The organism is Knoellia sinensis KCTC 19936, from assembly GCF_000768705.1.
Taxonomy (GTDB): Bacteria; Actinomycetota; Actinomycetes; order Actinomycetales; family Dermatophilaceae; genus Knoellia; species Knoellia sinensis.
In genome coordinates, this window is the sequence record NZ_AVPJ01000009.1 from 1 (window position 1) to 112,411 (window position 112,411).

At 68.9% G+C, this 112,411-nt stretch carries 124 protein-coding genes and 2 tRNA genes (1 of these 126 cut by a window edge); 96 read left to right on the forward strand and 30 right to left on the reverse strand.

Going from position 1 to position 112,411, the window contains the following annotated elements:
* Together N802_RS20485 and N802_RS12140 are read left to right on the forward strand one after the other, a co-directional pair.
* Positions 1-764 (forward strand): HNH endonuclease signature motif containing protein (locus tag N802_RS20485; protein ID WP_245613925.1); only part of this gene is annotated, 764 nt, incomplete at its 5' end.
* An 18-nt stretch (positions 765-782) separates the two neighbouring features.
* Positions 783-1,172, forward strand: a complete 390-nt coding sequence (locus N802_RS12140; RefSeq protein WP_035916623.1) for a cupin domain-containing protein — start codon at positions 783-785, stop codon at positions 1,170-1,172.
* Here N802_RS12140 and N802_RS12145 read toward each other — a convergent pair.
* The gene (locus N802_RS12145) at positions 1,141-2,055 is read right to left on the reverse strand and encodes a hypothetical protein (RefSeq protein WP_035916625.1); all 915 of its coding nucleotides are present in this window, start codon (positions 2,053-2,055) and stop codon (positions 1,141-1,143) included. The genes N802_RS12140 and N802_RS12145 overlap by 32 nt on opposite strands.
* 129 nt (positions 2,056-2,184) lie before the next feature.
* On the opposite strand from N802_RS12145, the gene N802_RS12150 reads away from it, so the two are divergent.
* From N802_RS12150 to N802_RS12170, 5 genes are all read left to right on the forward strand, one after another.
* Positions 2,185-3,021, forward strand: a complete 837-nt coding sequence (locus N802_RS12150; protein WP_052109893.1) for an SGNH/GDSL hydrolase family protein — start codon at positions 2,185-2,187, stop codon at positions 3,019-3,021.
* Between the two features lie 38 nt (positions 3,022-3,059).
* Complete coding sequence (locus tag N802_RS12155) at positions 3,060-3,323, forward strand: globin family protein (RefSeq protein WP_211254406.1); 264 nt, start codon at positions 3,060-3,062, stop codon at positions 3,321-3,323.
* Between the two features lie 4 nt (positions 3,324-3,327).
* Positions 3,328-4,101: a fumarylacetoacetate hydrolase family protein gene (locus N802_RS12160; protein WP_035916630.1), complete on the forward strand. Its 774-nt coding sequence runs from the start codon at positions 3,328-3,330 to the stop codon at positions 4,099-4,101.
* Between the two features lie 132 nt (positions 4,102-4,233).
* Positions 4,234-4,587, forward strand: coding sequence for a YciI family protein (locus tag N802_RS12165; protein ID WP_035916631.1), 354 nt, complete (start codon positions 4,234-4,236; stop codon positions 4,585-4,587).
* On the forward strand, positions 4,584-5,840 hold the full coding sequence (locus N802_RS12170) for an RNA polymerase sigma factor (RefSeq protein WP_035916633.1): 1,257 nt from the start codon (positions 4,584-4,586) through the stop codon (positions 5,838-5,840). Before N802_RS12165 ends, N802_RS12170 begins: the two co-directional genes overlap by 4 nt.
* Here the strand turns inward: N802_RS12170 and N802_RS12175 are convergent.
* Entirely contained in the window at positions 5,812-6,024 is a 213-nt protein-coding gene (locus tag N802_RS12175) for a dodecin (RefSeq protein WP_035916635.1), read from the reverse strand. The two genes, N802_RS12170 and N802_RS12175, sit on opposite strands and share 29 nt — an antisense overlap.
* 77 nt (positions 6,025-6,101) lie before the next feature.
* Between N802_RS12175 and gltX the strand changes: the two genes are divergently transcribed.
* The 3 genes from gltX (at position 6,102) to N802_RS12190 (ending at position 8,003) form a co-directional block, all read left to right on the forward strand.
* Positions 6,102-7,643: a glutamate--tRNA ligase gene (gene gltX / locus N802_RS12180; protein ID WP_035916639.1), complete on the forward strand. Its 1,542-nt coding sequence runs from the start codon at positions 6,102-6,104 to the stop codon at positions 7,641-7,643.
* A gap of 116 nt (positions 7,644-7,759) precedes the next feature.
* Positions 7,760-7,831 (forward strand) — tRNA-Gln (locus N802_RS12185).
* A gap of 99 nt (positions 7,832-7,930) precedes the next feature.
* A tRNA-Glu gene (locus N802_RS12190) sits at positions 7,931-8,003 on the forward strand.
* A 71-nt stretch (positions 8,004-8,074) separates the two neighbouring features.
* On the opposite strand, the gene N802_RS12195 is transcribed toward N802_RS12190, so the two are convergent.
* Positions 8,075-8,818 (reverse strand): IclR family transcriptional regulator, encoded by a 744-nt coding sequence (locus N802_RS12195; protein WP_035916641.1) that lies wholly within the window; start codon positions 8,816-8,818, stop codon positions 8,075-8,077.
* A gap of 134 nt (positions 8,819-8,952) precedes the next feature.
* Between N802_RS12195 and leuC the strand changes: the two genes are divergently transcribed.
* The 3 genes from leuC (at position 8,953) to N802_RS12210 (ending at position 12,041) form a co-directional block, all read left to right on the forward strand.
* Positions 8,953-10,383 carry a 3-isopropylmalate dehydratase large subunit gene (leuC, locus tag N802_RS12200; protein WP_035916857.1) on the forward strand — a complete coding sequence of 477 codons (1,431 nt, stop codon included), beginning with the start codon at positions 8,953-8,955 and terminating at the stop codon, positions 10,381-10,383.
* A 1-nt stretch (position 10,384) separates the two neighbouring features.
* Complete coding sequence (leuD, locus tag N802_RS12205; protein ID WP_035916642.1) at positions 10,385-10,972, forward strand: 3-isopropylmalate dehydratase small subunit; 588 nt, start codon at positions 10,385-10,387, stop codon at positions 10,970-10,972.
* A gap of 394 nt (positions 10,973-11,366) precedes the next feature.
* Positions 11,367-12,041 (forward strand): HU family DNA-binding protein, encoded by a 675-nt coding sequence (locus N802_RS12210; protein ID WP_035916644.1) that lies wholly within the window; start codon positions 11,367-11,369, stop codon positions 12,039-12,041.
* Between the two features lie 90 nt (positions 12,042-12,131).
* Here N802_RS12210 and N802_RS12215 read toward each other — a convergent pair whose 3' ends face one another.
* A complete protein-coding gene (locus tag N802_RS12215) occupies positions 12,132-12,341 on the reverse strand; it encodes a hypothetical protein (protein WP_035916648.1) in 210 nt (69 codons plus the stop codon).
* A gap of 9 nt (positions 12,342-12,350) precedes the next feature.
* Positions 12,351-12,974 (reverse strand): 2-phospho-L-lactate guanylyltransferase, encoded by a 624-nt coding sequence (gene cofC / locus N802_RS12220; protein ID WP_169743433.1) that lies wholly within the window; start codon positions 12,972-12,974, stop codon positions 12,351-12,353.
* On the opposite strand from cofC, the gene N802_RS12225 reads away from it, so the two are divergent.
* Positions 12,973-13,893 (forward strand): lysophospholipid acyltransferase family protein, encoded by a 921-nt coding sequence (locus N802_RS12225; protein WP_342666761.1) that lies wholly within the window; start codon positions 12,973-12,975, stop codon positions 13,891-13,893. The two genes, cofC and N802_RS12225, sit on opposite strands and share 2 nt — an antisense overlap.
* Positions 13,890-14,888 carry an NAD(P)H-dependent glycerol-3-phosphate dehydrogenase gene (locus N802_RS12230; protein ID WP_035916650.1) on the forward strand — a complete coding sequence of 333 codons (999 nt, stop codon included), beginning with the start codon at positions 13,890-13,892 and terminating at the stop codon, positions 14,886-14,888. The genes N802_RS12225 and N802_RS12230 overlap by 4 nt, the downstream gene beginning before the upstream one ends.
* Here the strand turns inward: N802_RS12230 and N802_RS12235 are convergent.
* A complete protein-coding gene (locus tag N802_RS12235) occupies positions 14,885-15,961 on the reverse strand; it encodes a trans-sulfuration enzyme family protein (protein ID WP_035916652.1) in 1,077 nt (358 codons plus the stop codon). The two genes, N802_RS12230 and N802_RS12235, sit on opposite strands and share 4 nt — an antisense overlap.
* A gap of 50 nt (positions 15,962-16,011) precedes the next feature.
* Between N802_RS12235 and N802_RS12240 the strand changes: the two genes are divergently transcribed.
* Positions 16,012-17,133, forward strand: coding sequence for a D-alanine--D-alanine ligase family protein (locus N802_RS12240; protein ID WP_035916655.1), 1,122 nt, complete (start codon positions 16,012-16,014; stop codon positions 17,131-17,133).
* A gap of 19 nt (positions 17,134-17,152) precedes the next feature.
* Here the strand turns inward: N802_RS12240 and N802_RS12245 are convergent, their stop codons facing one another.
* Positions 17,153-17,605: a DUF3515 family protein gene (locus tag N802_RS12245; protein ID WP_245613926.1), complete on the reverse strand. Its 453-nt coding sequence runs from the start codon at positions 17,603-17,605 to the stop codon at positions 17,153-17,155.
* A gap of 2 nt (positions 17,606-17,607) precedes the next feature.
* Positions 17,608-17,841 (reverse strand): Lrp/AsnC ligand binding domain-containing protein, encoded by a 234-nt coding sequence (locus N802_RS12250; protein WP_035916658.1) that lies wholly within the window; start codon positions 17,839-17,841, stop codon positions 17,608-17,610.
* A 130-nt stretch (positions 17,842-17,971) separates the two neighbouring features.
* On the opposite strand from N802_RS12250, the gene thiL reads away from it, so the two are divergent.
* Positions 17,972-18,976 carry a thiamine-phosphate kinase gene (gene thiL / locus N802_RS12255; RefSeq protein WP_245613927.1) on the forward strand — a complete coding sequence of 335 codons (1,005 nt, stop codon included), beginning with the start codon at positions 17,972-17,974 and terminating at the stop codon, positions 18,974-18,976.
* Between the two features lie 175 nt (positions 18,977-19,151).
* Here the strand turns inward: thiL and rpmB are convergent, their stop codons facing one another.
* Positions 19,152-19,346: a 50S ribosomal protein L28 gene (rpmB, locus tag N802_RS12260; RefSeq protein WP_009778186.1), complete on the reverse strand. Its 195-nt coding sequence runs from the start codon at positions 19,344-19,346 to the stop codon at positions 19,152-19,154.
* 170 nt (positions 19,347-19,516) lie between these two features.
* Between rpmB and N802_RS12265 the strand changes: the two genes are divergently transcribed.
* The 9 genes from N802_RS12265 to mutM all read left to right on the forward strand — a co-directional run bounded on the left by N802_RS12265 (position 19,517) and on the right by mutM (position 27,776).
* On the forward strand, positions 19,517-21,229 hold the full coding sequence (locus N802_RS12265; protein ID WP_035916662.1) for a DAK2 domain-containing protein: 1,713 nt from the start codon (positions 19,517-19,519) through the stop codon (positions 21,227-21,229).
* Positions 21,230-21,233: 4 nt separating this feature from the next.
* On the forward strand, positions 21,234-23,429 hold the full coding sequence (locus tag N802_RS12270) for an ATP-dependent DNA helicase RecG (RefSeq protein WP_035916663.1): 2,196 nt from the start codon (positions 21,234-21,236) through the stop codon (positions 23,427-23,429).
* 1 nt (position 23,430) lies between these two features.
* Positions 23,431-23,988, forward strand: a complete 558-nt coding sequence (rsmD, locus tag N802_RS12275) for a 16S rRNA (guanine(966)-N(2))-methyltransferase RsmD (protein WP_035916664.1) — start codon at positions 23,431-23,433, stop codon at positions 23,986-23,988.
* A gap of 17 nt (positions 23,989-24,005) precedes the next feature.
* Positions 24,006-24,644 carry a hemerythrin domain-containing protein gene (locus N802_RS12280; RefSeq protein ID WP_035916665.1) on the forward strand — a complete coding sequence of 213 codons (639 nt, stop codon included), beginning with the start codon at positions 24,006-24,008 and terminating at the stop codon, positions 24,642-24,644.
* A 48-nt stretch (positions 24,645-24,692) separates the two neighbouring features.
* A complete protein-coding gene (gene coaD, locus N802_RS12285) occupies positions 24,693-25,181 on the forward strand; it encodes a pantetheine-phosphate adenylyltransferase (RefSeq protein WP_035916666.1) in 489 nt (162 codons plus the stop codon).
* 103 nt (positions 25,182-25,284) lie between these two features.
* Positions 25,285-25,866 (forward strand): YceD family protein, encoded by a 582-nt coding sequence (locus N802_RS12290; RefSeq protein WP_035916669.1) that lies wholly within the window; start codon positions 25,285-25,287, stop codon positions 25,864-25,866.
* Between the two features lies 1 nt (position 25,867).
* Positions 25,868-26,062, forward strand: coding sequence for a 50S ribosomal protein L32 (gene rpmF, locus N802_RS12295; protein WP_035916671.1), 195 nt, complete (start codon positions 25,868-25,870; stop codon positions 26,060-26,062).
* A 10-nt stretch (positions 26,063-26,072) separates the two neighbouring features.
* Positions 26,073-26,846 carry a ribonuclease III gene (gene rnc / locus N802_RS12300; protein ID WP_035916673.1) on the forward strand — a complete coding sequence of 258 codons (774 nt, stop codon included), beginning with the start codon at positions 26,073-26,075 and terminating at the stop codon, positions 26,844-26,846.
* 15 nt (positions 26,847-26,861) lie between these two features.
* Positions 26,862-27,776 (forward strand): bifunctional DNA-formamidopyrimidine glycosylase/DNA-(apurinic or apyrimidinic site) lyase, encoded by a 915-nt coding sequence (gene mutM / locus N802_RS12305; RefSeq protein ID WP_052109895.1) that lies wholly within the window; start codon positions 26,862-26,864, stop codon positions 27,774-27,776.
* On the opposite strand, the gene acnA is transcribed toward mutM, so the two are convergent.
* The 4 genes from acnA to N802_RS12325 all read right to left on the reverse strand — a co-directional run bounded on the left by acnA (position 27,701) and on the right by N802_RS12325 (position 33,535).
* Positions 27,701-30,361 (reverse strand): aconitate hydratase AcnA, encoded by a 2,661-nt coding sequence (gene acnA, locus N802_RS12310; RefSeq protein ID WP_052109896.1) that lies wholly within the window; start codon positions 30,359-30,361, stop codon positions 27,701-27,703. The genes mutM and acnA overlap by 76 nt on opposite strands.
* A 6-nt stretch (positions 30,362-30,367) precedes the next feature.
* On the reverse strand, positions 30,368-31,033 hold the full coding sequence (locus N802_RS12315) for a GntR family transcriptional regulator (protein WP_035916675.1): 666 nt from the start codon (positions 31,031-31,033) through the stop codon (positions 30,368-30,370).
* Positions 31,034-31,130: 97 nt separating this feature from the next.
* Entirely contained in the window at positions 31,131-31,568 is a 438-nt protein-coding gene (locus tag N802_RS12320) for a DUF1801 domain-containing protein (RefSeq protein WP_052109897.1), read from the reverse strand.
* The gene (locus N802_RS12325; protein WP_035916676.1) at positions 31,565-33,535 is read right to left on the reverse strand and encodes an acyltransferase family protein; all 1,971 of its coding nucleotides are present in this window, start codon (positions 33,533-33,535) and stop codon (positions 31,565-31,567) included. Before N802_RS12325 ends, N802_RS12320 begins: the two co-directional genes overlap by 4 nt.
* A gap of 75 nt (positions 33,536-33,610) precedes the next feature.
* On the opposite strand from N802_RS12325, the gene N802_RS12330 reads away from it, so the two are divergent.
* The 3 genes from N802_RS12330 (at position 33,611) to smc (ending at position 38,047) form a co-directional block, all read left to right on the forward strand.
* Positions 33,611-33,934: an acylphosphatase gene (locus N802_RS12330; protein ID WP_052109898.1), complete on the forward strand. Its 324-nt coding sequence runs from the start codon at positions 33,611-33,613 to the stop codon at positions 33,932-33,934.
* A 90-nt stretch (positions 33,935-34,024) separates the two neighbouring features.
* Complete coding sequence (locus N802_RS12335) at positions 34,025-34,312, forward strand: chorismate mutase (protein ID WP_035916677.1); 288 nt, start codon at positions 34,025-34,027, stop codon at positions 34,310-34,312.
* Positions 34,313-34,465: 153 nt separating this feature from the next.
* Positions 34,466-38,047 carry a chromosome segregation protein SMC gene (smc, locus tag N802_RS12340; protein WP_035916680.1) on the forward strand — a complete coding sequence of 1,194 codons (3,582 nt, stop codon included), beginning with the start codon at positions 34,466-34,468 and terminating at the stop codon, positions 38,045-38,047.
* A gap of 33 nt (positions 38,048-38,080) precedes the next feature.
* On the opposite strand, the gene lepB (N802_RS12345) is transcribed toward smc, so the two are convergent.
* Positions 38,081-38,791, reverse strand: a complete 711-nt coding sequence (gene lepB / locus N802_RS12345) for a signal peptidase I (protein ID WP_245613928.1) — start codon at positions 38,789-38,791, stop codon at positions 38,081-38,083.
* A gap of 97 nt (positions 38,792-38,888) precedes the next feature.
* Between lepB (N802_RS12345) and N802_RS12350 the strand changes: the two genes are divergently transcribed.
* From N802_RS12350 to N802_RS12375, 6 genes are read left to right on the forward strand one after another with little or no spacing between them, the layout of a single operon-like run.
* Entirely contained in the window at positions 38,889-39,128 is a 240-nt protein-coding gene (locus N802_RS12350; RefSeq protein WP_052109899.1) for a hypothetical protein, read from the forward strand.
* Entirely contained in the window at positions 39,128-41,089 is a 1,962-nt protein-coding gene (locus tag N802_RS12355) for a M13 family metallopeptidase (protein WP_035916681.1), read from the forward strand. Before N802_RS12350 ends, N802_RS12355 begins: the two co-directional genes overlap by 1 nt.
* 22 nt (positions 41,090-41,111) lie before the next feature.
* Positions 41,112-42,317, forward strand: a complete 1,206-nt coding sequence (gene ftsY, locus N802_RS12360) for a signal recognition particle-docking protein FtsY (RefSeq protein WP_035916683.1) — start codon at positions 41,112-41,114, stop codon at positions 42,315-42,317.
* Between the two features lie 11 nt (positions 42,318-42,328).
* Positions 42,329-42,985: a maleylpyruvate isomerase N-terminal domain-containing protein gene (locus tag N802_RS12365; RefSeq protein ID WP_035916684.1), complete on the forward strand. Its 657-nt coding sequence runs from the start codon at positions 42,329-42,331 to the stop codon at positions 42,983-42,985.
* A gap of 45 nt (positions 42,986-43,030) precedes the next feature.
* Positions 43,031-43,507 (forward strand): hypothetical protein, encoded by a 477-nt coding sequence (locus N802_RS12370; protein WP_035916686.1) that lies wholly within the window; start codon positions 43,031-43,033, stop codon positions 43,505-43,507.
* On the forward strand, positions 43,504-44,430 hold the full coding sequence (locus tag N802_RS12375; protein ID WP_035916883.1) for an HTTM domain-containing protein: 927 nt from the start codon (positions 43,504-43,506) through the stop codon (positions 44,428-44,430). The genes N802_RS12370 and N802_RS12375 overlap by 4 nt, the downstream gene beginning before the upstream one ends.
* Here N802_RS12375 and N802_RS12380 read toward each other — a convergent pair.
* Entirely contained in the window at positions 44,363-44,755 is a 393-nt protein-coding gene (locus N802_RS12380) for a thiol-disulfide oxidoreductase DCC family protein (RefSeq protein ID WP_035916687.1), read from the reverse strand. The two genes, N802_RS12375 and N802_RS12380, sit on opposite strands and share 68 nt — an antisense overlap.
* Before the next feature lie 139 nt (positions 44,756-44,894).
* Between N802_RS12380 and N802_RS12385 the strand changes: the two genes are divergently transcribed.
* From N802_RS12385 to N802_RS12420, 8 genes are all read left to right on the forward strand, one after another.
* Complete coding sequence (locus N802_RS12385; protein ID WP_035916689.1) at positions 44,895-46,331, forward strand: ammonium transporter; 1,437 nt, start codon at positions 44,895-44,897, stop codon at positions 46,329-46,331.
* A complete protein-coding gene (locus N802_RS12390; RefSeq protein WP_035916690.1) occupies positions 46,328-46,666 on the forward strand; it encodes a P-II family nitrogen regulator in 339 nt (112 codons plus the stop codon). The genes N802_RS12385 and N802_RS12390 overlap by 4 nt, the downstream gene beginning before the upstream one ends.
* A gap of 410 nt (positions 46,667-47,076) precedes the next feature.
* The gene (locus tag N802_RS12395; RefSeq protein WP_052109901.1) at positions 47,077-49,446 is read left to right on the forward strand and encodes a [protein-PII] uridylyltransferase; all 2,370 of its coding nucleotides are present in this window, start codon (positions 47,077-47,079) and stop codon (positions 49,444-49,446) included.
* 1,533 nt (positions 49,447-50,979) lie between these two features.
* Complete coding sequence (locus N802_RS12400; protein WP_035916693.1) at positions 50,980-51,273, forward strand: hypothetical protein; 294 nt, start codon at positions 50,980-50,982, stop codon at positions 51,271-51,273.
* A 47-nt stretch (positions 51,274-51,320) separates the two neighbouring features.
* Positions 51,321-52,919: a signal recognition particle protein gene (ffh, locus tag N802_RS12405; RefSeq protein WP_035916695.1), complete on the forward strand. Its 1,599-nt coding sequence runs from the start codon at positions 51,321-51,323 to the stop codon at positions 52,917-52,919.
* Positions 52,916-53,746, forward strand: a complete 831-nt coding sequence (locus tag N802_RS12410; RefSeq protein ID WP_035916697.1) for an alpha/beta fold hydrolase — start codon at positions 52,916-52,918, stop codon at positions 53,744-53,746. The genes ffh and N802_RS12410 overlap by 4 nt, the downstream gene beginning before the upstream one ends.
* 108 nt (positions 53,747-53,854) lie before the next feature.
* Complete coding sequence (locus N802_RS12415) at positions 53,855-54,277, forward strand: SRPBCC domain-containing protein (protein WP_035916698.1); 423 nt, start codon at positions 53,855-53,857, stop codon at positions 54,275-54,277.
* Positions 54,278-54,314: 37 nt separating this feature from the next.
* Positions 54,315-55,403 (forward strand): amidohydrolase family protein, encoded by a 1,089-nt coding sequence (locus N802_RS12420; protein WP_035916884.1) that lies wholly within the window; start codon positions 54,315-54,317, stop codon positions 55,401-55,403.
* 13 nt (positions 55,404-55,416) lie between these two features.
* Here the strand turns inward: N802_RS12420 and N802_RS12425 are convergent, their stop codons facing one another.
* A complete protein-coding gene (locus N802_RS12425; RefSeq protein WP_035916700.1) occupies positions 55,417-56,340 on the reverse strand; it encodes a sulfite exporter TauE/SafE family protein in 924 nt (307 codons plus the stop codon).
* 163 nt (positions 56,341-56,503) lie between these two features.
* On the opposite strand from N802_RS12425, the gene N802_RS12430 reads away from it, so the two are divergent.
* From N802_RS12430 to N802_RS12440, 3 genes are read left to right on the forward strand one after another with little or no spacing between them, the layout of a single operon-like run.
* The gene (locus tag N802_RS12430; RefSeq protein WP_035916886.1) at positions 56,504-56,971 is read left to right on the forward strand and encodes an RrF2 family transcriptional regulator; all 468 of its coding nucleotides are present in this window, start codon (positions 56,504-56,506) and stop codon (positions 56,969-56,971) included.
* Positions 56,968-58,527 (forward strand): SDR family NAD(P)-dependent oxidoreductase, encoded by a 1,560-nt coding sequence (locus tag N802_RS12435; protein WP_052109902.1) that lies wholly within the window; start codon positions 56,968-56,970, stop codon positions 58,525-58,527. The genes N802_RS12430 and N802_RS12435 overlap by 4 nt, the downstream gene beginning before the upstream one ends.
* A gap of 14 nt (positions 58,528-58,541) precedes the next feature.
* On the forward strand, positions 58,542-59,522 hold the full coding sequence (locus tag N802_RS12440; RefSeq protein WP_035916702.1) for a phosphotransferase enzyme family protein: 981 nt from the start codon (positions 58,542-58,544) through the stop codon (positions 59,520-59,522).
* On the opposite strand, the gene N802_RS12445 is transcribed toward N802_RS12440, so the two are convergent.
* Positions 59,468-60,031 carry a hypothetical protein gene (locus tag N802_RS12445; RefSeq protein ID WP_035916706.1) on the reverse strand — a complete coding sequence of 188 codons (564 nt, stop codon included), beginning with the start codon at positions 60,029-60,031 and terminating at the stop codon, positions 59,468-59,470. The genes N802_RS12440 and N802_RS12445 overlap by 55 nt on opposite strands.
* Positions 60,032-60,092: 61 nt before the next feature.
* Between N802_RS12445 and rpsP the strand changes: the two genes are divergently transcribed.
* The 6 genes from rpsP (at position 60,093) to N802_RS12480 (ending at position 64,247) form a co-directional block, all read left to right on the forward strand.
* On the forward strand, positions 60,093-60,878 hold the full coding sequence (rpsP, locus tag N802_RS21055; protein ID WP_342666762.1) for a 30S ribosomal protein S16: 786 nt from the start codon (positions 60,093-60,095) through the stop codon (positions 60,876-60,878).
* 2 nt (positions 60,879-60,880) lie between these two features.
* Positions 60,881-61,123 (forward strand): RNA-binding protein, encoded by a 243-nt coding sequence (locus N802_RS12460; protein WP_035906116.1) that lies wholly within the window; start codon positions 60,881-60,883, stop codon positions 61,121-61,123.
* A gap of 84 nt (positions 61,124-61,207) precedes the next feature.
* Entirely contained in the window at positions 61,208-61,759 is a 552-nt protein-coding gene (gene rimM / locus N802_RS12465; protein WP_035916707.1) for a ribosome maturation factor RimM, read from the forward strand.
* A gap of 10 nt (positions 61,760-61,769) precedes the next feature.
* Entirely contained in the window at positions 61,770-62,969 is a 1,200-nt protein-coding gene (gene trmD / locus N802_RS12470) for a tRNA (guanosine(37)-N1)-methyltransferase TrmD (RefSeq protein WP_035916708.1), read from the forward strand.
* Positions 62,970-62,994: 25 nt separating this feature from the next.
* On the forward strand, positions 62,995-63,594 hold the full coding sequence (locus N802_RS12475) for a hypothetical protein (RefSeq protein WP_156971390.1): 600 nt from the start codon (positions 62,995-62,997) through the stop codon (positions 63,592-63,594).
* Positions 63,595-63,638: 44 nt separating this feature from the next.
* Entirely contained in the window at positions 63,639-64,247 is a 609-nt protein-coding gene (locus N802_RS12480) for a hypothetical protein (RefSeq protein ID WP_035916712.1), read from the forward strand.
* Here the strand turns inward: N802_RS12480 and N802_RS12485 are convergent.
* On the reverse strand, positions 64,244-64,936 hold the full coding sequence (locus N802_RS12485; protein ID WP_035916714.1) for an ABC transporter permease: 693 nt from the start codon (positions 64,934-64,936) through the stop codon (positions 64,244-64,246). The genes N802_RS12480 and N802_RS12485 overlap by 4 nt on opposite strands.
* Positions 64,937-65,065: 129 nt before the next feature.
* Between N802_RS12485 and N802_RS12490 the strand changes: the two genes are divergently transcribed.
* The 12 genes from N802_RS12490 to N802_RS19510 all read left to right on the forward strand — a co-directional run bounded on the left by N802_RS12490 (position 65,066) and on the right by N802_RS19510 (position 74,366).
* Entirely contained in the window at positions 65,066-65,497 is a 432-nt protein-coding gene (locus N802_RS12490) for a hypothetical protein (RefSeq protein WP_035916715.1), read from the forward strand.
* On the forward strand, positions 65,490-65,651 hold the full coding sequence (locus N802_RS20245; protein ID WP_156971391.1) for a hypothetical protein: 162 nt from the start codon (positions 65,490-65,492) through the stop codon (positions 65,649-65,651). The genes N802_RS12490 and N802_RS20245 overlap by 8 nt, the downstream gene beginning before the upstream one ends.
* A 216-nt stretch (positions 65,652-65,867) precedes the next feature.
* On the forward strand, positions 65,868-66,224 hold the full coding sequence (gene rplS / locus N802_RS12495; RefSeq protein ID WP_035916893.1) for a 50S ribosomal protein L19: 357 nt from the start codon (positions 65,868-65,870) through the stop codon (positions 66,222-66,224).
* 59 nt (positions 66,225-66,283) lie between these two features.
* Positions 66,284-66,964, forward strand: coding sequence for a signal peptidase I (gene lepB / locus N802_RS12500; protein WP_035916717.1), 681 nt, complete (start codon positions 66,284-66,286; stop codon positions 66,962-66,964).
* 17 nt (positions 66,965-66,981) lie between these two features.
* Positions 66,982-67,854, forward strand: a complete 873-nt coding sequence (gene lepB / locus N802_RS12505) for a signal peptidase I (protein WP_035916718.1) — start codon at positions 66,982-66,984, stop codon at positions 67,852-67,854.
* A gap of 61 nt (positions 67,855-67,915) precedes the next feature.
* Positions 67,916-68,716: a ribonuclease HII gene (locus N802_RS12510; protein WP_052109904.1), complete on the forward strand. Its 801-nt coding sequence runs from the start codon at positions 67,916-67,918 to the stop codon at positions 68,714-68,716.
* Positions 68,713-69,027 carry a DUF2469 domain-containing protein gene (locus N802_RS12515; protein ID WP_035916721.1) on the forward strand — a complete coding sequence of 105 codons (315 nt, stop codon included), beginning with the start codon at positions 68,713-68,715 and terminating at the stop codon, positions 69,025-69,027. Before N802_RS12510 ends, N802_RS12515 begins: the two co-directional genes overlap by 4 nt.
* 120 nt (positions 69,028-69,147) lie before the next feature.
* The gene (locus N802_RS12520) at positions 69,148-69,507 is read left to right on the forward strand and encodes a YraN family protein (RefSeq protein ID WP_035916723.1); all 360 of its coding nucleotides are present in this window, start codon (positions 69,148-69,150) and stop codon (positions 69,505-69,507) included.
* The gene (locus N802_RS12525) at positions 69,504-71,048 is read left to right on the forward strand and encodes a YifB family Mg chelatase-like AAA ATPase (protein WP_084072180.1); all 1,545 of its coding nucleotides are present in this window, start codon (positions 69,504-69,506) and stop codon (positions 71,046-71,048) included. The genes N802_RS12520 and N802_RS12525 overlap by 4 nt, the downstream gene beginning before the upstream one ends.
* On the forward strand, positions 71,045-72,226 hold the full coding sequence (dprA, locus tag N802_RS12530; RefSeq protein ID WP_052109905.1) for a DNA-processing protein DprA: 1,182 nt from the start codon (positions 71,045-71,047) through the stop codon (positions 72,224-72,226). Before N802_RS12525 ends, dprA begins: the two co-directional genes overlap by 4 nt.
* Before the next feature lie 36 nt (positions 72,227-72,262).
* Entirely contained in the window at positions 72,263-73,174 is a 912-nt protein-coding gene (locus tag N802_RS12535) for a tyrosine recombinase XerC (protein WP_245613929.1), read from the forward strand.
* Entirely contained in the window at positions 73,167-74,366 is a 1,200-nt protein-coding gene (locus tag N802_RS19510; RefSeq protein ID WP_156971393.1) for a DUF3152 domain-containing protein, read from the forward strand. The genes N802_RS12535 and N802_RS19510 overlap by 8 nt, the downstream gene beginning before the upstream one ends.
* A 24-nt stretch (positions 74,367-74,390) precedes the next feature.
* Here the strand turns inward: N802_RS19510 and N802_RS12550 are convergent, their stop codons facing one another.
* Complete coding sequence (locus N802_RS12550; RefSeq protein WP_084072182.1) at positions 74,391-74,966, reverse strand: murein hydrolase activator EnvC family protein; 576 nt, start codon at positions 74,964-74,966, stop codon at positions 74,391-74,393.
* Positions 74,967-75,072: 106 nt separating this feature from the next.
* Positions 75,073-76,233 carry a pyridoxal phosphate-dependent aminotransferase gene (locus N802_RS12555; RefSeq protein ID WP_156971394.1) on the reverse strand — a complete coding sequence of 387 codons (1,161 nt, stop codon included), beginning with the start codon at positions 76,231-76,233 and terminating at the stop codon, positions 75,073-75,075.
* 43 nt (positions 76,234-76,276) lie between these two features.
* On the opposite strand from N802_RS12555, the gene N802_RS12560 reads away from it, so the two are divergent.
* Positions 76,277-76,972: a DNA alkylation repair protein gene (locus N802_RS12560; protein ID WP_035916738.1), complete on the forward strand. Its 696-nt coding sequence runs from the start codon at positions 76,277-76,279 to the stop codon at positions 76,970-76,972.
* Between the two features lie 40 nt (positions 76,973-77,012).
* Here N802_RS12560 and N802_RS12565 read toward each other — a convergent pair whose 3' ends face one another.
* Together N802_RS12565 and N802_RS12570 are read right to left on the reverse strand one after the other, a co-directional pair.
* Positions 77,013-77,354, reverse strand: coding sequence for a DUF1232 domain-containing protein (locus tag N802_RS12565; RefSeq protein WP_052109907.1), 342 nt, complete (start codon positions 77,352-77,354; stop codon positions 77,013-77,015).
* A gap of 17 nt (positions 77,355-77,371) precedes the next feature.
* A complete protein-coding gene (locus N802_RS12570) occupies positions 77,372-78,637 on the reverse strand; it encodes an MFS transporter (protein ID WP_035916741.1) in 1,266 nt (421 codons plus the stop codon).
* Positions 78,638-78,916: 279 nt separating this feature from the next.
* Between N802_RS12570 and rpsB the strand changes: the two genes are divergently transcribed.
* Entirely contained in the window at positions 78,917-79,852 is a 936-nt protein-coding gene (rpsB, locus tag N802_RS12575) for a 30S ribosomal protein S2 (protein ID WP_035916743.1), read from the forward strand.
* Between the two features lie 51 nt (positions 79,853-79,903).
* On the forward strand, positions 79,904-80,734 hold the full coding sequence (gene tsf / locus N802_RS12580; protein ID WP_035916747.1) for a translation elongation factor Ts: 831 nt from the start codon (positions 79,904-79,906) through the stop codon (positions 80,732-80,734).
* A 154-nt stretch (positions 80,735-80,888) separates the two neighbouring features.
* Here tsf and N802_RS12585 read toward each other — a convergent pair whose 3' ends face one another.
* On the reverse strand, positions 80,889-81,494 hold the full coding sequence (locus tag N802_RS12585; RefSeq protein WP_052109908.1) for an antibiotic biosynthesis monooxygenase: 606 nt from the start codon (positions 81,492-81,494) through the stop codon (positions 80,889-80,891).
* A gap of 90 nt (positions 81,495-81,584) precedes the next feature.
* Here N802_RS12585 and pyrH point away from each other — a divergent pair, with 90 nt between their 5' ends.
* The 9 genes from pyrH to N802_RS12630 all read left to right on the forward strand — a co-directional run bounded on the left by pyrH (position 81,585) and on the right by N802_RS12630 (position 90,532).
* The gene (gene pyrH / locus N802_RS12590; RefSeq protein ID WP_035916749.1) at positions 81,585-82,337 is read left to right on the forward strand and encodes a UMP kinase; all 753 of its coding nucleotides are present in this window, start codon (positions 81,585-81,587) and stop codon (positions 82,335-82,337) included.
* A 106-nt stretch (positions 82,338-82,443) separates the two neighbouring features.
* Positions 82,444-83,001: a ribosome recycling factor gene (frr, locus tag N802_RS12595; RefSeq protein ID WP_035916752.1), complete on the forward strand. Its 558-nt coding sequence runs from the start codon at positions 82,444-82,446 to the stop codon at positions 82,999-83,001.
* Positions 83,002-83,022: 21 nt separating this feature from the next.
* Positions 83,023-83,901, forward strand: a complete 879-nt coding sequence (locus tag N802_RS12600) for a phosphatidate cytidylyltransferase (protein ID WP_035916755.1) — start codon at positions 83,023-83,025, stop codon at positions 83,899-83,901.
* Between the two features lie 58 nt (positions 83,902-83,959).
* Positions 83,960-85,174, forward strand: coding sequence for a 23S rRNA (adenine(2503)-C(2))-methyltransferase RlmN (gene rlmN / locus N802_RS12605; RefSeq protein WP_035916757.1), 1,215 nt, complete (start codon positions 83,960-83,962; stop codon positions 85,172-85,174).
* Between the two features lie 237 nt (positions 85,175-85,411).
* Positions 85,412-85,825 (forward strand): GNAT family N-acetyltransferase, encoded by a 414-nt coding sequence (locus tag N802_RS12610; RefSeq protein ID WP_245613930.1) that lies wholly within the window; start codon positions 85,412-85,414, stop codon positions 85,823-85,825.
* An 80-nt stretch (positions 85,826-85,905) separates the two neighbouring features.
* Entirely contained in the window at positions 85,906-87,090 is a 1,185-nt protein-coding gene (locus N802_RS12615) for a monooxygenase (RefSeq protein WP_035916761.1), read from the forward strand.
* Positions 87,091-87,217: 127 nt separating this feature from the next.
* Positions 87,218-87,946, forward strand: a complete 729-nt coding sequence (locus N802_RS19515) for a hypothetical protein (protein ID WP_052109909.1) — start codon at positions 87,218-87,220, stop codon at positions 87,944-87,946.
* A gap of 13 nt (positions 87,947-87,959) precedes the next feature.
* Positions 87,960-89,942: a sensor histidine kinase gene (locus N802_RS12625; RefSeq protein ID WP_035916768.1), complete on the forward strand. Its 1,983-nt coding sequence runs from the start codon at positions 87,960-87,962 to the stop codon at positions 89,940-89,942.
* The gene (locus N802_RS12630) at positions 89,939-90,532 is read left to right on the forward strand and encodes a response regulator (protein WP_035916771.1); all 594 of its coding nucleotides are present in this window, start codon (positions 89,939-89,941) and stop codon (positions 90,530-90,532) included. Before N802_RS12625 ends, N802_RS12630 begins: the two co-directional genes overlap by 4 nt.
* A gap of 26 nt (positions 90,533-90,558) precedes the next feature.
* Here the strand turns inward: N802_RS12630 and N802_RS12635 are convergent, their stop codons facing one another.
* The gene (locus N802_RS12635) at positions 90,559-91,665 is read right to left on the reverse strand and encodes an LOG family protein (RefSeq protein WP_084072183.1); all 1,107 of its coding nucleotides are present in this window, start codon (positions 91,663-91,665) and stop codon (positions 90,559-90,561) included.
* Positions 91,666-91,702: 37 nt separating this feature from the next.
* On the opposite strand from N802_RS12635, the gene N802_RS19520 reads away from it, so the two are divergent.
* On the forward strand, positions 91,703-93,442 hold the full coding sequence (locus N802_RS19520) for a phospholipase D-like domain-containing protein (RefSeq protein ID WP_052109910.1): 1,740 nt from the start codon (positions 91,703-91,705) through the stop codon (positions 93,440-93,442).
* Here the strand turns inward: N802_RS19520 and N802_RS12645 are convergent.
* On the reverse strand, positions 93,439-94,170 hold the full coding sequence (locus tag N802_RS12645) for a class I SAM-dependent DNA methyltransferase (RefSeq protein WP_035916772.1): 732 nt from the start codon (positions 94,168-94,170) through the stop codon (positions 93,439-93,441). The two genes, N802_RS19520 and N802_RS12645, sit on opposite strands and share 4 nt — an antisense overlap.
* Before the next feature lie 74 nt (positions 94,171-94,244).
* Between N802_RS12645 and N802_RS12650 the strand changes: the two genes are divergently transcribed.
* From N802_RS12650 to N802_RS12705, 12 genes are all read left to right on the forward strand, one after another.
* On the forward strand, positions 94,245-95,708 hold the full coding sequence (locus N802_RS12650) for an NAD-dependent succinate-semialdehyde dehydrogenase (RefSeq protein WP_035916774.1): 1,464 nt from the start codon (positions 94,245-94,247) through the stop codon (positions 95,706-95,708).
* A gap of 26 nt (positions 95,709-95,734) precedes the next feature.
* Positions 95,735-96,157 carry a hypothetical protein gene (locus N802_RS12655; RefSeq protein ID WP_035916777.1) on the forward strand — a complete coding sequence of 141 codons (423 nt, stop codon included), beginning with the start codon at positions 95,735-95,737 and terminating at the stop codon, positions 96,155-96,157.
* A 48-nt stretch (positions 96,158-96,205) separates the two neighbouring features.
* On the forward strand, positions 96,206-96,697 hold the full coding sequence (locus tag N802_RS12660; RefSeq protein ID WP_035916780.1) for a guanyl-specific ribonuclease: 492 nt from the start codon (positions 96,206-96,208) through the stop codon (positions 96,695-96,697).
* Positions 96,697-97,041 carry a barstar family protein gene (locus N802_RS12665; RefSeq protein ID WP_035916915.1) on the forward strand — a complete coding sequence of 115 codons (345 nt, stop codon included), beginning with the start codon at positions 96,697-96,699 and terminating at the stop codon, positions 97,039-97,041. Before N802_RS12660 ends, N802_RS12665 begins: the two co-directional genes overlap by 1 nt.
* A gap of 50 nt (positions 97,042-97,091) precedes the next feature.
* Positions 97,092-97,682, forward strand: coding sequence for a TIGR03086 family metal-binding protein (locus N802_RS12670; protein WP_035916781.1), 591 nt, complete (start codon positions 97,092-97,094; stop codon positions 97,680-97,682).
* A gap of 22 nt (positions 97,683-97,704) precedes the next feature.
* Positions 97,705-98,217, forward strand: coding sequence for an acyl-CoA thioesterase (locus N802_RS12675; RefSeq protein ID WP_035916783.1), 513 nt, complete (start codon positions 97,705-97,707; stop codon positions 98,215-98,217).
* Complete coding sequence (dxr, locus tag N802_RS12680; protein ID WP_035916786.1) at positions 98,214-99,404, forward strand: 1-deoxy-D-xylulose-5-phosphate reductoisomerase; 1,191 nt, start codon at positions 98,214-98,216, stop codon at positions 99,402-99,404. The genes N802_RS12675 and dxr overlap by 4 nt, the downstream gene beginning before the upstream one ends.
* 54 nt (positions 99,405-99,458) lie before the next feature.
* Positions 99,459-100,823, forward strand: coding sequence for a M50 family metallopeptidase (locus tag N802_RS12685; RefSeq protein WP_035916787.1), 1,365 nt, complete (start codon positions 99,459-99,461; stop codon positions 100,821-100,823).
* Between the two features lie 344 nt (positions 100,824-101,167).
* Positions 101,168-102,328, forward strand: coding sequence for a flavodoxin-dependent (E)-4-hydroxy-3-methylbut-2-enyl-diphosphate synthase (gene ispG / locus N802_RS12690; protein WP_035916788.1), 1,161 nt, complete (start codon positions 101,168-101,170; stop codon positions 102,326-102,328).
* A gap of 90 nt (positions 102,329-102,418) precedes the next feature.
* Complete coding sequence (locus tag N802_RS12695) at positions 102,419-103,264, forward strand: GNAT family N-acetyltransferase (RefSeq protein WP_035916790.1); 846 nt, start codon at positions 102,419-102,421, stop codon at positions 103,262-103,264.
* 105 nt (positions 103,265-103,369) lie between these two features.
* A complete protein-coding gene (locus N802_RS12700; protein WP_052109911.1) occupies positions 103,370-103,612 on the forward strand; it encodes an antitoxin in 243 nt (80 codons plus the stop codon).
* A gap of 26 nt (positions 103,613-103,638) precedes the next feature.
* Complete coding sequence (locus tag N802_RS12705; RefSeq protein ID WP_035916792.1) at positions 103,639-104,040, forward strand: DoxX family protein; 402 nt, start codon at positions 103,639-103,641, stop codon at positions 104,038-104,040.
* A gap of 25 nt (positions 104,041-104,065) precedes the next feature.
* Here the strand turns inward: N802_RS12705 and N802_RS12710 are convergent, their stop codons facing one another.
* Together N802_RS12710 and N802_RS21060 are read right to left on the reverse strand one after the other, a co-directional pair.
* Positions 104,066-104,701 carry a pyridoxamine 5'-phosphate oxidase family protein gene (locus N802_RS12710; RefSeq protein WP_035916920.1) on the reverse strand — a complete coding sequence of 212 codons (636 nt, stop codon included), beginning with the start codon at positions 104,699-104,701 and terminating at the stop codon, positions 104,066-104,068.
* Entirely contained in the window at positions 104,698-105,228 is a 531-nt protein-coding gene (locus N802_RS21060; RefSeq protein ID WP_084072185.1) for an MGMT family protein, read from the reverse strand. Before N802_RS21060 ends, N802_RS12710 begins: the two co-directional genes overlap by 4 nt.
* Positions 105,229-105,462: 234 nt before the next feature.
* On the opposite strand from N802_RS21060, the gene N802_RS12720 reads away from it, so the two are divergent.
* The 7 genes from N802_RS12720 (at position 105,463) to N802_RS12745 (ending at position 110,770) form a co-directional block, all read left to right on the forward strand.
* Entirely contained in the window at positions 105,463-105,882 is a 420-nt protein-coding gene (locus tag N802_RS12720; RefSeq protein ID WP_035916795.1) for a CBS domain-containing protein, read from the forward strand.
* A gap of 145 nt (positions 105,883-106,027) precedes the next feature.
* Entirely contained in the window at positions 106,028-107,824 is a 1,797-nt protein-coding gene (locus N802_RS12725; RefSeq protein WP_035916797.1) for a proline--tRNA ligase, read from the forward strand.
* Positions 107,821-108,579, forward strand: a complete 759-nt coding sequence (locus N802_RS12730) for an HAD family hydrolase (RefSeq protein ID WP_035916800.1) — start codon at positions 107,821-107,823, stop codon at positions 108,577-108,579. The genes N802_RS12725 and N802_RS12730 overlap by 4 nt, the downstream gene beginning before the upstream one ends.
* On the forward strand, positions 108,576-109,355 hold the full coding sequence (locus N802_RS12735; RefSeq protein WP_035916803.1) for a TSUP family transporter: 780 nt from the start codon (positions 108,576-108,578) through the stop codon (positions 109,353-109,355). The genes N802_RS12730 and N802_RS12735 overlap by 4 nt, the downstream gene beginning before the upstream one ends.
* Positions 109,356-109,404: 49 nt before the next feature.
* On the forward strand, positions 109,405-109,752 hold the full coding sequence (locus N802_RS20855; RefSeq protein WP_245613931.1) for a type I pantothenate kinase: 348 nt from the start codon (positions 109,405-109,407) through the stop codon (positions 109,750-109,752).
* Entirely contained in the window at positions 109,749-110,018 is a 270-nt protein-coding gene (locus N802_RS20860) for a nucleoside/nucleotide kinase family protein (protein WP_245613932.1), read from the forward strand. The genes N802_RS20855 and N802_RS20860 overlap by 4 nt, the downstream gene beginning before the upstream one ends.
* A complete protein-coding gene (locus N802_RS12745; protein WP_035916806.1) occupies positions 110,015-110,770 on the forward strand; it encodes a cobalt-precorrin-6A reductase in 756 nt (251 codons plus the stop codon). Before N802_RS20860 ends, N802_RS12745 begins: the two co-directional genes overlap by 4 nt.
* Before the next feature lie 46 nt (positions 110,771-110,816).
* Here N802_RS12745 and cbiB read toward each other — a convergent pair whose 3' ends face one another.
* The 3 genes in view from cbiB to N802_RS12760 are tightly spaced (at most 1 nt apart) and all read right to left on the reverse strand, a layout consistent with a single transcriptional unit that may run on beyond the window.
* Complete coding sequence (gene cbiB / locus N802_RS12750) at positions 110,817-111,797, reverse strand: adenosylcobinamide-phosphate synthase CbiB (protein ID WP_052109912.1); 981 nt, start codon at positions 111,795-111,797, stop codon at positions 110,817-110,819.
* A complete protein-coding gene (gene cobU / locus N802_RS12755; protein WP_035916810.1) occupies positions 111,794-112,327 on the reverse strand; it encodes a bifunctional adenosylcobinamide kinase/adenosylcobinamide-phosphate guanylyltransferase in 534 nt (177 codons plus the stop codon). Before cobU ends, cbiB begins: the two co-directional genes overlap by 4 nt.
* 1 nt (position 112,328) lies before the next feature.
* Positions 112,329-112,411 carry the end of an adenosylcobinamide-GDP ribazoletransferase gene (locus N802_RS12760; RefSeq protein WP_084072186.1) on the reverse strand. Its footprint extends 694 nt past the window's final position, so the window shows 83 of its 777 coding nt (coding positions 695-777); the start codon falls outside the window, past its right edge; the stop codon is at positions 112,329-112,331.

Below are 112,411 nucleotides of genomic sequence, written 5' to 3' on the forward strand. Positions count from 1 at the left end.
ACACCCGCGGGAAGGGTGCCTGGCTGACCGACCGGGCACTGGAGCTGCTCAGTGGTCGCGCGCCGGGTCAGCCGCAACCCGTCGAGGTCAACCTCGTCATGACCGACACGACCCTCCTCCCGGCCGCGTTCGGTGGGCAGGCCCCGGTCGATGACTGCGCCACGATCCCCGGATGGGGTGTCGTCCCCGGGACCCATGCACGGCAGTGGGTGGCCGACCTACTGAACCAGCCGCGCGCCGCCGACGGTGGGCCTGACGCGGACGCGTTCGTGTGGTTGCGGCGACTGTTCACCGACCCCACCGGGCGCGACCTCGTCGCCCTCGACTCGGTGCGGCGCCGGTTCCACGGCGGCCTGCGCCACTTCCTCGACCTGCGGGACCCGACCTGCCGGGTCCCGTGGTGTGACGCACCCGCGATCCAGGCCGACCACACCACCCCAGTCCACGCCGGCGGCCCGACGAGTGCTGGGAACGGTGCCGGGCTGTGCCAGCGCCACAATCTCGTCAAGGAAGAGCCCGGCTGGCACGTGAGCGTCCAGTCCACCGGCCTCGACGGGACCGGACCCCACGACCTGCGGATCACCACCCCGACGGGGCACGCCTACGACTCCACCTCCCCACCGATCCTCGGTGAAGGCTGGACCCCACGCATCCCCGAGCGCGACGACTGGGTCCCCGACGACCCCAGCACGTGGATCGACGACTGGTCCGACCACTACGACGACTTCGAAGCCGCCATCCACGACGACGCCTGGGCTGCCTGAGGCCCGTAGGCTGGGCGCGTGCACGACCCGGCGCTCCCTTGCTCTCTCGTCACCGCTGACGAACTCCAACCCGGCGATCCCACCCCGGGCATGAGTCGGCGAGTCGCTTTGAACACCGAGACGATGTGGTCCGGCACGGTCGACACCGACGCAGGCGCGGTCTCCGGCTGGCACCACCACGGTGACCACGACACGACCCTCTACATCGTGTCGGGCACCCTGCGGCTCGAGTCAGGGCCAGGAGGCGAGAGTGTCATCGAGGCTGGACCCGGCGACTTCCTGCGGGTGCCAGCGGGCGCGATCCACCGCGAGTCGAACCCGGGCGATCAGAGTTCGCGCGCCGTCATCGTGCGGTGCGGCTCGGGCCCTCCGACCATCAACGTCGAGGGGCCGGCTGACCACGCCTGACCGCCGGATCATCCAGCACGCCCAGAATCCTGTGGCGCAGCACGTTCGACCGCTCCGAGAAGGCTCTCTGACGCTCCATGTATGCCGTCTTGCCCGCCGCGGTCTCGATCCTCACCGGCTCGACGCCGTAGCCCGACAAGTCGTAGGGCGAGGCTTCCATGTCGAGCAGGCGGATCTCCATGGCGAGGTCGAAGCAGTCCATCGTGAGCTCGCTCGGGATGAGCGGCGTCAGCTTCGTCGCCCACTTGTAGACGTCCATGCCGGCGTGCAGACAACCCGGCTGCTCCAGGGCCGACTGAGATTCCCGTGTCGGCTGGATCGCGTTGCGTGGCACGGCATCCGGCGTGAAGAACCGGAACGCGTCGAAGTGACTGCAGGCGATCTGATGACGTTCGACAACCTCGTCCGTGGCCGCCTGGCCGAGGCGCAACGGCACCTGCTGATGCCTCACGTCCCCTTCGCGAGCCCGATAGACCATCGCCCATTCATGCAGGCCGAAGCACCCCAACCGTGCTGGACGGGACGCAGTGGCCGACAGCAGCCCGCGGATGAACTCGACGGCGCTGCCCCGCGCAACTGTGAAGGCATCGACGTCGAGCTCGACAGCGTCACCGACGACCCGGTAGTGCTTCCAGGATGCCCGCTCCGACCCGGATGCCCCATCGAGGCGCACGCCGGGCCCCGGGTGCCAGCGGCGCAACTGGGCCGGCGTCGTGGAGTAGTAGGAGAACAGGAAGTCCTCGATCGGATGCGCCTCGCCCCGCCCTCGTCGCCCGCGATGCCCTGCCGTCGCCTCGTCCACCCGTGCCGCGTGCGCCGACTCGCGTGCCGCCCACTCCTCACGGGTCAGCGTGGGCGCGGCGGGGGAGGGGACGGAACTCATGACCCGACAAGGGTAGGCGAGCGAGGGCTGAGTCCGCGTGACCCGATTTCACCGTGCACGGGCGATCGCTGTGCGACGATCCGACGACGTCCGCAACGGCGCGGACCGTGACCGTCCGGAGTTGAACCCATGCGTCGAGTCCTCACCCTCGTCATCGCGTCCCTGATCGCGGTCGTCGTCCCGTCCGCAGCGCAAGCGAAGCCGGACCCCAGCGCGGGCAAGGCCACGAGTTGGTATCTCGCGCTCGGTGACTCGCTCGCCGCCGGCTACCAGCCCGGTGTCGGCGACGATCGACGTGGTGGCTACGTCGGGGGGGTGCTCGACGCTTTGCAGGACAGCGCTCCCAAGGCCAAGCTCCGCAACATCTCCTGCTCGGGTGCAACGACAACCTCGCTCATGGGCACCGACCGGTGCGACTACGAGGCAGGCAGCCAACTCGCGGCTGGCGTCGAGTTCCTCAAGGCCCACAAGAGCAAGGTCGACCTCGTCACGATCGACGTCGGCGCCAACGATGTGACGCCATGCCTGCGCGCAACCGACATGGTGACCTGTGCGCTCACGGCCGTCGCCACGGTCGAGCGAAACCTCACGACCATCCTCGGCGAACTCCGCGCGGCGACGGGCCCCGACACTCAGATCGTCGTCCTCAACTACTACAACCCGTTCCTCGCCTCCTGGCTCACCGGACCCGCGGGGCAGCAGTTGGCCGGGCTCACGAGCTTCCTCCAGACCCTGCTCAACAACGGTGTCATGCGTGCGGCCATGTCCGTGGACGCCGACGTTGCAGATGTCGCCACCGCGTTCCGGTCGACGAACACGACTCCCGTGTCCTCGCCGTTTGGCACCGTCCCGACGAACGTCGCGACCGTCTGCGCGTGGACGTGGATGTGCAGCAAGAACGACATTCACGCCAACGACGCCGGGTATGCCGTGCTGGCCGACACCGTTTCGGCTCACCTTCCCTGACCTGCCGGGTGTCGTACCCGAGTGCTTGATTGGGTGGCATGACCACCTCGATCTATGAGGCAGCGGGAGGGCGGACGGGATGCTTCGCCTCGCGACGGCATGGCATGAGCGCGTCCTCGCCGACCCTCGCCCGCCTCACATGGGATCGCGCCCTCGAGGACTGCGGTTTGGACGCTGACCCGGCACTCAGGACGACCTTGCACGACTATTTCGCGAACGGCATTCGGCGCATGGCTGAGCACCCGGAGACGCCCGACACCGTCCCGGACGGTCTCAGGCTCGAGCAGTGGACCCTAGAGTGACCCCGTGCGTATTGCGAGATTCACGACAGGTGAGGACCCGGCATACGGGCTGGTCGACGGAGCAGGCGAGAAGATCGCCGAGATCACCGGAGACCCGCTCTACACGAAGATCGAACTGACGGGGGCCACCCACCTCGTCGAGGACGTGCGCCTCCTCGCGCCGGTCATCCCGCGGAGCAAGGTCATCGGCATCGGCAAGAACTACGCCGACCATGCCAAGGAGATGGGTGGCGAGGCGCCCAAGACCCCGCTGATGTTTCTCATCCCCAACACCGCCGTCGTCGGTCCGGGTGACCCGGTCGTCATCCCGCGGATCACCGAAGAGGTGAGTTACGAGGGCGAACTCGCCGTCGTCATCGGACGCATGGCCAAGAACGTCAGCGTCGACGAGGCGCTCTCAACGGTCTTCGGCTACACGATCGCCAACGACGTCACCGCACGCGACCTGCAACGGGGGGACGGTCAGTGGGCCCGGGCCAAGGGCATGGACACCTTCTGTCCGCTCGGCCCGTGGATCGAGACCCAGCTCGACCCGGCTGCGTGCCGCATCCGCACGACCCTCGACGGTGACGTCGTCCAGGACGGTCCGACGTCCGACATGATCCACGGCGTGGCCGAACTCATCGCCCACGCATCGCAGTCCTTCACCCTGCTCCCGGGCGACGTCCTCCTTACCGGCACCCCGGCGGGCGTCGGGCCCGTTGTCGCCGGTCAGCGGGTCGACGTCGAGATCGATCAGATCGGCACGCTCAGCAACCCCTTCGTCGCCGCGGACTGAGCCGCTCTGGCGCTACCGGAGAAAAGTTCGCACGAGCTGTCGTATCCATCGACTCCCGTTCGTGGAGAGGATGAGACGACGCCACAGGGCGCCAGCGAAGGCGGCCCGTCGCTCGCACGAAGGAGACGCACCATGACGAAGTACATGCTTTCGGTTGTCGGCACCGTCGATGACGAGATGCCTTCGGACGAGGTCATGCAGGAGATGTACGCCACGGTCGGACGCTTCAACGACAAGCTGACGGAGGCCGGCAAGTGGGTCTTCGGCGGCGGCCTCGCGCCGATCGAGTCCTCGACGACCGTCGACGCCACGGGGGACAAGCCCACCGTCACGGACGGTCCGTTCTCGGAGGCCAAGGAGTTCCTCGGAGGGTTCTGGATCATCGAGGCGGCCGACCTCGACGAGGCACTGCAGTGGGCCAAGGAGGGCTCCGCCGCCTGTGGTGGAGCCGTCGAGGTCCGTCCGTTCGACGACGCATCCCAGTGACCGCTCTCGGCGCGGACGCCGTCGCTGACGTCGTCCGTGCCGAGTACGGCCGCGTCGTGGCCGGACTCATTCGTCGCTTCGGCGACATCCAGCTCGCCGAGGACGCCCTGGGTGAAGCGCTCGTCATCGCGCTCGAGCGGTGGCCGCAGGACGGTGTCCCACCCAACCCCGCCGGGTGGCTCACGACGACGGCCCATCGCAAGGCGCTGGACCACCTGCGCCGCGAGAAGGTTCGCGACGAGAAGTACGCCGAGGCAGCCATGCTCACCGACGACACCATCCCGGAGCCCACCGGACCGGTCACGGACGATCGGCTCCGGCTGATCTTCACGTGCTGTCACCCGGCCCTCGCGGAGCCGGCGCGGGTGGCCCTCACGCTCCGACTCCTCGGCGGTCTCACCGTCGCCGAGATCGCGAATGCCTTCCTCGTTCCCGAGACGACCATGGCGCAGCGAATCACGCGGGCCAAGGCCAAGATCGCCAAGGCCCGCATTCCCTATCGCATCCCCGACCAAGCAGACATCGCCGAGCGGCTCGAGGGCGTGCTCGCCGTGCTCTACCTCGTCTACAACGAGGGTTACCTCAGTTCCAGCGCCGACAACGCCGACAGGCAGGACCTCGCCGAGGAAGCGATTCGACTGACGCGGGCAGTCCGGTCCATCTCCAGCGGGATTGGCTCGCCGCCCGAAGTCGACGGCCTTCTCGCGCTCATGCTCCTCAGCCAGGCACGTCGCCCTGCTCGCATCGCGGCAGGCGGCTCCCTCGTCACGCTCGACGAGCAGGACCGCACCCGCTGGGACGCCGACCTCATCGACGAGGGCCACGCGCTGGTGCGGGAGTGCCTCCGCCGCAACGCTCCCGGCCCGTATCAGATCCAAGCGGCGATCCAGGCTGTACACACCGACGCTCTCGACGCGTCCCTGACGGACTGGGCGCAGATCGCCGCACTCTACGACCAGTTGATGGTGCTCCAACCGACCCCGATCGTCGCCCTCAACCGCGCCGTCGCCGTCGCCGAGTTGGACGGGCCCCACGTGGCACTGGCCGTGGTCGACGGACTGAAGCTCACGGCATACGCACCATGGCACGCAACCAGAGCGGACCTGCTCCGCCGTCTGGGACGGGAGGACGACGCACGACGCGCGTATGCCGCCGCGATCGCGACCACGGAGAACCCTGCGGAACGTGCGTGGCTGGCTTCGCGACGCGAGTCGCTGGGTGGGCCTACTTCTCGACGCGGAAGCCGAGCTTGATCCCGACCTGCCAGTCGGCGACCTGTCCGCCCTCGCCGAGGTGACCGCGAATCTCGGTGACCTCGAACCAGTCGAGGTTGCGCACACTGGAACTGGCTGAGGTCAGGGCGTTCTGCACCGCCGCCTCGACACCCTCGGGGGAACTGCCGACGAGTTCCGAGATCGCGTAGACGTGATTGGCCATGAGGTGCCTCCGGACATCGAGCCGGACGCCGGTCGCCCGGTCCTGATCCCCAACGTAGACCCTAGAATCGGCCCATCATGAGCGAACAGCCGACCTCCGCCGCCCCTGAAGCCAGCAGCCCCCGACTTCGCGTCGCCCCGTCCCCGACGGGAGACCCGCACGTCGGCACGGCCTACATGTCGTTGTTCAACCTCGCGTTCGCGCGACAGCAGGGAGGTCGCTTCCTCCTGCGCATCGAGGACACCGACCGAGCGCGCTTCCAGGCCGACAGTGAGCAGCAGGTCTACGACACCCTCCACTGGCTGGGCCTCACGTGGGACGAGGGTCCCGACGTGGGTGGGCCGTTCGCGCCCTATCGGCAGAGTGAGCGTCTCGACACGTATCGCCCATACGTCGAGCGGCTGCTCGACGAGGGCAAGGCCTACTACTGCTACTGCTCGGGGGAGCGGCTCACGCAGATGCGCGAGATGCAGCAGAAGACCAAGCAGCCCACCGGCTACGACCGTCTCTGCCACGGGAAGACGCGTGAAGAACGCGCCGAGCTGCCCGGGTTCAGCGAGAAAGACCCGGTCGTGCGCATGTTCATCCCAGACGACGCGCCGCTGACCTTCGAGGACCTCATCCGCGGCACGGTGTCGGCGCCTCGCCCGGACGACCAGGTGATCCTCAAGGCAGACGGTTTCCCGACCTATCACATGGCGGTCGTCGTCGATGACCACGAGATGGGCATCACCCACGTCGTGCGCGGCGAGGAGTGGATCTCGAGCACGCCCAAGCACATCCTGCTCTACCAGTGGCTCGGCCTGGAGCCGCCGAAGTTCGCGCACATGCCGCTGCTGCGCAACGCCGACAAGTCCAAGATCTCCAAGCGCAAGAACCCCGCGGCACGCCTCACGTGGTTCCGCGAGGAGGGCTACCTCCCCGAGGCGCTCGTGAACTTCTTGGCGCTCCTGGCCTATCCGCCGGTGATCGAGGAGGACGGGACCGAGCGTGAGGTCTTCACGTTCCGCGAGTTCAGCGAGGGCTTCGACTGGAAGAAGGTCAATCCGGTCGGCCCGATCTTCGACCTCAAGAAGCTCGACTGGCTCAACGGCGTCTACATCCGAGAGCTCGACCTGGGCGACTTCACCTCGCGCCTGCTGCCCTTCCTCGAGCGCGACGAGATCCTGTCGGGCAACCCGTCCCTCGGTGAACTGGGTCGCCTCAAGGCAGTCGCTGAGCTGATCCAGACCCGCATTGCCCACCTCAACGAGGCGTCGGCCCTCGTCCGGCCGTTCTTCGTCGCGGACGACGCGCTGGAGATCGCCGACGACGCGCGCGGACAGCTCAAGGAGGACGCCGGCCAGGTGCTCGACGCGGCGCTCGCTGCACTCGGTGACATCGACGACCACGGCACGGGTGTGCTCGGCACCGACAGTGGGTGGAACGCGGGGGCGATCGAGGCCGCGCTGCGCGAGTCCATCGTCGAGGGCCTCGGGATCAAGCCCAAGTTCGCCTTCGGTCCGCTGCGCACCGCCGTCTCCGGCCAGCGCATCAGCCCGCCGCTCTTCGAGTCGATGGAGATCCTCGGCAAGACCTCCACGCTGTCCCGACTCCGGGGCCTGCGCGACAGTCTCTGAGCTCTGGCGGGGGCCGGTCGACCCGCGATTTGGGAGTGGAGGGGGTGGCCGGTAGTATCACTCCTCGGTTCACCGGTGCGGTTGGTCTTCGGACCGAAGCAAAGGTGATACCCCCTTGGGGTATGGTGTAATCGGCAACACTACGGTTTCTGGTACCGTCATTCTAGGTTCGAGTCCTGGTACCCCAGCTTGGTCAATGTCCTTGTGGCACAGGCCGATTCGGAAGATTCACCGTTCTGCGGTAGGCTTCCACCCGCTGTCCGGCTCGCCGGTTCAGCACCAGCTAGGGCCCCGTTGTGTAGCGGCCTAGCACGCCGCCCTCTCAAGGCGGTAGCGCGGGTTCGAATCCCGTCGGGGCTACTCGCAAGAAGTCCCCGCCACCTCCTCGAGGTGGCGGGGACTTCCGCGTTGTATGCCGTGTGGTCGCCCCGTCAGGCCGTGTGCTGCTCCTCGGCCGTCTTGGCGTGACGCGCCAGAACCTCGGTGAGCTTGTTGGCGCCGGCGATGACCGTCGCGGCGTGGAGGCGGCCGGGCTGCCTGGAGAGTCGCTCGATGGGGCCGGAGATCGAGACGGCAGCGATGACGCGACCGGAGGGGGAGCGCACCGGCGCTGACACCGAGGCGACGCCGGGCTCGCGCTCGCCGACACTCTGTGCCCAGCCCCTGCGACGCACCCCGGAGAGGGTGGTGGCGTTGAACGCCGAGCCCTGGAGTCCGCGGTGCAGGCGGTCCGGCTCCTCCCAGGCGAGGAGCACCTGGGCGGCGGAGCCAGCGAGCATGGTGAGGCTGGCGCCGATCGGGATCGAGTCGCGCAGTCCTACGGGGCGCTCGGCCGCGGAGACGCAGATGCGGTGGTCGCCCTGCCGGCGGAACAGCTGGGCGCTCTCGTTGGTGTGGTCGCGCAGGGCTCCGAGAACCGGGCCGGCAGCAGCGAGCAGGCGGTCCTCGCCGGCAGCCGCCGCAAGTTCGCCGAGGCGCGGCCCCAGGACGAACCGACCCTGCATGTCGCGGCCGACGAGGCGGTGGTGCTCGAGCGCGACCGCGAGGCGGTGCGCCGTCGGGCGAGCCAGCCCTGTGGCCGTGACGAGCTGTGCGAGAGTCGAGGGGCCGGCTTCGAGGGCGCTCAAAACGATGGCGGCCTTGTCGAGAACGCCCACGCCACTGGTGTTGTCCATGTCTTGATATTGCCGTCCCAAGCCGTGAGACGCAAGTCCCACGTTGCGGACGGCGTGCCAACCTCGGTCTGAGCGACGTCGCCCACGTCTGATGGAGGCGGCGTCCCGGACCCGTTTTCGTGGAGGTGTTGGCCGTGGGCAAGACCCTGGCAGAGAAGGTGTGGGACGCACATGTCGTGCGTCGTGGCGAGGGCGAGCCGGATCTTCTCTACATCGACCTCCACCTCCTCCACGAGGTCACGAGCCCCCAGGCGTTCGACGGGCTGCGCCTCTCTGAGCGCCCGGTTCGGCGGCCCGACCTCACGCTGGCGACCGAGGACCACAACGTCCCCACGACGCCGGGTCCGATCACCGACCCCATCAGCCTGACCCAGGTCCAGACCCTGCGCCGCAACTGTGACGAGTTCGGGATCAAGCTCTATCCCATGGGCGATGCCGAGCAGGGCATCGTGCACGTGGTCGGCCCGCAACTCGGCCTGACCCAGCCCGGCATGACGGTGGTGTGCGGCGACAGCCACACGTCCACGCACGGCGCGTTCGGTGCCCTTGCCTTCGGCATCGGCACCTCTGAGGTCGAGCACGTCCTCGCGACGCAGACACTGCCCCTCAAGCCGTTCCGCACGATGGCCATCACCGTCGAGGGCGAGCTGCAGGAGGGCGTCTCGGCCAAGGACATCGTCCTCGCCGTCATCGCCAAGATCGGCACCGGCGGCGGTCAGGGATACGTCCTCGAGTTCCGGGGCAGCGCGATCCGCGCGCTTTCCATGGAGGCCCGGATGACCGTCTGCAACATGTCGATCGAGGCCGGTGCACGTGCGGGCATGATCGCCCCCGACGAGACGACCTTCGCCTACCTCGAGGGCCGAGACCACGCGCCCAAGGGTGCCGACTGGGATGCCGCGGTGGCGGCGTGGCGCGAGCTCCGCACGGACGACGACGCCGAGTTCGACAACGAGGTCATCATCGATGCGGCCTCGCTCACGCCCTTCGTCACGTGGGGCACCAACCCCGGACAGGGCGCGCCCCTCGGCGAGGCCGTTCCGGATCCGTCGACGATGGACGACTCCGAACGCCACGCGGCCGAGCGCGCCCTCGAATACATGGGCCTGGTCGCCGGCACGCCCTTGCGCAACATTGCCGTGGACACGGTCTTCGTCGGCTCCTGCACCAACGGTCGCATCGAGGACCTTCGCGCGGCGGCCCAGGTCGTCAAGGGTCGCAAGGTCGCCGACGGTGTGCGCATGCTCGTCGTGCCCGGCTCCGCACGCGTGCGCCTGCAGGCCGAGGCCGAGGGTCTCGACGCGATCTTCAACGAGGCAGGTGCCGAGTGGCGCCTTCCCGGCTGTTCCATGTGTCTGGCCATGAATCCGGACAAGCTCGCGCCGGGGGAGCGCAGCGCGTCGACGTCCAACCGCAACTTCGAGGGGCGTCAGGGCAAGGGCGGCCGCACGCACCTCGTGAGCCCGCTCGTCGCGGCGGCCACGGCCATCCGGGGCACGCTCTCCAGCCCGTCCGACCTGGAGCCGGTCGCAGCTCCCGCCGAACTCGCCACGCAGGAGGCCTGACATGGAAGCCTTCACCACTCACACCGGTATCGGTGTCCCGCTGCGTCGCAGCAACGTCGACACCGACCAGATCATCCCAGCGGAGTACCTCAAGCGCGTGACGAAGTCCGGCTTCGAGGACGGCCTCTTTGCTGCCTGGCGCACCGACGAGACGTTCATCCTCAACGACCCGTCGTATGCCGCGGGCTCGGTTCTCGTCGCCGGTCCCGACTTCGGGACGGGCAGCTCGCGCGAGCACGCCGTCTGGGCGCTCATGAACTACGGCTTCCGCGTGGTGATCTCCTCGCGCTTCGCCGACATCTTCCGCGGCAACAGCAGCAAGGCGGGACTCCTCGCCGCGCAGTGCAGCCAGGATGACGTCGAACTGCTCTGGAAGCTCCTCGAGAACGAGCCGGGCACGTCGGTCACGGTCGACCTCGAGTCCCGCACCGTCACGGCCGGCGACCTCACCGCCGCGTTCCAGGTCGACGACTACGCCCGCTGGCGCCTCCTCGAGGGCCTCGACGACATCTCCCTGACGCTGCGCCACGAAGGTGACATCACGGCATACGAGAGTGGTCGTCCGGCTTGGAAGCCCGCCACGCTCTGAGCGTCACGGCGTGCGACACGCCGTGTGGGAGTGGGCAATTCGCGTCAATGATGCGATGCCCAGAGTGTGGCTGATGTGACGCGTGTGACTTGATCCGTGCCCTGCGCGACTACGTCTGGTCCCGAGGGGCAACCTTCGTTCGTCAATGAATCAGGTTGTGACACAGGGGAACTCGCGATTTCTGAGGGCCTCGAGCCATCGGTGGAGGCGCTCCGTCTCCGTCGAAGATGGGTCTGCCCGGGTGTGGCGAAAGTGCTTGTGCGACAACGGAACACGCCCACATGGTGGTGGACTCCATGCGCGCACCGTCCTACCGTCGAGACAGGTCAGGTGACTCGCCTGGTCGCACACACATCGTCGGGTCGTCCCGGCGGGCGCACACGATGGAGAGACAGTGAACAAGGGAGAACTCGTCCGGGAGCTCGAAAAGCGTCTCGGCAGCCGCAAGGCAGCGACCGAGGCCCTCGATGCGGTCCTCGACACGATCGTTCGTGAGGTCACCAAGGGCGGCAAGGTCGGCATCACCGGCTTCGGAACCTTCGACAGGGTCGAACGCGCGGCCCGCACCGGGCGCAACCCGCACACGGGCACCAGCGTCCGCATCGCCAAGTCCAAGGCGCCTCGCTTCCGTGCCGGCGCGGCGTTCAAGACCTACGTCAAGAAGCCCTCGACCCTTCCCAAGGCGTCCCCGGCGGCCCAGCGCGCGAGCGCCGGCACGGTGACCCCGGTCAAGGCCGCCGCCAAGAAGGCGGCTCCGGCCAAGAAGACGACGGCGAAGAAGACCGCGACCAAGGCGGCCCCGGCCAAGAAGGCGGCGCCCGCGAAGGCAGCGGCGAAGAAGGCGCCGGCCAAGAAGGCGCCCGCCAAGAAGGTCACCGCGACCAAGGCAGCAGCCAAGAAGACGGTGACCAAGAAGGCCGCACCCGCGAAGACAGCGGCGAAGAAGGCGCCCGCCAAGAAGGTCACCGCGACCAAGGCAGCAGCCAAGAAGACCGCGACCAAGGCCGTGGCCAAGAAGGCTCCCGCGAAGAAGGCGCCCGCCAAGAAGGCGTCTGCCAAGAAGAAGTGAGCGGCTGAGCGTTCGCTCGCACCGCACAGAGACAGGGTCGGCGCCTCAGGCGTCGGCCCTGTCGTCTGCGCGGAGGGGACGCGCGACGGCTCAGCGGATGACTTCGCCCTCGCCGATGCCCACGATCCACAGGCGGGTGACGTCGGTGCCCTCGACCTCGATGCTGACCCGCTGGCCGACCCGGACGTGGCGCAGGGAGCTTCCGGCGAAGACTTCGCTCGGCCACGTCATGAGCTGCCCGTCATCGAGCAGTGCCGAGCCGGAGCCGTCCTCGGCGAAGGTATGGATGCTTGCTTGCACACCCCGACGCTATCGCCCGAGGATCCGCCGCGTGCGCGGACCCAAGGTGCGTTGCACCTCGGGATGGCGCAGGGACGACTCGTCGTCGACATCGTGACGCAGCCCGGGCAGGTCGAGGTCGAGACGGGCATGGCCCAGGGCGGCGTGCCGATCGGCGCTTCCGGGGCCGAAGGCCACCTCGGGAGCGCTGCCTGCCGTCGTGCCCAGCAGGGCGGTGCCCGTTCCGTCGCTGTCCGGGACGAAGAACGAGGTATGCCGTGCGCCGGCTTCCAGCGCGGCGCCCAGCTCGGCGTCGGTCAGGGCAGGGTGGTCGCCCAGGAGGATCGCGACTTGGCCCGCACCATCGGCGAGCGCGGCGGCCACGCCGACAAGGCACGCGGCGTCGAGACCCTGCGCGGGGTCGGTCGCGATCACGTGTCCGGATGCGCGCGCGTGAGACACCTCGTGGGGGTCGCTGGTCACGACCACGACGCGTTCGGCACCCACGACTCGACCGGCGACGGCGAGGGTGTCGTGCGCGATCGCTGCGACGAGGTCGGCGTCGTCAACGGAGCGCCGCAGGCGTGATTTGGCGCCCGGGCCACCCTTGATCGGCACGACGACCCACCACTGCGTCGGCTCGGGCGAGGGCATGAGTTCGATCCTGCCGTCTCCCGCGAACATGCTCGACATCGACCCCGCGGCAGACCAAGATGTCGTGTGCCACCGACGGCACACAGACGAGAAGGACTGCATGAGAACCGGCCCGCGCCACTCCCCACCGGCATACCGGTTCGCTGTCACCGTCCTGCGCCCGCTGCTCATGTCCCTGACGAAGCGGCAGTGGAGCGGGGCCGAGCACCTCCCTCGCGACCGCGGGTTCATCGCGGTCTCCAACCATGTGTCCCACGTGGACCCGTTCGTCTTCGCCCACTTCCTCAACGACGAGGGCATCGTGCCGCACTTCCTCGCCAAGGTTGAGGCGTTCAAGGTCCCCGTGGTCGGGGCTGTCCTCCGCGGCGCCGAACAGATCCCCGTCTACCGGGAATCGGGTCAGGCAGGGGACGCCTACGGTGCCGCCGTGGCAGCGATCGAGGACGGTCAGTGCGTCGCGATCTATCCCGAGGGCACGGTGACTCGCGAGCCCGCACTCTGGCCGATGCGCGGCAAGACCGGCGCCGCGCGCATCGCCCTCGCGACTGGGTGCCCGGTCATCCCGATCGCGCAGTGGGGCGCCCAGGAGATCCTCGCGCCCTACGCCCACCGACCCAGCCTGCTGCCCCGGCACACGATGCAGGTGAGCGCGGGCCAACCCGTGGGTCTTGACGACCTCCGCGACCAGCCCGTCACAGCCGAGGTGCTCGCCGAGGCCACGGAACGCATCATGGCGGCGCTCACCAGTCAGCTCGAAGTGCTGCGGGGAGAGACTGCGCCACCAGGCCGCTTCGACCCCAAAGTGCACGGATTGACCCTGACGGGTCGTCCCAAGGAAGTGACGTCGGACCCGTCGAAGCGAGCCCGTGCCGCAGAATGGGGCGACGACGACCCCGACGACGTGGAGGATCAGGCGTGACGACTGCAGCGGTTTTCGGTACGGGCAGCTGGGGGACCGCGTTCGCGGCCGTCATGGCCGACTCGGGGACGGACGTGAGGATGTGGGGTCGTCGCCCCGAGGTGGTCGCGGCGATCAATGCCGGCCGCAACGACGAGTACCTCCCCGAGCTGGCGCTGTCGTCCCGGATCTCGGCGACCTCCGACCCCGAGGAGGCAGCCGCGGGGGCCGACATCGTCGTGCTCGCCGTGCCGTCCCAGACGCTGCGCGACAACCTCGGCACCTGGGGCTCGGCGCTGCCGGGCAATGCTGATGTCGTCTCCCTCATGAAGGGTGTGGAGCTCGGTACGACCAAGCGGATGAGCGAGGTCATCGCCGATGCCGGAGGCGTGGATCCGCAGCGCGTCGTCGTCGTCTCGGGTCCCAACCTCGCGCGCGAGATCGCCGTGCGTCAGCCGGCGGCGAGCGTCGTCGCCTCCTCGAATGCCGGCGCGGCGCAGCGGGTCGCGGACGCCTGCGCGGCGCCGTACTTCCGGCCCTACACCGGACCGGACGTCATCGGGACAGAGATCGCTGGGGCGACCAAGAACGTCATCGCGCTCGCGGTCGGCATGGCCGAGGGCCTCGGGATGGGCGACAACTCGAAGGCGTCGATCATCACGCGTGGCCTCGCCGAGACGACCCGTCTGGGCTGCGCCCTGGGTGGGGAAGCCGTGACGTTCGCAGGTCTGGCTGGCGTCGGTGACCTCATCGCCACGTGCATGTCGCCGCTGTCGCGCAACCATAGTTTCGGCGTCCGACTCGGTCAGGGCATGACGGTCGACGAGGTCATCGCGGTGACGAAGCAGACGGCCGAGGGCGTGAAGTCGTGCACGTCGATCCTCGACCTCGCACGCCACCACGGCGTGGACGTGCCGATCATCGAGCAGGTCGACGCCATGATCACCGAGGGCAAGGCGGCCCAGGATGTCGTCGACGCACTCCTGTCCCGGCCCCGCAAGGCCGAGACCGGCTAGATCGACCCCAGCGCCCGGTCCAGGTCGCGCCACAGGTCCTCGACGTCCTCGATGCCGACCGAGAGGCGCAGCAACTCCTCGGGCACGGCCTCGGGCTCACCCGGCTGGCGGCGGCGACGCTCGATCTGGCTCTCGACCCCACCCAGGCTCGTGGAGTGCGTCCAGACCTGGGTCGCGGCGGCAACTCGCTCGGCCGCGGCCGCATCGCCGGCGACGTCGATTGCGAGCATCGCACCGAAGCCGGGGTAGCGGACCTTGGCGACACCCGGGTGTGCGCCCAGTCGGGAGGCCAGCTCGGAGGCGTTGGCGCTGGCCCGCTCGAGCCGCACCGAGAGGGTCCGCAGACCGCGCAAGGCGAGCCACGTCTCCATGGGTCCGGCGATCGCGCCGTGGAGCTGGCGGTGCCGCCTGATCCGTTCGTGCAGCGCGCGCCCGGAGTCGGTGGAGCCGGTGACGGCGGCGCCGAGGATGAGGTCGCTGTGACCGGACAGGTACTTGGTCACCGAGTGCACGACGACGTCGACACCCCACTCGAGAGGCTGCTGGAGCAGGGGTGTGGCGAAGGTGTTGTCGGCCACGACGAGCACGCCGCGCTCGCGTGCTGCCTGGGTCAGTGCGGAGACGTCCGCGACGTCGAGCAGCGGGTTGGTGGGCGACTCGATCCACAGCATGGCCGCACCGTCGAGGGCCGCGACCACGCCTTCGGTGTCGGTGATCTCGACGTGCGTCACGACGACGTCCCCAGCCTCGGCCCGATCGGCCAGGGTGACGAGCGTGCCGTTGTAGGCCGCGGTCGGGACCACCACGCGCCCGCCGTGCGGAACCAGTGACAGGGCTGCGGCAATCGCGGCCATGCCGGAGGCGAAGACGAGTGCATCGCCGCCCTCCAGCGACCCGAGGGCCTCCTCGAAGGCCGACCACGTCGGGTTGCCGCCTCGGGCGTAGTTCACCGGACCGTCCGCGTGATAGGTCGAGGTCAGCGTGAGCGGCGCTCCGACCTGCTCACCGGGCTCGCGCGGCGCGCGGCCCAGGGCGACGACACGGGTGGCTGGCTGGAGCTCGTCGTGATCCACCCACGCAGCGTATGCCGGGTGCTCGCCTTCCCGGGATAGTGTCTCTCGCGATGAACACCGAGAAGAGTCCCAAGCTCCGCGTCGCCCTCGTCTTCGGAGGGCGCTCGTCCGAGCACGCGGTGTCGTGCGCGACCGCGGCGAGTGTCCTGTCGGCGCTCGACCCCGAGCGCTACGAGGTCATCCCGATCGGGATCGCCAAGGACGGCAGCTGGGTGCTCGCGCCGAACGACCCTGAGCCACTGCGCCTCGCGCCGGGTCACATCCCGGAGGTCGACGCCTCCGGCCCCGGCGTCCTCGTGCCCACGAGTGCCACGGCCAGGCACCTCATCGTCCACGAGCCGGGTCACGCACCGCGTGAGCTCGGAGAGGTCGACGTCGTCTTCCCACTGCTCCACGGTCCGTTCGGCGAGGACGGCACGATCCAGGGGATGCTCGACCTGGCCGACGTCCGCTATGTCGGGTCGGGCGTCACGGCGTCCGCCGTGATGATGGACAAGCACATGATGAAGGTCGTGTTCCAGGCCGCGGGGTTGCCGGTGGGCCCCTACGCGGTCATCTCCGACCGCGAATGGGTTCGCGACCCCGAGGCAGCGCTGGATGCTGCGGGCGCGTTGCAGTTCCCCGTCTTCGTCAAGCCGGCTCGGGCCGGGTCGAGCATGGGCATCACGAAGGTCGACGCGCCGGAGGACCTTCGGGCCGCGGTCGAGGCGGCTCGCGAGCACGACCCCAAGGTCGTCATCGAGCAGGGAATCGTCGGTCGCGAGATCGAGTGCGGCGTCCTCGACGGGCACGGGACCGATGCGCCGCGCACGAGCCCTCTCGGGGAGTGCATCGTCGTCAAGGGTCACGAGTTCTATGACTTCGAGGCGAAGTACCTCGCGGAGGACGACATCCGCCTCGAGGCACCGGCCGATGTCTCACCCGAGGTCGCCAAGGAGATCGCCCGCATGGCGGTCACGGCCTTCGAGGCGGCGGGCTGTGAGGGCCTGGCCCGCTGCGACTTCTTCCTCACCGAGTCCGGCGAGATCCTCATCAACGAGATCAACACGATGCCGGGCTTCACGCCGAGCTCGATGTATCCGCGAATGTGGGCGGCGGCCGGCCTGACCTATCCCGAGCTCATCGACGAGCTCATCACCCTCGCGATGGAGCGTCGCGTCGGCCTGCGCTGAGGTGTCGTCGAACTGACTCTCAGCGGCACGCCAGGGTGTTCTTCGGGAGTTTCTCGGCTGCGGCTGTGAAGGCCGGGAGGAGTAGCGGCTCAGGCGCGTAGTCGCTCGGGATGAGCACCTCGATCGCGGGGTCCCGCCCGAACGTCGTGAACCGCGTGCCGTCGCTGAGCTTGCTGGCGACCCACCCCATCTCGTCGACCTCGATGCAGTCGTCGGTGGTGGGTCCGAGAGCGGGGACGCCGCACCTCGCGATGATCGCCGGATCGCCGTATGCCGCACCGGCGTTCGCGTCGGTGACCTCACGACGTGCGTGGTCGCCCGCGGAAGCCGGCCACGCGGAGGCGACGTCACGGCATACGTCGCCGGTGGCGAGGGGAGTGGGCGCGATCTCGACGGCGGACGAACAACCGGACAGCACGACGACGGCGGTGGCGCCGAGCGCCACCGCCGTCGAGCGAATCCGGGTCGGCACGGTCAGACGTGGACCACCGTGCAGGTGAGGGTGCGCGTGATGCCCTCCACCTCCTGGATCTTGGCGATGACGAGCTTGCCCAGCTCGTCGACCGTCTCGGCCTCGACGCGGGCGATGCAGTCATAGGGGCCCGTGACGTCCTCGGCGAGGGCTACTCCCGGGATCGCTGCGATTGCCTTGGCCACTGCCGCTGCGCGACCGACTTCGGTCTGAATCAGGATGTAGGCCTGGACCACTGGGTGTCACCTCACTGTCGTTGGGGCACGGCCTCGAGCCGCGGTGTCTGCACGGTACCGTGCCGGTGGTCCTCAAGTCTCGGGTGGAACAGGTGGTGGACGTGTGGTCGCACACACGACGATCGGCTCGGTGAGCGAGTCAGACCTCCTCGCACGCATCATCCCCATGTTCGGGGAGAGCCCCTTCGCCGGTGCCGGGGTGGTCGTGCCGCCCGGTGACGACGCGGCTGTCATCGAGGCGCCCGGCTCGGTCGTCGTCACAACGGACTCGATGGTCCGGGGTCGCGACTGGCGCGACGACTGGTCGAGCGGCCATGACGTGGGCATCAAGGTCGTCGCGCAGAACGTGGCGGATGTGGCTGCGATGGGCGCCGTCCCCACGGGGTTGCTCGTGTCCGTTGCGGCCGACCCCGAGACGCCGCTCGACTGGGTCATCGACCTCACGGCCGGGATCGCCCAAGGGGCGGAGGATGCGGAATGCCCCGTCGTCGGGGGAGACCTGTCATCGGCTCCGGCCGGGGTGGTCGTCGTCGCCGTGACCGCGTTCGGGGACCTGCAGGGGCGCCCGCCGGTCCTGCGATCGGGGGCGCGCGTCGGGGACGTCGTCGCCGTGGCTGGCTCGCTCGGATGGTCGGGAGCCGGGCTCGCCCTCTACGAGGCGGACGCACGGCCGACGACGCTGTCGCTTCCGCCGCACGAGCACACTGAGCGGGACAAGAACATCGTGGTGCTCCAGTGGTATCACCGTTCGCCTCGACCACCGTGGGAGTCGGGTCCGGTCGCGGCCCTCGCCGGTGCGACGTCGATGATCGACATCTCCGATGGCCTCGTCCGGGACGGGGGGCGCATCGCCACGTCGAGCGAGGTCGAGCTGGCCCTGGACGAGGAGGTGCTTCGGGGCTACCTCTACGCCTTCGAGGGCGCCCTCACGCCCGGCGAGGGCTGGCGACAGATCCTCTCCGGAGGGGAAGAGCACTCGCTGCTCGCGACGTTCCCGTCCGGTTCGGTGCCGGACGACCCCGAGGCCCCGTGGACGGTCATCGGCGAGGTCGTCGAGGCAGGGCCCGACGGACCGCGGCTCACGGTCGGTGGAGTTGTACCGAGCGTGACCGGCTGGGACCACTTCGCCGGCTGACCGGCATACCCTCTCGACTTTCCCGCCGGAAGTGGGTTCTTCGGGGATGGGGCGACTTCCTTGGTGCTGCGAACCCCGAACTTCCCGCCGGAAGTGCCCGCGCCAGAGCGGCCTGACATGCGAAAGGGGCGCCGACCGCGAACGGTCGGCGCCCCTTTCGGGAACAGCTAAGGGGTCAGCGCTTGACCTTGCCTGCCTTGAGGCAGGAGGTGCAGACGTTGAGACGCTTCGGGGTCACACCCTTGTCACCGACAAGAGCCTTCACGCGCTGGATGTTGGGGTTCCAGCGACGCTTGGTGCGGCGGTGCGAGTGCGAGATGCTGTGGCCGAAGCCGGGTCCCTTGCCGCAGACATCGCAGTTGGCAGCCACGGGTGATCTCCTTGAGTCAGGTTTCATACGAGACGCAAGGATGAGCCAAGCGTCTCAGGTCGAGGTTTTCCGGTGCCCGCCCCGGATGGGGCTCACGCGGAACCGTCAAAGCGTAGCGGAGTTCGGGTGTGGCTCCAAAACGAGTCAGCGCCGCCCGATAGCCTGCCACCGTGCCAGCCGTTCTCGACGCCGATGGAGCCCGCCACTGGGGGGCGCTCACCCGTGCGGCGTTCGCCGCCCGCCGCACCGAGATCGACTCACTCAACGTCTTTCCCGTCCCTGACGGGGACACCGGCACCAACCTCTATCTCACGATGGACACCGCGCTCGACGAGGTCGTGCGCCTCCACACCGCCCAGGGCATCCTCGGCACGGCGACCCTGGTCGAGGAGGCCCGCAGTCTCTCCCGCGCTCTGCTCATGTCTGCCCGGGGCAACTCCGGCGTCATCATGAGCCAGATCGTCGCCGGAATGTGTGACGTCATCATCGAGGAGGAGCTCACCGAGGTCGACGGGCCTGCGATCGCCCGCGCGTTCACCCGCGGCGCAGAGCTCGCCCGCGCCAGCGTCGCCCATCCCCAGGAGGGGACGATCCTCAGCGTGGCCGACGCCGTTGCCGAGGCTGCCCGCGAGAGCGCCCGAGCCGGGAGCGACGCGGCCACCGTCGCGAGAGACAGCGTGACCGCAGCCGAGGACGCACTGGCCCGCACTCCCGAGCAACTTCCGGTGCTCGCGCAGGCCGGGGTCGTCGACGCGGGTGGTGCGGGGTGCCTGCTCATGGTCGAGGCCCTCCACAGGGCACTGACGGGTGACTGGAACGAGGACGAGCGTGCGCTGCACCACGTCACCGAGGACCTCCTACCGCGCACGTCGTGGCACACCGACACGGCCGGAGCCGACGGGCTGACCTTCCCGGCTGGTGCGTTGCCCGGGCACGCCGCGGTCAACGACCCCCTGGACGCACCTGCCGCGGGCCTCACCGGACCGGCGTTCGAGGTGATGTTCCTCCTCGACCAGAGCGACGCCGAGCGGGTCGGCATGCTTCGCACCGCCCTCGACGGACTGGGCGACTCGCTCCTCGTCGTGGGCGGGCCGGACCTGTGGAACGTCCACGTGCACGTCGACGATGCCGGCGCTGCCGTCGAGGCAGGCGTCCTCGCCGGGCGGCCGCACCGCATCAAGATCACGCACTTCGCCACCCAGATCGCGCACCAGACGCCTCAGGAGTTCGCCGTCATCGCCTGTGCGGCCGGGCCGGGGATGGCCCAGATCCTCACCGAGGCCGGCGCCACCGTGCTGCCCAGTGCGCCCGGAGCGCGTGCGTCAGCGGGGCAGATCCTCGAGGCCATCCGACGCACCGGGGCTGGCTCCGTCGTGGTGCTGCCCAACGACAAGGACACCCTCATGGCGGCCGAGGTCGCCTGTCGGGCGGCCACGGAGGACGGCGTCGACACCGCCATCGTGCCGGCGCGGACCGCCGTTCAGGGACTCGCCGCGCTCGCGGTCGTCGACTTCGACAAGGGGCTGCGCGAGAACGCCATCGCCATGACGAGCGCAGCGGTTGCCACCCGACACGGGGCCGTCTCGATCGCCTCCCGCGAGGTCCTGACCTGGGCGGGGTCGGTCTCGGTCGGGGACATCCTCGGCATCGTCAGCGGCGACGTGGCACTCATCGGCGACAACCTCACGGACACTGCGACCGAGGTCCTCGACCGACTCCTCTCCGGTGGCGGTGAGCTCGTCACCCTCGTGTGTGGCGCGGACGCCGACCTCGACTTCATCGACACGGTCGAGGAACGGCTGTCAAAGAAGCACCCCGAGGTCGAGGTCGTCCGGATCGACGGGGGCCAGCAGGTCTACCCGCTGCTCGTGGGGGTGGAGTAGCCCGGTGTACTCCGAGTCGACTCCGCTCACCAAGGTCCTGGCGAAGCGGGAGGCCAAGAAGTTCGTCGACGCCCGAGGGATCGCCACGGTGGGGGATCTCCTCGCCTACTGGCCGCGCCGCTACCAGAGCCCCGAGAGCAACCTCGCCGCAGCGACCGTTGGGACCTACATCGTGGCCGTCGCCGAGGTGAAGTCCGCGACCACGCGGACGATGAAGGCGCGTCGCGGTCGGATGCTCCAGGCGGTCATCACCGACGGCAGCACGGACCTCGAGGTCACGTTCTTCAACGCCCATGGGCACGAGGGCAAGCTCACCCCCGGTGCGCTGGCGCTGTTCGCGGGCAAGGTGTCGTCCTTCAACAACCGGCTGCAACTCGCGCACCCCGGCTATTCGCTGCTGAGCGACTTCGACGGCGGGGAACGGCGCGGCCTCATCCCGATCTACAAGCAGGTCGGCAACCTCCACACGTGGACCGTGACCGAGTGCGTCCGAATGGTGCTCGATCTCCTCGACGAGAGCCCCGAGTCCATCCCCGAGAGCGTGCTCGACCGCCGCGACCTCATGGACCGCACGGCAGCGTTGCGCGGCATCCACACGCCCGACTCGTGGGGCGAGGTGACGGCGGCACGCAAGCGCATGTCCTACGAGGAGGCGTTCGTCCTCCAGGTGGCCCTCGCGCAGCGACGCGCGCGTCAGGCGCAGGAGTCCACCCTGGCGCGCACCCCCCGACCCGGGGGCCTCCTGGACGCGTTCGACGGGCGACTGCCGTTCACCCTCACGGCTGGCCAGCGTGAGATCGGCGAAACCCTCGCAGAGGAGATGGCGCGCGACGTCCCGATGCACCGCCTGCTCCAGGGCGAGGTCGGCTCGGGAAAGACCGTGGTCGCGTTGCGGGCCATGCTCGCCGCAGTGGACTCCGGCGGGCAGGCGGCGCTGCTCGCACCGACGGAAGTCCTGGCCGCACAGCACCATCGATCGATCACGGCGATGCTCGGTGACCTTGCCGAGGGAGGGATGCTCGGCGGCAGCGAGTTCGGCACACGGGTCACTCTCCTGACCGGAAGCATGTCGACGCAGGCGCGTCGCAAGGCACTGCTCGACATCGCGAGTGGCGACGCCGGCATCGTCGTCGGCACGCACGCGCTCATCCAGGAGCACGTGAGCTTCCAGGACCTCGCGCTGGTCGTCGTCGATGAGCAGCACCGGTTTGGTGTCGAGCAGCGAGATGCGTTGCGCGGCAAGGCGATCCACCCTCCCCACGTGCTCGTGATGACCGCGACGCCGATCCCGCGCACCGTCGCCATGACGGTCTTCGGCGACATGGAGACCTCCACCCTGAGCGAACTGCCGGCGGGTCGCGCCCCGATCACGACACACGTAGTGCCCGAGGCGAAGCCTGGCTGGATGCAGCGCACGTGGGAGCGCATCGCGGAAGAGGTGGCCCAGGGGCGGCAGGCCTATGTCGTGTGCCCGCGCATCGGCGACGACGACGAACCCGACGAGGACACCGAGATCTTCGAGCCCGAGGGGGCAACGGCGTCCGAAGGTGACGGGGACGCAGCGGAGGACGAGGCTGCGCCTCCTCGCCCGTTGGCCTCCGTACACCGGGTGCATGGCGACCTCGTGGCGAACCCGGCGCTCGAGGGGCTGCGCATCGAGATCCTGCATGGACGGCTGCCGGCGGAGGAGAAGGACGCGATCATGCGTGACTTCGCGTCCGGTGACATCGACGTTCTCGTCTCGACGACCGTGATCGAGGTGGGGGTCGACGTCCCCAATGCCAGCGTCATGGTGGTCATGGATGCCGACCGGTTCGGCGTCTCCCAGTTGCACCAGCTCCGCGGTCGCGTCGGGCGTGGTGGACTCCCCGGACTCTGCCTGCTCGTCCACGGCGGCGCCCCCGATGCGCCGCACGAACGCCTCGAGGCCGTGGCCGGCACCACGGACGGCTTCGAACTTGCACGCGTCGACCTGCGCCAGCGCAGGGAGGGTGACATCCTCGGCTCCTCGCAGCACGGCGTCCGGAGCCAGCTGCAGTTCCTCCACGTGCTCGAGGACGAGGACCTCATCGAGGCGGCACGCGAGGACGCCCACGACGTCGTTGCGGCAGACCCCGACCTCGGGACGCATCCCCAGCTGGCAGCGCTCGTCGACGCGCGTGTGGACGCCGAGCAAGCGGCATACCTGGAAAGGGGTTGAGGTGACCCGCATCATCGCCGGCACTGCAGGCGGACGAGAGCTCCGGACACCACAAGGCCGTGGCACCCGCCCCACGAGCGATCGCGTGCGCGAGGCGCTCTTCTCGTCGCTCGAGGCTCGCGACGCGCTGTCCGGGGCGCGCGTCATGGACCTCTATGCCGGCTCGGGTGCCCTGGGGCTCGAGTCCGCGAGCCGCGGGGCCGCAGAGGTCACGCTGGTCGAGTCCGACCGTCAGGCCGCCTCCGTCATCCGCGACAACGTGGCACGCCTCGGCCTTCGGGCCACGGTGCTCGCCGTGACGGTGACCTCCGCCCTCGCCGGCGCAGCGCGCCCGCTCGATCTCGTGTTCCTCGATCCGCCCTACGACCTCAGCGAGGAGGCCCTCGCCGGCGACCTCGAGGCGCTCGTCTCCCGCGGATGGCTCGCCGAGGACGCCCTCGTGGTCGTGGAGCGCTCCAAGAGGTCGGCCGAGCCGAGGTGGCCCGCAGGTCTTCAGCCGGAGAAGGTCAAGAAGTACGGCGAGACCGTCCTCTGGTACGCGGGACGGCTCGACCCCTGATCCGACAGGATGGCGGCATGAGCGACTACGAGATTCCCCGGCCGACCAGTGGTGACGTCCTCGAGCTCATCCTCGACGACCACCGACTCTTCGAAGACCTCCTGAGGCAGGCCCGACGCAACGACGTCGACCGGGCTGCGGCCCGAACCGCCCTGTGCGAGTTGCTCGTCGCACATGCCGAGGCTGAGGAGGAGAAGGTCTATCCCACGCTGCGACGCAAGCGGGCCATCGGTGCCGAGGAGGAGGAGCACGGCGAGGAGGAGCACGCCGAGATCACCGAGGCGATCCTGGGCTTCCTCGAGGCCAAGGGAACTGACACGGACAAGTACGACACCGCACTCGAGGAACTCGCGACGGTCGTCAACCACCACAGCAATGAGGAGGAGCAGACCATCCTCAACCCAGCCCGCGAGGACGTCTCCGAGGAGGTTCGCGGGGAGCTCGGTGTCGCCTGGGCCACTCGCCGCAACCAACTCCTCGAGGAGGGCTGCGCGAGCCTCGAGCAGGTGAAGGCACTGCTGCGCCGCGCCGAGAAGGCAGGCGTCATCGCCGCGCCCGCTGCCCGCGACAAGGCCGACGAGATCAAGGACAAGGCCAAGGAGGAGGCCACGAGGGTCGAGGAGGCCTCCAAGAAGAAGGAGAAGTCCGACGGCTGAGCTCGGACGCTGCTGGAACGTAGGCTGGCTGGCGTGAGCGATCCCCAGATGCGTCGAGCCGTGTGCCCCGGCTCCTTCGACCCCGTCACTCTCGGCCACGTCGACGTCTTCGTGCGTGCTGCCGCCCTCTATGACGAGGTCATCGTCGCCGTGCTCCACAACCCGGCCAAGTCCGGGACGTTCACCATCGAGGAGCGGATCGGGTTCATCGAGCGCGCCCTTCCCGAGCCGGCCGCCTCCCACGTGCGGGTCGAGGCGTTCGCCGGTCGCCTTCTTGTCGACGTATGCCGTGACCTCGGCGCCCAGGCCATCGTCAAGGGCCTGCGTGGTGAGACCGACTACGCCTACGAGTTGCCGATGGCGCTGATGAACCGCCACCTCAGCGGTGTCGAGACGATCTTCCTCCCGGGGGCTCCCCAGTTCGAGCACGTGTCCAGCTCGCTCGTGAAGGAGGTCGTGAGGTTCGGGGGAGACGTCTCCGGCCTCGTCCCCGACGAGGTCCTCGTGGCCCTCAAGGCCAAGGGCGGCACCGCGTGAGGGTTCACCCCATTTGGGCAGGTGGGCCACCCTCCGGTACCTTTGATCTTCGGTCTGCGTCAGCCGTGACGACGGACCGAACTACTCGACCATGGCAAGGGAAATGAACCGTCTCGATCCTCGGTCTCCGATGGTGCTCGACACCAAGGAGGTCGGCCGGCGACCCGGCTCGATGGCGGAACTCTCTCGTGAGGTCGAGGCACCAGCCGAGTTCGGCACGGAGGTGTTGCGCGTCGCCGAGGGGGAACCCCTGGACATCGACGTGCGACTCGAGTCCGTCGTCGAAGGCGTGCTGGTCACCGGTTCGGTGCAAGGCACGGCGACCGGCGCCTGCGTGCGGTGCCTGGATCCGATCAGCCACGAAGTGGATGGGCGGTTCCAGGAATTGTTCGCCTACGCCGATCGCAACGCCCACCACCAAGAGGTGGGGGACGAGGATGCGGCCGAGGAGTACCTCATCGAGGACGGTCTGATCGACCTCGAGCCGGTGCTTCGGGATGCGGTGGTGCCTGCACTGCCGTTCCAGCCCGTGTGTCGTCCGGACTGCCCGGGGTTGTGTTCCGAATGCGGAATGCGCCTCGAGGAGGACCCGGACCACGCACATGACGTGATCGACCCCAGGTGGGCGGCTCTCACGGACCTCGCGTCCGAGTCGTCCACGACGCAGACAGAGAAGAGGACCTGACGTGGCTGTTCCGAAGCGGAAGACGTCGCGCTCCAACACCCGCTCGCGCCGCGCGAACTGGAAGGCCACGCCGGTCACCCTGACCACGTGCCCCCAGTGCAAGGCTCCGACGCAGCCGCACATCGCGTGCCCGTCGTGCGGGACCTACAACGGCCGCCACTACGGCGTGGCCGAGCGCACCGAGCACCAGGGCTGAGCCCAACCCCATGGGTAGGGGCTCGAACGGCCCTGCGGCTCTCACGCCGAAGCGCCCCGTCGCTGAGCTTCACCAGCACCTCACCGAGGTGACTGGTGGGGACATCGACGAGGCGCTTCTCGGTCGTGCGCTGACGCACCGTTCGTACGCATACGAGGCCGGCGGTCTGCCGCACAACGAGCGCCTGGAGTTCCTCGGCGACTCCGTGCTCGGACTCGTCGTGACCGACACGCTCTACGAGACGCACCCGGACCTCACCGAGGGGCAGCTCGCGAAGCTGCGTGCCGCCGTGGTCAACATGCGCGCGCTCGCGGCGGTCGGTCGGACGCTCGGCCTGGGCGACTACCTGTTGCTCGGCCGTGGCGAGGAGGCCACCGGTGGCCGCGACAAGGACTCGATCCTCGCGGACACGGTCGAGGCCGTCATCGGCGCGACCTACTCCAGTGCCGGTCTCCTTGCTGCCGACGCCCTCGTGCACCACCTGCTCGACCCACTCATGGCGAAGTCGGCGACGCTCGGCGCGGGGCTCGACTGGAAGACGAGCCTCCAGGAGATCTGCGCGCTGCACTCCGCCGGTCCCGTCGAGTACGTCATCGAGGAGGACGGCCCGGAGCACTCCAAGACCTTCAGCGCCCGCGTCCTCGTCGACGGTGTGGAGCATGGTGCCGGCGTCGGCCGCACCAAGAAGGACGCCGAGCAGAAGGCCGCAGCCCAGGCGTGGCAGGCCCTGCAGGAGCGCCACGGCGACGGTCTTTCCACTGCTCCGCTGCCTGACATCTCCTGACGGACTGACTCCTTCGTGCCAGAGCTGCCCGAGGTCGAGGTCGTCCGTCGTGGCCTCCAGGATCACGTCGCCGGGCGCCGGATCGTCTCCGCGGCCTTCACCGGGGCGCGAGTGGCGCGCCGTCACGTCGCTGGGCCGATCGACCTTGCGGAGCGCATCGTCGGCCTCGACGTCGTTGAGGCTCGACGTCGCGGCAAGTACCTGTGGTTGGTCCTCGGCGACGATGGCCACCCCGGGCTCGGCCTCATCGCCCACTTGGGAATGAGCGGGCAGCTGCTCGTCGAGGCCTCCGATGCCCCGGACGAGAAGCACCTCCATGCCCGGTTCACGTTCAGCGACGGCGACCCCGAGCTGCGCTTCGTCGACCAGCGCACGTTTGGCGGCTTCGCCCTCGATGACCTCGGCGACGACGGGGTGCCGGACCAGATCCGGCACATCGCTCCAGACCCCTTCGAGGCGGGATTCGACCAGGCCGCCGTGGTCCGCCGGATCAAGGCCAGTGACAGCGCCGTCAAGAGGATGCTGCTGCATCAGGGCGTGGTGTCCGGGATCGGCAACATCTATGCCGACGAGGCACTGTGGCGGGCGCAGGTGCACGGCGAGCGACCCTCGAGCACCCTGACCAAGCCGACGATCTCACGCGTTCTCGACCACGCACGGGATGTCATGGCGGCCGCCCTGCTCGAAGGGGGCACGAGCTTCGACGCGCTCTATGTCAACGTCAACGGAGCGTCCGGATACTTCGACCGGTCCTTGCACGCCTACGGGCAGGAGGGGGAGCCGTGCGCGCGCTGCGGGACGCCGATCCGCCGCGAGCAGTTCATGAACCGCTCGTCGTTCTCCTGCCCGAAGTGTCAGCCGCGACCGCGCGTTCGGCGGACTCTGCCCCCGCGCTCACGCGCACTGGCTCGGATGTCGTCCAGGACGTAGGGCAGCAGGCCGCCCGCCAGGTAGTACTGGCGTTCGCGCTCGGTGTCGAGGCGAATGGTCACCTCGAACTCCGTCGTGCGACCCGTCCGCGGATGGGTTGCTCGCACCCGGGCAGCGCGCGAGGCGAGTCCGTCCGCGTCCACACCGGTGATGTCGAAGACCTCGTGCCCGTCGAGGCCGAGCCGAGCCACGTCCTCGCCCGTGGAGAACTCCAGGGGCAGCACCCCCATGTTGGCGAGATTCGAGCGGTGGATCCGCTCGAAGGACTCAGCCAGCACGGCCCGGACGCCCAAGAGAGCCGTGACCTTGGCCGCCCAGTCTCGGGAGGATCCGGAGCCGTACTCCTTGCCCCCGATGACCAACAACGGGGTTTCCATGTGTGAGTACGCCCGCGCTGCGGTGGGCACGTCGACCACTTGGGGCTCTTGGGCTGTCAGGTCGAGCGTGTGGCCACCGGGAAGGCCCGGGACGAGATGGTTGACCAGGCGCTGATTGCCGAATCCGCCGAGCTCCATGACCTGCCAGTTGCCGCGCCGGGAGGCGTAGCTGTTGAGGTCACGGATGTCGACCCCTCGAGCGGTCAGGAACCTCCCGGCGGGACTGCTGCTCGGGATCCGGCCGGCCGGACAGATGTGGTCTGTCGTGACTGAATCCCCCAGCAGTTCCAGAACGCGGGCGCCCCGAATTTCGCCGTGGTCGGGTCGGGGCGTCGGATGCACGAAGGGTGGCGGCTGCAGGTAGGTCGAGTCGGGGTCCCACGCGAAGGTCGGGCCCTCGGGGGCCTCCAGCGAGCGCCAATTCTCATCGCCATCGAAGAGGGTGGCATAGGCACGTCTGAACATCTCTGGTGTGAGCGCCCCGCGCGCGGCTTCCGCGACCTGTTCGTCCGATGGCCACAGGTCAGCCAGCATGACGGGGCGTCCATCTGCGTCGAGCGCGAGCGGCTCGGACGTGAGGTCGAGATCTGTTCGGCCCGCGAGTCCGAAGGCGACGACGAGCGGCGGCGAGGCGAGGAAGTTGAGCGACACGTCGTTGTTGATTCGCCCGTCGAAGTTGCGGTTGCCGGACAGGACGGCGGCCGCCGCGAGCCCCTCATGGCGCACGAGCGTCGTCATCTCCGGGAGGAGGTCGCCGGAGTTGCCGATGCACGTCATGCAGCCGTACCCGACCAGCCCGAACCCGAGTTCCTCCAGGGGTTCGATCAATCCGAGGTCGTGAAGGTAGTCCGTGACGACGGTCGATCCGGGCGCAAGGCTGGTCTTGACCCATGGTGGTGTACGGAGGCCGCGCCGCACCGCGTTACGGGCCAGGAGGCCCGCCGCGATCATCACGGCTGGGTTCGACGTGTTGGTGCACGACGTGATCGAGGCGATGGCCACCGCTCCGTGCCCCGGCGACTTTTCGGGCATGGGTGTGTCGGGAACCGCCTCCCCAACCACCTTCGGGACGTCACCCAAACCGACACGATCCTGGGGGCGACGGGGGCCGGCGACGCTGGGCGCGACCTGATCGAGATCGAACTCGACGACGTGGTCGAAAACCGGCGGGCTCGAGGGGTCGTGCCACATCTGTTGCGCCTCGAAGTAGTCGCGGACCAGGCCGACGTGCTCCGGGGCACGACCGGTGAGCGTGAGGTAGTCGAGCAGACGCGCGTCCGGTGGAAAGACGGCACAGGTGGACCCGAACTCGGGACTCATGTTGGCGATGGTGCAGCGTGTCTCGACAGTCGTGGCGGCGACGCCGGGGCCGAAGAACTCCACGAAGGAGCCCACGACCCCGGTCTGCCGCATGCGCTCGGTCAGCGCGAGGACGAGGTCCGTCGCGGTGACGCCGGGACGCAGTTCACCCATGAGTGAGACGCCGACAACGGGTGGAATGAGCATGGAGACCGGTTGCCCCAGCAGTGCGGCCTCCGCTTCGAGCCCGCCGACACCCCAGGCCAGGACCGCCAGCCCGTTGACCATGGTCGTGTGGGAGTCGGTGCCCGCGACGGTGTCCGGGAAGATCAGTCCGTCACGCGCAGTGACGACGTCAGCGAGGTACTCGATGTTGACCTGGTGCATGATCCCCGCGCCCGGAGGCACGATGCGCAGGGTTTCGAAAGCCTGCTGCCCCCACTTGAGGAAGCGGTAGCGCTCACTGTTGCGTTCGTACTCGCGACGCACGTTGAGCTGTGGCGCGTCGGGACGCCCGAATAAGTCGGTGACCACGGAGTGGTCCACCGTCATGTGGGCAGGGAGTCGGGTATCGACGACCTGAGGGGTCAGACCTTCGGCCGCAGCCGCGTCACGCAGCGCTGCCAGATCGGTCAGCACGGGGACGCCGTTGGTGTCGTGCAGGAAGACGCGACTCGGGTGGAAGGCAATTTCGGCCGGGTCGTGCACGGTCCCGGAGCGGCCCCGCGCCACCGCGGCGGCGATGTCAGCGGCGCCGACCAAGCCCGAGGACCGGTTGCGGAGCAGATTCTCGAGAACCACCTTGAGGCTGAACGGCAGCCGCTCGGAACCGTCGACTTCGGGGACGGAGAAGTATCCGTGCCGGGCGCCGCCGGAGACCAGGGTTCTGGGTTCGGGTGTGGTGTTCATCGTCGGTCAGGCGCCGCTCTCCAGTGCCGTGAGGGCGCGTCGGCCCAAACTGTGCGCAATGTGCTCGCGCATCACTTGGGCAGCGCGCTCGGTCTCACCGGCAATGACGGCGCTCGCCAGCGCCTCGTGCTCACGACGCACTCGCTCAACGTCCATGGAGCCGGCCGACTCGCGCAGGCCCAGTTGGCGGTAGCGGTCGGCCTTGTCCCACAGGCCTTCGAGGATTTCGACCAGCGGTGCGTTGGCCGACGCGGTGTACAGCGTTCGGTGGAAGTCGCGGTGGGCGGCAAAGGCCTCGACGCCGACGCTCGCGGTCAAGGGCTCCAGAGTCTGCAGGGTCCGCGAGATGCGGGCGATGTCGGCGTCGCTGCGGCGCTGGGCGGCCAGTTCCACGGCGAGGGGATCGAGGCTCATCCGGACTTCAAAGAGGCTGCGGGCCTCGCTCTCGGTGAGGTCGGTGACCTGGGCGTTGCGGTAGCTGTCGAGCCTCACGAGGCCTTCGGTGGAGAGCCGTTTGAGCGCTTCGCGCACAGGCGTGGTGCTCATCGACAACTCGGCCGAGAGCACTTCCTGGTTCACGACCGTCCCGGCTGCGAGCTCGTCGGCGAGGATGCGCCGCTTGATCTCGCTGTACGCGTACTCGCTCTTGGTGAAGACAGGCCCATCGGGCATGGCAGCGACCTCCGGTCCTGGGAATGATTCTTGCAACCTACATCCTATAACCTATAAGACCAAGCCCTGAAAGAGCGAGGAAGCCGGATCAGCGTGCTCAGGCGGGGGTGTGGTTCTCGGCCCAGGCCTTCTCGATGAGCTCGCGCAGGACGGAGTCGTCGACGTCGGAGAGCCGCTTGATGTAGAGGCAGCCCTTGCCCGTCGTGTGCTTGCCGAGCCGCCCGAGCAGATCCTCGTTGGAGCCGTAGTAGGTCAGGCCGTAGAGGGTGAGCGCCGCCTTGCGCGGAGCCAGCCCGACGGCGAACCACTCCCGCTCCTTGCCGTCCGCCGTCGTGTAGGGCTGGCGGCCGAAGCCCACCATCGAGGTACCCCAGAGGACGGGTTCGGCGCCCGTCACCTCGCGCATGACGCGCAGCACCTCCTGCGCGTCCTCGCGGCGTGCGGCCGGCTCGACCGAGGCGAGGTAGGCGTCCACGTCATCGTGCGTCGGCTTGGTCGAGCGGTCACCGTGGTCTGGTGGGGTGGGCAGCGTCATGGTCGGGGGAGCTCCTTGAGCGTGACGGTCTTTCCGGTATGCCGTTCGCTCAGGTCCGCGAACGCCTGCCGGATGGTTTCGGCGTAGAGGTGGGCCCCCGTGAGGGAAGGGTGCATGCCGTCGGACTGAAGTTGGCCCGTGGAGCCCTTGAGCGCGGAGTCCCAGTCGGCGAGGGCGACATTGTCGCGACCCTGGACGAGTTCCTTGAGTTTCGCGTTGTCCGAGGCGATGCGGTTGATGCGCCCGTGGAGCGTGACGATGACGACCATGCGGTCGGGTCCGAGCGCGTCGAGGGTGGCCCGGGCACGCTCGACGTCGGTGCCCGCGTTGGTCCCCAGGGCCAGGATCACGGCGCGCCGGTTGGCCTTGCCTCGCTGCGTCACGATCATGAGGCCCTCGGCCCACTGTCGGTTGGAGCGGGCGTCCATCCGGATGCCGGGGAAGTAGTAGCGCATCGCGTGGATGCTGCCGACCATCATCGAGTCGCCGTAGCCGTCGATCTCGGCCCCGGTGGGCATCGCCCACGTCTGCTTCCCTGATCGGGGAGCGGGGGCGACGGGGGTCTTGGCCGGCGGCGATGCCGATGGGGACGTCGTGGGCGCCGGTGACGGAGACCCCGATGCTGAGGCGCCGGGCGTCGGAATGGTGGCCGTGGCCTCGGCGGCGTTGGCATCGAGCAGCTGCTCGACGCGGGTGCGGGTCGGCGCCGTCAGCATGACGATGGTCAGGGTGATCGCGAGGACGACGACCGAGGCCCAGACGGCCCGGGCGGTGCGCGTGCCGGCATACCGGATCGTGTGCAGCGCGTGGCGAGCCGATCCTCGGAAGCCGCGCTCGCGGACAGGGGACTCGATGAAGCGGTAGGACAGGTCTGCGATGGCCGCCGTCACGAGGACGGCCCACAGGCGCGACCAGATGTAGCCGTCCGAGCCGCGTGTGCCCCAGGGGAGGTCGGCCTCGATGATGAGGATGACCGGCCAGTGCCAGAGGTAGAGGCCGTAGGAACGCTCGCCGATCCAGCGGAGAATCGGAAGGTCGAGGACTGTCCGCAGGGGAGTGGGTCGCTCCAGGACTCCCAGGACGAGCACGGCGGTCGCCAGCGAGGCCAGCATGATGCCGCCACGGAAGGTGAAGGACATGGACTCGTCCAGGAGGGCGAACAGCACCACGAGGATCACCCCGGCTCCGGCGACCAGGGGCACGCGCACGCGCTGCCAGACGTCCGTCGAGGTCCACGCACGGTGCGGGGCCGCCCAAGCGAAGGCCAGGGCCGCGCCGAGCATGAGACCCATGAGGTGGGTGTCCGTGCCGTAGTAGACGCGGGTGGCGCCGGCGCTCGGATCGAAGCGCAGGGCCATGAGCACGGCGGACCCCAGCGCCAGCGCGACGGCGATGCCGGCTCGGAAACGTGAGGAAGGCGCGAAGCGCACGAGCGCGAGCGCGACCAGCGGCCACACGAGGTAGAACTGCTCCTCCACCGCGAGCGACCAGAGGTTCATGAGCAATTGCGGGGCGGTGCTGTGGAAGTAGTCGGAGCCGGCCGCGATCTCGAGCCAGTTGCTCGTGAAGGTGAGGGCGCCGAGGGCCTGCCGCCGGATGCCGACGAGGAGGTCGGTCTCGACGAGGCGTGCGATGAGGATGACGCTCGGGACGAGGACGAGGAGTGCGGGCAGGAGCCGGCGGGCGCGCCGCGTCCAGAATCCGCGCAGGTCGACGCGACCCGTGCGCTGGTGTTCACGCACGAGCAGGGTCGTGATGAGGAACCCGGAGATGACGAAGAAGACGTCGACACCGAGGAAGCCACCGGGCAGCCAGCGGGGGTCGAGGTGGAAGGCGAGGACGGCGAGGATCGCGGCAGCGCGCAGCCCGTCGAGTCCCGGCAGGCGACCTCCCGGGCGTGCGGGCGCGACGGACCGGGTCTGCGTCGGTGCCGCCCCGGGGCCCGTCATCGGGCTCTCCACGGTCATGCCCCTCAGGTTATGGAGGCGCACCGACAGGGTGGCGGAGGCGCGCGGAGGTGGGCGCAACCTACGATCGGCGCCATGGAGACGAGTCTCGACCCCGACGCCGCAGGCCTTCAGCCTGTGCGCATCACGCTGAATGTGCGTGGTCGGGTGCAGGGTGTGGGCTTTCGCTGGTGGACTCGGGCGCGGGCACTCGAGCTCGGACTCGTCGGCCACGCTCGCAACACCTCGGACGGGCGGGTCGAGGTCGTGGCCCAGGGTCCTCGCGGCGCCGTTGACCGCTTCGTGGCGCTGTTGTCCGAGCAGCCGTCGACGACCCACCGCCCCGGCGATGTCGTGTCCGTCTCGACTCCGCTCGAGTCCCCGCCCCGCTCGGACGTTCGCGGATTCATCGAGAGGTGAGGGGGGAGGATGTCGACGGAGGTGGGCGGACGGCATACCGCGTCGTGGGACGCGCGGCCCACGGGAGCCGAGCCTTCCTACGATGGACCGATGAGCGACGTCCCTCCCGAGCTGGCCCGACTGCGATCGAGCATCGACAACATCGACGCGGCCCTCGTGCACCTGCTCGCCGAGCGGTTCAAGTGCACTCAGCAGGTGGGCGAGCTCAAGGCCAGAGAAGGTCTGCCGCCAGCGGACCCTGCCCGCGAGGAACGCCAGATCGCCCGACTTCGTGGGCTCGCGGACGAGAGCGGGCTCGATCCCGAGTTCGCCGAGAAGTTCATCAACTTCGTCATCGCCGAGGTCATCCACCACCACAGGACGATCGCCCAGGGCTGACCTCGGCGCCGACCCGGCTCACCGACCAGTCAGTCACTCTCATCCCACCCGTCACAGGCAACGCAGGCGCGTTCTCAGGTCCCCGACGGGCGACGACCCCGCCGGTACAGTGATCGCTCAACCCGCTGTCCCCGAGGAACCGAGAGCCATCGCGTGTACGTCAAGAGCCTGACCCTCAAGGGGTTCAAGTCCTTTGCCTCGGCCACGAACCTGCGCCTCGAGCCCGGCATCACCTGCATCGTGGGACCCAACGGCTCCGGCAAGTCCAATGTCGTCGACGCACTCGCCTGGGTCATGGGGGAGCAGGGGGCCAAGACCCTGCGCGGCGGCAAGATGGAGGACGTCATCTTCGCCGGCACCGCGGGCCGTCCCCCGCTCGGGCGTGCCGAGGTCAGCCTGACGATCGACAACACCGACGGTGCGCTGCCGATCGACTACACCGAGGTGACGATCACCCGGACGATGTTCCGCAACGGCGGCTCCGAGTACTCCATCAACGGGACCCCCAGCCGACTCCTCGACATCCAGGAACTGTTGTCCGACAGCGGAATCGGCCGCGAGATGCACGTCATCGTGGGTCAGGGGCAGCTCGACGCCGTGCTGCGCGCCACCCCCGAGGAGCGGCGCGGCTTCATCGAGGAGGCCGCAGGCGTCCTCAAGCACCGCAAGCGCAAGGAGAAGGCCCTGCGCAAACTCGACGCGATGGAGGCCAACCTCACCCGCGTCCACGACCTCACCGGCGAGATCCGTCGCCAGCTGGGACCGCTCGGGCGTCAGGCCGAGGCAGCGCGCAAGGCGGCCGTCATCCAGGCCGACGCGCGTGATGCCCGCCTCCGCATCGTCGCCGACGACCTCGTCCAGCTGACCTCGACGCTCGAGCAGGAGGTGGCCGACGAGTCAGCCCTGATCGAGCGCCGCACGACCGTCGAGAACGCCCTCGAGTCACTGCGCTCGCGGATCACCGAGCTCGAGCGCCAGGCCGCGGACGCCGCGCCGGAGCTGGGTCGCTCCCAGGATCGCTTCGTCCGGCTCCAGTCACTGCGCGACCGCCTCGAGTCGACGGCTTCCGTCGCTCGTGAGCGCGTCCGCCTCCTGAGCCAGGACGACGTCGACGAGGCCACGACCGGCCGTGACCCCGAGGAGCTGCGCGCTCAGGCCGTTCAGGCCCGCGAGGCTGAGCAGAAGCTCCTCGCCGAGGTCGCGACGGCGGCCGAGCAGCTCGCGACCGCTGTCACCTCCCGTGAGGAGGCGGAGAAGTCGTATGCCGCGGAGCAGGACCGCTTGTCCCGTCTCGCCCGTGCCGCGGCCGACCGTCGTGAGGGTTTGGCCAAGCTCGCCGGTCAGGTGGGCGCGCGGCGCAGCCGGATCGAAGCCGGTGAGGCCGAGATCGGCCGTCTGCGCGGCATCATCGAGGCATCGCAGACGCGGGCCACGGAGGCCGAGCGCGAGTTCTCCCGGCTCGAGGGCACCGTCGCCCACGACGAGGAGGGTGAGGAGGGGCTCGACAGCGCCTACGAGACCGCTGCCGAGGAGCTCGCCGACATCGAATCCCGGATTGCCGCGCTCGAAGCCACGGAACGTGAGGCCGAGCGGGACCGCTCCTCGGCTGCTGCTCGGGTCGAAGCGCTCGGCCTCAGCCTGCGTCGCAAGGACGGTGCAGCCGCACTGCTTGCCGCGTCCGAGTCGGGCGCGGACTCCACCGACCACGGCATCGTCGGCACCGTGGCTTCGCTGCTCCAGGTGAGCGGGGGACACGAAGGTGCCATCGCGGCCGCGCTCGGCTGGGCCTCCGAGGCGCTCGCCGTCGGCACGGCCAAGGACGCAGCCCGAGCCGTCGACGCCCTCCGTCGGGACGACCAGGGTCAGGCCGTGCTTCTCGTGGGCGAGACAGCAGCCCCCTCGGTGCGCTCGTCGTGGCCGGTGCTCGACGGCTCAGCAGTGTGGGCCCGTGACGTCGTGGCTGCCCCGGCCGAGGTCCTCCCGGCGGTCGAGCAGTTCCTCGATCGGGTCGCCCTCGTGCCCAGTTCCGAGCACGCGCTCGCCCTGGTCGCCCGGGGTGAGGGCATCACCGCGGTGACCGCCGACGGAGACGTCTTTGCCCCCGGCTGGGTGCGCGGCGGCTCGAGCAGCGGCCAGTCACTTCTCGAGATCCAGTCGGCCCTCGAGGACGCGCAGGCCGCAATGACCGCGGCCACGAGCAGGGCCGAGCAGACCCGATTCGGGCTGACGTCCGAGCGCGAGAAGCATGCCGCTGCCACCGAACGGGTCGAGGCCGCTCTCGAGGCACTCCACGACAGCGACGCCCGGATGGCTGCCGTCGCCGAGCAGTTGGGCGGGCTCCAGTCGACCATCCGCACGAGCCGAGCGGAGGTGGAGCGGACCGAACGCACCATCGCCGACGCCGAGGCCGCGCTCGCCACCGACCGGACCGAACTCGAGGCCTTGTCGACCCGGCTCGACGAGGCCAGCGCCGAGCCGACGGAGTCCGAGGACCCCTCGACCGACGAACGCGACGCCCTCGAACTCGCGGCCAGTCGTGCCCGCACGGCCGAGACCGAGCTGCGCCTGACCCTGCGCACCAAGGAGGAGCGTGCACGCTCGCTCAAGGGCCGCGCAGACTCCCTCGAAGGTGCCGCCCGCAACGAGATCCAGGCCCGCGAGAAGCTCCGCCAGCGGCAGGAGCGCCGCCGCCGCGAAGCGACGATCGCCGACGCCGTGAGCCAAGCGGCGGCATACGCCACGGACAAGATGGCGACCGCGCTGGAACGGGCCGCTCGACTGCGCGAGGAGGCTGAGCGCCAACGGACCGAGCGTGACACGGCCGTCCAGTCCCTGCGCCTCGAGATGGCCACGCACCAGGACGAACTGCGCGAACTCACCGACTCCGCACACCGTGACGAGGTGGCTCGGGCCCGCCAGATCGCGCGCATCGAGCAGCTCCAGGCCAAGGCCGTCGAGGAACTCGGCATGGACCCTGACGTCCTCATGGAGGACTACGGCCCACACCAGCTCATCCCGTTCGTCGCCGGCCCGGACCACGAGGGCGACGTGCCGATGCCGACCCCGTTCGTGCGCGACGAGCAGGAGAAGCGCCTGCGCAAGGCCGAGCGGGGGCTGTCCGCCCTGGGCCGCGTCAACCCGCTCGCGCTCGAGGAGTTCGCTGCGCTCGAGGAGCGGCACAAGTTCCTCGTCGAGCAGCTCGAGGACCTCAAGAAGTCCAAGCGTGACCTCCTCGACATCGTCAGGGAGGTCGACGAGCGCGTCGAACAGGTCTTCACCGAGGCGTTCCACGACACTGCCGAGCAGTTCGAGCGGGTCTTCCAGCGGCTCTTCCCGGGAGGTTCCGGGCAGCTCGTCCTCACCGATCCGAGCGACATGCTCACGACCGGCATCGAGGTCGAGGCCCGCCCGCCCGGCAAGAAGGTCAAGCGGCTCTCGCTGCTCTCCGGTGGTGAGCGCTCGCTCGTGGCCGTCGCGCTGCTCGTGTCGATCTTCAAGGCACGGCCGAGCCCGTTCTACATCATGGACGAGGTCGAGGCCGCACTCGACGACACCAACCTCGGGCGTCTCATCACGCTCTTCGAGGAGTTGCGTGACTCCAGCCAGCTCATCGTCATCACCCACCAGAAGAAGACGATGGAGATCGCCGACGCGCTCTATGGCGTGAGCATGCGCGGCGACGGCATCACGACCGTGGTCTCGCAGCGCATCCGCGACGTGGCCGCGACCGCCTGAGGCGCGGAGTCTCCTGCCCGGTGGGCCGGGAGTTCAGCTGTCGTTGACGCGGCCGAAGGTGTCGAGCGGCCAGATCCGGAACACGACCGGCCCGACGACGCGGTTCACCGGCACGAACCTCGCGCACCCCTGTGCGTCCGCGCCTCCTCGGCAGTTCGCCACTGAGTCGGCGGACTGGGAGCGGTGGTCACCGAGCACGAGGAGCCGATCCGCGGGGACCACGACCTCCGGGAAGCACCGCGTGGAGCGCGGGGTCGACTCGCACGTGAGGCTCGGGGTACGGAACGTGTGGTCCTCGAAGACGTAGGACTCGTCGAGGGGCGTGCCGTTCACGGTGACGAGGCCCTCGGGATCGCAACACTTCACGCGATCACCGGGCATGCCCACGACCCGCTTGACCGTGTAGGCCGTGTTCGACGGTCCGATGCCGGTCACGTCGCCGACCCTGCGCAGGGCGCCTTCGAAGACGTTGTCCGAGGCGGGAAGGCGCGTCTGCTGCCAGGTCGCGCCGTGGGCGAAGACGACGACGTCCCCGCGCGCCACATCCTGATCGGTGCGGTTGACGATGATCCGGTCGCCGATCCGCAGGGTCTGCTCCATCGACTGAGAGGGGACCCCGAACGGCTTGACCACGAACGCCTGCACCAGGGCGACGACGACGACCGCAAGAACGACCTCGACCCAGGCTGGAAGCCTTCGCAGACCCCGGGAAGGGACGCCGTCCGCCGCGGTCGTGTCGGTCACGTGGGGAGCCTACGCGCGCACCCGCCTCAACATGTGCGCCATCTCAGCCCCGGGGTGTCGTTTTGCGGGCGCAGCCGCACTAGGACACCCTTGAGGCATGGTCGCGCTCATCATCGGCATGCTCATCAGCGTCATCCTCGCCCTCGTGGTGGTGGTGCTGGTCGCAGTTCCTGCCCGCCGCAACGGACGGGGGATCCTCACGCCCAAGGGTGAAGAGGTCGTGAGTGCGCTCAAGGATCGTCAGCAGGCCGCGCTTCAGCGGCTGGAGCGCTCCGACCCGGGCGCGTCCGACGACCCGGCGCTCAGCGCATCCGCCGAGACCAGCGCGCGTTCCTGATGCGCTCGGGGATCGACCACTCCGCCAGCGACCACTCGATCCGTCCCCAGGACGACCTCTTCGGTCACGTCAACGGGACTTGGGTCAAGGAGACCGAGATTCCGGCGGACCGGGGTCGCTATGGCAGCTTCGACGTGCTGCGTGAGAACGCCGAGCAGCAGGTCCGCGACATCATCGTCGCCGTCGCGGAGGGCAACCCCGAGACCGGGACGGTCGCCCGGAAGGTCGGGGACCTCTACAGCTCCTTCATGGACGAGGAGCGCATCGACGGGCTCGGCGCTGCGCCACTCGCACCGTTCTTCACCGCGATCGACGGGGCCAGGACGCCGACCGACATCATGGCGCTCCTCGGGCAGTTCATGCGTGCCGGCGTCGACGGCCTCGTCCAGCCATTCGTCAACACCGACGACCGCGATTCCACCCGCTATGTGGTCTACCTCGAGCAGGCGGGCATCGGCCTCCCCGACGAGGCCTACTACCGCGAGCCACAGCACGAGGCCATTCGAGCCGCCTACCCGCCGCACGTTGCGCGGATGCTCACCCTGACCGGCCTGTATGCCGGTGAGTCGGCGACCGCTGCCGCCGACCGGATCATGGCCCTCGAGACCCGCATCGCGGCCTCCCACTGGGACCAGGTGACCAACCGCGACGCGGTGAAGACCTACACCCTCGTCGACCGGGCCGGGCTTGACGCACTCACCCCGGGCGTCGACTGGGACGCCTACCTCGCGGCGGCCCAGGCGCCCGAAGGTGCCTTCGACCAGGTCATCGCGCGGCAGCCGGACCACCTCCGCTCCATCGCGGCCGCCCTGACCGAGGTCGACATCGCGACGTGGCAGGACTGGCTGCGCTGGCGTGTCGTCCACGCGCTCGCGGCCTACCTGACCGGTGAGATCGTCGAGGAGAACTTCGACTTCTATGGCCGGACCCTCTCGGGGGTGCCGCAGATCCGTGATCGCTGGAAGCGCGGTGTCGGGCTCGTCGAGGACGCACTGGGCGAGGCCGTCGGACAGCTCTATGTCGACCAGCACTTCCCGCCGCGGGCCAAGGAGCGGATGGTCGAGCTCGTCGACAACCTCGTCGAGGCCTTCCGTCGCGACTTCATCGGCCTCGAGTGGATGGGTCTGGAGACCCGTCGTGAGGCGCTCGCCAAGCTCGAAGCGTTCACGCCCAAGATCGGCTATCCCGACAAGTGGCGCGACTACTCGGGCCTCGAGGTCGACGCGACCGACCTCGTGGGCAACGTCGCCCGCGCCACCGCCTTCGAGGTCGACCGCAACCTCGCCAAGCTCGGCGGGCCGGTCGACCGCGACGAGTGGTTCATGACGCCGCAGACGGTCAACGCCTACTACAACCCGGGTCTCAACGAGATCGTCTTCCCGGCCGCGATCCTCCAGCCGCCGTTCTTCGATGTCGAGGCCGACGACGCCGTGAACTACGGCGGCATCGGGGCTGTCATCGGACACGAGATCGGTCACGGCTTCGATGACCAGGGCTCGCAGTACGACGGCAACGGCAACCTGCGCAACTGGTGGACCGACGAGGACCGCGCCAACTTCGACGGCCGCGCCCAGAGCCTCATCGCCCAGTTCAACGACCTCGAGTCGCGTGACGCGACCGGTCACAAGGTCAACGGGGCGCTCACGGTCGGCGAGAACATCGGAGACCTCGGCGGGCTCACGATCGGGCACGCGGCATACCGGATCTCCACAGAAGGCGGCGAGGCTCCGGTCATCGACGACCTGACGGGTGACCAGCGCTTCTTCATCGGGTGGGCTCAGGTCTGGTGCGGCACCGCGCGTGAGGCGGAGGCGGTCCGACTCCTCGCGATCGACCCGCATGCGCCGATGGACCTGCGCGCCAACGCCGTCCGCAATCTCACCGAGTTCCACGAGGCGTTCGACGTGGCCGAGGGCGACGGCATGTGGGTCCCCGAGGACGAGCGGGTCCGCATCTTCTGAGGGTGGATGCGAGGATGGGCCAGTGAGCGCCATCGACACTCTTTGGGAATACGTCGCCGTCGCATTCGGCCTGCTCGTCGTCTTCGGCGGGCTTGCTGCGACCCTCCTCCGGGGGCGCGGGGGAGCCACCAAGGAGCTGCCCCGGGAGCGACCGGCGGAGCAGGCCGGGCAGCCGCGCCCGGCGCCGGATGACGAGACCGAGCGTGCTTCGGGTGGGTCGGTCGACACCCTCCCGGCGCCCACCGACGACACCACCGCCCCGGACACCCTTCCTCCGGTCACGGTCCCGGAGGTCGAACGGCCCGAGGCGCCCCAGACTCGGCTGCAGCGGCTGCGCGCACGCCTGGCCCGCTCCAACACCGCCCTCGGCAAGGGCCTGCTCGCCCTGCTGTCGCGCGGCGACCTCGACGAGGCGGCCTGGGAGGAGGTCGAGGACACGCTCCTCACTGCGGACCTCGGGGTCGAGGCGTCGACCGAACTCGTCGACCACCTGCGGACCAAGGTCAAGGTCCACGGCAACGCCGACGAGGCCACGGTTCGTGGGTGGCTGCGCGAGGAGCTGCTGACCCTGGTCGACCCGTCGATGGACCGCTCGATCACGTCGTCGCGCGTCGATGGTCGCCCCGCCGTCATCGTGGTGGTCGGTGTCAACGGCACCGGCAAGACGACCACCGTCGGCAAGCTCGCCCGCGTGCTGGTCGCGGAGGACAAGGACGTCGTCCTCGGCGCCGCGGACACCTTCCGTGCGGCTGCGGCGGACCAGCTCCAGACGTGGGGGGAGCGGGTGGGTGTGCCGACCGTCCGCTCGGACCGTGACGGCGCTGACCCCGCCGCGGTGGCGTTCGACGCCGTCAAGGGGGCAGCCGAGATGGAGGCCGACGTCGTCCTCATCGACACCGCGGGGCGCCTCCACAACAAGGTCGGCCTCATGGACGAGCTCGGCAAGGTCAAGCGCGTCATCGAGAAGCAGAGCCCCATCGACGAGGTCCTTCTCGTCCTCGACGCGACGACCGGCCAGAACGGCCTGCGTCAGGCCGAGGTCTTCAGCGAGGTCGTCGGCATCACCGGCATCGTCCTCACGAAGCTCGACGGCACCGCGAAGGGTGGCATCGTCGTCGCGGTCCAGCGCAAGCTCGGTGTCCCGGTCAAGCTCATCGGACTCGGTGAGGGCCCGGACGACCTCGCGCCCTTCGACCCTGCCGGCTTCGTCGACGCGATCATCGACTGAGGAACGCGCGTATGCCGTCTGCCCTCCCGAGCGTTCCGACTGAGGCGTTCCTTGCCTGCGCCGAGCGCACGCTCGCGCTCGCCGGGCGCGCCGAGGTGAGGGACGCGTGGGAGCGCGATAGCGAGTGCGAGGGCATGACGGTCGGAGGCCTCGCCCACCACCTTGTCGCCCAGGTTCGGAGGACGGCAGAGTTGCTCGCGACGCGCGCACCCGGCGACGCGCGAGTCATCGGTCTGCTCGACCATTACGACCAGGCGCCTTGGGTGGCCCAGTCGCGCAGCGGCGAGGTCGACCCCGATCAGAACGACCGCGACAACGAAGCAGCGGCGATCGGCCCCGACGCCGTTCTCGCACAGGCCCAAGAGTCGCTCGCCGAACTTCCACGGCTCCTCGCGGAGGGCGGGCGGCCCCAGGTCGTGCACATCCCGTGGCAGGGATGGGCGCTCCCGACGGATGCCTTCCTCACGACCCGCCTGATGGAGATGGTCGTGCACGGCGATGACCTTGCTGTGAGCGTTGGCGTCGAGACCCCCGAACACGACGAGGCTGTCACGCTGCCGGTCCTCACGCTCCTCGCCGGGGTCGCCGCACGTCGGCACGGTCAGGTCGCAGTTCTCCGCGGCCTGAGCCGGCCGCAGCGTTCCACGGGGGACATCTCGGCCTTCTGACCGGAACCGGCGCGCAGAGGTGGGCGGACGGCATACCCTCTCGGCATGAATGCGGGGGAAGGGCAGTCGGGCGTGCTCCGACTCAGCCGATTGGGTCGCGCTTGGCGAGCCGGGCTCGTCGTGGCTCTCACCGCCCTGTTCTGCGCCGGATCCCTCGTCGGCAACGACCACTGGTGGCCGTTCAGCCCCTGGCGGATGTTCGCAACGTCGCAGGCCGCCACCGGTTCGGTCTGGTCGACCGGCATCGAGGTGCGCACCGCCGACGACCCGAACACGTGGGTCCCCGCTCGCCTGACCCCCGAGAACGTCGGCGTCAACCGCGCGGAGGTCGAGGGACGTATCCCGCAGATCCAGGCTGACCCGGCTCGCCTCGGCACCCTCGCCGCCAGTCATGCGCGCCTGCGTCCCGGGTCGGCCGCATGGCTCGGGCTGCGGGTCGTGCGCCACAAGATCATCGTCGTCGACCGAGAGCCCACGGGCGAGGTCGAGACGGACGTGCTCGCCGAGTGGTCCGCACCATGAACAGGCTCGCCTCCTGGCTGTTCACGCCCATGCCCGTCGCGCGCGTGGCGGTGCTGCGCCTGCTCGTCTTTGCCTTCGTCATCATCGACGTGCTGTTCCTGCACACGTCGGGCTGGTACCACGGGCAGGCCGACCCGGTCTGGTACGAACCGCTGGTCATGGGGGAGATGCTCCACCTGCCGCCCGCTTCGGTGCTCCTCGTCGAGGTCCTCAAGTGGGGCTGCGTCATCGCTGCTGCGCTCGCGCTCACGGGACGTGCGCCGCGCCTTCTTGGCTGGACCGTTGCGGTGTGCTGGATCTGGTACCAGTACGTCGCGTTCAGCTACGGCAAGGTCGACCACGACCGGGCGGACTTCGTCGTCGCGTTGGCGCTCCTGCCCACAGTCGGTCTCGCACACCTGTCGGACAAGCGCCGGTCGGAGGCTGCGGGCTTCGCGCTGCGGGCCGTGCAGATGGCCGCGATCGCGACGTACTTCCTGTCGGCGTGGGCCAAACTCCGCTTCGGCGGCCTCGAATGGGTCAACTCGGCGACGATGGTGCGCGCGGTCGTCCGGCGCGGCACCCCGTGGGCCGAGTGGCTCCTCGAGATCCCGTTCACGCTGCACTGGTTCCAGTGGGTGCTCATGGCTGCCGAACTCACGGCGCCGGTGATCTTCCTGCTGTCGGAGAAGTGGCGTCGTCGTGCCGTCGCGGCGTGGTTCGCCTTCCATGCCATGACGTATGCCGCGATCACGATTGCGTTCTGGCCGCACCTCGTGATGATGCTGGCCTTCCTCCCGCTGGAGGAGTACGCCAACTGGCTCCGAGCACGGTGGGGACGCACCCGGATCGGGCGATGGTGGAGCGAGCGCGGCCTCAGCTCGGGCGCTGAGCCGCCGGGAGTGAGCACGCCGGCGTCCCGCCCGGGAGCCGGTGTCGGTTGACCGCCACCCAGCGGTAGACGACCCCTGCGAGGGCGTTGATGCCGGGCACGAGGATGACCGCGCCCAGCGGCTTGAAGGGCAGCCGGCCCGCCAGGAGCACTCGAGCGACGGCGTCCTGGGCCGAGCTGATCCGCCCCTTGGCCGACACCCACTGCAGCGCCTCGTCGCACTGTTCGGCCGTCAGCCCCAACGTGTCGAGGTCGGCGTCCTGGTAGGCGCTGACGGCGAAGTCGCCCTGCTGGGCGCGCACCGTCGTCGTGACGAACCGCGACAACTTCGTGCAGACGCCGCAGTCACCGTCATAGATCAGCACCGAGAGAGCCATGCCCCCAGTCTCACACCGACGCCCTTCTCACAGCGCAGGGGACGGCGAAACACACTTCTTACGCTGGTCCGGAATGCGCAACACAGCCGTAACACAACGCTGCGCGAGGTGAAACCGGGCGCTCGCACACTCCTTCCCCATGAGCCCAACTCTCCTCCCACTCGCGGCCGAGCCCGCAATCGACGCATCGGCGACTGCCTTCGTCCTCATCTGCGCCTCCCTGGTGCTGCTGATGACGCCGGGCCTCGCCCTCTTCTACGGCGGCATGACACGCGCCAAGTCCGTCCTCAACATGATGATGATGTCGTTCGGCGCCATGGGCGTCGTCGGCGTGGTCTACGTGCTGTGGGGCTACTCGATGTCCTTCGGTGGCAGCAACATCGGCGGCATCATCGGCAACCCGTTCGAGAACTTCGGACTCAAGGGTGTCGTCGGTGACGCCGAGGGCGCGACCCTCGACGCCAACGGCACCGCGATCATCGACGTCTTCGGCGCGGACGTGTGGATCCCCGAGATCCTCTTCGTCGGCTTCCAGCTGACGTTCGCGATCATCACCGTCGCGCTCATCAGCGGCGCCATCGCCGACCGCGCGAAGTTCTCGACCTGGCTCGTGTTTGCCGGGCTCTGGGTGACGCTGGCCTACTTCCCGGTGGCGCACATGGTGTGGGGTGGCGGTCTCCTCAGCGGCTCCGAGGACGGCATCGCCGCCATGCTGTTCGGTGCGACCGATGGGGCGGCCAACGTCCTGCCGATCGACTTCGCCGGTGGCACGGTCGTCCACATCAACGCCGGCATCGCCGGTCTCGTCCTGGCCCTCATCGTCGGCAAGCGCCTCGGCTTCGGCAAGTCCGCGATGCGCCCGCACAACGTTCCTCTCGTCATGCTCGGTGCGGGTCTCCTGTGGTTCGGCTGGTTCGGGTTCAACGCGGGCTCGGAACTCGCTGCTGACGGCCTCTCGGCCCTCGTCTGGGTCAACACCACCGTCGCGACCTGCGCCGCGATCCTCGGCTGGCTCGTCGTCGAGAAGCTCCGCGACGGTCACGCCACCTCTGTCGGCGCCGCCTCCGGTGTCGTCGCCGGTCTCGTCGCCATCACCCCGGCCTGTGGCGCGCTCTCGCCCGTCGGCTCGATCATCCTCGGCCTCGTCGCCGGTGCCCTCGCGGCCCTCGCGGTCGGACTGAAGTTCAAGTTCGGCTACGACGACTCGCTCGACGTCGTCGGTGTTCACTTGGTCGCTGGTCTCTGGGGCACCGTCGGTGCCGGACTCCTCGCCACCGAGGGTGGACTGTTCTACGGTGACGGCATCAACCAGACCGTGGTCCAGATCGTCATCGCCCTCGCCTCGCTGATCTTCTCGGCGGTCGTCACGGCCATCATCGGTCTGGCCCTCAAGTACACCCTCGGGTGGAGGATCTCCGACGACGACGAGGTCGCCGGTATCGACCAGGCCGAGCACGCGGAGTCGGGCTACGACCTCGTGTCGCGCGGTGGCCGCCTCGGCACCACCTCTTCCCCGGCCCTGTCCCACGACGCCCGTCACCACGACGAGCTCACCCCTGAAGGAGTCAAGGCATGAAGCTCATCACCGCCATCATCAAGCCCCACCAGATCGACGCGGTGAAGGAGGCCCTCGAGGCCTACGGCATCTCGGGCATGACCGTCAGTGAGGCCTCCGGCTATGGCCGCCAGCGTGGCCACAGCGAGGTCTACCGCGGCGCCGAGTACACCGTGGACTTCGTCCCGAAGCTCCGCCTCGAGGTCCTTGTCGACGACATGGACGCCTCCAGCGTCGCCGACGTCATCCTCAAGGCCGCCCAGACCGGGCGGATCGGTGACGGCAAGATCTGGACGGTGCCGGTCGAGGACGTCGTCCGGGTTCGGACCGGAGAACGCGGCTCCGAAGCCATCTGAGCACTGCGACTTTGTGCCCCATTGGGACGGCGAGCGCCAGCGAGTTGTCCCAATGGGGCACAAAGTCGCACGAAGGCCAGTGGGCGAGCGCCAGCGAGTTGTCCCAATGGGGCACAAAGTCGCACGAAGGCCAGTGGGCGAGCGCCAGCGAGTTGTCCCAATGGGGCACAAAGTCGCACGAAGGCCAGTGGGCGAGCGCCAGCGAGTTGTCCCAATGGGGCACAAAGTCGCACGAAGGCCAGTGGGCGAGCGCCAGCGAGTTGTCCCAATGGGGCACAAAGTCGCACGAAGGCCAGTGGGCGAGCGCCAGCGAGTTGTCCCAATGGGGCACAAAGTCGCACGAAGGCCAGTGGGCGAGCGCCAGCGAGTTGTCCCAATGGGGCACAAAGTCGGATGAGGGGAGTGATCGCATGACCGACGTCACGGACGTGGCCGCCCGACGGCTCGACCTCGCCGGCACTCGGGCCTTCGAGACGGCCGGGTCCGGGCCGGAGCGACGTCTGCGGCTCGCCGAGTTCAACCGGGAGTGGTTGACCGGGATCTGGCAGGAAGCGACGAAGGGGAGCAACGTCGAAGGCGTGGCTCTGGCCGCCGTCGGGAGCGTCGGTCGCGGTGACGCCGGACCGCTCTCCGACTACGACCTCGTGCTCCTGCACTACGGCCGCACCCTGTCCGCTGACGAGATCACCCGGCTCGCGGACCGCATCTGGTACCCCATCTGGGACGCCGGGGTCCGCCTCGACCACAGCGTGCGGACGGTCAATCAGTGCCGGGCCGTGGCGGCGGACGACCTCACCGCAGCCGTGGGGCTGCTCGACATCTCGGCCGTCGCGGGCGACGCGGAGGTGGTGGCAGCTGCACGAGCGACGGTGAGCCACGACTGGCGGGCCAACGCCCGCAAGCGCCTCCCACAGCTCACCGAGGCGATGTCCGTGCGCCACCACCGGCACGGTGACCTGGCCCAGTCGATCGAGCCGGAACTCAAGGAGGCCCACGGGGGCCTGCGCGACATGACCGTGCTCAACGCGCTGGCCGAGGCGTGGCTGGCCGACCGTCCGCGTGGTGAGGTCGACGCGGCCTACGGAACGCTCCTTGATGTCCGCGACGCGGTCCACGTCGTCACGGGGCGCGGACGGGACCGACTCGGCCGGGAGGACCACGATGCGGTCGCGGCACTCCTCGGCTACGACGACCCCGACGACCTGCTCGCCGACGTCTCGGACGCGGGCCGTGCCATCGCCTATGCCATCGACGGCACCGTGCGTCGGGCCGCGCAGTCGCAGCGAGCACGCGTGCTGCGCGTGGGGCCGCGCCGCCCGCAGATGCGTCCGCTCGGCTTCGGACTCTTCGAGAGCGATGGCGAGGTCGTCCTGGGCTCGGGGCGTCTGCTCGACTCGGACCCGCACCTGCCCCTCCGTGCGGCCGTCCTCGCCGCGCGGGCCAACCTGCCCATCGCGCCGGTGACGCTCGAAAACCTTGCGACCAAGTGCGCCGACCTGCCAACCCCGTGGACGCCGCTGGCCCGGGGGCTGTTCAGCGACCTCCTCGCGGCGGGACCGGGTCTCGTCACGGTGTGGGAGGGCCTCGACCAGCAGGGGATCATCGAGCGTTGGCTCCCCGAGTGGGTGGCCGTTCGGTCTCGGCCGCAACGCAACGCGGTCCACAGGCACACGGTGGACCGCCACCTCATCGAGACGGTCGTCCACGCGACCGGTCTGCTGCGCGGTGTCGGCCGCGCCGACCTGCTGCTGCTCGCCGCCCTGCTCCACGACATCGGCAAGGTGCCGGGGGCACACGACCACTCCGTCGCTGGTGCGCCGATCGCCGAGGCGATCCTGCGTCGTCTGGGTCACTCCGACGCAGACGTCGCAACGGTGGTGGCGCTCGTGCGCGAGCACCTCACGCTGATCGAGCTGGCGACCCGTCGGGACCACTCCGACCCCCGCACGATCGATGCCGCGATCGCGGCCGTCGATGGGGACAGGGACCGCTTCGAGTTGTTGGTGGCTCTCACCGAGGCCGACGCGGTGGCCGCCGGACCCAAGGCGTGGACCGACTGGCGAGCCGCCCTGCTGAACCAGTTCGCGGCGGCGGTGCGCGAACGGCTCAGCCCATCGACCCCGGCGGCCGGCGAGGCCGAGCCGTCCCTGGTGCCCGACGATCTCGTGTCGACCCTGGCAAGTGGTGAGCCCTACGTCGCGGTCGTCCCCAACGGGGGGTCCTACCGGATCGACATCGCCGACCGTGACCGTCTGGGCCTCTTCGCGGACACGGCAGGGCTGTTGGCCGCTGAGGGTCTGGTCGTGCGCACCGCCGTCTTGCGGACCGTCGATGGGATCGCCGTCAACGAGTGGCACGTCGAGAGCCCGAGCGATGCCGAGCCCGAGCGGGACCGGATCGTGCGCGGACTCATGCGTCTGGCCAGTGGCGACCGCGCCCCCTTGGGGCGGCTCGACCGTCGCCGGCAGTTTGCCGGGCGGCCGAGCGGGCAGTCGACGATCGGCACGCCGGGGCAGCCGCGGGCACTCGTCGTACCCGGCGCGAGCCAGGAGGCCACCGTCATCGAGGTGCGGGCGCAAGACCGGCCCGGACTGCTGCACGAGCTGGGGATGGCCTTCGCCAAGGCCGGGGTGTCGGTGCGCTCCGCGCACATTGCCACGTATGCCGGCCAGACCCTGGACACCTTCTATGTCACCGACTTTTCGGGCCGCCCTCTCGATCCGGCGAAGGTCGCGCAGGTCGTCGGCGTCGTCATTGACGCCTGTGACCGGAGCACCTGACCTGTCCGGGTCCACGCCTAGTCGTCGCGCAAGTGACGCTCTACCGACTTGTGACGTTCAGGTAACCTTGATGGGGCGTGTGTATGCGGGACGAGGCACCCAAAGATTTCGAAGTTCCCGCCTCCCCGATTCGTAGCCTAGGAGGCGCTCGGTGCGCTACGTTATTGCTCATGCAAACTAGGGGGAAGGTGGTTGGCGCCCTCGTGCTGGCGCTAACGATTGGAAGTAGCTCAATTCCGTCAAGCCAAGCCGAGAAGGCTTGCCTTGAGACGGACGGCAACGGAGACGTTATATGGTACGGAACTCCGTCTGCAAATCTCACTGACGCTGCGGATAGCCTCCAAGGATTTGTTGATGAGAATCCTGATCGCGCTACCGGTGTTGCCTTTTGCTCAAATTACTCCGCAGTGTTGCTCACACTCCCATATCACAGTGGCGAAGCGACTCGGGCGGTGGCGGAAGTCACCCAGAGGAACACCAATGTGAAGATTGAAGTTGCTATCGTTCCAAATTCGCTTTCCGCTTTGCTCAGAGCATCGAGTACGGTCGCAGACGAAAGTTCTGCTGAAGAAATCGACTCCGTAGTTGGGCCCGATGTAGTAGTCGGTGGACTTGATGTTGCGATCGCCGAAGGAGATCTTCCTAGTGCAGCGCGAGGCAACCCCGCCGGTTGGGCTCGTAGTCAGTTTGGCTTACCGGCAGATATGCCCCTTCGAGCACGCGACATGGGTCGGTCGACAAACACCACGAGGCGGGACAATAGCTCACCCTGGAATATGGGCGCGGAGATCTACAATGGGAGCGCGAACTGTTCCCTTGGTGTTCCGATTAGAATCGGCACGGCGCGAACGGTCCTAACGGCGGGGCACTGCACCGCTACAACCTTCTACAATAGTGGGGCATTTGTTGGTTCTCAATACACAACAAGTTATCCAGGAAATGCCGACATATACGGTGACTGGAAACTATTGAGCGGATCATCGTATCGCACCGTCGTTTTCAATGGACCACTGTCGTCGAATGCAACGCTACCAATTGTGGACGGCAACTATGGGTCGAGGCCGGTCGGCTATGAGATCTGCACGTCCGGCAGGACCACCGCTCAAATATGTCGCTATATCGTCCGGGGCTCTTATCGCACGGAAACGATCGAAGGAGTCTCGAGTGCGCACATGCTGGAGACTCGGCACGATGGTGATCGTGATGGGTTTACCGATTCGGATGGCTTCATGAAAGGAGATTCGGGCGGCACCTGCTACTACGGTGTCGGTGGAGGCGGAGTCGTTGCTACCGGCATCGTGAAGGGAACAATTCACTGGCTCAGTGGAAAGAGCTACTACTGCACCCAGCTAAGCGGCTTGAGGAAGTGGGCCCCCAGTGCGTACGTGGGCAATTAGTGACCGAAGGCTTCTTTGGGGTGGCGCACTCGCACTCGTTGTCTTGGGCGGGTGTGCGCGTTCACCGGAATCACCCTCGGCACGGTCGGCATCTCCCACGTCGTCGGAGATCTCCGCCGACGAGGATTCGTGCTCCGTGGGTCTGGCGAATTCGGTTCCGAAGTTGTCCCTGGAGGAGGCTTCGGGCCTCGTGGGAGCGACCATTCGGGCCTGCGAGATTCTTCCGGGTTCTGATGGAAAGGATGTCGCCGAGGCGTTCGTGGTCGATGCGACCAAGAGTTCGGCGGCAGGCTTCCCCCAGATGGTGTCCTTCGATGGTGGGCCACTCCCCGATGGGTGCTCTGTGTCGCACCAGTCTCGGCTCTTCCTGCTCAGCAAGGGACGGTGGGTCGAGGCACGTCAGGTGGGGTGTGGCGCGAACGCCTCCTGAACAGTCGGCGTGACGGGGGCGCTGGGGTCTCCGGTTAACCTTGTGCGGTGTTCACGAGCCTTTCCGACCGCCTGACAGCCACCTTCAAGAACCTTCGCACGAAGGGGCGACTGTCCGAGTCCGACGTCAACAAGACCGTCCGCGACATCCGACTGGCGCTGCTCGACGCGGATGTCGCGCTGCCGGTCGTCAAGGAGTTCACCTCCTCCGTACGTGACCGGGCCCTCGGTGCGGAGGTGTCGCAGGCGCTCAACCCGGCCCAGCAGGTCGTCAAGATCGTCAACGAGGAGCTCGTCGACATCCTTGGTGGGGCGACGCGCACGATCCGGTTCGCCAAGACCGGGCCGACGGTCATCATGCTCGCCGGCCTCCAGGGCGCCGGCAAGACCACCCTCGCCGGCAAGTTGGCCTACTGGCTCAAGGAGCAGGGCCACACGCCGATGCTCGTCGCGGCAGACCTCCAGCGGCCCAACGCCGTCACCCAGCTCCAGGTCGTCGGCGAGCGCGCGGGTGTCCCGGTCTTCGCCCCGGAGCAGGGCAATGTCGGAGGCCACGACGCGGTCGGGCCCACCGGCGAAGGCACGCGAAGCTTCGGTGACCCGGTCGCGGTGTCTCGGGACGGCATACGTGAAGCCGTTGCGAAGCATCACGACGTCGTCATCGTCGACACCGCCGGCCGCCTCGCCGTGGACGCCGACCTCATGGCGCAGGCAGGGCAGATCCGCGAGGCGATCAACCCCGACGAGGTCCTGTTCGTCATCGACGCGATGATCGGTCAGGCCGCAGTTGAGACCGCCGAGGCCTTCCTCGAAGGTGTCGACTTCACCGGCGTCGTGCTCTCCAAGCTCGATGGTGACGCCCGCGGTGGTGCGGCGCTGTCCGTCGCCGGGGTCACCGGCCGCCCGATCATGTTCGCGTCGACCGGTGAGGGCGTGAAGGACTTCGAGGTCTTCCACCCCGACCGCATGGCCTCGCGCATCCTCGACATGGGTGACGTCCTCACCCTCATCGAGCAGGCCGAGAAGGCGTTCGACCGCAACCAGGCGGCCGAGATGGAGCGCAAGTTCCTCGCGGCCGAGGACTTCACGTTCGACGACTTCCTCCAGCAGATGTCGGCGATCAAGAAGATGGGCTCGCTCAAGTCGATGCTCAAGATGATGCCGGGCATGGGCCAGATGTCCGCTCAGCTCGACAACCTCGACGAGCGAGAGTTCGACCGCGTCGAGGCGATGGTCCGCTCGATGACGCCGTTCGAGCGCAACCACCCCAAGCAGATCAACGGCTCGCGCCGCGCCCGCATCGCCGGCGGTTCCGGTGTCACCGTGTCCGAGGTCAACCAGCTGCTCGAGCGGTTCGGCGAGGCCCAGAAGATGATGAAGCAGCTGGCCCGCGGCGGCGGTATCCCCGGCATGCCGGGTATGGGCGGCGGCAAGAAGGCCCGTCAGCAGCAGCAACAGGTCCGTGGCAAGAAGTCGAAGTCGGGGAACCCCGCCAAGCGCGCTGCCGACGCCAAGGCAGCGGCACAGCGTGCGGCGTCCAAGCCGGCGGGTGCCTCGTTCGGTGGGGGGGCTGCGGACGGCTTCGACCCCGCGGCGATGGACGCGTCGCAGCTGCCGAAGGGCTTCGAGAAGTTCCTGGGCAAGTGACCACGCCGCCGGCAGCCGCCGAACCGCTGCACACGCTGTCGGTCGGCACTGCTGGGCCACGCATCGCCTTCCTGCACGGGCTCTTCGGGCAGGGCCGCAACTGGTCCACGATCGCCAAGGGGCTCGCTGGTCCGGCCGGGGACGGCGTGCGAGCCACGCTCGTCGACCTTCCCGACCACGGTCGCAGTCCGTGGTCGGCCGAGTTTTCGTTCCAGGGGTATGCCGCGCAGGTCGCCTCGACGTTGCGCGCCATCGATCCGGAGCCATGGATCGTCGTGGGGCACTCCCTCGGTGGCAAGACGGCGATGACGCTGGCGCTCACCGAGCCCGCGCTAGTGTCAAAGCTCGTCGTCGTGGACATCGCGCCGAAGAGCTATGGGAACCTCGACCGGTTCACCGGCTACATCAACGAGATGCAGCGGCTACCGCTCGGGGAAGTGCGAGATCGCTCCGAGGCCGAGGCGCGGTTCAACGAATCCGATCCGGGCGTCAAGGCGTTCCTGCTCCAGAACCTGCGGCGCGAAGGCGCCTCGTGGAGGTGGCAGGCCAACGTCGGGCTCTTTGCTGCCGACGCGGCACGCGGTGACGACTCGGCCGTCGCCGACTTCCCGTTCGAACCCGGCGGGGTGGCCCCCTATGACGGTCCGGTGCTGTGGATCACGGGTGCGGAGAGCACCTATGTCGTGGACGAGGACGGCGAGCGAATGCGTGCGTTCTTCCCCAAGACCCGCCAGGTGACCGTCAAGGGTGCGGCTCATTGGGTCCACAGTGACGCGCCCGCTGTCGTCACCGAAGCGCTACGCCGCGTCGTCGCCTCCACACCGTGAGGAACGCCGGACCGGTTTGAGCCGACCTGTTGCCATGAGCGCCGGGAAGGAGTCTGCTAGTCCCATGTCGCCCGTCCCGGGCGGCCCCGGTTATGACGGAGGTCTGGCATGAGCAGTGAGGTCGACGCACTTCCCGACGACACCGACGACGAGCCGCAGGTGGGCGTGCGCGCCACCACCACGGTCTCGGCACACCCGAGTGCGGTGTGGCAGCACCTGACCAGCGACGCCGGAACCGAGGCGCTCCTCGGTGAGGGGGCACGGATCGGGAGCAAGGGCGCACCGTGGAAGGCCGGCGACGGCTCCTACGGTGTCGTCCGCAGTTTCCACCCGATGGAGAACGTGCGCGTCACGTGGCATCCCCACGACGACGGCCCCCTGAGCATGCTCGACGTTCAACTGCATCCCGATGGCGAGGGAACCCGGGTCGACGTCTACCACGAGGGACGCGGCATCGTGGGCGACCCCAGAGGCGACCAACAGCATTGGCAGGATGCGCTCGGCCGACTCGCCGGAGGCCTGCCCGGCTGACGTCGGCCGCGACACGCTCCTCGCTAAGGTCAGTCCCATGACGGGTTCGGTGCTGCACCTGGTGGGAGAGGTCCTCGTCGGACCCGAGGACGTGCGACCCGAGGCGTGGGTGATCGGGGGACGCATCACCTTCGAGCGTCCCACCGGGACCGGACACGACGTCGAGACGTTGTCCGGATGGTTCGTCCCGGGGATGGTCGACGCCCACTGCCACGTCGGGCTCGATCGCCACGGCGCAGTCGATGACGCCACGTCGGAGGCCCAGGCGCTCGCGGACCGCGACAACGGAACGCTGCTCATCCGCGACGCCGGCTCGCCCGCCGACACCCGCTGGATCGACGAGCGCGACGACCTGCCCAAGGTCATCCGGGCGGGTCGCCACATCGCCCGGACGAAGCGCTACATCCGCAACTACGCGTGGGAGGTCGAGCCGGAGCAGCTCGTCGAGCGGGTCCGGATCGAGGCTCGGGTCGGCGACGGGTGGGTCAAGCTCGTGGGGGACTGGATCGACCGGGAGACCGGTGACCTGCAGCCGTGCTGGCCGGCGGACGTCCTCAAGGAGGCGATTGCGGCCGCCCACGAGGAAGGCGCCCGCACCACGGCGCACTGCTTCGGGCCCGACTCACTGAGGGACTTTGCGGCGGCGGGCACCGACTGCATCGAGCACGCCACCGGCCTCGAGGCCGACACGATCGACTCCTTTGCGGCACAGGGGATCGCGATCGTTCCGACGCTGGTCAACATCGCCACGTTCCCGGCCATCGCCGAACCGGCCCGCGAGAAGTTCCCCGACTACCACCGGCGCATGGTCGACCTCCACGCACGACGCTACGAGACGTTCGGCGCGGCGCGAGAGGCCGGCATACCGATCTATCTCGGAACCGATGCGGGAGGTTCGATCGCCCACGGACTCGCCGCGCAGGAGGCCGTCGAGCTCGCGGAGATCGGCTTCAGCAACACCGAGGTCCTGGGCGCGGCCACGTGGGGCGCGCGTGCCTGGCTCGGTCGGCCCGGCCTGGAGGAGGGCGCCGACGCGGACCTGCTCGCGCTCGATCACGACCCCCGACAGGACATCACCGCGCTGGGCGAACCCAGCGCGGTGATCCTGCGCGGTGTGACCTACTGACGGAGTCTCGGGCTCAGACCGGGTCGGCCTCGAGCAGGTGCTCGTCGTCGGTGGCCGCGGTGGGGGTGAGCGCGGTGTCCTTGCGGTGCTCACCGACCGACCATGCGATGGCGGCGATCCACGCGGCGGCGATGACGACGTAGGTCACGGCCTTCGTCGTGTCGCCGGCGTCGATCCACGACGAGCCGAGGAGGGTGCGGACGTTGGTGAGGATGATGAGGCCACCGACTGCCGAGCCGAGCACCCTCGGGGGGAGGTGCCGCACGAGCCAGGCGGCGATGGGGGCGGCGATGAGGCCACCGATGAGCAGGGCGACCACCCAGCCGAAGTTGATGCCCTGCGAGCCGAGCGCGATGAGGAAGCCGATGCTCGCCGCGACGGAGACGAGGAACTCGCTGGTGTCGATCGAGCCGATCGTCTTGCGGGGCTCGATGCGCCCTGAGGCCAGCAGCGCGGGCGTTCCGACCGGGCCCCAGCCACCGCCACCGGTCGCGTCGACGAACCCGGCGAAGAGGCCCAGGGGAGCGAGGAAGCGGGACCTGAGCGGCTGTCCGAGGCGATCGGTGCGCAGCCCGCGAAGCGTGAAGCGCACGAGGATGTAGACGCCGAGGGACACGAGGATGAGGGCCATGAGCGGCTTGGCGGTCGCGGTGTCGAGCGAAGACAGGACCGTCGCACCGAGGAAGGCGCCGACAGCTCCGGGGATGCCGATCCGGAACACCACGCCCCAGTCGACGTTGCCGAATCGCCAGTGCGCGGTGCCCGACGCGAGCGTCGTGCCGATCTCGGCGAGGTGCACGGTCGCCGAGGCGGCAGCGGGGTTCGTCCCGATGAGGAGGAGGAGGCTGGTCGTCGTCACGCCGTAGGCCATGCCCAGACTTCCATCGACGAGCTGGGCGATCAGGCCGACGATGGCCAAAAGGGTGAGCTTGCGCATGTCATGAACTCCCGACGTCGATGAAATCCGATCTGATGGGTAGGAGTTTTGATGACGGATCCCTTATGGAGCAAGTAACAGGAAGTTATGTCTCACATGATGGTCGGGGGCTGCCGCATCGTGGGCGTTCGGAGCACGACCACGCGTGCGGGAGAATGGACTCGTGGACATCTCGGCGCGCACGGAGTACGCAGTGCGCGCGATGCTTCTCCTTGCCGAGGCCGCCTCGGCGGGGGAGGGCCCGGTGAGTGTCGAGTCGTTGGCCACCGCACAGGCGTTGCCCCGCAAGTTCCTCGAGGCCATCGCGGCCGACCTGCGCGCCGCGGGACTCGTCACGAGCACTCGTGGCGCGCGCGGCGGTTATGCCCTGGCGCGACCCGCGACCGACATCGCGATCGGCGATGTCTTCCGCGCCGTCGATGGTCCTCTCGCCGAGGTGAGGGGGCTGCGGCCACACGAGACCGCCTATGACGGGGTTGCGGCGCATCTGCCCACCGTGTGGGTGGCGGTGCGCGCCAGCCTCCGTGCCGTGCTTGACGAGACCTCGCTGGCCCACGTGTTGAGCGGGGACCTGCCGCCCACCGTTCGTGACCTGACCGACGACCCGGAAGCCTGGACCAACCGCGCATGACTGACGCACGCCCCACCCGCCCCGTCGACGAGCACCCGACGGACAACGACCCCGAGGACTTCGGACCTGGCGTCGACCCCGACGACCTCGCGACCGTTCTGCGCGTCCTCGCCGAGCTCCCCGAGCTCGAGGCCGGCCACCCCGACATCCAGACGATCAAGCGCGCCACCGGTCGCATGTACAAGCAGGTCCGCAAGGCGCGGCGTCGCGAGGCGAAGCAGCCGCAGATCGACCACGACGAGGCCATCCTCGCCAAGACCGCGACCGGGTCGCCGATGCGCATCGATGACGAGACCAAGGGCATCCTGCTCGAGGTCCCGCCGGCGGGCACGACGGTGGGGGAACTGATCAAGCCGCGAGGCTGCTACATCTGCAAGGCCGACTTCACGATCGTCGACGCGTTCTATCACTGGCTCTGCCCGACCTGCGCGGCCAAGAGCCACCTCAAGCGCAACCAACGGGTCGACCTCAGCGGCAAGCGCGCCCTGCTCACGGGTGGCCGCGCCAAGATCGGCATGTACATCGCGCTCATGCTCCTGCGCGACGGCGCCCACCTCACGATCACGACGCGCTTCCCACACGACGCCGCGCGCCGGTTCGCCGCTCAAGAGGACTCGCCTACCTGGATCGACCGGCTCAAGATCGTCGGCATCGACCTGCGCGATCCCACCCAGGTCGTCGCGCTCGCGGACGAGGTGGCCGCGGCCGGTCCGCTCGACATCCTCATCAACAACGCGGCGCAGACGGTGCGTCGGTCGCCGGGGTCCTATTCGCACCTCGTCGACGGGGAGAAGGTCCCGCTCGAGCGCAATGTGCGCTACCCGGAGCTCGTGACATTCGACCGGATCAGTGAGGCGCACCCGGCGAACCTTCTCGGCACCCTGTCGATGCACCAGGTGGCCCACCACGAGGGCGAGTCCGAGGAGGACGCTGCGCGCTCGCTCGCACAGCGCACGGCCGCCTCGATGACCGAAATGGCGTTGACTGCAGGGCACGCAAGCCTCGACGCGCACCTCTCCGGCACGGCCGTCGACGCGGGCGGCCTGCTGCCCGACGTCCAGACCAACAACAGCTGGACCCAAGTCGTCGACGAGGTCGACCCGCTCGAACTCCTCGAGGTGCAGCTCTGCAACTCGACCGCGCCGTTCATCCTCATCTCACGGCTGCGGCCGTCCCTCCGCGCCGCGGTGCAGGGCGGTGCCCGACGGGCCTACGTCGTCAACGTGTCGGCGATGGAGGGCCAGTTCTCCCGCCGCTACAAGGGCGCCGGACACCCGCACACCAACATGGCCAAGGCCGCGCTCAACATGCTCACCCGGACAAGTTCGGGCGAGATGTTCGAGACCGACCGCATCCTCATGACCGCTGTCGACACGGGCTGGATCACTGACGAGCGCCCGCACCACGAGAAGCTCCGCATCGCCGCCGAGGGCTGGCACGCGCCACTCGACCTCGTCGACGGCGCCGCCCGCGTCTACGATCCGATCGTGCGCGGCGAGGCCGGCGAGGACATCTACGGCTGCTTCGTCAAGGACTTCGAACCCAGCGCCTGGTGAGAGGGGTATGCCGCGTGGACCAGTTCGCTGAGTGGGTGCGGCATTCCTTCGGGCTGGGTGACGGCCCGCTCCTCCGAACCGTGGGCGGGCGTGGTGCGGACGGCGACGTGTGGCACCTGCAGGTCGACAGCCGCGAGTATGCGGTCAAGCGACCGTTCCATCCGTTCGATGTCGAGGCCGTGAGCCGAGAGGCCGCCCTGCTCGACCACCTCGCCGCGCGCGAGGTCGAGGTGCCGACCCATGTCGGGACAACCGACGGACGCCTCGTCGCCGAGGTCCCGGCCGACCTCGGCGGCGGCAGGGCCCGAGTGAGTCACTGGATCGAGGGCGACTCGGTCGGCGCCCGCACGTCAGAGCTTGCTGAGCAACTCGGCGCACTTCTGGCACAGCTGCATCGAGCCGCGCCAGCGACTGAGCGCCAGCCCCGGAGCTGGTACACCGCGATGCTGGCACCGGTCGAGTGGGCTCACCTCGTCGAGCAGTCCGCGGGGCGACCATGGCACGACGCCCTTGCGGCGCGACTTGGGGACCTCACGGCATACGACGAGTTGGTGCGCCGGGCCCACCCCGCAACAGGACCGTTCATCCTCGGGCACTGCGACCTCCACCCCGACAACGCGCTCGTCGCGCCCGACGGCAGCCTGCGCGCCCTCGACTGGGAGGACTTCGGGCCCCTCGACCCGGGGCGGGAGCTCGCCAAGACGCTCGTCCAGTGGCATGTGCTCGACAACACCCTTGATGAGGAGGCGATCACCCGAACCGTGACGGCGTACCGGGCAGCCGGTGGGCCAGGGGTGCTCGCTGATCTCAGGGACTTCGCCATGGTGCTCTGCAGCGAGACGAACTTCCTCGCCAGCCAGATCCGCCTGGCGCTGGACGACGCGGCGCAGCCTGAGCGGCGCGAGCAGGCCCAGGGTGAGATCACCGAGGCGCTGGGGGCCTACTTGCCGAGCCTGGCAACGCTGGATCGGGTTCTGGACGCCGCGACGGCATAGGCCACCATCGCTGCCACCCCCGTGGCGACCGAGGCCACGAACCACCAGACGGCGACACCCCACTCGATCGCTCCGGGGTCGACGAGTCGGCCGTTGGACGTGCAGATCTCCGCGCCGGTCGAGTCGCCGAAGCACGACATCTCGGCCGGCCCGCTCGTCGCGAAGATCCAGCCGAGCCAGGCCAGCCCCACTGCCGCGGCGAGCCCGAGTCCCGCGATCGCCGGCCATGCCCCGGGGCTCTGGCTCGTCAGGACCACTGACAGCGCCAGCAGCCCCAGCGCCACAGGCGCCACGAAGATCCCGATCGAGAACATCCCGATCACGGTGAGCACGCATGCCAGACCCGTGACGAACCACAGCAACAGCAAGCCGTTGACCTTCGGCGGTGAGGCGAGGGCGACGCTCATGAACTCATCGTCCGCCCGAGCGAGCGTTGCGACAAGGGGGCGCGGACGGCATACGAAGAATGCTTTGTATGCCGTGCGCTCACCTTCCGTGGTCAGGACCACCCCCGCTGGTCTGGCAGAATGGTCCGCTGTACACCTTCTGGCTGGCGCTGATGTCGGCCGGATGCCTACCCCGGGCCGTTCGGTACCCCGCGTGATTTCTCCCGCGGTCTGGCCGTGCCCACAACCTGAAAGCGAGACCACACACGTGGCCGTCAAGATTCGTCTCAAGCGTATGGGCAAGATCCGTACCGCCATCTACCGCGTCGTCGTCATGGACTCGCGCACCAAGCGCGACGGTCGTGCGATCGAGGAGATCGGCAAGTACGACCCCAACCAGGAGCCGTCGCTCATCGAGATCGACATGGACCGCGCCAACTACTGGCGTGGCCAGGGTGCACAGCCGACCGAGGCCGTCGCCGCCCTGCTGAAGATCATGGACGAGGGCACCCTCAAGGTGGCCGAGACCAAGGCCAACAAGAAGGACCTCTACGAGGCCGCTCTCGCCGCTGCCGGCAAGGCCGACGGTGCCGACGCCTCCGGTGCGACCACCGCCAAGAAGAAGGCCGCCAAGAAGTCCGACGCTGCCGAGGCCCCCAAGGCCGAGGAGAAGGTCGAGGAGGCCCCCAAGGCTGCCGACACCGACTCGGGCGCGGCTTCGGCCGACAGCGTTGACGCTGACGCCGACGCGAGTGCGACCGAGGCTGCTCCGGTTGCCGACCTCCCCGCGGGTGCCGTTGCGGCGCTCGAGGACGGCTCCGCCCCCGAGGGCTACACCGTCAAGGGCAACAAGGACTCCGGCAAGTACCACGAGCCGGACGGCCAGTGGTACGACCAGACGGTCGCCGAGGTCTGGTTCAAGTCCGGCGCCGACGCTGAGGCCGCTGGCTTCGTCAAGGCTGGGTCCTGACCGTGCTCGAGGAGGCGCTGGAGCACCTCGTCACCGGGATCGTCGACCACAAGGACGACGTTCAGGTGAAGCGCAAGGAGCTCCGTCGCGGCGAGATCATCGAGGTCCGGGTGCACCCGGATGACCTTGGTCGCGTCATCGGCCGCTCCGGCCGCACGGCGAGTGCCCTGCGCACGGTGCTGACCGCCCTCGCCGGTGGCCGCCCCGTCCGGATCGACATCGTCGACACCGACCGGGTGCGCTGAACCGCCAGCAACCACGACGAACGCGCCGTGTCCCCGGGAGGGGCGCGGCGCGTTCGCGTGTCCCCTGCCTGAGAGGATCTGACCATGTCCCGCAGCACCGACGCGCTTCTCGTCGCCCGCATCGGCAAGCCCCATGGGCTGCGCGGTGAGGTGACGGTGCAGACGCACACCGATGACCCCGAGCGCCGCTTCGTCGAGGGCACGACCTTCGAGACCCAGGCAGCGGTGGGCACGGGCGTCCCGCGTCAGCTCACCCTCGCGACTGCGCGCAAGCACCGCGAGATCTGGTTGCTCGGGTTCGCCGAGATCCCCGACCGCACGGGCGCCGAATCGTTGCGTGGCACCCGCCTCTTCCTCGACGTCAGCGCGACGGCGCATGACGACACCGACGAGGATGACGGTTGGTACGAGCACGACCTCGTCGGCCTGGCGGTGCAGGACCCCTCGGGGGCGACTCTCGGAGAGGTCACCGGCCTGGTCGTCGGTGCTGCCCAGGATCTGCTGGAGGTGCGCCTCACGGGTGGGCGTGAGGCCCTCGTCCCGTTCGTCGAGGCCATCGTCACCGAGGTCGACACGGAGGCCGGGCACGTCGTGGTCGACGCTCCAGCCGGCCTTTTCGATCTCGACGAGAGCTGAGGCCGCCCCGATGCGTCTGGACGTCGTCTCGATCTTCCCCGAGTACCTCGCGCCACTCGACCTGTCGCTCATCGGCAAGGCCCGCCGCGACGGCCTGCTCGATCTGGCGGTGCACGACCTCCGCGACTTCGCCCACGATCGGCATCGGACCGTCGACGACACGCCCTATGGCGGGGGCGCCGGCATGGTCATGAAGCCTGGCCCCTGGGCAGAGGCGCTGGACCACGTCGTGACACAGGGGCGTTCGCGCGACAACAGCGCGGTGGACGCCGTGCCGACGCTCATCATCCCGGGGCCGGGCGGCGAGCCGTTCACGCAACAGATCGCCCGTGAACTGGCCGACGAGCCCTGGCTCGCCTTCGCCTGCGGACGCTACGAAGGGATTGACGAGCGCGTCTACGAGTGGGCGGGGGAGCGCATGCCCGTGCGCGTCCTGTCGCTCGGTGACTACGTCCTCAATGGTGGCGAGGTCGCGGTCCTCGCCATGGTCGAGGCGATCGCCCGACTCCTGCCGGGTGTCATCGGCAACGCCGAGTCCCTCATCGAGGAGTCGCACGAGGACGGCCTCCTCGAGTACCCCGTCTACACCAAGCCCGCCGAGTGGGACGGGCGCGCCGTGCCCGAGGTGCTCCTCGGAGGCAACCACCAGGCCATCGCGAAGTGGCGACACGAGCAGCGGATCCAGCGCACGGCCGCCCGCCGCCCGGACCTGCTTCCGCCTGCCGCGGCGACGGGAGGGCTGGCCGAGCTCGAGGAGCGCATTGCCACCCCGGCCGATGCCCCCGACCTCCAGGTCCTGACCCGCGCGTGCTGGGCCCCCGAGTTCGCCCGATACGGCATGTTCGGCGCCGGTGAGGAGGACCTCGAGACGGTGCGGGACGGCATACAGGAATGGGACACGCGGGTCTGGAGGAAGGACGGGAAGCTGCTCGCCTCGCTCCGCGTCCGACCGCACCCGGAGCACGAGGCCACGTGGCAGATCGGGCGACTCATGGTCGCGCCGTACCTCCAGGGCCGTGGTCTGGGACGAGAACTCCTCTCGTATGCCGAGTCGCTGGCACCCGAGGACGTGCGCAGCTTCTGGCTCAACACCGGTGCCAAGAGCACCGAGAACCTTCGCCTCTACAAGAAGGCGGGCTATCGGGTTCGGCCCGGCGAGGGCGAGTTCCCGGGGACGGTGGATCTCACCAAGCGCCGCGTCGCCACCTGACCCGGCCGCCGACTAGCCTGCCCCGGTGACCACCCCTCATCAGCCGGCCGTCCAGCTCAACCCACCAGACCTCCGCGCTGCCCATGAAGCGATGGTGCGGCAGACCCGGATCGGCAAACTCGCGGCCATCGGGACTCTCGGGGCGTTTGGCCTGTTCGTCGGGCTGGTGGTCTGGGCGGTCGAGGGAGGCGTTGGAGGCATGGCCCTGGGTGCCGTGGCCTTCCTCGCGGTGCTGCTCCTGCTGGTGATCCCGATGATCATCTCGGCCGCGAAGGAGCAGAAGCACGAGGGGCCGGCCGGGAAGGGGCCATCGAGCTTCGGTCAGGTGGTGACCACCGCACCTGCCGCTCAGGTGTGGGAGGCCGTGTATGCCGTCCTCGCGGCTCAGAAGTTCACCCCACCTCGCGCGGTCGACCCGCAGACGGTGAACTCGGCCCGTTCGCTGTCGATGGCGAGCTGGGGCGAGAGCATCACGGTGCGGATCGAAGGTACGCACGACGGGCGCGGAGTCGTGACGGCGTGGGCGCGCCCGGCCTTCCCGCTCCAGTGGCTGGACTACGGACGCAACCGGCGCCACGCCAACGCGGTGCTGAACGCCGTCCCCGGAGCAACCCCGGCCGTCTGACCCAACGGCACGCTCGGGGCTGGGCCGGGCGCTATCTTGCACCCATGACGACACAGTGGGCGCCGACGCTCCCACGTCAGCCGGTCGACCTTCGAGCGGCACACGAACAGGCCGTCCGGACGGCCCGGCGCGCCTTCTGGCCGTGGGTGCTCGGTGTCAACGTCGTGCCCGCGGTCGCCATCGGGGTGGGGCAGGCCGGCGCCCGGTCCGACGTCAGGGCTGGCGCCCTCTGGGGTCTGACGGCACTCCTCACCGTCGCCGCGGTTGGGGTCGTTGCGGTCCTGATCAACAGGAGGGCTGTCCGGGCGGCAGCCGGGCCGGCGAGTCCCGGCTCGTCGAGTTTCGGCCAGGCCATGTCCAAGGCTCCCGGTCCGGCCATCTGGACGAGCATCCACGCCCCACTGGTCGCCGAGGGCTTCAGGGCATTCCGCCTCATCGACACGCACACGCTCGAAGCCACGACGTGGCGACACGGGGGTCGTCACGACATCACCATTCAGGTCGTGGCTCACGGAGACAGCGCCGGACTCGTGACCGTGTGGGCTCGCGCGGGCGAATGCCCGTGGTTCGGGCCGGCCGTCGACTACGGCCGCAACCGAAAGTTCGCCAACGCGGTCCTGAACGCCGTCCCTGAAGCCACCCCGGTCGTCTAGGGGCGGAGGCGGGCGTGCAGGTCAGCGGGGAGCAGATGGGCCCCGCGGATGAGGCGCCCGGCCACGACCGTGGTCGTCGTCTGCGCCGCCATGATGCCGAGCAGCACGAGCACTTGCGCCGCTGCGGCCTGAGCCGGTGACCCGCCGCCGAGCAGCACCCCTATGAACGCACCCGGCAAGGTCACGACCCCAGCAGTCTTCACCTGGTCCAGCCCCGGGATGAGCGCCTCGGGCAGCCGCCGGTCGATGATCTCGGCGATCGCCTGACCACGGGTCAAACCGAGGGAGAGGCCGGCGTCGTACTGTCCCGTCTCCTCGCGCAGCGCGGCGAAGGCCCGGCGGCCGACGAGGGTGTGACCGTTCATCGTGTTGCCGAGAATGATGCCGACGATCGGGATGAGCGCGATGCCCTCGAGCGGCACGGTGCCGGTGAGCAGGATGATCGCCACGACGGGCAGCAATCCGGCGAGCATCGCCACTGTGGTCCACGGCCACACCGCCGCGGCCTCGACCCTTCGTGTCGTCGTGAACACCGCCACCGCGAACATGAAGCACAGCAGCAGCACGGACAGCGCCAGGTTCTCCGCGACGGCGGTGATGACGAGGGCCGCCAACCCGAGTTGGAGCACTGCCCGCCCAGCCGCGACGAGAGTGGCACGCGGGTGGGGAAGGCGCCCCACGGCATACATGATCAGCGTCAGCGCGAGAAGCGCGACGCACGCAAGGGCGACGGGCCACCCCCGGATCGATGCTCATGCCGCAAACGTAGGCCGCGCCCCCGACGCGGAGGTGTCGGCGCGCCAAGGCATCCTTGGGGCATGACAGGGGAGTGGTGGCCAGCAATTCTCGCGTTCGTCGGCGCAGCCGTGGGCTCGGGGGCGAGCTTCTATGCCGCGCGCCGTGACACCCAGGCGGAGGCGGAAACAGCAGCCAAGGACCTGACCCAACGTGAGAGGGCCAGCGCGCGTGAGGAATGGGGGCGCCGGTTCACGGCAGCCCTGGCTGACCTCAACTCGGACGACTCGTTCCGCCGCCGCCACTTCGGCCGCATCGTGCTCGGTGCGATGGTCAACAGCGACCTCACCTCGCCCGAGGACCGCCGACTCCTCGAGGACATCCTGCTCGCCCACGCGCGGTTCGACCAAGAAGGTGACGAGGTCGGCCTCGGCTCCGAGGGAATGCTCGTGGACGACGTGCGAGTTGTGGAGGATGATGGAGACGAAGCAGGGAGAGGAGCCGCACATGAGTGAGCGCATCGTCAAGGTCACGCGCGACCAGATCGAGTCCGCCAAGTTGCTCATCCGGCTGCGGGGCGGCGAGGACAAGGTCGATCCTGACATCGTCCTGATTGCGAACGCCCAGCGACGCGCTCGACCCCACCGCGCCGAACCCTCCACGTCCTAGGAGCCGTCGCGCCCCGCCGATTTCTCGGTATGCCGGGTGCTCTGGCAAACTTGCCCCTTGCGTCCGTCGCACAACGCCCCCGCCACAGGGGGAGTGCAGAGCGCTCCGGCACCGCTGGAGTCGCCACGCATGAGGCCGTGACGAGCGCACCACCAATCAGACGAAGCAACACACACCGTGGGTGACCTGTGGCACCGCACAGAAAGCGAAGCAGTCATGCAGCGTTTCGACGAGCTGGACAAGGCCTCCCTGCGCGAGGACATCCCCGCCTTCCGCGCCGGTGACACGGTCAACGTGCACGTCAAGGTCATCGAAGGCACGCGCTCGCGTGTCCAGGTGTTCAAGGGCATCGTCATCCGTCGCCACGGTGGCGGCCTCGGTGAGACCTTCACGGTCCGCAAGGTCTCCTTCGGCGTCGGTGTCGAGCGCACCTTCCCGCTCCACACGCCCGTCATCGACCACATCGAGGTCGTGACCCGCGGTGACGTCCGTCGCGCGAAGCTTTACTACCTGCGCGACCTGCGCGGCAAGGCGGCCAAGATCAAGGAGAAGCGCGAGACCCCGGCCAGCTGAGCTCCACCACGGAAGACGCCCACTCCGTCTTCCAAGGTCCGGCGACTAGCATCGACACGATGACGTCCCCGGCCACCCATGACACCGACCCGGTTCCCGCCACCACGGCGGGGGCCGGGTCGAGTCGTGCCCGGGTCCCCATGCTCCTCGGGGCGGGTGTCCTGGCCGTGATGCTCGTGCGCGCGTTCCTCCTGCAGCCGTATGCCGTGGCGAGCGACTCGATGTCACCGAGCCTTTCCGAGGGGGACCGGGTCCTCGTCGGCAAGGTGGGCGGGCCGTCGGTCGGCGACGTGGTCGCCGCGGATGTGACCTCGGCCTGGCCCGGACCGGATCGGGCAACGCACACCGATGACGGACTCATCGGGCGGGTGCTCGGCTCGGCCTCGGGAGCCCTCGGTATCGACCTCGGAGAGAAGTCCGTGCTCGGTCGCGTCGTCGCCTCCGGGGGCGATGTCGTGGTCTGCTGCGAATCGGGGCAGGTGACGGTCAACGGGGCTGCCGTCGGTCCACGGCTCGCCGACGCGGCCCCACCGTTTCGGATCACCGTGCCGCAGGGGCGATACTTCCTGTTGAGCGACGACCCGGACACTGTCACGGACTCACGCACCCACGTCGGTGCAGGTTCGGAGTCCAGCGACGGCACGGTCGACGGTGAAGCCATCATCGGTCGCGTCCTCACGCGCATCTGGCCCCCGAGCCGGATGGGCGCCCCGAACCCATTTCCCACCACCCAGCCCTGAGAGCACGGAACACAGTGATGACGAGCCACGAGGCCCGGTTCGAACCGGGTCAGTTCGACCCCGACGGGCGCGTCGAGGGGACGGGCCACGACGTCCCGCCCGGGAATCTCTCGGCGGACGGGTCGCAGGGCACCGGACGTGGACGTGGCGCGGTGGGAGCGGCAGGGGCCGCGATCCGGGAGTTCATCGTTGTCGTGGCCATGGCACTGGCCCTGTCCTTCGTCGTCAAGACGTGGCTCGTCCAGGCGTTCTACATCCCGTCGGGGTCGATGGAGGACACGCTGATCCTCAACGACCGGGTCGTCGTCAACAAGCTCGTGCCGGGAGTCGTCGACCTCCATCGCGGCGACGTCGTCGTCTTCGAGGACCCGGGCGACTGGCTGCAGTCGATGCCCGAAGTGAGCCACGGTCCCGTGCGGGACGGCATCGAGCGGGTGTTGTCGTTCGTCGGGCTGCTGCCCAACACGTCCGACAACCACCTCATCAAGCGGGTCATCGGGATGCCGGGCGACAAGATCCGGTGCTGCGATGACCAGGGCCGGCTCATCGTCAACGGCGTCGCCGTCGACGAGACCTACGTCAAGGCTGGCGACGTCCCCAGTTCGATCAACTTCGAGATCACCGTGCCCGAGGGCAAGGTCTGGGTCATGGGCGACCACCGTGGCGACTCGGAGGACTCACGCTTCCACGACCCGAAGGGCACTGGCGCCGACGGCTCGGTGCCGATCGACCGCATCACCGGTCGAGCCGTCGCCATCGTCTGGCCGTTCGACCGCGGCGGATGGCTCGATCGGGCCGAGTCCACGTTTGCCGAGGTGCCGCCGCCGGGATCTGCCACAGCTCCCGGGTCCGCCACCTCTGCCACGCCGGCACCGTCGACAAGCCCCTGATTCACCCGAGACCCGGCCCGCCCGGGTCACCGCACGACCGAAGGACAAGCACCCACCCGTCATGGCTGCACCGATCCGTTCCCGCAAGCCGAACCTGCGGGTTGAGCGCGCGCTGCAACGCGATGGCTACCCGCTGCTCGCGGGGATGGACGAGGTGGGGCGCGGGGCGCTCGCCGGACCCGTGACCGTGGGCGTCGTCGTGATCGACGAGACGTGTCGCTCGGCGCCGCAAGGCGTGCGTGACTCCAAGCTCCTCCAGCCACACGCCCGTGAGGCCATGGTGCCGAGGATCAGGCGGTGGGCGTTGGCGCACGCCGTGGGCCACGCTTCACCGGCCGAGATCGATGCGATCGGCATCATCGCCGCCCTCCGGCTGGCCGGGCAGCGCGCGCTTGCGGACCTCGGCGTGGTCCCCGACCTCGTGATCCTCGACGGCAACCACGACTGGCTCACCGAACCGGACGAGATGGGGCTGCTCGCCTTCGCGTCGGAGGACGCGCCACACGCGCCGCCGGTGACGACGATGATCAAGGCCGACCTCAAGTGCTCTTCGGTGGCCTCGGCCAGCGTTCTCGCGAAGGTCGCGCGCGACCGGATCATGGTCGACCTCGCGCCCGACCACCCCGCCTATGCGTGGGACCTCAACAAGGGCTACTCGGCTCCGGAGCATCTCGAGGCCCTCCGGACAATGGGTCCGTGCGAACTGCACCGACGGTCCTGGCGCCTTCCGGGAACGGTGGATGATGGGGGCGACATCGCCGGAATGATCGGCGAGGTGGCCGCCGCACCTGAGATGGTGGGCGCACCGGAGATGGTGAGGGCCGCCGTCGGACGACACGACCACGAAACAGGGGACGCATGAGCGCAGAGGACCTCGAGAAGTACGAGAGCGAGATGGAGCTCGCCCTCTACCGCGAGTACCGCGATGTGGTCGGACTCTTCTCCCACGTCGTCGAGACCGAGCGCCGCTTCTATCTGTGCAACTCCGTCGACGTCAAGGTGCGGAGCGACGGTGGCGAAGTCTTCTTCGACGTGACCATGGCGGACGCCTGGGTCTGGGACATCTATCGACCCGCTCGTTTCGTGAAGCAGGTCCGGGTGGTGACGTTCAAGGACGTCAACGTCGAGGAACTCGCCAAGTCCGAGCTCCAACTGCCCAAGGGCGACTTCTGAGCTCCTGAGCCCCTCTGAGCACGCCGCGTCGTCCACAGGCGTGGTGTGCGGTCGACGCCGTCCACAGAACGGGCTTTTGGGGATGGCACGGCCGCCTCCCCGCAGCACAGGCTCGAGGGCATGGACGGACAGAGGGCCCTGGGGCGATATGGCGAGGACTTGGCGACGCGCTACCTGCGGGAGCGGGGGATGCGGATCCTTGACCGGAACTGGCGCTGCGCGGAGGGCGAGATCGACATCGTGGCGCTCGACGGCGACTGCCTCGTCGTGTGCGAGGTCAAGACCCGCGCAGGCACCGGCGTGGGAGACCCGCTCGAGGCGGTGACCCACGAGAAGGCGAGACGGCTGCGCCGTCTGGCGGCGGCATACCTGCGGTCGCGGCCGGGCACCGTGCCCGACGTGCGCATCGATGTCGTCGGGGTGTTGGCGGAGCGGGGTCGTCGCCCGGTCCTGCGGCATGTCGTGGCGGTGGGGTCGTGAGCGTGAAACTGGGCCGGACTCTGTGCGTCGCCCTCACCGGGCTCGAGGGGAGGCTCGTCGATGTCGAGGCCCACATCTCGGCGCAGTTGCCTCACTTCAGCGTGACCGGCCTGCCCGACAAGGCATGCGGACAGGCACCGGATCGCGTGCGATCCGCGGCCGCGACGAGCGGCTACCCGCTGCCGCCTCAACGCATCACCGTCAATCTGTCGCCGGCCTCGATCCCCAAGCAGGGGACCGGCTTCGACGTGGCGATCGCCCTCGCAACCCTGGCCGCCGCGGGAGTTGTCGACGCCCGACGGATCGCCGGTGTCGCGCATCTCGGCGAACTCGGGCTCGACGGCAGCGTGCGCGGCGTGCGTGGCATCCTGCCCTCGGTCCTTGCTGTGGCGAAGGCAGGCATCCGGCATGTCGTGGTCCCGCCCGCCAATGTCGCCGAGGCGCAGCTCGTCGACGGGGTCACCGTGCACAGCGCGGCCAACCTCGCGACCTTGGTGGAGTGGTATGCCGTCCGCTCAGGGTTCGCGTCGTTGCCCGTGGCCGAGCATGTCCATGACGACGCCGAGGAAGGACGTCGCTCCGTCGACCTCTGCGATGTCGTGGGCCAAGCGGAGGCTCGGCTCGCGCTCGAGCTGGCCGCCGTGGGGCAACACCACCTCCTGATGAACGGCCCACCCGGCGTGGGCAAGACCATGCTGGCCGAGCGGCTCGTGACCATCCTCCCGCCCCTGTCGCGTGACCAAGCGCTGCAGACACATGCGATCCGGTCCCTCACCGGCGATGCCATCCGAGCGAGCGAGCTTGACCTGACACCACCGTTCGTGGCTCCACACCACAGCGCGTCCGTGGCCGCAATCTCCGGAGGTGGGTCCGGTGTCGTGCTTCCCGGCGCGATCTCCAGAGCGCACTGCGGAGTGCTCTTCCTCGATGAAGCAGGGGAGTTCAAGACCTCCGTGCTGCAGCAACTCCGGCAGCCGCTCGAGTCCGGTGAGGTGACGATCGCGCGGGCCAAGCAACTGGTGCGTTATCCAGCGCAGTTCCAACTGGTGCTCGCCACCAATCCGTGCCCGTGCGGGCGGGCGTGGGGCAAGGGCATCGACTGTGTGTGTTCGGCACTCGAGTTGAGGAGCTATCAGGCGAAGTTGTCGGGGCCCCTCATCGACCGCGTCGACATCCAGGTCATCGTGCCGCCTGTCTCCCGCGCCGCCTTCGGCGACGACCACGGCGAACCCAGCGCTGTGGTCCTCGAACGGGTGCTGTGTGCCCGAGCCGCCCAGGTGGAGCGCTGGGTGAGGCACGGGTGGCCGACCAACGCGCACGTGCCTGGACATGCCCTGCGGAGGCGCCCCTGGCGGCTCGGTGGCGCGGTCACGGCGTCGATCGACCGAGCTCTCGACCATGGCGCCCTCACCCTGCGTGGCTACGACCGGACGCTGCGACTCGCGTGGAGTGTCGCCGACCGCTTCGGGCGAACGACCCCAAGTGCCGATGATGTGGGGCTCGCGTTCACCCTTCGGTCCCACGGGAAGGCGGCGGCATGAGTCAGCGGACCTGGGGGGAGGTGCCGGGAGGGGAGGTCCTTCGTGACGAGCGCTGGGCACGCATGGCCTGGAGCCGCATCGTCGAGCCGCAAACGGTGATGGCCCGCGACGCGATCCGCGCACACGGAGCCGTGGACGCGCTGGAGCGGCTCCTGGCCGGGGCCGAACCCGATGGCGGGCGCTACGCGCAGCGCATCGAGGCACTCCACATCTCTCAGGCTCGGCACGCCTTGGCACGACTCCACGTGCGGGTGGTGATCCCGGGCGACGACGAGTGGCCACCCGGCCTCGACCAGTTGGCAGAGCCGCCGATCTGCCTCTACGTCAAGGGCGATCTCGACCTGTCCATCGCCGACGGCAGCGTCGCGGTGGTGGGGTCTCGCGCCGCGACGTCCTACGGCCTGTCCGTTGCTGCAGATCTCGGGGAGGGGCTCGCCCACCGCGGTGTCACGGTGGTGTCCGGTGCGGCCTTCGGGATCGACGCAGCCGCGCACCGTGGCTCCTTGGCAGCAGGCGGGCCGACAGTCGCCGTTCTGGCTCGTGGCCTCGACCGGCCCTATCCACAGGCCCATGACGGTCTCCTTCGCGACATCGCGGCGAATGGTGTTGTTGTCAGCGAGCTCCCGCCCGGCTGGGCGCCCTATCGCGCCCGCTTCATCGCCCGGAACCGGCTCATCGCCGCGATGAGCGTGGGCACGGTCGTCGTGGAGGCGGGGCTGCGCTCTGGGTCGCTCAACACCGCCAAGGAGGCCCGCGAGCTCTCCCGACACGTCGCCGCCGTTCCGGGGCCGGTCACGTCGGTGCAGTCGGCGGGGTGCCACACCCTCCTTCGGGAGACGGGGGCGACGCTCGTGACTGACTCGGCGGAGGTGCTCGACGTCATGGGGCGCCTGGGCTTCGACGCGGTCGAGCCGGCCCGCGCCCCCGTCACGCTCGAGTCGGAACTCGACGACACGGCGCGAGCAGTGTGGTCCGCCGTCCCCGTGCGCACCTCCGCTGATCTCACGAAGCTGGAACGACTCACGGCTCTCGACCCAGCCACCCTGCTCAGTGTCCTCGGGCGGTTGAGCGTGCTCGGCCTCGTGGAACGACGCGGGGAGGGGTGGCGCAAGGTTCCGCAGGGTCGCGTCGAAGGGACCAAGAGCGGTAGTCGACCGTCGGACCCGCCGGGCCGGTGATTGAACCGGGTGCCGCCTGATGAGACGGTGGAGGGTGTGAGTCCACGCAGACAGGACACGGTTGACGCGTTCGAGCGTCACCTGCGTGCTGAGCGCGGCCGCTCACCCCACACCGTCAGGGCCTACCTCGGTGACTTGCGTGACTTCTTCGCGCACCTCGATGGTGACTCCGAGACGCCGCTGGGAGACGTTCGACTCGCCGACCTGCGGGCCTGGCTGGGCGATCTCTCCGGTGCAGGCGCAGCGCGAGCCACGATTGCGCGACGTTCGGCGTCCCTGAGGACGTTCTTCGCCTGGGCGACTCGGCAGGGTCACGTCGAGTCGGACCCGTCGCTGCGGCTCGCGGCACCCAAGAGGCATCGAACCCTGCCCCCGGTGCTCGGGAAGGCCGACGCGGCAGGCCTGCTCGATGTCGCCGCGGTTGCTGCCGACGATGACGATCCTGTGCACATTCGTGACCTCGCGATCCTCGAGTTGCTCTATGCCACGGGGATCCGGGTGAGTGAGCTCACGGGCCTTGACGTCGATGACGTGGACTTCGACAAGGACGTCGTCCGGGTCATCGGCAAGGGCGACAAGGAGCGCCGTGTGCCGTTCGGTCACCCGGCTCGTCATGCGCTGGAGAGCTGGCTGGTGCGCGGTCGACCGCGGCTCGCCATCGACCAATGTGGCCCAGGTCTCTTTCTCGGACGCCGGGGTCGTCGCATCGACCCCCGACAAGTGCGTACCCTCGTCCACGACATGTTGATCCACGTCCCCGATGCCCCGGACCTTGGACCCCACGGGCTTCGCCACAGTGCAGCGACGCACCTCCTCGAGGGCGGCGCCGATCTGCGCATGGTTCAGGAACTGCTGGGTCACGCATCCCTCTCGACGACGCAGATCTACACCCATGTCTCCATTGAACGACTCACCGCTTCCTACGCACAGGCGCACCCGCGTGCCTGACGACATCGGCGTACCCGACTGGGTGAGCGAGCCGCCCTTGCGGGCTTCCCACCACGACGAGCCTCCCACCGTGCGCCGGGCCGATCTGCGCCGTGCGGCTGAGGAGCAGCGTCGGGCCGCATCACGGCGCGGTGGGCGGGGCCGAGGCGACCGCGGTCGCAGCGTTCGCGGTCGCGACGACCGTGCAGCGTCGGTCGGACGCCGCGGTGAGCGTGGCGCGCCCGAGAGCCGTGAACGTCGCGACCCGCGGGAGGGGCGTGACGTGCGCGAGGGGCGGGACACGGTCGCGCACGCTCGGCATCCGGACGAGCAGCACCGGAACGACGATCGCCGCACGAGGCCGGTCGAGATGGTGCCGCCTGGCCAGCAGCGGGCAGGACGATCCCGGCGACGCGATGAACCGCGCCGCGGAGCGTCTGCCAGCACTTTTGCCCGTCGTCGACTGATCGCCGCTCTCGGGCTCACGACGACCCTGGCACTTGCCCTCTGGTCCCTGTGGCCCAGCGCCGAGTCCAGTGCACCCGGTCGCAGCACGGCCGATCTGGCGTCGGCCGCACTGGCGCGCGCGAGTTCACAGCCGGCACCCGCAGTCGAGGACTTCACCGCCGCGCCCAGCGTCACACCCCAGCCGGGGGTGACGGTGCCGACGTCGGGCTCGGGCAAGCTCGGCGCTGCCGCGCTCCCCGCCATCGCGGCTCCGACGGTCAATCCCACGCGCACCCTGCGTGTGGGATTCAAGGTCGAACGGGGAACTGGCGTCGACAGCGCCGAAGCCGCCAAGGTGATCTCGTCGACGCTCGGGGACGCTCGTGGTTGGCAGACGCGCGACGGAGTCCGGTTCCGTGCAGTCTCCGTGCCTGATCTTGCGGCCGGGGACGTCGACGTGACGGTCGTTCTCGCGAGCCCCACCCTGACCGACAAGCTTTGTGCCCCGCTCAAGACGCGGGGTGAGGTGTCGTGCTTCAACGGGCGTCAGGTCGTGCTCAACCTCAAGCGCTGGCAGCTGGGTGTGCCGGGGTACGCCGGCAACCTCGATGCCTACCGTCAGTACCTCGTCAACCACGAGATGGGGCACGCGCTCTATCACGGGCACGTCGAATGTTCGGGCAAGGGCAAGGCCGCCCCGATCATGCTCCAGCAGTCCAAGGGCCTCGATGGGTGCACCCCCAACGCGTGGCCCACTGTCCGCTGACCCGCGGCTGAACACCGCCCCCTCTCACTCGTCGAGCAGCGGCAAGAGGATCACCGGGCCCCCTCCGAGGAGCGGCCGTGGGTCGACGTATCGGGAGCCGTCGATCGCCCCCAGGTGCAGGCACGACCCGCCGCAGTGTGACCTGCCGAGCACCTGACCGATGCGTTGGCCATCCGTGACGACGTCTCCTCTCGAGACGAGTCCGCGGACGGGTTCGTAGGTGCTGCGCAGCCCTGACTCGTGGGTCACGCTCACCGTCCCTCTGCCCGCGATGACTCCCACGTGAGTGACGACCCCGCCCTCCACGGAACGGACCTCCTGCCCTTGCCTCGCCGCGACATCGAGACCACGGTGTCCGGCACCGTAGGTCGAGCGGGGCGCGACAAACGGTGCCAGGACCTCTGGTCTCGGTGCCAGGGGCCAGGACCATGTCCTGCGCAGCGCTGCGACGTCGACCAGAGGGGCGGCCGACGCCGCAGCGCCCGTTGTCGACGAATCCGCCGCTGGCGCGCGCGCTGGTCCACCGGTGAGACCCGGAACGATGCTGCCGGCGACGCCGAGCACGAGGAGCGTGCGCTGCAGAGAAATGGTGATCGACATGGCTCGAGCCTCATGCCGACATTCCCGGCGCACCATCCGCACATCGGAATCTGTGGACGGTCAGAGCGTCGAGGTGCCACCTGTGGACAAGCCGCGAACGCTCGACTCAGGCGCGGAGCGTCGACAGCCTCTGCGCCGCCTCACGCAGCACTGCGTCCTCCTTGCAGAAGGCAAACCGCACCAGCGTCCGCGCGGCGTCGACATCGTCGTGGAACACCGAGACCGGCACGCCCGCGACACCTGCGCGCGCCGGCAGCTCGCGACACCAGGTCAGCGCGTCGGTGGCTCCGAGCGGCGCGACATCGGCAATGACGAAGTAGGTCCCGCTCGGCATGGACACGCTCAGCCCGATGTCGCGCAAGGCGGCGACCAACACGTCACGCTTGGCGGACAGGGAACGGGAGAGGCCGGCATACACGGAGTCATCGAGACCCAGCCCCACTGCGATGGCCGGTTGGAACGGTCCCGACCCGACATAGGTGAGGAACTGCTTCACCGTCCGGACAGCCGCGACTGCCTCGGCAGGACCGCTCACCCAGCCGACCTTCCACCCCGTTGTCGAGAAGGTCTTGCCAGCGGACGAGATCGTCAGGGTCCGTTCGGCCATGCCGGGCACTGTCGCCATCGGCACGTGCTCCAGGCCGTCGAAGACGAGGTGTTCGTAGACCTCATCGGTCACAACCCACGCGTCGTACTCCCGGGCGAGGTCGGCGATCAGCTCGAGTTCAGCGCGCGTGAAGACCTTGCCCGTGGGGTTGTGCGGTGTGTTGAGCAGGACAAGACGCGTGCGCGAGGAGAAGGCGGCCCGCAGTGACTCCTCGTCGATCGCGAAGTCGGGGAACCGCAACACCGACGTCCGCCGGACTGCTCCCGCGAGAGCGATCGACGCGGCATACGAGTCGTAGTACGGCTCGAACGTGACCACTTCGTCGCCGGGTTCGCACAGCGCGAGAATCGTCGCCGCGATCGCTTCCGTGGCACCGACGGTCACGAGCACCTCGCTGCCCGGGTCGATCTCCAGTCCGTAGAAACGCTTCTGGTGCACCGCAATAGCGTCGAGGAGTTCGGGGACGCCAGCTCCCGGTGGGTACTGGTTGCGGCCGCCGTCGATCGCTGCCTTCGCAGCGTCGAGCACCTCCTGCGGTCCGTCCGTGTCGGGGAAACCCTGGCCGAGGTTGAGCGCGCCGTGCTCGTTCGCCAGGCCCGACATCTCAGCGAAGATCGTCGATCCGAAGCCCTGCATCCGCTGCACCAGTGGGGAACCCATGTCTCGCAGGCTACGCGTCAGAGGGCGCGCCTAGGCTCAAGCCATGTCGGGCCAGGTGAGTGAACTCATCGACGCGTTGCGGGCTGCGCTGCGAAGCGGCGCCGACGCCGACCGTGCCGTGGGTCAACAGGCATACATGAAGAGCGCGATGCCGTTCCTCGGCGTCACGTCACCAGAGCGTCGTGCGCTCGTGCGCCCGATCCTCGCGGACTCCGCGATGCGTCTCGAGTCGAGGGCCTCATGGGAGCGAGCCGTCCGCTCACTCTGGGACTCGGCCGAGTTCCGAGAGGAGAGGTATGCCGCACTCGACCTTCTCCGCCATCGCACCTACCGTTCGTGGCGGGACCCGGACGTCATGCCCCTGATCGAGCACCTCATCGTGTCCGGTGCGTGGTGGGACCTCGTCGACGAGCTGTCGAACGTCGTGGGGGAGGTGCTGCTCCTTGATCCGGAGGGGGAGGGGATGCGGATGCGCGACTGGTCGGAGCGGGACGACCTGTGGCTCCGTCGTTCGGCGATCATCAGCCAGTTGCGGCACAAGGACCGGACCGACACGGACTTGCTCGAGGCGGTCATCGAGCCGAACCTCGACGACCGCGAGTTCTTCATCCGGAAGGGGATCGGGTGGGCACTGCGGCAGTACGCGAAGACCGATCCGGTGTGGGTCCAAGAATTCGTCGACCGGCACACCCACCGGATCTCCGGCCTGAGCCGTCGCGAGGCCCTCAAGCACCTCTGAGGTCGAAGCCTGATGGCGGGGAAGGCGTTGCGTGACGGGGTTATTGCCGCGTCATCCCACGACTTCCGGGTCGTGGTCTGCTGCGTTGCCTGCGTGTGAGGTCGACGCCGGAGTCGCGCAGCACCTTGCGAGCCCGCGCGACCCGCAGGGCGAACAGGACAGCCATGGCGACGACGCCCGCGTCGTCGGCCAGCCCGAGTGGCCCGAGGACGGCTTCCGGGACGACGTCGACCGGAACGACGAGATAGAAGCCCGCCGTGGCCAGGGCGACCACCCCGCGCGGCGGGATCCGGTAGCGCCACATGAGGAACCCGACCACCACGAGGAAGAGCGCGAGGACCACGCCGATCGCGATCAGCACCACCCGCAGCACGTCGTCCATGCCGTCAGTGTCCCTTGTCAGGGGGTGCTGGAGGGCGCAGCGGCGAGGTCGGGATCGTCATCACCGGCGTGCGCGATGGAGTCGAGCTGCCGCCACATGACCACCAGGGTCAACCCGGCTCCGACGAAGGCGAACCAGAACGGCGCGGCCACACCCCATTGGGTCGCGATGAGTCCGCCGAGTGCCTGACCGACGAGCAGCCCAGCGACGAGTCCGAACCAGTAGACCGAGCCCACCCGACCCTGGAACTCCATCGGGGTCGCCCGCTGTCGCACCGTGGTGGAGACCGAACCCCAGACGAAGGCGTAGCAGCCGAAGACGAACATCAGGACGAGTGCCAGCCAGTGCGCCGTCGTGAGTGCCAGCGCGAGATGCACCACGACCTCCAGCGCCAGGCAGACCTTCATGAGCGTCGCGAGCGACACCCGGGCCTGAAGGGCGTCGAACCCGAGGATGGCCACGATGCCTCCCGCTGCCGACGCCGTGGAGAGCACCCCGAAGCCGACCGCGCCCACTCCCAGGCGTTCCTGGGCCCAGAGCACGAGGATGCCCCAGGGCGCACCCCAGGTGAGGTTGAAGACGAAGATGACGATGGACAGGGTCCGCACGGGCGCGTTGTGGCGGATCCAGCGGAGGCCCTCGACGATGTCGTCCCGAATGTGGGTGTCCGGCCGTTCGCCGCTGTCAGGTGCCGGCAGTTCGATCCGGCTGAAGAGCCACGCGGCGAGGAGGACGGCCGCCGCTTGGGCGCCGAAGGGCAGTGCCATTCCGGCCGCGAAGAGGAAGGCACCGATGGGCGGACCCAGCAAGTCGTTGGCGACGAGGTAGCCGGCCATGACCCGTGAGTTGCCCACGGCGAGGTCGTCGCGGTGGACGAGCAGGGGAAGCACAGAGCGGGTCCCGGCATCGGCGAACTGCTCGGCCACCCCGACAAGGAAGAGGGAGGCCAGGACGACCCAGATGGTGACGAGATCCGTCGCGACCGTCGCCGCCAGCACGCCGACAATCAGGGCGCGCAGGACGTTGGACACGACCACGAGCCGAGTGCGGCTGACCCGATCGGCCAGCGCACCGGCATACAGGGAGAAGATCAGGCTGGGCGCCCTCTGGACGATCACGGCCGCCGCGATCAGCGCGGGGTTGCGGGTCAGCGATGCGACGAGGAGGGGACCGGCTGCCAGGGCGATTCCGTCGCCGAGATTGCTCGCCCACACCGACGCCAGGTTCCATCGAAACGGTCGACCCAGACGGGCCGGCGCGATGATCTCCCCCAGGCGTGACACGAAGGGCGAGCCTACGGGGGCTTCCAGGCACCACCGAATTTCCCGAACGGGCAGTTCGCGCGTACGATCGAGGGCGGTCTTCGTGTGTCTGCATGTCTGCATGCCCACGCTGACCTAATTCGCGCGTCACTCTCCGCTGACTGGACCACCACGAAGCGGGGCACGCCACGACAGTCCGGAGCCACACGGCATACGGCGGGGTGTGTCAGGACGCCAGGCAGGCAGTGCACGACCCGTGCGCCGCCGACGTAACTGAAACAAGCACAAGGAGAACACGGCATGGCCGTCGTCACCATGCGCCAGCTCCTCGAGAGCGGCGTCCACTTCGGGCACCAGACCCGTCGCTGGAACCCGAAGATGAAGCGCTTCATCATGACCGAGCGCAACGGGATCTACATCATCGACCTGCAGCAGTCGGTGACCTACATCAACAACGCGTACGAGTTCGTTCGCGAGACCGTTGCCCACGGTGGCTCGATCCTCTTCGTCGGTACCAAGAAGCAGGCCCAGGAGCCCATCGCCGAGCAGGCGACGCGTGTCGGCATGCCCTACGTGAACCACCGCTGGCTCGGTGGCATGCTCACCAACTTCCAGACGATCTCCAAGCGTCTGACCCGCCTCGTCGAGCTCGACGAGATCGACTTCGACGACGTTGCCGGCTCCGGCCGCACCAAGAAGGAGCTCCTGCTCCTCAAGCGTGAGCGCGACAAGCTCGACAAGACCCTCGGTGGCATCCGCGGCATGTCCAAGGTGCCGTCCGCCGTGTGGATCGTCGACACCAAGAAGGAGCACCTCGCCGTTGACGAGGCGCGCAAGCTCGGGCTCCCCGTCATCGCGATCCTCGACACCAACTGCGACCCCGACGAGGTCGACTACAAGATCCCCGGCAACGACGACGCGATCCGCTCCGTCACGCTGCTGACGCGGGTCATCGCCGACGCCGTCGCCGAGGGCCTCATCTCCCGCTCCGGTGGCAACGCCGCTGCTGACGCCGAGGGCGCTGGCGAGGAGCCGCTGGCCGAGTGGGAGCGCGAGCTCCTGGGTGGCGACGCCGAGGCTGCTGCTGAGACCGCCGAGGCCGTGGCCCCGGAGGCCGGCGAGACTGCAGCAGCCGACGCTGTGGACGCGGCTCCGGCCGAGGCTCCCGTCGAGGCTCCCGTCGAGGCTGAGGCCGCTGTCGAGGCTCCTGTCGAGGCCCCGGCCGAGCAGGCCTGAGCCACTTCACCTTCTCCGTCCGTCTTTCAAGAGAAAGAAGCGCATACACACATGGCGAACTACACCGCCGCTGACATCAAGGCGCTCCGTGAGTCCACGGGTGCCGGCATGCTCGACGTCAAGAAGGCTCTCGACGAGGCCGACGGCGACCACGCCAAGGCCACCGAGATCCTGCGGGTCAAGGGCCTCAAGGGCGTGACCAAGCGTGAGGGTCGCGCGACCTCCAACGGCCTGGTCATCGCCAAGGCCGAGGGTGGCGTCGGCACGCTCGTCGAGGTCCTCTGCGAGACCGACTTCGTCGCCAAGGGTGAGAAGTTCATCGCCCTCGCCGACCAGGTCTTCACGCAGGCCGTGGACACCAAGGCCACCTCCGCCGACGAGCTCCTCGCGAGCACGCTGGCCGACGGCCAGACGGTTCAGGAGCTCCTCGACGCGTCCAACGCGACGATCGGCGAGAAGATCGAGGTCAAGCGCGTTGCTCGCGTCGAGGCCCCGGTCGTGGCTGCCTACCAGCACAAGACGAGCCCCGACCTCCCCGCCCAGATCGGCGTCCTCGTGGCGACCGACGGTGGCGACGAGTCGGTGGCCCGCGACGTCGCGATGCACATCGCCGCGTTCAGCCCCACGGTCCTCACGCGTGACGAGGTCTCGGCCGAGACGGTCGAGAACGAGCGTCGCGTCGCCGAGGCCACGGCCAAGGAGGAGGGCAAGCCCGAGGCTGCGCTCCCCAAGATCGTCGAGGGTCGCGTCAACGGCTACTTCAAGGAGAACGTCCTGCTCGAGCAGCCGTTCGCCAAGGAGCCGAAGAAGACCGTCGCCAAGGTCCTCGAGGAGGCCGGCGCCACCGCGAAGTCCTTCGCGCGTTTCCGCGTCGGTGGCTGACCTGCTGGTCTGACTCCCGCTGGAAACAGCATCAGGTATGCCGTCCGCTCACCCGAGCGGACGGCATACCTGCGTTTGTGGCCCGCTCACCCTCGACGACTGATTGCCCGTTCGGCCAGTTCGTCGCTGCGCTCCTCACTGGCCGAACGGGCAATCAGTCGGTGGGGAGCCCGCGGACGAGCCAGGGGTGGAAGAGCTTCGTCATCCGGGGGAGCAGGAGGTAGGTCATGAGTGGCGTCGCGACGATCGTGGACAGCAGGACGCGCGCCCACGCGGGCCAGCCGCCGGTGAACGGCGCGAAGAGATAGGTCAGCGCCACCGAGGTGGGGAAGAACGCAAGCCAGATGACCACCATCTGCTTCCAGCGCGGCGGGGCTGGGGGAGGCGGAGTGGACGCGAGGTCATCGACTGCGTGCTCCGTGGGTTCGTCGAACCAACCCTCGATGCCGGTGCGGTGCTCGACCCTCGTGTCCTCGACGAGGTTGGTGCCGGCCGTGAGCCACCGGTTGCGTTCGGTGGACTCCTGCCACGTCGTGAGGGACTCGCGCGAGTCGAACCGATAGAGCATGTGCCAGTCCGTCGACTGCCGGGACGGACGCACCCACCCGGAGCCCAGGAACCCCGGGAAATGGCTCGCCATCTGGGTTCCGGCGTCGGCCCACGCGCGCATGAGGAGTTCGTCCTCGGGCCGCACCCGGCGCGTGATGGCGACGGTGACGGGGGCTGGGTGGCTGTCGCGGACTTCCGGGGTCTGGCTCACGCTCACAGTGTGCCAACCCGGAGGCGACGGTCCCAGTCGCCGTGTGCGAGGATTCGATGCACCGCCAGCAGACACAGCCGAGGAGGCACGGTGACCACTGACGTCCAGACCCAGCCCGCTCCCACCACCACGGGGGCGCGGCCGCGACGGGTTCTTCTGAAGCTCAGTGGAGAGGTTTTTGGTGGCGGCAACGTCGGGGTGGACCCCGACGTCGTGCGTGGCATCGCCGGGCAGATCGCCGAGGCCATCCGGAGCGGTGCGCAGGTGGCGATCGTCGTCGGTGGCGGCAACTTCTTCCGCGGCGCTGAGCTCCAGCAGAAGGGCATGGACCGCGCGCGTGCCGACTACATCGGGATGCTCGGCACCGTCATGAACTGCCTTGCGCTGCAGGACTTCCTCGAGAAGGAAGGCATCGACACCCGCGTGCAGACCGCCATCGCCATGGGGCAGGTGGCCGAGCCCTACATCCCGCGTCGCGCGATCCGCCACCTCGAGAAGGGGCGCGCCGTGATCTTCGGTGCGGGAGCCGGTATGCCGTACTTCTCCACCGACACCGTGAGCGCCCAGCGTGCTCTCGAGTGCCACTGCGACATGGTGCTCATGTCCAAGAGCGGCGTCGACGGGGTCTACGACTCCGACCCGCGCTCCAACCCGAACGCGCGCAAGCTCGACACGGTGACCTACGCCCAGGCGCTGCAGCAGGGCCTCAAGGTCGTGGACGCGGCCGCGTTCAGCCTCTGCATGGAGAACGGCCTTCCGATGCGGGTGTTCGGGATGGAGGGCGAGGGCAACATCACCCGCGCCATCCAGGGCGAGCCCATCGGCACCCTCGTCACCCCCTGAGCACAGCCCCAGCCCGCGTGACGCGCCGCAAGGCGATTGTTTGACAGACTTAGCCCGTGCCGCACGACTGGAGCGGCCGGCATACCGAGGAAAGAGGCGTGACCACATGATCGACGAGACCTTGCTCGAGGCCGAGGAAAAGATGGAGAAGGCCGTCGAGGTCGCGAAGGACAACCTCGCCGGCATTCGCACCGGTCGAGCCCACCCCGGCATGTTCAACAAGGTCGTCGTCGACTACTACGGTGCGCCGACCCCGCTGCAGCAGCTCGCGTCGTTCCAGACGCCAGAGGCCCGCACGATCCTCATCACGCCGTTCGACAAGGGCGCGATGAACAACATCGAGAAGGCTTTGCGCGACGCCGACCTCGGCATCAACCCCTCCAACGATGGCAACATCATTCGCTGCGTCCTGCCGCAGCTCACGGAGGAGCGCCGCAAGGAGTACATCAAGATGGCGCGCTCCCAGGGTGAGGACGCCAAGGTCTCGATCCGCAACATCCGCCGCTCGGCCAAGGAAGCCATCGAGAAGCTCGTCAAGGATGGCGAGGTCGGCGAGGACGAGGGTTCGCGGGCCGAGAAGGACCTCGAGTCCACGACGAAGAAGTACGTCGAGACCATTGACGAGGTGCTCAAGAGCAAGGAGTCCGAACTGCTCGAGGTCTGACCTCGAACTGACGGCTCCACGATGACCGACCCATCCACCACCGAGGGTGATTCAGCAGCGACGCGTGCCACGCGGTCAGCGTCGAAGAAGTCGCCGGGCAAGGCGGGGCGCAACCTCCCGGCTGCGATCGGTGTGGGCGTCGCGCTTGCCGGCCTCGTGATCGCCTCGCTGGCCTTCCGCCGTGAGGCCTTCCTCGTCGTCCTCATTGGCGCCCTGTGGATCGGTGCGTGGGAGATGCGGCGCGCCGTCCGGCGGGCCGGCATCGATGTCCCCATCGTCCCCGTGGTCATCGGGACGATCTCGATGGTCCTGGCCGCCTACTTCCGCGGACCGGAGGCGCTGGTCCTGACGTTTGGCCTCACCGCCATCGGCATCACCATCTGGCGGGTCGCCGACGGGCTCGAGGGCGCCGTCCGGGACATTTCCGGCGCACTGTTCGTCGCGCTCTACCCCGCGTTCCTCGGCGGGTTCGCCGCGCTGCTCCTGATCCCCGACGACGGCCACCTCCGCATCATCTACTTCGTCCTCGTCACGGCCGCCTCGGACATCGGTGGCTATGCCTTCGGTGTCTTCCTCGGCAAGCACCCCATGGCGCCGTCGCTGTCGCCCAAGAAGTCCTGGGAGGGCTTTGGCGGATCGGTCTTCACCTGTGCCGTGGTGGGTGCCGTGGGTCTGGCGATGCTGCTGGACGGTGTGTGGTGGAAGGGCGCCGTGATCGGTGTCGTCGTCGCAGCGGCCGCCACGATCGGCGACCTCATCGAGTCGAGCATCAAGCGCGACCTCGGTGTCAAGGACATGGGCTCGCTGCTCCCCGGACATGGCGGGCTCATGGACCGCCTCGACTCGCTCGTCGTGTGCCTTCCCGTGGTGTGGGCACTTCTGCTCTGGGCTGCGCCCTGAGCAGAGCCGTGATCTCGCACGGTTGGTGCTGGGGCGCGGGGCTGACAGACTGGCCGCGATGACCTCTCTCCCAGAACCTCGCGTCGGTCGCCCCGAGCCCGGACAGTTGACCTTCCAGGCACCTCGCCGGGGCAAGCCGCCACGCCACCTCGCCGACCTCACGCCAGCCGAGCGCAAGGCCGCGGTCGAGGAGCTCGGCCACAAGGGGTTCCGCGCCAAGCAGCTGTCGACGCACTACTTCGAGCGGCTCGTCGAGTCGCCCGAGGAGATGACCGACCTGCCCAAGGCGGTGCGCGACCAGCTCGTCGCCGACCTCCTGCCGCCGCTGCTGACACCGGTCCGCACGCTGGAGGCCGATCGCGGAGCGACCCTCAAGTCGGTGTGGCGCCTGCACGATGGCGCGCTCGTCGAGTCGGTGCTCATGCGCTATCCCAAGCGGGTGACGATCTGCATCTCGAGCCAGGCCGGCTGCGGGATGAACTGCCCCTTCTGCGCGACCGGTCAGGAGGGCCTGACACGCAACATGTCGGCCGCCGAGATCGTCGAACAGGTCGTCGACGCCAACCGCAAGCTGCGCCACGGCGCCCTGCCGGCGATCGGCGCCACCCATCCAGCTGAGGCGGGGCTGGGCGACGAGGCCGAGGACGATGCCGCCGCGTCGGCTCTCGGACCGCAGCGCGTCTCCAACGTCGTCTTCATGGGCATGGGCGAGGCCCTGGCCAACTACAAGGCGGCGATCGGCGCGATCCGTCGCCTCACCGACCCGGCACCCGACGGCCTCGGAATGAGCGCACGCGGCATCACGATGTCGACGGTCGGACTCGTGCCCGGCATCGACAAGCTCACCGCCGAGGGCATTCCGGTGACGCTCGCACTCTCGCTCCACGCACCCGACGACGAACTCCGCGACGAGCTCGTCCCGATCAACACGCGCTGGAAGGTCGACGAGGCCCTCGACGCCGCCTATCGCTACTACGAGGCGACCGGTCGCAGGGTCAGCATCGAGTACGCCCTCATCAAGGACATCAACGATCACGCCTGGCGCGCCGACCTCCTCGGCGAGAAGCTCGTCGCCCGTGGCAAGGGCTGGGTCCACGTCAACCCGATCCCGCTCAACCCGACGCCGGGATCGAAGTGGACGGCCTCCCGGCGCGGTGTCGAGCAGCAGTTCGTCGAGCGGCTCCGTGCCCATGGCATCCCCACGACGGTGCGCGACACCCGGGGCTCCGACATCGACGGTGCGTGCGGCCAATTGGCGGCCGCGACCGCTTGAGCGCCAGGTGAGCGGACGGCATACCGAAAGTTCTTCGTATGCCGTCCGCTCGCCTGCGGCGACTCAGCCCACGACCTTGAGTGCGCTCTGCTTTCGCGCGTGAAACAGTCGTGGCATGACCCGTGCAGCGCCGCTGGATCGCGAACTCGTCCTCGAGACAGATCGCCTGCTGCTCCGGCCGTGGCGGGTGGCCGAGGCCGCTGTCATGCGTGAGCTGTGGTCGAACGTGACCCACGAGTGCCTCCGCACCGTCACATCGACGCAGACGGACGTCCGACGGTCACGGAACTCGAGGCTTCGATCCGTCATGACCAGGTGTGGTCCACTGGTCTGCTCGCGGTCGAGAGGAAGTCCGATCGCGACGTCATCGGCTATTGCGGGCTGGTCGACACGGGGCGAGGTGCGGAAGGTGAACCGGAGCTGGCGTTCGAGCTACTCCGCCAGCACTGGCGGCTGGGATACGCGACGGAGGCTTCGTGGGCGGTCCTGGACTGGGCACGGTCGTGCGGGTACGAACGCCTGTGGGCCACGGTGTGGGACTGGAACTCTGCTTCTCGCCAGGTGCTCGCCAAGCTCGGCTTCGCCGAAATCGATCGCAGGGACGTGGATCCGGTCCACGGGGTGACCCTGTTCACCACGAGACAGCTCTGACGCGACGAGTGTGAGGCAGCGCGGTGCCGGTTGATGCGCTTCACCCCAGCAGGTGCAGGAACGGGGACTACTCTGCGGTAATGCATCTCCGCACCGTCGCGGTCGGCATCGTCGCCGCCCTCACCCTGACTGCCTGTGGCAGTGCCCTGCCCGACAACCTGCGAGGTGAGGGCTCGCACAAGAGCAGCCACGCGACCTCGCCGTCCGTGGCACAGGCCAAGGTGAAGCCCGAACCACCGGACGTGGCTCTTCGCTCGGGGGAGCGGTTCCAGGAGATCGGGCTGGCGGCGAAGTACACGCCCAAGGCGCCGTTCGGCACCGGGACCGACGACTACCGGTGCTTCCTCGCCGACCCCGAGTTCGCCGAGGACATGATCGTCAGCGGCGTCAAGGTCGCCCCGGACAATCCAGCGGCGGTCCATCACGTCATCCTCTACAAGGTCGACCCGGAGAACGTCGCGGCGGCCGAGGCGATGGACGCCAAGGACGACGAGCAGGGGTGGACGTGCTTCGGCGGGACGGGCATCAACGCCGGTCCCGGCGCTCAGCTCAACAATGCCGAGTGGGTCGGTGCCTGGGCTCCCGGCGGCGGGGAGCGGGTCATGGCGGAGGACATCGGCATTCCCCTCGCCAAGGGTTCACGACTGGTGATCCAGATGCACTACAACCTGCTCGCTGGCGGTGGCGCCGACCAGAGCAAGGCTCGTCTGCGGCTGACCCCTGCGAGTGCTGGCCAGAAGAAGCCCCTGGAGACGATGCTGCTGCCCGCCCCGGTCGAACTGCCCTGTCGCAAGGGCACGCCCGGCGAGTTGTGTGCGCGCACACCCGCCGTCGCGGACATTCGCGAGCGCTTCGGTGAGCAGGTGGCGACCGCGGACCTGCTGCATCTCCTGTGTGGCGAACTCAAGCCCGGACCGACGCAGTCGTGCACGCGCCCGATCACCGAGGCCGGGGAGATCCGTGCCATGTCCGGGCACATGCACCTGCTCGGCAAGTCGATCACGATCGACGTCAACAAGGGCACCCCCCAGGCCGAGCGCGTGCTCGACATCCCCATCTGGAACTTCGACGACCAGGGTGCGATTGCCCCCAAGAAGCCGGTGTCGGTCAAGAAGGGCGACAAGGTCACCGTCACCTGCACCCACGACCAATCGATGCGTGACGTGCTGCCTGCCTACGAGGGCACCAAGGAACGCTACGTGGCGTGGGGTGAGGGCACGACCGACGAGATGTGTTTGGGCATCCTGTTCCTCACGCGGGGCTGATCGGGCGACCGGGAGAACTTCCCGGCTGAACCGGGAGGGCGTCCGTTCCGGCACGCCCACCCTCGGCTGGACCCTCGGAGGACAGCGCGGCCGCCCTTGGCCGAGCACCTTCACGAGGAGTCCACTCATGTCGCACATCCCACTCCGGCTCGGGCGGATCGCCGGCGCGCTCGCCCTCGCGCACGTCGCACTGATCTTCGCCGGGATCTCACTCCAGCAAGGCCCGTTGTTCGCCGATGGCGCGCAGGGCATCGAGGACCAGTACGTCCAGGGGGACCTCGCCCGCACGTTCAGCGGCGGTCTGCTCGAAGCATTCGGATTCGTCCTCCTCGTCCCCGTGCTGGTGCTCCTCGCTCGGCTCCTCGGACGCCGGTCCGAGGAGGGCCGGTGGGCGTCGCGCAGTGGTCTGCTGTGTGGCATCGCCTACGTCGCCGTCGTGTTCGCCGTGGGCTTCCCGGCCGGCGCCGCGGCGATGTACGGCGCCCAGAACGGCCTCGACGCCGACACGGCCTTCGCGCTGAACAACATTCGCCTTTTCGCCCACTTCCTGAGCATGTTCCTGCTTGCCGGGTCGACAGCGGGAATCGCGCTCGCAGCCATCGCGGATCGCACGAACGTGAAGTGGGTGGGCGGATTCGGGCTCGTCACAACGGTCGCACTCGTCGCCTCGCCGCCGTTGACCGTCGTGCAGTGGCAGGACATCGGCTCGTTCGTGTGGATCGTGTGGTTCGTCGGTGTCGCCGTCCAGTTGCTGCGCGGTCGCATCGGGGCAGCCACGTCCGAGCCGGCCCCCTCGGCCGAAACCGTCAATTCCACCGGATCCGGGGCAGAAGCCGCTCTGCTCGGGCACTCTTGAGCCGAGGTGAGCCATGCGAACGGTGAGGGCGGTCCTGACACTCGCGGTCGCCGCCCTCGCCGTCGCGGGCGCGCTGACGCCGCCGGTCGTCGCGGCAGCGAGCCGCGGCGGGCTGGACCATGCGGCGATTGCCCTCGTGATCGCCACCTACGCCGTCGTCGGCACGGCCATCGAGTTGGCGCGTTCGGGCCACGCCGTCGGCCGCCTCATGCTCGTGGGTGCTGCCGCCTGGGGCGTCGGTGAGGCACTGATCGCGCTCGCCATCGCCGACGGTGGCCCCGAGGGTTCGGGCGCCGCGCTGGGCGGTGTTGTCGGGACGGCCGCTCGGGGCCTCGGGTGGCTGCTCCTGGTTGTCGGCCTCCCGTTGTTCTTCCCCGATGGCAAACCGCCTCGGTATGCCGTCCGCCTCGCCGCTGCGGGTATCGGCCTGTTCCTCGCCGGGACTCTCCTCGCACCCGAACCGCTCGAGACCCGACTGTCCGGTGTCGACAACCCCATCGGCCTGCCGGCGGGCTGGCGTCTGGCGGCCGACCTCATGGCCGTGGGCGCTCTGGCGGTCGCCTTCGCCAGTCTCGTTCTCGCCGTCGTCGGACTCGTCCGTCGCTGGCGGCGCGGGGATGCACTCGAGCGTCAGCAGCTCCTCATCTTCGCCCTGGCGATCGCGCCACCCCTGGTCCTGCTTCCCCTCATGGCCACGCCGTGGGTGGACCCGTGGATGTTCGCCGTGGTCACGGTGCCGGTCCCGCTCGCGGTCGGCGTGGCACTGCTCCAGCGGCGGCTGTACGACGTCCACCTCGCGGCGAACCGGTCACTCACCTACGCGGGGCTCACCGTCGTGCTGGCCGGGATCTATGCCCTGGTCGTCGGTGGTGTCGGGGCCATGTTGAGCGACCGCGGTGCTGCCTGGCTTCCCTGGGTGGCCGCAGGTGTCGTCGCCATGGCCTTCTCTCCGTTGCGAGAGTCGTTGCAGCGCGGCGCGAACCGACTCACCTACGGCCGCTGGGCTGCTCCCGCCGAGGTGCTCGCCGACACCGGTCGCCGACTGGCCGACGCGGCCGATGGCCGTGCGCTCCTCACCTCGCTGACGGACGAGCTCGTCACCGGCCTCGGGCTGGACCACGCCGAGATCACGGACGTGGGTGGGCACTCGCTGGCGTCCTCCGGCCGTGCGGGTGGGCGACAGGGACGACTGGAGCTCACGGCATACGGGCTTCGCGTCGGGGAACTGCACTGGAGCGGGCGCGAGCTGCGCGTGGGTGACCGGCGGCTGCTCGAGGACGTCGCTCGCCAACTGGGCGGTGTGGTGCACTCGGCCGGACTGGTGGACGCGCTCCGCGCTGCGCAGGAGCGTCTCGTCACGGCCAGGGAGCATGAGCGCCGACGGCTCCGGCGTGACCTGCACGACGGTCTCGGACCGGCACTGGCCGGGCTCGGTTTCGAGGTCGACGCCGTCGCCAACCTCGTCCGGGACGGTCAGGCGGTCGATGACCGACTCGAGCACCTCCGCTCAGGGCTGCGCGGGACCGTCGTCGAGGTGCGTCGCATCGTCGATGGACTGCGCCCTCCAGCCCTGGACGACTTGGGCCTGTTCGGGGCTGTGGCGCAGCTCGGTCATGAGCTCGCCGGTGGCGCCGGCCTGGACCTCGAGCTGGCACTGCCCACGGCGAGGCCCTCGCTTCCGGCAGTTGTCGAGGTCGTCGCCTATCGGGTCGCCCAAGAAGCCCTGACCAACGTCGTGCGGCACTCGGGGGCGACCTCATGTCGGGTCGCGGCCAACCTGACGGACGGTCTCCTCGCCCTTGAGGTCCGCGACGACGGGCGTGGACCCGCTGACCACGTCCGTGACGACACGGAGGGCGCGCACAGCGCCGGCGTGGGTCTGATGAGCATGCGCGAGCGCGCCGGCGAGATCGGCGGCCGCGTCGAGGTGCGTGCCCTGTTGCGAGGCACCTCCGTGACCCTGCGCCTCCCGGTGCGTGCTGGGGTGACGGCATGACCAGAGTGCTGGTGGTCGACGACCACCCCATCTTCCGCGACGGCCTTGCGGGCATGCTGGCGACCATCGAGGACATCGAGGTCGTCGGCACCGCAGGCGACGGCGAGGAGGCGGTCCGACTCGCGACCGTGCTCCACCCGGCGGTCGTCCTCATGGACCTCAACCTGCCCGGGCTGCCGGGCCTCGAGGCGACACGGCGCATCGTGGCTGCCGATCTCGGGACGCGTGTTCTCGTCCTGACCATGCAGGCGGACCAGGGCAGTGTCGCGGCCGCACTCCGGGTGGGTGCGAGCGGCTACCTGCTCAAGGAGGCCGGGCAGGACGAAGTGCTCGCCGCGATCCGCACGATCGCCGCAGGCGGCACCGTCCTGGGGCGTGGTGCCCTACCGGACCGGACACGTCTGCCGGTCGATCTCACCGCTCGTGAGTCCGAGATCCTCGCACTCGTGGCCAGCGGCCTGACGAACGCCGAAATCGCACGCGAACTCGACCTCGGGCTCAAGACGGTGCAGAACCACGTCTCTCGCCTGCTCACGAAACTCCAGGTGCGGGATCGGACCCAGGCGGCGCTGATGATGCGCGGACTGTGACCGGTCCTCTCAGGCCCGAGGGCCATTCATGAGCGGGAACTGAGAACGAGTTCGGCGGCCTCCTCCACGGTGTCGACGAGGTGGACGACCTCGCCCATCCCGCGCTCGCGACCCAGCGCCTCGATGGCGTGCCACACCGGCACTTCGCGAGACCAGTGCTCCCGACCGACGAGCACGAGCGGAGGCAGGACACGCTCCGCGTCGGCGTAGTAGAGCGGCGTGATCGACTGGAAGATCTCCTGCACGGTCCCGGCCGCGCCATGGAGGACGATGAGGCCGGCGGTCGACCGCGCGAGCAGCCCGTCCTCGCGGATCGCGTTGCTGAAGTACTTCGCGATCCCATTGCAGAAGACGTTGGGCGGCTCATGCCCATAGAACCACGTCGGGATGCCAATAGACCGAACACGGTTGTCCTGCACAGGGATTCGCAGGATGTCATCGTGGACATCGAGCGCGACCCGCGCCCACTCCGCGATCGAGGGGCGGAATGACGGTATGCCGGCCAGTCGTCCGAGTGCCTCCGTCACCGCCTCTTCCGTAGGGCAGAGTGCCCCGAGGTTCGCCGCCTCCATCGCACCGGGCCCGCCGCCGGTTGCGACCACGAGCCCAGCGGAGGCGAGCCGGTGTCCGAGACGGGACGCGCCGGCATACGCGTCGCTGTCGCGCGTGAGCGCGTGGCCGCCCATGACACCGACAACCGGAACGCCGCCCACGAACTCGGTGAGCGCGTCACTGATCGAGTCGTCGTGGATGGCGCGCAGCAACGTGACGAAGACGTCGTGGTGGAGGTCTGCCTCGCGCGACCACGTGTACGCGCGCGCGTCGGGAGTGTTGTCGTAGCCGTAGCGCGCCAGTCCGGCATAGAGCTCATGGGGTTGATAGAGGCTCGCGCGGTAGGCATTCACCGGCGCGTGCGGGTCGGTGGGGAAGACGAGCGCACCGTGCAGGCGGAGGTGCTGGTCCAGTTCGGTCGAGAGACGGCCACCGAGGACGACGAGGCCTTCGAGATCAGTGCGGGCGAGGAGGCGATCCTCGTGACGCGTGAGGTCGAGGTCCTGGAGCCGCAGGCCCCGGAGCGGGGCGCCGCTGGCCAAGGCATCACCGAGGTCGCGCAGGGTCTCGATCTCATTCATGGTGCACATCCTGCCGGTTGGCCCTAGCGTGGATGCCATGCGCGCGCATGCCGCGTCGGGGGCACTCACTCTCCACGCGATCGCCGGAACGCACACGGTCCTCCTGGGGTGGGATCTGGAGGATCCTTCCGGATGCCTGGGGATCGCTGTGCGCCGGACCGACCACGGACCCGGTTCGACTCGCCGAAGGTCGGGGGAGACCGTGTGGCTGCGCGGCATGAAGACGTTCGGATCCGTCGTCGCCGACCCTCCTCCGGGCAGTGACTGGTCGACGCGCGACCACCCGATCCAGGGCTTCCAGTGGGGCGACTACACGGCGAAGCCGGGACACACCTACTCGTATGCCGTCGTGGCACTTGGCGGCTCGCCTTCGGCTCTCGTGGAGCTCGCCACCGCAAGCGTTCGTGTGCGCACCGAGGTCGAGGACGACGGCGTGCACGGGGTGTGGTTCAACCGCGGTGTGGCCGGATCGCAGGCGTTCGCGAAGCGCTACTCGGGCTGGCTCCCCGCGCGAGCCACGGCCGAGCATGAACAGTCACCTGCGATGGTGTGGCTCTCGCGCGGGCTGGGGGAGGCGTTCGTCGCCTTCTGCGAGCAGGCGAGCGGACCTGGGTTCGCCCTGCGGGGCGCCTTCTACGAGTTCACTTGGGAGACAGGGCTTGCAGCGATGGCAGCAGCGCGCGATCGCGGTGCCGACCTCGCCCTGGTCGTCCATGGTCGGGACCGCGACGGTGAGGGGAAGGCCGACACGACGTCCACCCAGGCCCGGGCCGCGGCGGCCAAACACGGACTCTCGACGGGCGGCGTGATCCAGTGGCGCGACGCTGCGAACAAGTCGTCGTTGCACCACCACAAGTTCCTCGTCCTGCTCGACGGTGGCAGGCCCGTCGCGGTGTGGACCGGATCGACCAACCTCACCCGCGGCGCGATCTTCGGACACTCCAACGTCGGTCACGTGGTGCGCGATCCGATCGTGGCCCAGCAGTTCCTCGACGAGTGGGAGTTGTTGCGGGCCAACGAGTCCACGGCCGACCTTCGCAGTGCGCACGAGACGGACAACCCGGTCGTGGAGGTGGCCCCACCGAAACGGGGGATGGGAGTCGTGCTCGCGCCACGGCATACGAAATCGACCGTCCTGCAATGGTTCGCCGATGTCTTCGACGAGGGCGATGTGAGCACCCACATCACCGGTGCCTTCGGTCTCAACGAGGTCTTCCGCGACACCCTGGGCGTCACCAAGCCGACGACGGTCCGCACCGTCCTCCTCGACAAGTGGCCGCCCCGTGACAAGGCCGTGCCCCGCACCGACCCGAACGTCCGCATCTCGACCGGAGCGCACATCACCGGCGGCGGCCTTGCGCAGTGGGCGGAGGAGTCACTGACCGGGTTCAACACGCACGTGAAGTACGTGCACACCAAGATCATTCTCGTCGACCCACTCGGGCCGGATCCCGTCGTCGTCACCGGGTCCGCGAACTACAGCAAGGCGTCGACGGTGGACAACGAGGAGAACACCCTCGTGCTGCGCGGAGGCGGTCGCGGCCCGGCGTCGTCGCGGCGGGCGATCCGTCGCGTCGCCGACATCTATCTCACGGAGTACCACCGCCTGTTCATGCATTTCGTCTTCCGCTCGTGGGCCGAGCGCACCTCGATGGTGAGCGGCGTGCGAGAAGACCCGAGTCATCTCGCCGAGGATGACCGATGGACCGATCGCTACTACCGCGACGGGTCATGGCAGGCGCTGCAGCGACGGGTCTTCTCGGGGCAGGGCAGCTAAGCGGGCTTGCGCCAGACCGAGACGTGGCTCTCGCTGTCGGACGTGAAGGGGGTGCCGTGCCAGTCCGCGATGCGCCGCTCGAACTCCAGGCCAGCGAGCTGTGCCATGAGATCGCACTCGGCCGGCCAGATGTAGCGGAAGTTGCTCGCGGCATATGTCGCAGTGCCGTCGTCGTGGCGCCGGTAGTGATGCGAGGTGCCCTGCTGGGTCGACATGTCATAGGTGTCGAACCCGACATGGTGCTCGCCCACGTGGAAGGGAACGGCACTCTGACCCGGTGGGAACCGTCTGATACCCGGGATCCACAGCTCGATGACGAATCGCCCACCTGGAGCGAGGTGCCGCGCGGCGTTGCGGAAGCACTCGACCTGCTCGGCCTGCGTGCGCAGGTTCCCGATCGTGTTGAAGACGAGATAGACGAGGGCGAACTCGCCGTCGACGGTGGTCGTCGCCATGTCGCCGACGACGACCGGGAGGTCGGGCTGCTTGCCGTGCAGCTGGTCGATCATCGGCTGGGACAGTTCGATGCCGGTGACAGGGACGCCGCGCTGGGCCAGGGGGATCGCGACGCGACCCGTGCCGATGGCCAGCTCGAGGGCCGGGCCGTCACCCGCGAGGTCGGCGAGGAAGTCGACGGTGGGGTCGAGCACCTCCGGTGTGAACATCCAGGCGGATGAATCGTCGTAGCGTTCGGCTGCCTCGGCATCCCACAGGTCGCTGCTCGTCATGGCGCCCACCCTGACAACTTGGGAGGCGTCACTGCCACCGTTTTTCGGGGGCCGAGCGTGGCTAGAGTCGGTTCATGGCCGCTGTCACGCAGAAGTCCGTCCTGTCGTCCGTGCCCACCCAGTTGTTCATCGGGGGGAAGTGGCAGGACTCGCTGAGTGCCCAGACCTTCGCCGTGCATGACCCTGCGACCGGGTCAGTGCTCGCGGAGGTGGCCAACGGCACGGTCGCAGACGGTGGGGCGGCACTCGATGCGGCTGTTGCGGCGCAGGCGGATTGGGCTGCGGCGCCGCCCCGGGAGCGGGGGGAGGTCCTGCGGCGGGCATTCGAGTTGCTCACGGAGCGTGCCGACGAGTTCGCGATGCTCATGACTCTCGAGATGGGCAAGCCGCTGGCCGAGGCACGCGGTGAGGTCGCCTATGGTGCGGAGTTCTTCCGCTGGTTCAGCGAGGAGGCCGTGCGGATTCACGGACGGTATGCCGTGAATCCCGCGGGAGGATCACGTCTGCTCACGATGCAGAAGCCAGTGGGTCCCACCTTCATGATCACGCCGTGGAACTTCCCGCTGGCAATGGGGACGCGCAAGATCGGACCGGCAGTGGCGGCCGGCTGCACCATGGTCGCCAAGCCCGCGAGTGAGACGCCCCTGACGATGCTCGCGCTCGCGGCGTTGCTTGCCGAAGCAGGGCTGCCGGACGGAGTGCTCAATGTCGTCACGACGACCGACACCGCGGTGGTGTCCGAGCCGATCATCCGTGACCCGCGGCTGCGCAAGCTCACGTTCACCGGGTCGACGGCGGTCGGGCGGTTGTTGGTGGAGCAGTCTGCGGAGCAGTTGCTTCGGGTGTCGATGGAGCTTGGTGGGAACGCGCCGTTCCTCGTGTTCGAGGACGCGGACCTCGACTCGGCAGTCGAGGGTGCCATGCTCGCCAAGATGCGCAACATCGGGGAGGCCTGCACGTCGGCCAACCGGTTCCTGGTGCACGAGGACGTCGCCGACGAGTTCGCCGAGCGGCTGGCGAAGCGCATGGGTGCGCTCGCGGTCGGCAAGGGCACGAAGGCGGGCGTCGAGGTCGGGCCGCTCATCACGGAGAAGGCGCGCGAGGGTGTGCACGAGTTGGTCACCGACGCGGTCGAGCGCGGGGCGCGCGTGCTCACGGGCGGGTCCAAGGTCGCCGGGCGCGGGCATTTCTACGAGCCGACCGTCCTCGTCGACGTGCCGACGGAGGCGCGCCTCCTCGGCGAGGAGATCTTCGGACCGGTGGCACCGGTGACCACCTTCGCCGACGAGGCGGAGGCTCTGCGCATGGCCAACTCCACGGAGTACGGGCTCGTCGCCTACGCCTACACGCGTGACCACGGCCGGGTGCTCAGGATCAGCGAGGCCCTCGAGTTCGGGATGGTCGGCATCAACACCGGAATCGTCTCGAATGCGGCCGCGCCCTTCGGCGGGGTCAAGCACTCGGGCTTCGGGCGCGAGGGTGGGTTCGAGGGCATCCATGAGTACCTCGAGACGACCTACGTCTCCCTCAACCCCTGACCGCGCTTTGTCCCTAGGCTTCAGGCATGAGCACTGACGACGCACCGACCATCGACGAGCTCTCGAACCGGGCCCGGGCGGCAGGCGACGTCAGCGCGCAAAGTGACCTGTGGCGCGCGATGTTCGCTCTCGACGAGTGGTACTTCATGGCGAGCGGCGGGCTTCCCGACGGCGGTCCGGTCGTCGGCATCGTGGACGGTGTGCCCTCTCTGCTCGCCTTCACCACGGCCGGTCGGGCCCGAGCCTGCGGTCTGGCGAACGGCAAGACCGAGGAGGACGCCAATCAGGTGCTGTCCGTTCCCCGCGAGCACTTCCTCGACATGTGTGACCAGTTGGCCCACCAGGGCGTGGAGCGCCTGGTGGTTGACCAGGGCACCCTCGGCTTCTTCGCCCCGCTCGATCAGCTCCGTGCCATGCACGGGTTCATCAACCCGCCGACTGAGGACTGACCCGCTCGCTCCCGCGCGGCCGCCTCTCGGCCATCGGCACCGGGCACAATGGCGAGCGTGAACTCACCTGTGACCGGCCGCGGCTCGACCCTCACGTGGCTCGCCCCGCTGCTGATCATCGCCCTGGTCGTGGGTCTGTGGTGGGTCGCCAACCGGGACTCGTCGGGGTCGGCCATCGACCCCGGCACGAGGGCGACGGCGACAGCGGGACCGGGCGGGACGGCATACCCGTCCACTGCGAACACGCCCGACTCGGGACTGGAGACGATCGCGGAGTCCCGACTTCCCCGCGAGGCGCACGCGACGCTTGAGCTGATCCGCGCGGGAGGGCCCTATCCCTATGACCAGGATGACCGGACCTTCCAGAACCGTGAGGGGATCCTGCCGCAGCAGAAGCGCGGCTACTACCGTGAGTACACGGTCGAGACACCGGGATCCGACGATCGCGGGGCGCGGCGGATCGTGACTGGACGCGACGGCGACAAGTACTGGACCGACGACCACTACGACAGCTTCCGGCAGATCCAGGAGGGGCAGTGATGCGCGTACTCGGCGACAAGGTCGATCTCGAGGGCCTCATCGCGGACGCGGTCGAGGAGGGGCGCCAGGTGCAGGTCGTGCACGGCGCGCCGACCAAGGCGGCGACGCTCGAGGCGTTCTCGGAGGCGCTGAACTTCCCCGAATGGTTCGGGATGAACCTCGATGCGCTCGCCGACTGCCTCGACACGTTGGCACGCGACAGCGAGGGGGACTGGGAGATCGTCTGGGACGGCGCGGCGGAGCTGCGCCGCACCGACCCACGGGCAGCCACGGGCATCGAGTCCGTGCTGGCCGAGCTCGACGAGGACCACCCCAGCGTCCACGTCACGATCATCGCCCGCTGAGGCGGCCCATCGGCGGGCAGATGTCGGTGGGCTGTGGGACGGTGAGGGGCATGGTGAACCCACCCGACCTGACTCCCGCAGCCCAGAAGCTGAGCGACGTCGTTCGCGGCGTCGATGACACCCAGCTCGACCTCCCGACCCCCTGTGAAGGGCGCAGCGTGTCGCAACTGCTGGCCCATGTCCACGGCCTGACGGCGTCGTTCCGGGCCAGCGCCGACAAGGAACTCGGACCGCTCACCGACACCAATCCCGACCAGGACGGTTGGCCCGAGCCGGTTGCTGCGTGGCGCGAGGAGATCCCGGCCCGGTCCGAGCGGCTCGCCGGAGCGTGGCACGACCCGGAGGCCTGGAGCGGCATGACTCGCGCCGGGGGCTTCGACGCACCCGCTGAGGTCATGGGCGTCGTGGCGCTGAGTGAGATCACCCTCCACGGCTGGGACCTCGCCCGTGCGACGGGCCAGGACTTCGAGCCCGACGAGGACACGGTGCGGGTGCTCGCGGACTACGTCGAGGGGTTCGACCCGAGTGGCACCCCGGGGATGTTCGGCCCGGCGGTCGACGTTGGCTGGGCCACCGACTTCGAGCGCGTGCTCGCCCGCACCGGGCGCGACCCCCGCTGGCAGGCCCCCGCGACGGGCTGAACGGCGCTGGCAGGATGGCTCCGTGACGACACCGAGCAAGACCCACGTCCAGATGTCGCGGATCATGAATGCGACCGAGGCCAACCTGTTGGGCAACATTCACGGTGGCAACCTCATGAAGGCCGTCGACGACACGGCCGGGGTGGTCGCCAATCGCTACGCGGGAGGGCCGGCCGTGACGGCAGCGCTCGACGAGATGACCTTCCTGACGCCCGTGCGTGTCGGCGACATCGTGCACACGAGCGCCCAACTCAACTGGGCGGGCCGCTCCTCCATGGAGGTCGGAGTTCGCGTCGAGGTCGACCGTTGGGACGAGATCACCGAGCGCGTGCACGTGGCGAGCGCGTACCTCGTCTTCGTGGCCATCGGTGAGGACGGCAAGCCCAAGCACGTCCCACCGCTCGATCTTGAGACGCCCGAGGAGAAGCGGCGCTTCCGCGAGGCCGAGATCCGTCGCGAGCACCGACTCGCTCGCCGCGCCGCCATCGAGGCCTCGCGAGAGATCGAGCCGTCGGACAAGGCGGTCGACGCGTGACCGTGCGCTCTGTCTCGCTCATCGGTTCGACCGGCTCGATCGGCACGCAGGCCCTCGATGTCATCGGCCGCAACCGCGACCGGTTCACCGTCACCGCGCTCTCCGCCGGAGGCAACATCGACCTCGTCGCGCGCCAAGCCGTTGAGTTCGAGGTGCCGTTGGTCGCCGTCGCTTCCGGCTCGCCTGACGACGTGCGCACCGCGATTGGTGCGTATGCCGCGGGGCTGGGGCGGACGGCATACGCACCCGAGATCGTGGTCGGGGACGATGCAGCGGTGACGGCCGCCGGGAACGGTGCCGACGTCGTCCTCAACGGGATCACGGGCTCGATCGGTCTGCGCCCCACGCTGGCCGCACTGGCTGCTGGTTCGACGCTCGCCCTGGCCAACAAGGAATCGCTCATCATCGGCGGCGACCTGGTGAAGGCGGCGGCCAAGCCCGACCAGATCGTGCCCGTCGACAGCGAGCACAGCGCCATCGCCCAGTCCCTGCGTGGTGGCCGCGCCGAGGAGGTGCGGCGGCTCGTCGTGACCGCGAGTGGTGGGCCGTTCCGAGGGCGCTCACGCGCCGAGCTTGCCGATGTCACGCCCGAGCAGGCACTCGCCCACCCGAACTTCTCGATGGGACGGGTCATCACGACGAACTCGGCCACCCTCGTCAACAAGGGGCTCGAGGTCATCGAGGCACACCTGCTCTTCGACATCCCGTTCGACCGGATCGATGTCGTGGTCCACCCGCAGCAGCAGATCCACTCGATGGTCGAGTTCCGGGACGGATCGACGATCGCGCAGCTCGGGCCGCCACGCATGCTCGTCCCCATTGCTCTCGGGCTGTCCTGGCCGGAGCGGCTCGACGACATCGACGAGCCGTGTGACTGGTCACTGACGCAGTCGTGGGACTTCGCGCCGCTCGACGACGACGCGTTCCCGGCGGTGCGCCTCGCACGGCAGGTGGGGGAGGCTGGTGGGACGTTCCCCGCCGTCTACAACGCCGCCAACGAGGTGGCCGTTGACGCGTTCCACGAGGGTCGGATCGGCTTCCTCGACATCGTGGACTCCGTCAAGCGGGTCGTGGATGAGCACGGGGACGCGCATACTGGGAGTGATTTCGACGCGTCGACCGTTGAGGGAGTGCTCAACGCAGATGCGTGGGCCCGGGGGCAGGCCGCCACCGAGCTCGGCATCTGACCCCGTCGCCGCATGACCATCGCTTGACCGCTGGAAGGCACTGAGGTTCGTTCAATGACCGTTGTCGCATACATCGTGGGCGTGCTCGTCCTCGCCTTCGGCGTGGCTGCGTCCATCGCGCTGCACGAGATCGGTCACCTCGTGCCGGCGAAGAAGTTCGGTCTGCGGGTGACGCAATACATGGTCGGGTTCGGGCCGACGATCTGGTCACGGCGTCGTGGCGAGACCGAATACGGCATCAAGGCGATCCCGCTTGGCGGCTACATCCGGATGATCGGCATGTTCCCGCCGCGCAAGGGCCAGGACCCGTCGATGGTCCGTGTCTCCTCGACCGGACGCTTCAGCCAACTCGCCGACGAGGCCCGCAAGGCCTCCCTCGAGGAGCTGCGCCCCGGCGACGAGAACCGCGTGTTCTACCGGCTGCCGGTGCACCGCAAGATCATCATCATGCTCGGCGGCCCGTTCATGAACTTCGTGATCGGCGCGGTGCTGCTGGCCATCCTCGTCACCGCCCACGGTGTGCTCGCCCTCCAGGACGGGGCCCGGGTCGCGGCCGTCGCCGAGTGCGTCAAGACCGTCGAGGAGGCCAAGGCGGATCCCTCGTGCACGGGAGCCCCACAGACGCCGGCCAACGCGGCAGGGCTCCTGCCGGGTGACGAGTTCGTGAGCATCAACGGTGAGCCGGTCAAGACGTCCGCCGACGTGGGTCGGCTCATCCGTCCCCGTGTGGACCAGCCCACCGAGGTCGTCGTCCTCCGCGGCGGCGCCGAGCAGAGCCTCAGCGTGACGCCGATCCTCAACACGCTGCCCGCCTACGACGACCAGGGGCAGCCGATCCTCGAGGCGAACGGTGAGCAGAAGGTCGTCGAGACCGGCTACCTGGGCGTGAGCTCGGCAGCGATCCTCGACTACGAGACCCAGCCGGTCACGGCCGTTCCCGGCATCATCGGCGAGAACCTGTGGCGTACCGCCGGTGCCGTCGTGAGGATCCCGCAGAAGATGGTGGGTGTCTGGAACGCCGCCTTCTCCGGTGAGGAGCGCGATGTCGAGAGCCCCATGTCGGTGGTCGGCGTCGGCCGCGTCGCCGGTGAGGTCTCCGCCGGCCAGCTCGACAACCTCGTGGGGGAGTCGTGGAGCGACAAGGCGTGGTTCCTCGTCATGCTCATCGCCTCCCTGAACTTCATGCTCTTCATCTTCAACCTCATCCCGTTGCTCCCGCTCGACGGTGGTCACGTCGCGGGCGCGCTCTGGGAGGGCGTCAAGAAGGGTTGGGCGAAGCTGCGCGGCAACCCCGACCCCGGTCACGTCGACGTCGCGAAGGCACTTCCCGTCGCGTATGCCGTGTCGCTGGGTCTGCTGGTCATGTCGGCGCTGCTCATCTATGCCGACCTGGTCAACCCCATCGACCTCGGCGGGTAGCCCTCCCACGACACGCGCCGGCGTGCCGAACTCACCCAATAGGACGGTTCGGGACACGCGCCCGGGTCGATGGCGTGCCGAACTCACCCAATAGGACGGTTCGGGACACGCGCCCGGGTCGATGGCGTGCCGAACTCACCCAATTGGACGGTTGGGAACACAACTCCCGTACCGAACTCACCGAATTCCTCGGTTGGGAACACAGCTCCCGTGCCGAACTCACCGAATTCCTCGGTTGGGGACACCCTCAAGATGTGCCCAACCGAGGAATTCGGTGAGTTCGGGACGCCTGGGGTGAGGGTGCGTGGGAAGGGGAGTGGACGGCATACGGGATACTGGGTGGCATGACTGTTGGTCTCGGTATGCCGTCCCTGCCCGCCCCCGTGCTGGCGCCTCGTCGCAAAACTCGCAAGATCAAGGTCGGCAAGGTTGAGGTCGGGGGCGACGCCCCCATCTCGGTCCAGTCGATGACGACGACGCCGACGACGGACATCAACGCCACCCTCCAGCAGATCGCCGAGTTGACCGCTTCGGGTTGCGACATCGTGCGTGTGGCCTGCCCGTCGCGCGACGACGCGGAGGCGCTCCCCGTGATCGCACAGAAGTCGCAGATCCCCGTCATCGCGGACATCCACTTCCAGCCCAACTACGTGTATGCCGCGATCGACGCCGGTTGCGCTGCCGTGCGCGTCAACCCGGGCAACATCCGTCAGTTCGACGACCAGGTCGGCGAGATCGCCCGCCGCGCCAAGGCCGCCGGTGTCTCGATCCGTATCGGCGTCAACGCGGGTTCGCTGGACAAGCGCCTGCTCGAGAAGTACGGCAAGCCCACCGCTGAGGCGCTCGTCGAGTCGGCGGTCTGGGAGGCGTCGCTGTTCGAGGAGCACGACTTCCACGACTTCAAGATCTCGGTGAAGCACAACGACCCGGTCGTCATGGTCAGGGCCTACGAGTTGCTGTCCGAGCGCGGCGATTGGCCCCTGCACCTCGGCGTCACCGAGGCAGGGCCAGCGTTCCAGGGGACCATCAAGTCGGCGACGGCGTTCGGTGCGCTCCTCTCCAAGGGCATCGGCGACACGATTCGCGTCTCCCTGTCCGCGCCCCCGGTCGAGGAGGTCAAGGTCGGCAACCAGATCCTCCAGTCGCTCAACCTCAAGCCGCGCAAGCTCGAGATCGTGTCCTGCCCGTCGTGCGGGCGCGCCCAGGTCGACGTCTACACGCTCGCCGAGCAGGTCACCGCAGGGCTCGAGGGCATGACCGTGCCGCTGCGGGTGGCGGTCATGGGCTGCGTCGTCAACGGCCCCGGTGAGGCCCGCGAGGCCGACCTCGGTGTTGCGTCCGGCAACGGCAAGGGCCAGATCTTCGTCAAGGGCGAGGTCATCAAGACCGTGCCCGAGTCGCAGATCGTCGAGACCCTCATCGAGGAGGCCATGCGCATCGCTGAGGAGATGGGCGAGCCCATCGACGAGGAGTCGGCAGGCGCGCCGAGCGTCACTGTCGGCTGAGCCGGCCGGTGAGCGGGCGGCATACACGTCGTTCGTGAATTGATGCACGACCGGCAGATGAACGTCGGCCTCGCCGCCTAGTCTGAATGCGTGCTCCGCACCCGCACCCCGGTGAGGTCACTCACCAGAAGCGACGTCGACGACGCCCTCGAGCTCTGCTCGCGCAATGTCGCGGCGCACGTCTTCGTGGCCGCGCGCATCCTGGAGTCGGTCCCATCGGGGTCCATCGCGTCGGCCATGGGAGTGCGTGAGGACGGTCGGCTGACCTCCCTGTGCTGGGCGAGCGCCAACATCGTCCCGGTCGAGTCGACGCCGGCGTCTCGACGGCTCTATGCCGAGCGTGTCCGTCGTTGGCGCGGTCGCGTGGCGTCCTTGCTGGGCCCGCGCGAAGAGGTGGTCGACCTCTGGGACACATTGGAGCCGCACTGGGGCGCGGCCCGGGCCACACGGGCGCATCAACCGTTGCTGTCCACGTCGACGCCGCCGTCGGCGTTGGGTGTCGTGCCGGACCCCCGCGTGCGACCGGCTCGGGCGGACGAGGTGGACCTCGTGCTGCCTGCGGCGGAGCACATGTTCACGGCCGAGATCGGCTACGCGCCCTACACCGGCTCGCCCCGGGGCTACCGCGGGTCGCTCGCCGCGCTGATCGCCCGCGGGCACACCTACGTCGTCGTCGAGGACGGCGAGGTGATCTTCAAGACCGACATCGGGTCTCTGGCGTTGGGATGTGCCCAACTCCAGGGCGTGTGGCTGGCCCCGCGACTCCGCGGTCAGGGGCTGGCCGTGCCCATGCTGGCGGCTGTCATGGAGCAGGTGATGGCTGGACCTGCGCCGATGGTGTCGCTCTATGTCAACGACTTCAACACGCCGGCGCTCGCGACCTATCGGGCGTTGGGCTTCGCCCCCATCGGCGAATTCACCACCATCCTGCTCTGACTCCGCTCACGTGCCATGGCACTGTGGGGGAGAAGGCCCTCGGGAACACCACGGTTGACCAGCGAGTTCCCCTGACGAGGATCCCCCACCATCAAGGAGAACCACATGACACGCGGCGTCATCAAACTTGCAGCCCTGGCTGGACTGGCCAAGCAAGCTCGGGACTACGCCCAGAAGAACCCCGAGTCCGTCTCGTCGACGATCGGCAAGGTCGAGGACGCCGTGAGTCGCAAGGTGGGGCCGAAGTACGCCGCGCACGTCGGCAAGGGCGGCAAGGCGATTCGCACGGGACTGGGCATCTCGTCCGCTCCCCCTGCGCCTGAGGTGCGCAAGCCCTCGACCGACTGAGTCGCGATGGCTGGGAGGATGGCGGCATGCTGAAGACGAACCCGCCGCTCGACAAGGCCACCATCGGACTCGCCACGCTGTTCCTCACGTCCGGGACCACCCACCTCGTGCGCCCCCAGGTGTTCGAGGGGATCGTGCCCAAGGTGCTTCCCAAGCGACGCGAGCTCGTCTACGTCAGCGGTGTCGCCGAGATCGTGTGCGCCCTGGGGCTGCTCCACCCCCGCACCCGCAAGGTTGCGGGCCTCGCCAGCGCGGCGCTGCTCGTCGCGGTGTTCCCCGCCAACGTGCAGATGAGTGCCGACCACGCCAAGCGGGCTCAGCGCAAGGGGGACACGGGGTCCAAGGCGTTCTTCGCGGGCACTGTGGCGCGCCTGCCCATGCAGTGGCCGATGATCAGGACGGCGCTGCGGGCAGCCGGCCGGCTCTGATCGGGCCTCGCACAGGCGCGACCTCTCAGTACAGTCCTTGCGAGTAGGTCGCCCCGTAGTACTTCTCCAGCTCGGCGACGCTGTCGAGCGGTCGGTCGGTCTGGTGCACGATGTTCGCCCGCGACGGCACCGCCCCGGGCTGCCATGTCTCCGGGTGCCACAGCTTGCTGCGCATGAATGCCTTCGCGCAGTGACCGAACACCTCGTCGACCTCGACGACCAGCGCGAGCACCGGCCGGTGACCCTTGACCACCATCTCGTCGAACCACGGAGCATCCGAGACGAGGTGCGCACGCCCGTTGATCCGCAACGTGTCGCCTCGTCCGGGGATGACGAAGAGCAATCCGACGTGTGGGTTCAGCAGCACGTTGCGGTAGCCATCGGCGCGACGGTTGCCCTTGCGCTCGGGGATGGCAATCGTGCGGTCGTCGAGGACCTGCACGAAGCCGGCTGGGTCGCCCTTGGGTGAGGCGTCGCACGACCCGTCGGGCGCCGACGTCGACACGACGACGAAGGGCGACGCGGCGATCCACTGCCGATCGATCTCGAGCAACTCGGAACGCACCTTGTCGCGCGCGGCTTCCGTGGGCTCGCCGAGCAGAGCCGTGAGTTCCTCGTCCGAGGTGATGCGGTGCTGGGTCGCGTTCTGCACGTCGGTCATGACCTCCACCCCAGCTCGCTCTTGGCCAAGGCATCGTCGAGGATGCCGAGCGCCTTGGGGCCCATCCCGTGCAGTCCCGCCACGTCGACACGCGACCACTCGGACAGCTCCTCGAGCGTCGTGATGCCCACGCTCGCCAACGCACTCTGGGCAGGATTGCTCGTCTTCGGCAGCGGCGTCCCCATGGTTTCGAGTGTAGCGGCGATACGAATCCTGTATGCCGTCGCCAAGGCATCGAGGTCCGCCCGGTAGTCCGCGATCCGGCAACCCAAACCGTTGCGCTTCACCAGAATTCCCTCATCGGCCCAGTGCGGCCGTGCCCGGTCGAGGAGGTCGCGGGGCAGGTCCCCGGACGCGTTCGTCACCCTCCACCACGTGAGACCTTCGCTGTGGTGAGCCATGAACGCGCCCACCTGGCGTGGGCCGATACCGACGATCTTCGCCAGGTCGCCGTAGGACACGACCCGTCCGCGCGGAACCAACTCGACGAGCGTCAGCACCCGCTCAATGGTCAGTTCGCTCGCCATGAGCGCCAGCCTAGGTGTGCTCGGCCGCGGCTCGCCGCCCGTGCCGCCGGCGCCGACGCGGCACCCACGGCCAGGCACGCGGAAGCGGACTGAACGGCATACATGGCTCCGACGGGCCTTGTGACCCCACGGCCGCACGAGGAGAGTGAACGGTGGTGACGCGCCGGATCGGACTCGTCGCCGGGCCCGCACCTTCGCGCCGCCTCGGAAATCCCCCAACCGAGGAGGTCAGGTATGACGACGGCCCGAGACATCATGCACGCAGGCACGCAGTGCATCACCGAGGACCAGACCCTCGACCAAGCCGCCATGATGATGCGCGACCTGGGCGTCGGTTCGTTGCCGATCTGCGGCAACGACAAGAAGCTGCACGGGATCATCACCGACCGCGACATCGTCATCAAGTGCATCGCCGAGGGCAAGGACCCCAGCATGTGCACCGCCGCCGAGCTCGCACAGGGCAAAGTCACGTGGGTCGACGCGGAGACGGACATGGCCACCGTCGTCGACATGATGGGTCGAGAGCAGATCAAGCGCCTGCCCGTCATGTCAGACCACCAACTCGTCGGCATGATCAGCGAGTCGGATCTGGCCAAGCACCTGGACGACAGGCAGCTCAGCACCTTCGTCGAGGGGGTGTTCGCCAGGCCCTGAGCAGGTAGCCACAGCCACCGCCCACGTCAGGGGTGCGGAAGGATCCGCGTCCCTGACGTGGAGTGCCCCGGAACTCGGGTGAACGGCATACGGGGTCGTCGTTATCCTTGGCGAGTTCCCACCTGCTGAAACTTGGAGACCCACTGTGGCCATGCGCATGTCCTCGCTGTTCCTGCGAACCCTGCGTGAGGACCCGGCCGACGCCGAGCTGCCCGGTCACCGCCTCCTCGTGCGCGCCGGCTATGTCCGTCGCGCCGCCCCCGGCATCTACACGTGGCTGCCGCTCGGGCTCAAGGTGCTGCGGCGCGTCGAGGCGATCGTGCGCGAGGAGATGGACGCCATCGGCGCCCAGGAGCTGACCTTCCCCGCGCTCCTGCCCAGGGAGCCCTACGAGGCGACGGGCCGGTGGACCGAGTACGGCGACAACATCTTCCGGCTGCAGGACCGCAAGAAGAGTGACTACCTCCTCGGCCCGACCCACGAGGAGATGTTCACCCTCGCGGTCAAGGACATGTACAGCTCCTACAAGGACCTGCCCCTGTCGATCTACCAGATCCAGAACAAGTACCGCGACGAGGCGCGTCCGCGCGCCGGGCTCCTGCGCGGGCGCGAGTTCATCATGAAGGACTCGTACTCGTTCGACGTCAGCGACGAGGGGCTGCAGGCGTCCTACGACGCGCACCGCGAGGCCTACGTCCGGATCTTCGATCGGCTCGGGTTCGAGTACGTCATCGTCGCCGCGATGTCCGGTGCCATGGGCGGCTCGGCGAGCGAGGAGTTCCTTGCCGTGAGCGCGATCGGTGAGGACACGTTCGTCCGCAACGACGCCGGCACGTATGCCGCGAACGTCGAGGCCGTCGTGGTGCCGCAGGCTGCGCCGGTCGACGCCTCGGGCGTGCCGGCCGCGCACGTCGAGGACACCCCCGACACCCCGACGATCGAAACGCTCGTGGCCTCGCTGAACGCCAACCATGCGCGTTCGGACGGGCGTGAGTGGACGGCCGCCGACACCCTCAAGAACGTCCTCGTCGTGCTCGTGCACCCCGACGGGACCCGCGAGCCCCTCGCCATCGGCGTCCCCGGTGACCGCGAGGTCGACGCCAAGCGTCTCGAGGCGCAGGTGTCCCCGGCCGAGGTGGAAGCCTTCGAGGCCAAGGACTTCGCCGCGAACCCGTCGCTGGCCAAGGGCTACATCGGGCCGGGCGTGCTGGGTGAGACGCGCGAGTCGAAGATCCGCTACCTGCTCGACCCCTCGATCGCCGAGGGCTCGGCCTGGGTGACCGGTGCCGACGAGGAAGGCAAGCACGTGCTCGACCTCGTGCACGGACGCGACTTCGCCGCCGACGGCACCATCCAGGCGGCCGAGGTGCGCGAGGGTGACCCGAGCCCCGACGGCAACGGCGTCCTCCACACGGCCCGTGGCATCGAGATGGGTCACATCTTCCAGCTCGGCCGCAAGTTCGCCGAGGCGCTCGACCTCAAGGTGCTCGACGAGAACGGCAAACTCGTCACGGTCACCATGGGCTCCTACGGCGTCGGCGTGTCGCGCGCCGTCGCGGCGATCGCCGAGGGCAATCTCGACGAGGTCGGGCTGTGCTGGCCGCGCAACGTCGCCCCGGCCGACGTCCACGTCGTCGCCACGGGCAAGAACCGTGAGCGCGACGGCTCGGTCTTCGACAAGGCTGACGAACTGACCGCCGCCTTCGAGGCGGCTGGGCTCGAGGTCATCTATGACGACCGCGAGAAGGTCAGCCCCGGCGTGAAGTTCAAGGACTCCGAGCTCATCGGCATCCCCACGATCGTCGTCGTCGGCAAGTCCCTCGAGAACGGCGTGGTCGAGATCAAGGACCGTCGCTCGGGTGAGCGCCGTGAGGTCGCTGTGGACGTCGCGGTCGACGAGGTTCTCGCCGAGGTGCGCCAGGGCCGCGGGGCGAAGGCGTGACCGCAGCCCGTCCGCTCGAGGCCGTCATCTTCGACTGGGGCGGCACGCTCACGCCCTGGCACAGCGTCGATCTGCCCGAGCAGTGGCGGATCTTCGCCCGCGAAGTTCACGGCATCCCGATCGACTCACCGGACGTGGCCGAGGCCGACCTCGAGCGGGCCCACGAGCTCGCCGACAAGATCCTCGCCGTGGAGACCGACGCGTGGAAGCGCGGGCGCGAGGACCACTCCAGCGCCAACCTCGAACAGATCCTCGACGCGGCCGGGGTCGACGCGGAGCACGACAGGCACCACCTCGCGCTCGCGGCCTACCAGGGGTTCTGGGAGCCGCACACGTTCACGGACCCGCAGGTGCGGCCCCTCTGGGAGGGGTTGCGTGAGCGTGGACTTCGCGTCGGAGTTCTGTCCAACACGATCTGGTCCCGTGAATACCACCGCGAGATCTTCGAGCGCGACGGCGTTCTCGACCTCATCGACGGCGACGTCTACTCATCCGAGATCGACCACGTGAAGCCGCACCCGTCGGCGTTCCTCGCGGCCTGCAGCGCCGTGGGAGTCGAGCCGGCCGCCGCGGCCTATGTCGGCGACCGGATCTTCGAGGACGTCCATGGGCCGCAGCAGGTTGGGATGCGCGCCATCTGGATCCCGCACAGCGACATTCCCTCGGACCAGCGCGTCGAGGTCACCGCCGTTCCGGACGCACGCGCCCACGAGTTGCTCGACATCCTCGAGATCGTCGACGGCTGGCGGGAGTGACCGACCCGGAGCTGACGACGGTCGCGCTCATGGCGCTGGCCGGCTTCGTCGCGGGCTGGATCGACGCGGTCGTCGGAGGCGGCGGACTCGTCCAGATCCCTGCTCTGATGCTCGGGTTCCCCGGTGCGACGCCTGCTCAGATCCTCGCCACGAACAAGATCGGGTCCATCGCCGGCACGGCCGCGAGCGCGGTGACGTTCTGGCGGCGCGTCCGCCCGGACCTGCGCACAGCGCTTCCCATGGCGGTGGTGGCCTACTTCGGCGCCATCGGTGGGGCGTTCATCGGGCTCAACATCCCGAAGTCGGCGTTCAACCCGATCATCCTCGTCATGCTCATCGCGGTCGGCGCCTACACGCTGTTCAAGCCGTCGTTGGGCACGTCGACGGCGTTGCGCTGGGACGGCACCCGGCACGTGGTCATCGCCATGCTCGTGGGCTTTTTCATCGGTGTCTACGACGGTGCGTTGGGGCCGGGCACCGGCTCGTTCATGGTCTTCGCACTGGTCGGGCTCATGGGCTACGCGTTCCTCGAGGCCAGCGCCAAGGCGAAGATCGCGAACTTCGCGACGAACCTGGGGGCGTTGACGGTGTTCGCTCCGGGTGGGCACGTCATGTGGGAGATCGGTGCCGTCATGGCTGTCGCGAATCTCATCGGTGGCTACGTGGGCGCCCGGACGGCCGTGTCGCGGGGGAGCGGCTTCGTCCGCGTCGTCTTCGTCGTCGTGGTCGCCGCGTTCATCATCCGCATCGGTGGGCAGGTCCTTGGAATCTGGTGATCCTCCCCTCGAAGCCCTCCTGGCTCGGCTCGAGAGGCTCGTTGAACGGGTGGGCCCGCGGCGTGCCGTTCTGGGGATCGCCGGACCTCCCGGAGCCGGCAAGACGACCCTGGTGACGCGACTGCTCACGGCCGTGACGGCATACGAGGGATTGTCAGGTCGGGTCGCCCACGTGCCGATGGACGGCTTCCATCTCGCGAACGCCGAGCTGGAGCGTCTGGGACGCCGGGATCGCAAGGGAGCGCCCGACACGTTCAATGCGATCGCGTATGCCGGCGTGCTGGCGTCCGTGCGCGCGTTGCCGCCCGCCGTGGTGACGGCTCCGACCTTTGACCACGGGTGCGCGAGCCCGTGGTCGATGGCGTTGTGGTTCCCCTCGGGGCGGATCTCGTGGTGACGGAGGGCAACTACCTGTTGCTCGAGTCGGGTGACTGGGCGGGTGTGGCGCCGCTGCTCGATGAGGTGTGGTGGTGCGCGCTCGACGGGGACGTGCGTGTGTCGCGACTGGTGGCCCGGCACGTCGAGGCGGGGCGCGGGGCCGATGACGCCACGGAGTGGGTCATGCGGTCGGACGAGGCAAATGCTCGCGACGTCGAGGGAGGGGCTGCCCGGGCTGATGTGGTGTTGGTCGATGGAGTGGTTGTGCGGGAGGGAGATTCGTGAATTCGCATCGGGTGCTGTTGCTGGGCGGAACGGCTGAGGCTCGGGCGCTCGCAGCTGCTCTGGTTGCGGCGGGGGTGGACGTCGTGTCGTCGCTCGCGGGTCGAGTGTCCCGGCCGCGGATGCCCGTGGGGGAGGTGCGGGTCGGCGGATTCGGCGGAGTGCCGGGGTTGGTTCACGCCTTGGGGGATGGGGCGTTCACGCACCTGGTCGACGCGACGCATCCGTTCGCGCTGCGGATGACGGCGAATGCTGGTGCGGCGGCGGATGAGGCCGGCGTGCCGTGCCTTCGCTTGGCCCGCCCGGGGTGGAGGGAGCATCCGGATGCCGCGTCGTGGCTCTGGGTCGACGACTATGACGCCGCCCGTGAGCGCGCTGAGGAGCTCGGGGCGGTTCGGCCCTTCATCACGACCGGGCGACAGACGCTCGAGCACTATGCGGCGTGGGACGACCGAGGCGTGGTGTTGCGCATCGTGGAGCCGTTGGAGGTGCCCGCACCGTCGCGGTGGACCGTGCTGCTCGACCGCGGGCCGTTCGAGGTCGAGAACGAGCTCGCGCTGATGCGCGAGCACGGTGTCGACGTGGTGCTGACCAAGGACTCGGGCGGTGACTACACGGCGGCCAAGCTCACGGCGGCGCGGCATGTGGGGCTGCCGGTGGTCGTCGTGCGGCGGCCGACCGTCCCTGCGGGGATGGCAGAAGTCTCGTCCGTCGACGCAGTTCTCACGTGGCTGGGTACGTCCGCCCAAGGATGACGCGGAAGTCGTCGGAGGACGTGGATATTTCTGCGACCTCTGACGACTACCGCGTCCTAGGCGCGCGCTGAGGCCAATGACGGCTGGCGACTCTCGCGCCGACGACCGTCAGGAGGGCCGCAGTCGAGAGGCGGCGGAGGTGGCGCGTGGCTCTGGGGATGTCGGCCGCGCTCACGGGTTTGCCGTCGCCGAGGTGTCCACGGTCCTCGTCGACCCCGTCGTAGTGGTTCGTGCCGCCGAGCCGCACTCCGAGAGCGGCCGCCCAGGATGCCTCGACCGGGCCGGCGTTGGGGCTCGGGTGCGCCGGGGCGTCGCGCTGCACCGTGCGCACGACGTCCCAAGCACCTTGGAGCCCGCTGAACCCCGCGGCGATCGTCGTGTTGAGTCCCACCGTCAGCCGGGCGGGCAACCAGTTGGCGACGTCGTCCAGCCGGGCTGCAGCCCAGCCGAACTCGCGGTAGCGGTCGTTGCGGTGTCCCCACATCGCGTCGAGGGTGTTGACCGCTCGGTAGCCGACCAGCCCCGGGACTCCGGCGACCGCGCCCCAGAAGAGCGGTGCGACCACCGCGTCCGCGGAGTTCTCGGCGATGCTCTCGACGCATGCCCGGGCGATCTCGTCAGCCCCGAGGTTGCTGGGGTTGCGGCCGACGAGGTTGCGAATGCGGAGACGGGCGCCAGTCAGGTCGTCGGCCCCGAGAAGTTCGGCGATCGCGTCGCCCTCACGCTCCAGAGAACGCCCGCCGAGGACTGCCCACGTGGCCGCAGCCCCGACCAACACGCGGGCGGGTGTCGGTAGCCGTCGCTCCACGAGCGCGATCACCACGGTGGCGGAGACGAGGCTCGTGGCGGCGAGGGCGCCTCTGCCTCGGCTCTGCGCGTGCGCGCGCTGCTCGACGTGAGCAGCCACCTGGCCGAAGCCCGCGACGGGGTGGTGCCGACGCGGATCCCCGAACGCACGGTCCGCGAGGAAGCCGATGACCAGCCCGACCGCGACCGGGTCCCGCGCCCACCGACGTGCGCGCATCATCGCTCTCGGAGGGGCAGGACGTGGCCAGCGACGACGAGGAGCACGCTGTCGCTGGCGCGGGCGACGTCCTGGTTGAGGCGGCCGAGCTCATCCGCGAAGATGCGGCCGGATCGGTGCTCGGGGACCACGCCCCAGCCCACCTCGTTCGTCACGGCCACGACGTCGTGGGGGCAACGCAGCCACGTGGCGACGACCTCGGCGGTGCGTTCGTGAAGGGTCGACTGCCACACGTCGCGTGGCTGCTCCCAGACCTCGAGCTCGTCGAGCATGCCGGTGAGCCACGTGCCCAGGCAGTCGACGAGGGCGGGACCCGTGAGCGCGTCGAGGGCGCCTGCCAAGTCTCGAGTCTCGACCGTGGTCCAGGTGGCCGGGCGTCGGTCGCGGTGTGCCGCGATGCGTTCGGCCCAGTCGGAGTCGTTCTCAGCCGGCCCGGTCGCCACGTACGTCACGTGCGTTCCGCGCTCGGACACCAGCTTCTCCGCGACCACGGATTTCCCGGAGCGCACACCTCCGGTCACGAGCGTGCGCACGTCACCACCTCCCCGAGCTCAGCACGAGGAGCATCGTGCCGAGTGCCACCTCGATCGAGGCACCCATGATGTCCCCGGTCACGC

Coding starts and splice junctions, on each gene's coding strand:
- N802_RS12240 (WP_035916655.1), top strand. CDS start 16,012: ATGAACACCGAGAAGAGTCCCAAGCTCCGCGTCGCCCTCGTCTTCGGA.
- cofC (WP_169743433.1), bottom strand. CDS start 12,974: ATGCCCTCGCCCGAGCCGACGCAGTGGTGGGTCGTCGTGCCGATCAAG.
- N802_RS12315 (WP_035916675.1), bottom strand. CDS start 31,033: ATGCCCGATGGGCCTGTCTTCACCAAGAGCGAGTACGCGTACAGCGAG.
- N802_RS12560 (WP_035916738.1), top strand. CDS start 76,277: ATGTCGGGCCAGGTGAGTGAACTCATCGACGCGTTGCGGGCTGCGCTG.
- trmD (WP_035916708.1), top strand. CDS start 61,770: ATGCGTCTGGACGTCGTCTCGATCTTCCCCGAGTACCTCGCGCCACTC.
- N802_RS12150 (WP_052109893.1), top strand. CDS start 2,185: ATGCGTCGAGTCCTCACCCTCGTCATCGCGTCCCTGATCGCGGTCGTC.
- N802_RS12380 (WP_035916687.1), bottom strand. CDS start 44,755: ATGGCTCTCTCGGTGCTGATCTATGACGGTGACTGCGGCGTCTGCACG.
- lepB (WP_035916717.1), top strand. CDS start 66,284: ATGACGTCCCCGGCCACCCATGACACCGACCCGGTTCCCGCCACCACG.
- N802_RS12415 (WP_035916698.1), top strand. CDS start 53,855: ATGAGCAGTGAGGTCGACGCACTTCCCGACGACACCGACGACGAGCCG.
- N802_RS12700 (WP_052109911.1), top strand. CDS start 103,370: ATGACACGCGGCGTCATCAAACTTGCAGCCCTGGCTGGACTGGCCAAG.
- N802_RS12645 (WP_035916772.1), bottom strand. CDS start 94,170: ATGACGAGCAGCGACCTGTGGGATGCCGAGGCAGCCGAACGCTACGAC.
- N802_RS12355 (WP_035916681.1), top strand. CDS start 39,128: ATGCGCTCGGGGATCGACCACTCCGCCAGCGACCACTCGATCCGTCCC.
- ispG (WP_035916788.1), top strand. CDS start 101,168: ATGACTGTTGGTCTCGGTATGCCGTCCCTGCCCGCCCCCGTGCTGGCG.
- N802_RS20245 (WP_156971391.1), top strand. CDS start 65,490: ATGAGTGAGCGCATCGTCAAGGTCACGCGCGACCAGATCGAGTCCGCC.
- N802_RS19520 (WP_052109910.1), top strand. CDS start 91,703: ATGCGCGCGCATGCCGCGTCGGGGGCACTCACTCTCCACGCGATCGCC.
- N802_RS12635 (WP_084072183.1), bottom strand. CDS start 91,665: ATGAATGAGATCGAGACCCTGCGCGACCTCGGTGATGCCTTGGCCAGC.
- N802_RS12685 (WP_035916787.1), top strand. CDS start 99,459: ATGACCGTTGTCGCATACATCGTGGGCGTGCTCGTCCTCGCCTTCGGC.
- rplS (WP_035916893.1), top strand. CDS start 65,868: ATGCAGCGTTTCGACGAGCTGGACAAGGCCTCCCTGCGCGAGGACATC.
- N802_RS12705 (WP_035916792.1), top strand. CDS start 103,639: ATGCTGAAGACGAACCCGCCGCTCGACAAGGCCACCATCGGACTCGCC.
- N802_RS12225 (WP_342666761.1), top strand. CDS start 12,973: ATGAGTTCGATCCTGCCGTCTCCCGCGAACATGCTCGACATCGACCCC.
- N802_RS12650 (WP_035916774.1), top strand. CDS start 94,245: ATGGCCGCTGTCACGCAGAAGTCCGTCCTGTCGTCCGTGCCCACCCAG.
- N802_RS12375 (WP_035916883.1), top strand. CDS start 43,504: ATGAACAGGCTCGCCTCCTGGCTGTTCACGCCCATGCCCGTCGCGCGC.
- N802_RS12155 (WP_211254406.1), top strand. CDS start 3,060: ATGACCACCTCGATCTATGAGGCAGCGGGAGGGCGGACGGGATGCTTC.
- acnA (WP_052109896.1), bottom strand. CDS start 30,361: ATGAACACCACACCCGAACCCAGAACCCTGGTCTCCGGCGGCGCCCGG.
- N802_RS12195 (WP_035916641.1), bottom strand. CDS start 8,818: ATGGACAACACCAGTGGCGTGGGCGTTCTCGACAAGGCCGCCATCGTT.
- dprA (WP_052109905.1), top strand. CDS start 71,045: ATGAGTCAGCGGACCTGGGGGGAGGTGCCGGGAGGGGAGGTCCTTCGT.
- N802_RS12600 (WP_035916755.1), top strand. CDS start 83,023: ATGACCGACCCATCCACCACCGAGGGTGATTCAGCAGCGACGCGTGCC.
- N802_RS12670 (WP_035916781.1), top strand. CDS start 97,092: ATGGTGAACCCACCCGACCTGACTCCCGCAGCCCAGAAGCTGAGCGAC.
- N802_RS12710 (WP_035916920.1), bottom strand. CDS start 104,701: ATGACCGACGTGCAGAACGCGACCCAGCACCGCATCACCTCGGACGAG.
- N802_RS12330 (WP_052109898.1), top strand. CDS start 33,611: ATGGAGACGAGTCTCGACCCCGACGCCGCAGGCCTTCAGCCTGTGCGC.
- coaD (WP_035916666.1), top strand. CDS start 24,693: ATGCGTCGAGCCGTGTGCCCCGGCTCCTTCGACCCCGTCACTCTCGGC.
- rpsP (WP_342666762.1), top strand. CDS start 60,093: ATGCCTACCCCGGGCCGTTCGGTACCCCGCGTGATTTCTCCCGCGGTC.
- N802_RS12615 (WP_035916761.1), top strand. CDS start 85,906: ATGCATCTCCGCACCGTCGCGGTCGGCATCGTCGCCGCCCTCACCCTG.
- N802_RS12395 (WP_052109901.1), top strand. CDS start 47,077: ATGACCGACGTCACGGACGTGGCCGCCCGACGGCTCGACCTCGCCGGC.
- rpsB (WP_035916743.1), top strand. CDS start 78,917: ATGGCCGTCGTCACCATGCGCCAGCTCCTCGAGAGCGGCGTCCACTTC.
- N802_RS12335 (WP_035916677.1), top strand. CDS start 34,025: ATGAGCGACGTCCCTCCCGAGCTGGCCCGACTGCGATCGAGCATCGAC.
- N802_RS12280 (WP_035916665.1), top strand. CDS start 24,006: ATGAGCGACTACGAGATTCCCCGGCCGACCAGTGGTGACGTCCTCGAG.
- N802_RS12480 (WP_035916712.1), top strand. CDS start 63,639: ATGACGACACAGTGGGCGCCGACGCTCCCACGTCAGCCGGTCGACCTT.
- cbiB (WP_052109912.1), bottom strand. CDS start 111,797: ATGATGCGCGCACGTCGGTGGGCGCGGGACCCGGTCGCGGTCGGGCTG.
- N802_RS21060 (WP_084072185.1), bottom strand. CDS start 105,228: ATGGCGAGCGAACTGACCATTGAGCGGGTGCTGACGCTCGTCGAGTTG.
- N802_RS12665 (WP_035916915.1), top strand. CDS start 96,697: ATGCGCGTACTCGGCGACAAGGTCGATCTCGAGGGCCTCATCGCGGAC.
- N802_RS12385 (WP_035916689.1), top strand. CDS start 44,895: ATGAGCCCAACTCTCCTCCCACTCGCGGCCGAGCCCGCAATCGACGCA.
- rlmN (WP_035916757.1), top strand. CDS start 83,960: ATGACCTCTCTCCCAGAACCTCGCGTCGGTCGCCCCGAGCCCGGACAG.
- N802_RS12630 (WP_035916771.1), top strand. CDS start 89,939: ATGACCAGAGTGCTGGTGGTCGACGACCACCCCATCTTCCGCGACGGC.
- N802_RS12510 (WP_052109904.1), top strand. CDS start 67,916: ATGGCTGCACCGATCCGTTCCCGCAAGCCGAACCTGCGGGTTGAGCGC.
- N802_RS12325 (WP_035916676.1), bottom strand. CDS start 33,535: ATGACCGTGGAGAGCCCGATGACGGGCCCCGGGGCGGCACCGACGCAG.
- N802_RS12350 (WP_052109899.1), top strand. CDS start 38,889: ATGGTCGCGCTCATCATCGGCATGCTCATCAGCGTCATCCTCGCCCTC.
- N802_RS12390 (WP_035916690.1), top strand. CDS start 46,328: ATGAAGCTCATCACCGCCATCATCAAGCCCCACCAGATCGACGCGGTG.
- N802_RS12660 (WP_035916780.1), top strand. CDS start 96,206: ATGGCGAGCGTGAACTCACCTGTGACCGGCCGCGGCTCGACCCTCACG.
- N802_RS12485 (WP_035916714.1), bottom strand. CDS start 64,936: ATGTATGCCGTGGGGCGCCTTCCCCACCCGCGTGCCACTCTCGTCGCG.
- N802_RS12425 (WP_035916700.1), bottom strand. CDS start 56,340: ATGCGCAAGCTCACCCTTTTGGCCATCGTCGGCCTGATCGCCCAGCTC.
- rnc (WP_035916673.1), top strand. CDS start 26,073: ATGGGTAGGGGCTCGAACGGCCCTGCGGCTCTCACGCCGAAGCGCCCC.
- N802_RS12435 (WP_052109902.1), top strand. CDS start 56,968: ATGACTGACGCACGCCCCACCCGCCCCGTCGACGAGCACCCGACGGAC.
- N802_RS12720 (WP_035916795.1), top strand. CDS start 105,463: ATGACGACGGCCCGAGACATCATGCACGCAGGCACGCAGTGCATCACC.
- N802_RS12490 (WP_035916715.1), top strand. CDS start 65,066: ATGACAGGGGAGTGGTGGCCAGCAATTCTCGCGTTCGTCGGCGCAGCC.
- lepB (WP_035916718.1), top strand. CDS start 66,982: ATGACGAGCCACGAGGCCCGGTTCGAACCGGGTCAGTTCGACCCCGAC.
- N802_RS12175 (WP_035916635.1), bottom strand. CDS start 6,024: ATGGCCAATCACGTCTACGCGATCTCGGAACTCGTCGGCAGTTCCCCC.
- N802_RS12365 (WP_035916684.1), top strand. CDS start 42,329: ATGCCGTCTGCCCTCCCGAGCGTTCCGACTGAGGCGTTCCTTGCCTGC.
- N802_RS12555 (WP_156971394.1), bottom strand. CDS start 76,233: ATGGGTTCCCCACTGGTGCAGCGGATGCAGGGCTTCGGATCGACGATC.
- leuD (WP_035916642.1), top strand. CDS start 10,385: ATGGAAGCCTTCACCACTCACACCGGTATCGGTGTCCCGCTGCGTCGC.
- N802_RS19515 (WP_052109909.1), top strand. CDS start 87,218: ATGTCGCACATCCCACTCCGGCTCGGGCGGATCGCCGGCGCGCTCGCC.
- tsf (WP_035916747.1), top strand. CDS start 79,904: ATGGCGAACTACACCGCCGCTGACATCAAGGCGCTCCGTGAGTCCACG.
- N802_RS12290 (WP_035916669.1), top strand. CDS start 25,285: ATGAACCGTCTCGATCCTCGGTCTCCGATGGTGCTCGACACCAAGGAG.
- N802_RS12625 (WP_035916768.1), top strand. CDS start 87,960: ATGCGAACGGTGAGGGCGGTCCTGACACTCGCGGTCGCCGCCCTCGCC.
- N802_RS12370 (WP_035916686.1), top strand. CDS start 43,031: ATGAATGCGGGGGAAGGGCAGTCGGGCGTGCTCCGACTCAGCCGATTG.
- N802_RS12565 (WP_052109907.1), bottom strand. CDS start 77,354: ATGGACGACGTGCTGCGGGTGGTGCTGATCGCGATCGGCGTGGTCCTC.
- frr (WP_035916752.1), top strand. CDS start 82,444: ATGATCGACGAGACCTTGCTCGAGGCCGAGGAAAAGATGGAGAAGGCC.
- N802_RS12520 (WP_035916723.1), top strand. CDS start 69,148: ATGGACGGACAGAGGGCCCTGGGGCGATATGGCGAGGACTTGGCGACG.
- N802_RS12420 (WP_035916884.1), top strand. CDS start 54,315: ATGACGGGTTCGGTGCTGCACCTGGTGGGAGAGGTCCTCGTCGGACCC.
- N802_RS12145 (WP_035916625.1), bottom strand. CDS start 2,055: ATGAGTTCCGTCCCCTCCCCCGCCGCGCCCACGCTGACCCGTGAGGAG.
- N802_RS12165 (WP_035916631.1), top strand. CDS start 4,234: ATGACGAAGTACATGCTTTCGGTTGTCGGCACCGTCGATGACGAGATG.
- N802_RS12655 (WP_035916777.1), top strand. CDS start 95,735: ATGAGCACTGACGACGCACCGACCATCGACGAGCTCTCGAACCGGGCC.
- rimM (WP_035916707.1), top strand. CDS start 61,208: ATGTCCCGCAGCACCGACGCGCTTCTCGTCGCCCGCATCGGCAAGCCC.
- gltX (WP_035916639.1), top strand. CDS start 6,102: ATGAGCGAACAGCCGACCTCCGCCGCCCCTGAAGCCAGCAGCCCCCGA.
- N802_RS12550 (WP_084072182.1), bottom strand. CDS start 74,966: ATGTCGATCACCATTTCTCTGCAGCGCACGCTCCTCGTGCTCGGCGTC.
- N802_RS12515 (WP_035916721.1), top strand. CDS start 68,713: ATGAGCGCAGAGGACCTCGAGAAGTACGAGAGCGAGATGGAGCTCGCC.
- N802_RS12320 (WP_052109897.1), bottom strand. CDS start 31,568: ATGACGCTGCCCACCCCACCAGACCACGGTGACCGCTCGACCAAGCCG.